Genomic DNA, 113299 nt, shown 5'->3' with positions numbered 1-113299 from the left:
CGGCCACAAGGGCTGGATCCGCGCCTGGCGCGATCCGGAGCCGAAGAAATCCTATGACGTCATCATCATCGGCGGCGGCGGCCATGGCCTTGCGACCGCCTATTACCTGGCGCGCAACCACGGCATCACCAATGTTGCGGTGGTGGAAAAAGGCTGGATCGGCGGCGGCAATGTCGGCCGCAACACAACCATCGTGCGCTCCAACTACATGCTCGACGGCAATGCCCATTTCTACGAGCACTCCCTCAAGCTCTGGGAGGGCCTGTCGCGGGACCTGAACTACAACGTCATGTTCAGCCAGCGCGGCGTCCTCAACCTCGGCCACAGCGACGGGCAGATGGACGCCTTCGCCCGACGCGGCAACCTGATGCGGCTGAACGGCATCGACGCCGAGCTGCTGGACCGCGAGGGCGTGCGGAAACTCTATCCGCATCTGGACTACTCCAAGGACGCCCGCTGGCCGATCTATGGCGGGCTGCTGCAGGCGCGCGGCGGCACCGCCCGGCACGATGCGGTCGCCTGGGGCTTCGCCCGCGGGGCCGACCGACGCGGCGTCGACATCCTGCAGAACTGCGAGGTCACCGGCTTCGAGCGCGACGGCGACCGGATCACCGGCGTGAAGACCAGCCGCGGCACCATCGGCTGCGGCCGGGTCGGCATGGCCGTGGCCGGCAACACCTCGCGGGTCGCCGCCATGCTCGGCCTGAAGCTGCCGATCGAGAGCCACGTGCTCCAGGCCTTCGTGTCGGAGCCGCTGAAGCCGCTGATCGACGGGGTCGTCACCTACGGCGCCGGGCATTTCTACATCAGCCAGTCGGACAAGGGCGGGCTGGTGCTGGGCGGCGATATCGATTTCCACAATTCCTACGCCCAGCGCGGCAACCTACCGGTGGTCGAGAACGTCATGGCCAACGGGCTGGCGATGATGCCGTACCTGTCGCGGGTGCGGATCCTGCGGAGCTGGGGCGGGATCATGGACATGTCGATGGACGGCAGCCCGATCATCTCCAAGACGCCGGTCGACAACCTCTATCTCAATGCCGGCTGGTGCTATGGCGGGTTCAAGGCGACCCCGGGCTCGGGCTACGCCTTCGCCCATACCATCGCCCATGACGCGCCGCACGAGACCAACCAGGAAATGGGACTGGAGCGGTTCGAGACCGGACACCTGCTGGACGAGGGCGGCAAGGGGCCGACCCCGAAGCTGCATTGAGGGACATGCGACCATGATCCGGATCACCTGCCCCCATTGCGGCCCGCGCGACCAGGACGAGTTCTCCTATGCCGGGGATGCGACCAGGACCCGGCCGGCCGATCCCGCCACCGCGTCGGTGGCCGACTGGCACGCGTATGTCTATCTGCGCGACAACCCGGCCGGGCCGCATCTGGAGTTCTGGCACCACATCCACGGCTGCCGGCGCTACGTGAAGGTGCTGCGCGACGTGACCAGCCATCGGGTACTCGCCTGCGGCTGGCCGGATGCGGATCTGGAGGCGGCACAATGATCTTCGGCCGCATCAAGGACGTGAACGCCTGCCGCCTGCCCACCGGCGGGGAGATCGACCGCCGCCGCGCCCTGTCCTTCAGCTTCGACGGCAGGAGCTACACGGGCTATGCCGGCGACACGCTCGCCTCCGCCCTGCTGGCCAACGGGGTGACCCTGGTCGGGCGCAGCTTCAAATACCACCGGCCGCGCGGCATCTTCAGCGCCGGGCCGGAAGAGCCGAACGCCCTGGTCGAGCTGCGCCGGGACGGACGGCAGGAGCCGAACACGCGGGCCACCATGGCCGAGCTGTTCCACGGACTGGAGGCGACCAGCCAGAACCGCTGGCCGTCGCTTGCCCTCGACGCCATGGAGCTGAACGACCTGGCCGGCCGCTTCCTGGTCGCCGGCTTCTACTACAAGACCTTCATGGGCTTCCCCGGCTGGCATTTCTACGAGAAGCGCATCCGCGCCGCCGCCGGGATGGGCAAGGCGACCACCGAACTCGATCCCGATACCTACGAGCGCCAGTCGGCCCATTGCGACGTGCTGGTGGTCGGCGGCGGGCCGAGCGGGCTGGCCGCAGCACTCACCGCCGGGCGCAGCGGGGCGCGGGTGATCCTTGTGGAAGAGACTGACGGGCTCGGCGGCCGCCTGCGCTCGGAGCGCGAGACCCTCGGCGGCGTGCCCGCCATGCGCTGGGTGGCCCAGGCGCGGGCCGAGCTGGAGAACCTGCCCGAGGCCCGCATCCTCACCCGCACCACCGCCTTCGGGTACTACGACGACAACATGATCGGCGCGGTGGAACGGGTGGCCGACCACCTGCCCGTCCCCCCGCCCCACGTCCCGCGCCAGCGCCTGTGGCACATCCGGGCGGGGCGCGTGGTGCTGGCCACCGGGGCCATCGAGCGGCACATCGCCTTCCCGCATAACGACCGGCCGGGCGTGATGCTGGCCGGGGCGGTGCGCACCTACCTGCACCGCTTCGCCGTGCGGCCGGGCCGCCGGGCGGTGGTGGTGGCGAACAACGACGACGGCTACCGCACCGCGCTGGACCTGCGCGCCGCCGGGGTCGAGGTCATAAAGGTGGCCGATACCCGGCCCGCCGGCCCCAGCGCCTGGCGCGAGCGCTGCGCCGCCGCCGGGATCGAGGTGATGGACCATGCCGCCGTCACCCGGGTGCATGGAAGGCTCGCGGTGATCGGCTGCGACATCGCCCCGCTGGACGGCAGCGCCCGACCGGTGTTCGAGCCCTGCGACCTGCTCGCGGTTTCCGGCGGGTGGAGCCCTGCGGTGCATCTGCACACCCACGCGCTCGGCAAGATCGACTGGGACGACGGCCTCGCCGCCTTCGTGCCGGGAGCCGCCCGGCAGGCCCATGTCTCGGTGGGTGCGGCGCGCGGGGCGTACAGCCTGTCGGCCTGCCTGGCGGAAGGGTTCAAGGCCGGCGCCGAGATGGCGCAGGCCATGGGCTTCGCCACGGGCGCCGTGCCCGACACACCGGCGACCGACGAGCCCGACCAACGCCCGATCCAGGCGTTCTGGGCCGTCGGCAGCGGCAAGAAGCGGTTCGTCGACCTGCAGGACGACGTCACCGCCGACGACATCGCCCTGGCTCACCGCGAAGGCTTCGTGTCGGTGGAGCACCTGAAGCGCTACACCACCCTGGGCATGGGGACGGATCAGGGCAAGACGTCCAACATCATCGGCCACGCCCTGATGGCCGAGGCGCGGGGCGAGCCGATCCCGCAGGTCGGCACCACCCGCTTCCGCCCGCCCTACACACCCGTCGCCCTGGGCGCCTTCGCCGGCGGCGACCGGGGGCGCCATCACACGCCGGAGCGGCGTTCGGCCCTGCACGACTGGCACGCCGCCAACGGGGCGACCTTCGTGGAGGCGGGGCACTGGCTGCGGCCGCAATACTACCTCGCCCCGGAGGAGCCGGCCGGCAAGCAGAGCATGGACGCCGCCATCACCCGCGAGGTGCAGGCGGTGCGCACCGCCGTCGGGCTTGTGGACGTCTCCACCCTGGGCAAGATCGACATCCAGGGCCCGGATGCCGGCGAGCTGCTGAACCGGCTCTATGCCAACGGCTTCAAGACGCTGGCGGTCGGCAAGGCGCGCTACGGGCTGATGCTGCGCGAGGACGGGATCGTCTACGACGACGGCACCACCTCGCGGCTGGGCGAGCAACACTATCTGATGACCACCACCACCGCCCATGCCGGCGATGTGATGGCGCTGATCGAATGGTACCTGCAGGTGGTCTGGCCGGAGCTGGACGTGCACGCCTGCTCGGTCACCGAGCAGTGGGCGGCGATGGCGCTGGCCGGGCCGAAGGCGCGCGACGTGCTCGCGGCAGTGGTGGAGGACGGCACCGACGTGTCCGACGCCGCCCTGCCCTTCATGGGCGTCATCGAGGCGTGGATCGCCGGTGTGCCGGTGCGGATCTTCCGGATCAGCTTCTCCGGCGAGCTGAGCTACGAGATCAACGCGCCGGCCGATTGGGGCACGCGGGTCTGGGAGGCGCTGGCCGCCGCCGGCCAGCCGCACGGCCTGCGTCCCTACGGCACCGAGGCGATGGCGATTCTGCGGATCGAGAAGGGCCACGTCACCCATGCCGAGCTGGACGGCCGGGTCACCCTGGACGATGCCGGCATGGGTCGGATGGCCAGCAGCAAGAAGTGGTTCGTCGGCAGCGGCATGCTCGACAAGCCGGCCTTCACCGCCCCGGCGCGGCCCAAGCTGGTCGGGCTGGTGCCGGTGGACGGCAAGACGCGCATACCGGCCGGCGCGATCCTGGTGGCCGACCCCGAGGTGCCGGTGCCTCCGGGACAGCTCGGCCCGGAGAAGCTGGGGCATGTCTCGTCCAGCGCCTATCTGTCGCCCACGGTGGGCCACCCGATCGCCTTGGGTTTCGTGTCCGGCGGGTCGGCGCGCAGGGGCGAGACGGTCTGGGCGGTGTTCCCCCTGAGAAAGCAGGAAATCGAGGTCCGGATCGCCGATCCGGTCTTCGTCGATCCCGAGGGAGGACGGCTGCGTGGCTGATGTTTCGACCCTGCCGCCGCGGCTGTCGCCGGTCGCCGGCCTGTTCGCGCAGACCGTCAGCGATGCGTCGGCCGGCGTGACGATCGCCGCCCGGGTGATGGACCAGGTGCAGATCGACTGCCGACCGGAGCGGACCGCCGACGTCGCCTTGCCCCTGCCGGCGCCCGGACGGGCGGTGTCGGTGGACGGGCTGCGGCTGCTCAACCTGGCGCCGGGGCGTTGGATGGCGCTGTCCGCCGGACCGGACGACCTGATGGCGCTGCTGCGGGAGCGGTGCGGCGGCGCGGCCCTGGTCGACCAGAGCCACGGGCGGACCACCCTGCGCCTGTCCGGACCGCGGGCGCGCGACGTGCTGGCAGGCGGGACCGGGATCGACCTGCATCCGCGCGCCTTCGCCGAGGACCGGGTGGCGTCGACGGCGCTGTTCCATGTGCCGGTGACGCTCGACCGGCGGCTGGGCACGGCGACATTCGACCTGCATATGGCGCGGGGCTATGCGCACAGCCTGGCCGAACGGCTGATCGCCGCCGGGCGGCAATACGGCGTGGCGGTGGGGGCTTAGTTCAAAAACAAGCCGTCATCCCGGACGGCCGCGGACTTGATCCGGGGGCGGGCCGGGATGACGGAAAATGAGGGGGAGGATCAGGCCGCGCGGGCGGCGGCCTTGGCGGTCGGCACGTAGATGCCGCGCAGACCCGGGGCGGCGGCGAACTTGTCGGACACGCCCAGCACCGTCTCGGCACCGCCGAGGAACAGGTGGCCGTCCGCCGGCATGACGCCGGCGATGCGGGCCAGGATCTCCGCCTTGGTCGGATGATCGAAGTAGATCAGCACGTTGCGGCAGAACACCACGTCGAACTGACCGAGCGCGCGCGGGTTTTCCAGCAGGTTGAACTCGCGGAACGACACCTTGTTCTTGATGTCGGCCTTCAGGTGCCAGGCCTCGCCCTTCTGCTCGAAATACTTCACCAGCATGGTGATCGGCAGGCCGCGCTGGACCTCGAACTGGGAGTACTCGGCCTTGCGGGCACGCTCCAGGATGGTCTTGGAGATGTCGGTACCGACGATCTCCAGGCGCCACCCGGCGACCTTGGGACCCAATTCGTTGAACATCATGGCCAGCGAATACGGCTCCTGGCCGCTGGAACAGGCCGCGCACCAGATGCGGATCCGCTTGGAAGCGGCATTGCGCTCCATCAGCGCCGGCAGGACATTGTCGCGGAACTGGTCGAACGGCCGCTGGTCGCGGAAGAACAGGGTCTCGTTCGTCGTCATCGCGTCGAGCACGTCGCTGACCAGCGCGGCGGACGGCATCTGGCGGATCTTGGTCAGGACCTCGTTGGCATCCGCCATGCCGTGCTTGCGGGCGATCGGCGCCAGCCGGTTCTCCACCAGATAGGCCTTCTCCGTCGTGATGACGATTCCAGCCTTGGTTTTGAGAAATCCGATAAAATGCTCGAAATCAGCTTTGTTCATGGCGACCCCCTGGACGCTGGCGTTGCGGATCAGGCGGCGGAGCGGAGGCCCACGGTCGCGAACTTCGTGGCGAGGATGTCCTCGTCGAAGGGCTTCATGATGTATTCGTCGGCACCGGCCCACAAAGCGCGGCTGATCTTGGCCAGGTCGTTCTCGGTGGTGCAGAACACCACCTTGGGATCCTTGCCGTTCGGCATCTTGCGGAGGCTTTCCAGAAAGTCGATGCCCTGCATCTGCGGCATGTTCCAGTCGAGCAGGATCGCTTCCGGCATCGGGTGGGAGTTCACATAGTCGAGGGCGTCAGTGCCGTCGGCCGCCTCAGCGACCTCGTAACCGAACTTCTCCACGATGCGACGGGCGACTTTGCGGACGACCGAGGAATCATCGACGATCAGGCAGATAGGCATGACAAAACCTCCGGCAAACGGGATCGGGCGTCCCGGGCAGACAGTCAGAAAGTGAGAATCTCGGAGACGTCCAGCAGGACCAGCAGTTCGCCGTCGAGCTTGTGGATCCCGTTGGAGACCTCACGGAGCTTGGCGGACATCGTGGCCGGATGCGGGTCGATCGAGGCGTCGTGGATGTTCAGGACATCGCCGACCTCGTCGACCACCAGACTGTACAGGTCGCCCTTGTACTCCACGACCACGTTCATGTGGTGATCGCTCTCGGATTTCGGCATCGACAGCCGCGTGCGCAGATCGACGGCGGTCACGATGCGGCCGCGCAGGTTCAGCGACCCGCGGATCACCGGCAGCGACAACGGCACGCGGGTCACCGGCTGCGGGCCGATGATGTCCTCGACGTCGAGGACCGGTATGCCGAAGCTCTGCTTGCCGACCTTCACGGTGACGAACTGGACGACATCAGCCAGGGTCATGGCGTTCCCGGTGTCGCTGGCCTGCGGGGTGAGCGCATTCATGGTCGATCTCCTGTCCGGCGGAACTGTCCGCTTCGTTCTGATGGGACTCTACCGGCGAGACCCCAATGAAAGGTTAACAGCGAAGATTTTATCTTTGCAGGGTCAATGACCGGTCTCGCGCTTCTTGATGCGCGCAAGGCCCGGCAGCATCTCGCCTTTGATGAACTCGATGCGCTTCATCGGCGCGCCGCCGCGCGACGGGAACCGCTCGGCCCAGAGCTTCATCTTCACGGTCAGGCCGCACAGCACGGCGGCCAGCGACACGTGGTGGTCGCGCACGAAATCGCGGAAATTCTCGAAGGCATGCGGGTCGATGTCGTCCCACAGCTTCTGGGAACGCTGGTCGAACATGTCGAAGCGGCCGACCAGGCTGGTGGAGATGTCGGTCAGATCGGACGCGATCTCGGAGATCACCCGCTGGTTGGCCGGATCGGAGCGGACCTGGAAATTGTCCTTCAGGTCGTTCATCCAGTCGATCATGTCGGGGATCGCGCCGGTCACCTCGTCCAGCGCGTCGCGGAAATAGCTCAGGCTGAGGAACACGTCGCCGCACTCCTCCAGGAACTTCGGCACGTCTTCCAGCTCGATCTTCAGGGTGTCGGCCAGCTCCTTCAGCGCCCGCATCGCGTCCTCGCGATTCGGCTTGCGGACCAGGTCGATCAGCTCGCTGGCCTCCGACGCGTCCTGCTGCTGGCCGTAGATCTTCATGATCAGCGGCCGGGTGAAGGAGGCCATGTATTCCGACAGCTCGGCGCGCTTCTCGGGCGACAGGTTCAGCGCCTCGGTGCCGGTGAAGTCGACATTGATGCGGCGCAGCTCGATGCGCAGGGAGAACACGTCGAAGCTCTCCAGCTCGGCCAGACGCCGCAGGATCTCCACGTCCTCCTCCAGGGCCTTGGGGTCCTGGGTGAAGAACTGCGGGATCTCGTCGATGCGGATCTGGCCGCTGCCGATGCCGTCGCCGCGGAACAGCTCGAGCACGCTCTCCAGATGGGCGTTCTTGATCATCGTCGCCTTCTTCAGCCCGAGGGTCTGAAGCGGGACGTCGTGAAGCGGCAGGGCGTACAGCCGATCGACCGCGGCCTCAGAGGCGCCGAAGTCGTAGGTCTTGGGTGCGTTTGCGTCCATGTGCACAGGGTCGGCCATAAATTCCTCCAGGATCGGGAGGAACTCTAGGCCGACACTGTAAAGAACCGGTTAATACTATCGGGCCGCGGGGATCAGGCTTCGCCCCAGATATCCTTGGCGACCTCGACGATGAACCCGAGCTTCCGCCACTGCTCCTCCTCGGACAGGATGTTGCCCTCCTCGGTGGAGGCGAAGCCGCATTGCGGGCTGAGGCAGAACTGGTCGATCGGGGCGAATTTCGACGCCTCCTCGACCCGGGCATGGACGCCGTCGCGGTTCTCCAGTTCGCCGAACTTGGAGGTCACCAGACCGAGCACGACCTTCTTCTTGCCCTTGGGCAGGAAGCGCAGCGGCTCGAAGCCGCCGGCCCGCTCGGTGTCGTATTCCAGGAAGTAGCCGTCGTAGTCCAGTTCGCCCAGCAGCATCTCCGCCACCGGCTCGTATCCGCCTTCGGAGATCCAGCTCGAGCGGAAATTGCCGCGGCAGACATGGGTGGTGATCGCCATGTCGGCGGGCTTGGCCTTCAGGGCGTGGGCGATCATCCCGGCATAGGCCGATTTCAGGGCGTCGGGATCCTCGCCCCGGTCGCGCACCGCCTGACGCTCCTTCTCCGAGCACAGATAGGCCCAGACCGTGTCGTCGAACTGCAGGTAGCGGCAACCGGCGTCGTAGAAACTGCGCACCGCCTGGGCATAGGCCTCCGCGGTATCGGCGTAGAACGACTCGATATCCGGATAGACCTCCTTGGAGATCGCGTCCCGGCCGCCGCGGAAATGCAGCACCGACGGCGACGGGATCGTCATCTTCGGGGTGACCTTGGTCACGCTCTTCAGGAACTTGAAATGCTCCAGCATCGGATGGTCGGAGAAGCCGACCTTGCCGGTGACGCCGATGCTCTCCGACTTGGTCTGCACGCCGGAGAACTGGATCGCCTTCGCGCCCTGCACCAGCTCGACCCCGTCGAGTCCTGCCAGGAAATCGAAATGCCACCATGAGCGGCGGAACTCACCATCGGTGACCGCCTGCAGCCCGACCTGCTCCTGGCGGGCGACGACGTGGCGGATGCAGTCGTCCTCCACCGTCTTCAGTCCGGCCGCATCGAGCTTTCCGGCGGCGAAATCGGCCCGCGCGGTCTTCAGCTCGGCCGGGCGCAGGAGGCTGCCGACCTCGTCGGCACGGAAGGGCGGAGTCGGCGTCGTCATTGTGTTTCCTCCATGTCGTTCTTGTCGGTTTCGACAGAGCTGATTGCTTTGCCTTTCCCTTAAGTTGTATACAGCAAGTATACGATTGCAAGAGACGATCGGAAGGAAACAGGATGGCACGCCACCTCGAACCGGACCGGAAACCGGCCTTCGAACCGGGTCTCGCGGCCGATCTTGGCGCGGACCGGTCCGGCGACGTTCCCTCTTGTTCCCCGTTCTGCGCGCCGATCCGCCTGAAACGTCCGACCCGCACCACCCATTTTGTATACAAGACACGACCGGCGGGAGCGGCCTGAGCCATGGCGAGTCCGGCCCGGCGCGAGCGCGGCACCTCCCCCCGCCGGGAGCGCGGCACCTCCCAGAGCCTCAAGGCGCTGCTTGGCATCCGCGAGCTGGTGTTTTCCGGCGAGGTGGGCCCCGGTATCCGGCTGTCCGAGGTGACCCTGTCCGGGCGCCTCGGCATTTCCCGCACGCCGATCCGCGCCGCCCTGGCCCAGCTCGACCAGGAAGGTGTGGTCGAGGCCATCCCATCGGGTGGCTATACCGTGCGCAGCTTCACCCAGGTCGATGTCGCCGACGCGATCGAACTGCGCGGCGCGCTGGAAGGGGTGGCGGCCCGGATCGCCGCGGAACGCGGTGTCCCCGCCGCGCGGCTGCAGACCATGCACAGCCTGCTCGCCGAGCTCGACCAAGTGGTCGTCGACCCGGAACGGACCGACTTCGCGGTCTATATCGCGCGCAACGGGGAGTTCCACGACCTGCTGCACACGCTGTCGGGCAGCGAGACCATCCGTCGGGAGCTGGAGCGGGTGATGCGCCTGCCCTTCGCCGCCCCCAACGCCTTCATCACCGCCCAGGCGGAGATGCCGGAAATCCGCGTATCGCTTCTGGTCGCCCAGGCCCAGCATCGCGCCATCGTCAACGCGATCGAGATGCGCGAGGGCGCGCGCGCCGAGGCCATTGCCCGGGAACACGCCAGGCTCGCCCGGACCAATCTGGACGTGATGATCGAGGATACCAAACTGATCAACAAGGTTCCGGGACTGTCGCTGATCAGCGGGTGAGCGGGCGCATGCCCAGCATCATCGACAGTCCGGGGCGAATATGGTGACGTGACTGAAATCGGACGCGTTCCAGACAATACTCAAAAAAACGCAACCAGTGGGGAGGACCACGCAATGCTGAAGAAACTGCTGTCCGCCGGGCTTGTCGCCGCCGGCATGCTCGCGGTCGCCGCGCCGGCCGGCGCCCAGGACGTCACCCTGAAGCTGCACCAGCTTCTGCCGCTGAAGGCCGCCATTCCCGACAAGTTCATCAACCCGTGGATCGAGCGGGTGCAGACCCAGTCCGGCGGCCGCATCAAGGTCGAGCACTATCCCTCCATGCAGCTCGGCGGCAAGCCGCCGGAGCTCGCGCAGCAGGTGACCGACGGCGCGGTCGATATCATCTGGACGGTGATGGGCTACACCCCGGGCCGCTTCCCGCGCGCCGAGGCGTTCGAGCTGCCGTTCATGGTGGCGACCGCCGAGGAGACCTCGGTCGCGTTCCAGAAATACGCCGATAAGCACATGCAAAACGACTTCCCCGGCATGCAGGTGATCGCCGTGCACACCCACGGCCCGGGCCTGATCCACTCCAAGGCGCCGGTCAGCTCGCTTGAGGACCTCAAGGGCATGAAGCTGCGCGGCCCGACCCGGGTGATCACGGGCATGCTGGAGCAGCTCGGCGCGGTGGCGATCGGCATGCCGGTCCCGGCCGTGCCCGAGGCGGTGTCCAAGGGCGTGATCGACGGCGCGGTGATCCCGTGGGAGGTCACCCTGCCGCTGAAGATGGCCGAGCTGGTGGGCAACCACACCGGCTTCGAGGGCGACCGCGGTCTGTATACCGCCACGTTCCTGTTCGCCATGAACAAGGCGCGCTACGACGCCCTGCCCGACGATCTGAAGAAGGTGATCGACGACAATTCCGGCGTCGAGGCCGCCCGCCTGGCCGGCCGGGCCATGGACGAGGTCGACAAGATCGGCATGGCCAAGGCGCAGCAGGCCGGCAACACCATCATCACCCTGGACGCGGCCGAGACCGCGCGCTGGAAGGAAGCGGCCACGCCGGTGGTCGACGGCTGGATCGCCGAGATGGACGGCAAGGGCATGGACGGCGCCGGCATGGTGAAGGACGCCCGCGACCTGGTGGCCGCCGAGACCAAGTAACGGCCACACCGGCCGACCCGGACGAGGCAGGCGGTCCGGTCGCCTGCCTCTTTCCTTGGGTACCCGATGCCTGCCGAGGGGACGTGCGTGTATTCGACGATTTCCGGAGTTCTGACCGGCCTGTCGCGGCTGCTGGCGATGCTCGGCGGCATCCTGCTGCTGGCGATCACCGCGCTGGTGGTGCTCAGCGTCAGCGGCCGGGCGCTGATCTGGGCCGGGCTGGGCCCGATCCCCGGCGATTTCGAGCTGGTCGAGGCGGGCACCGCGCTGGCGGTGTTCTGCTTCCTCCCCTGGTGCCAGATGGAACGCGGCCACGTCTCGGTCGACGTCTTCGCCGACTGGCTGGGGCCGCGCGTCAACGCCGTCCTGGCGGTACTGTTCGACCTGGCGATGACCGTGGTGGCGGCCTTCATCCTGTGGCGCCTGTGGGCCGGGATGCAGGACAAGCTGCAGTACAACGAGACCACCTACATCCTGCAGTTTCCGGTGTGGTGGGGCTACGCGGTCTGCGTGCCGGTCGGCGCCGTCTTCGTGCTGGTCTGCGCCTGGACGGTGGTGCGCAGCCTGGTTGAGGCCCGGGATCCGGGCCGTGCGGCGGGGCGGGCGTGATGGACAAGCTCGAGATCGCCCTGTGGTCGTTTCCGCTCCTGCTGCTGCTGATCGGCCTGCGCATGCCGATCGGGCTGGCCATGCTGCTGCTCGGCATCGGCGGCTCGGTGCTGGTCAACGGCACCTGGCTGCCGGTGATGTCGCAGATGAAGGCGATGGCCTACGACACCTTCTCCAACTACTCCCTGGGCATCATCCCGCTGTTCCTGCTGATGGGCCAGTTCGCCACCCATGGCGGCCTGTCCAAGGCGCTGTTTGACGCGGCGGAGTCCTGGCTCGGCCACCGCAAGGGCGGGGTGGCGATGGCCGCCGTCGGCGCCTGCGGCGGGTTCGGGGCGATCTGCGGCTCCTCGCTCGCCACCGCCGCCACCATGGCCCAGGTCGCCCTGCCGGAGTTGAAGCGCTTCGGCTATTCCGGCTCGCTGTCGACCGGCGCGCTGGCCGCCGGCGGCACGCTGGGCATTCTCATCCCGCCCTCGGTCGTGCTGGTGATCTACGCCCTGCTGACCGAGCAGAACATCGCCAAACTGTTCGTCGCTGCGGTGGTGCCGGGCATCCTGGCCGCGCTGGGCTACATGCTGGCGATCGCGGTCTATGTCCGCCTGAAGCCGGACAGCGCCGGCCACCGCGACCCGGCGCCGATGGCCGAGCGGTTCCGCGCCCTGTGGCGGATCTGGCCGGTGCTGGCGGTCTTCGTGCTGGTGGTCGGCGGCATCTATCTCGGCCTGTTCACCCCGACGGAGGGGGCCGCCTTCGGCGCCGCCGGCACCGGGCTGATCGCGCTGGCCAATCGCGGGCTGACCCTGGAGAAGCTGAAGACCTCGCTGCTGCAGACCGCGACCTCGACGGCGATGATCTTCTTCATCGTGCTCGGCGCGGCGGTGTTCAACACCTTCCTGGCCTTCGCCCAGCTGCCGCAGGAGGCGGCGCAGTGGGTGACCGGCCAGGGCTTCGGCCCCTACACGGTTCTGGCGGCGATCCTGCTGCTGTATCTGGTGCTCGGCTGCTTCATGGATTCGCTGTCGATGATCCTGCTGACGGTGCCGATCTTCTTCCCGGTGGTCAGCGCGCTCGACTTCGCCATGGACCCGGAGGCCTTCGCCCTGTGGTTCGGCATCCTGGTGCTGATCGTGGTCGAGGTCGGGCTGATCACGCCGCCGGTGGGGATGAACCTGTTCGTCATCAACTCCATGGCCCGCGACGTGCCGATGGTCCAGACCTACCGCGGCACCCTGCCGTTCCTGATCAGCGACATGCTGCGGGTGGTGCTGCTGGTGCTGTTCCCGGGGATCACGCTGTTCCTGGTGGGGGTGTAGAGAGTGCGGCTGCAACGCCCGTTCCCTTCTTCAATCCCCGGATTTTTTCCGGGGCCCACGGAAGGACGCGCATCACCATCTGAACGCTTCTCTCGTCCACTCGGGCAAGCCTCAGCGTGGACCCCGGAATAAATCCGGGGAGTGTTGAAAAGCAGAAAAGTGAAAAAGCCGAACTGTCCTAATTCTTCTTCGTAGTGGTGGTTTCGTCGCGTTCGTCCCATGCTCTCTCCAGGGCGTCGAGAGATTCCTCGAACCGGTCCTGCGCCACCTCGTAGCCCTCGGCGCTCGCCTCCTTGAGCTGCGCCCAGTCGCGCTTCACCGCCACCCAGGCCTGGTCCAGCGCCTCTTCCGTCCGCTCGCCGGCCTTGGCGGTGGCGTCGCTGGCGGCATCGACCTGACGGGCGGTCCAGTCGCCCACCTTGTCGGCCCAGGCCTTCATCGTGGCGGTCATGCTGTCGACATAGGCTTCCGCCCGGGTGTCCTCGCCCGCGCTTTGGCCCGTGCTTTGGGCCATCGTCGCGGAACCGCTGCCGGCGAGCAGCAGGCCCGCCAGGGCGAGGGGAACAAGTGTGGATCGCATCGGAACTCTCCTGACTGAACTGTGAGATCTGACCCGGACTCGGATCTGGGCACCCGCGCACCCGGTTCAAGAGATCGCTCCAGGCTGCCGCCTGGACTGCCACCCGGCATAAAGGCCCGATCCCCCGCCACCATCCTGACCGCGGAGGGCGGCAAAAATTCCGCGCGATCCCGCGCGACGGCCGCCCGGCGCTCTGCTACCGTGGTCGCAGTTCTGGATCACTTCCGGTGCCGCGATGGATCCGACCCCGCCCCCCGACCAGCCGACGCCCGCCAAGGCCGAACCCATGCGCTGGGCCGGTCACGGGCATGTGGGAGCGGCGCTGATGCAGATCGGCATCCTGATCGCGGTGAATCTGGGCCTGTGGGGCGTGGTGCTGCTGATGGCGATGAAGTTCGCCGGCGTGTTCGGGGACCCGGTCGCCGGGCAATAGGCCAGCTCGCTCCCTCAGCTTTTTTCTCTCACCCACTTTCCGTTCCCTCTCCATCTTCCCTTCCTCTCTCCATCTTCCCTTCCCGTCTTCCCGGCCTTGCGCCGGGATCGAGACATCCGCGCGCTGGAGCGCGGGAGATCGGCCTCACGCGTTCCAGCGACCCCATCCTGGGTCCCGGCGCAAGGCCGGGAAGACGTTGGGTTTGGGGGAATGGGAAGCCACCGCCGGCTTCGGGCGCCGGGCGCGGAGGTAAGGACCGGCCCCTACCCGCCGGAGACTTTCAGCAGGGCCGGAATGACGATCTCCTCCTCGTCCACCAGGTGGCGGTCGAGCAGGCGCCGGAACCCGGCCACCGTGTCCGCGAACGGCTCCACCTGACCCGCCGCCAGGGTCCCGGCCTGGGCCGCCTGCAGCAGGGTGTTCACCTCGCCGGCGAACCCGTGCAGCCGGGCGTCCAGATCCTTGTGATCGGCCTCCAGTAGGTCGAAGCCGCGGGCCACCGACGGCTCCAGCCGGCGGAGCTGCGGAAAGTAATGCGCATCTTCGATCGAATGGTGGCCGTGCAGCTCGCCCAGCAGGGTGCTGGCGAGCCGGTAGAGCCGGGGCGCGTAGGCGTCGGGGGCGATCGTCCCCGCAGCGGTCGCGCCGGCATCGGCGGCGATGCGGTCGAGCAGCTCGCGGAAGGCGGCGTGACGCTCCAGCCAGAACCGGGTCATGCCGCCGAAATTCGGATGCGCCGCCCAGGCCTCCTGCGGCAGGGCGTGGACCAGCACGCGCAGGGTCTCCGGCAGGGCGGTGCGGCTGCCGAGACGGAGGTCGGAGTCGTCGAACTGGTCGGCGGCTTGGTCGGCGGCTTGGTCGGTGGAGGTCATGCGGGTGCGGGGTCCGGGGTCGGTGGCAACTGTCCCCTACATAGCACTCGCGGCGCGTTATTCACCCGCCGCCGCCGCGGTTTCCGAGCGCAGCGGCAGGCGCAGGCGGAACCGCGCCCCGCCCCGCCCCGATCCGCGCCCCGGCTCCGGCAGCAGCTCCAGATCGCCGCCGAGCATGCGGGCGATGCTGCGGCTGATCGACAGGCCGAGCCCGGCGCCGGTGCGGTGACCGGGGGTCAGCTCGCGTCCCCGGGCGAACTTGGCGAAGATCCGCTCGCGGTCCTCCGCCGGGATGCCCGGCCCGTTGTCGTCCACATAGGCGAAATAGGAGCCGCCATCGATCCGGCTGCTGACGGTGACCCGGGGCTGCTCGCTGGTGTTGTACTTGATGGCGTTGGACAGGATGTTCATGAACACCTGGGCCAGCCGGTCGCCGTCGGCGCGGATCGGCGCCTGCTCGACGCAGGGGCCGTAGTCGATGGCCACCCCGGCGCTGGCCGCCATGCCGCGGCTGGTCTCCACCGCGTGCTCCAGGATGCGGGCGCCGTCGACATCGGCCAGCCGCAGGGCGAACTGGCCGCTGTCCAGATGCGAGACGTCGAGAATCTCGTCCAGCAGGCGGGACAGGCGCAGGGTCTCGTCCTGGATGATCTTCAGGTATTTGCGCGACCGCTCGGATTCCAGATCCGGGTTGTCCAGCAGGATCTCCGAGAACGACCGGATCGAGGCCATGGGCGTGCGCACCTCGTGGCTCACCTGGCTCAGGAAGTCGTCCTTCTGGGCGTCGAGCAGGCGCAGCCGCTCGTTGGCGTCCTGCAGCGCCTTGGCGGTCTGCTGCAGCTCCTGGGACTTGGCCTCCAGGCGCTGGGAATACTCGATCACCTGCTGGGTCTCGTCGACCAGCCGGATCAGCTCGTCCAGGCTGATGGTCTCGCCGGTGACCACCTGGCTGATCATCACCCGGGCCGAGGCGGCGCCGATGCCGCCGGCGAGCAGCCGTTCCAGATGGGAGATGAAGGCGGCATCCGGGCGCGGCATGTCGCCGGTCGCCCCCTGGCGCTGGGCGAATTCGGCGAAGACCCGCTGCGCCTCCTCGGCGCCGAGGATCCGCTGGGTCATGACGTAGAGGTCGTCGACCGTGGCGGAGCGGGTGATGAAACGGCCCTCGCTCTCCGCCGGATTGCGGAACACGTCGACGAACAGGGTGCCCTGCAGCCGTTCCAGCGGGTTCTGCTCGCGGATCAGCGAGACCGCCACGAACAGGACGATGTTGACGGTCATGCTCCAGAACACCGAATGCACCAGCGGGTCGTCGCCCTGGATGCCGAACAGGGCATGCGGCCGCAGCCAGCCGAGGCCCCACGGCCCGTCCACCATGAGCCCGTGGGTGACGAACCACACGCCCTCGAAATTCGGCAGGACCAGCGTGTACATCCAGACCAGGAAGCCGGCGAACATGCCGGCCGCCGCCCCGGCCTTCGAGGCCGAGCGCCAGTACAGGCCGCCGACCATGGCCGGCAGGATCTGCGCCGCCCCGGCGAAGGCGATCAGACCCATGGCGGCGAGCGCGTCGGACTGCGCGCTGGCGACGAAATAGCCGAAGCCGAGCAGCAGCAGCAGGCCGATGCTGATCCGTCGGCTGACCAGCAGCAGCCGCTTCATGTCGCCGCTCACCGCCTGGCTCAGCACCGGCAGACGCAGCACGACGGGGATGACGATGTGGTTGGAGACCATGATCGACAGGGCGATGCAGGCGACGATCACCATGGAGGTGGCCGAGGAGAAGCCGCCGATGAAGGCGAGCAGCGCCAGCGCGTCCTGGCCCTGGGCCATCGGCAGGGTGAGCACGAACATGTCCGGATTGGCGCCCGGCGGCAGCAGGGTCAGCCCGGCGATGGCGATCGGCAGGATCGAGCAGCACATCAGGAACAGGTAGAGCGGGAACAGCCAGGAGGCGGTGCGCAGCTGCCCCTCATCGGCGTTCTCCACCACCGTCACCTGGAACTGGCGCGGCAGGCACAGGATGGCGGTGCCGGCGAGGAAGGTCATCGCCATCCAGCGCGGGCCGTAGACTGTGTCCGGGTCGATCACGATGCTCGCCCCCGGCATGGCGAAGACCTCGCCCAGCCCGCCGGCGACGCCGAAGACCACGAAGATGCCGACCGCCAGCAGGGCCACCAGCTTGACCAGCGCCTCCAGGGCGATGGCGGCCACCACCCCGTGGTGGCGCTCGTTGGCGTCGATGTTGCGGGTGCCGAACAGGATGGTGAAGGCGGCCATGCCGGCGGCGACCCAGAAGGCGGTGGAGACGTCGATCACCGCCTCGTTGCCGGCACTGCCGACCACCGAGAAGCTGATGGTCACCGCCTTGAGCTGCAGCGCGATGTAGGGCGTGCTGGCGATCACGGCGATGATGGTGACCAGCACCGCCAGGGTCGTGCTCTTGCCGTAGCGCGAGGACACCAGATCGGCGACCGAGGAGATCCGGTGCACCCGGCCGATCCGCACCAGCTTGCGCAGCACGAACCACCAGCCGACGAACACCAGGGTGGGGCCCAGATAGATGGTCACGAACTCCAGCCCGTCGCGGGCCGCCGAGCCGACGGCGCCGTAGAAGGTCCAGGAGGTGCAGTAGACCGAGATCGACAGGGTGTAGATCAGCGGCGAATGGGCGAGGCCCACCCGCCCGGCGCGGGCCCGGCGGTCGCTGACGAAGGCGACGATGAACAGCAGGGCCACATAGGCCAGTGCCGTGACCAGAACGACGTTGGCGGAGAGCATCAGCCGCCCTCCCCCTCCGACTCGGGCTCCGGCGGCATCTCCTCGCGGGCGAAGGCCCGGCCGGCGCGACGCGCCACCATGCGGGTGAAGATGATCAGCCCGGCCCAGACCGCGAAGACGTAGACCACGATGGTCGGGATGCCGAACACCGAGGTCGGCTGGTTCACCACGTCCAGCATCGGCGGCATAACCAGCCAGGTGCCGAGCAGCGCCATCAGCGCCACCGCGTCACGGACCTTGGTTCTGGTGGGACGGGTTGGCATGCGCACGCCCGGGCGGGCCTCAGGCCGAAGCCAGGGTCATGACCCGCTCCACCACCTCCCGGTTGGAGAACGGCTTGGTCACGAAGGCGTCGGCGCCGAGCTCCTCGGCGGTCTTGCGGTCCTTGTCCTGGCCCTTGGCGGTCAGGATCATCACCGGCACGCCCTTCAGGTCGGGATTGCTCTTGATCCATTTCAGGACCTCGAACCCGTTCATCTTCGGCAGCATGACGTCGAGAATCACCAGGTCGGGGCGCATGGTCCCGATCTTGTCGATCACCGCCCGGCCGTCGAAGACCGCGGTCACCTCGCACCCCTCCCGACTCAAAATAAAACTCAGGGATTCGACGATATTCGGTTCGTCCTCGGCGATCAGCACATGTGCCGGCACGGTGTGTTCCTCCCCCGGGTTCACCGGTTCGTCCGGCGACGTTTTCGGTAGTGTAGCGCCGTTCCTTCCCGCACGGAACGGTTCTGAGGATGCGGTCTGACGAACGTCTTACCTGCACTCATCGGATCGAAACATAAAGGGTCGACCGTCACAGGGCCGGGCTGCGCACGATCGATTCCTCCTCGCGTTGCAGGCATTCGATGCGCGGACACAGCCGGCAGCTCGCCCCCACCCGCGCCGCCATCTCCCGCGCCGACAGGTCGAGCCCGTCGGCATAGACCGTGGCGTCGGCATGCACCGCCTCGCAGGCCAGCATGACCGAGTGCAGCACCGGCGGCTCGTGGAAAGTGGCCGGCTGCTTGGTCACGGTGCGGGCGATGAACAGGAACCGCCCCCGGTCGGGAAACTCCGCCAGCTGGCGCACCACCCGGTCCGGGGTCTGGAACGACTGGTAGATCGCCCAGAGCGGGCAGGCATGGCCGTAGCGCGGCAGCGGCAGGCCGGGCAGCGGGAAGCGCTTGGTCGCGTGACCGGCCGGATTGGAGCGCAGGAAGGCGAAGGGGATCCCCTCCTCGCCGCGCCGGCGCAGGGTAATCAGCCGGTGCGCCACCTGCTCGAAGCTGGCGGCGTAGCGCTGGCGCAGCACCTCGATGTCGTAGCGGCAGGAGACGGCGTCCTCCAGGAAGCTCTCATAGGGCAGCAGCACCGCGCTGGCGGCGTAGGAGGCGAGCGCGCGGAACGCCTGGTTGCGGGCCGCCTCGCTCGACAGGCGGGGATCGTCGATCTCCCGGGCGATGGCGTCGCCCAGGGTCAGCTCCGCCGCCACCCGGGCGAGTTGGAACCGGCGGGTGGAGATCGACGCGTTGTCGAGGAACATCAGGGTCTTGGTTTCGGGATCGAACCGGCAGTGGTTGCGGAACCGCTCGCCGGTCGGCGCCTCGGCGGCGGTGCGCCCCCGGTTGACGACACTGATGCCGTGCCGCCGGTCGAGATAGTCGATCAGCGCGCTCATCATGGTCTCGCCCTGGCGCTCGACCTCCCGGCGCAGGCCCGCCGCGGCGGCTTCCAGTTCGGGGAAGTGGTTGCGCCGCTCGATGAGAAAGTCGTCCACCTCCTCCGCCGGCGTGACCGAGCGGGTGTGGGCCTCCGGCACCTGGAACACGTCGGTCAGCGCCTGGGCCACGTCGCTGAGCTTGGCGCTCTCCTCGGTCATCATGCCCTGGAAGCGCTGGCGCTGCTGCGCCGGCATGTCGTCCACGTTCTCCAGGATCTCGGAGACCGAGCGCAGGGCGGTGATGTGGGTCAGCACCTGGTGGATCAGGTCGCCCAGGAACGGGTCGCGACTCAGGCGGTCCGACAGGGCCGACACCGTCTCCGCCTGATCCACGTAGGCGCGGTACAGGGCCAGCATCGACTGCGCCCAGTCCAGATGCCGGGCCACCAGATCCTGCGCCCCCTGCTCCGGCAGGCGGGCCGCCTTCAGGCGCGGATCGGCCGCCATCTCGCGCAGGTCGTCGATCACCCGGCGCTCGGTGGTGCCGGCCAGGGTCTCGGCGTCCAGATCCAGCGCGGCGGCGAGCCGGTTCAGCAGGCCGCCGGCGATGTTCCGCTTCCCGGCCTCGATCAGGTTCAGATAGGACGGCGAGATGCCGACAGCCTTGGCCAGGCCCGACTGGGTGAGCTCCATCTGCTTGCGCCGCTCGCGAATGCGGAACCCGGCGAGTTCCAAAGCCATTTCCGCCCCTCCTTTTTCCCCAGCCTGCGCGCGGTTAAGCCCGCTTTTGTCATAGATTTACTATTTTGCAGGTGCGTTGTGTCTCAAATTGACAAAATAGTCAATTCAAAACAACAACTTAGTTTGCAAATTTTCAGATACCCTCTACAGTCGTATTGCCGCAGTCCAGGCTTGCGACGGCCATCGCGCCATCGGAAGCCACCCTCAAGATCGAACTGTGATCGAACGCGACGCGGCAGGGACGAAGACCGAACGGGAGGAACCAATGACCGTCTTCGATAAGGGCGTCTCACGCCGCTCGCTGATGAAGGGGGGCGTGGCACTGACAGCCGGCCTCGCCGCTCCGCACTTCTTCACCAAAAGCGCCTATGCGTATCTGAACGAGCCGACGGGCGGCACCGTCACCCTCGGCTTCAACGTGCCGCAGACCGGCGCCTATGCCGACGAGGGTGCGGACGAACTCCGCGCCTACCAGCTCGCCGTCAAGCACATCAACGGCGAAGGTGACGGCGGCATGCTGAACACCTTCTCGTCCAAGGCCCTGAAGGGCAACGGCATCCTCGGCAAGAAGGTCGAGTATGTGACGGGCGACACCCAGACCAAGTCCGACGCCGCCCGCGCGTCCGCCAAGCGGATGATCGAGAAGGACGGCGTGGTGATGGTGACCGGCGGCTCGTCCTCCGGCGTGGCCATCGCGGTGCAGTCGCTGTGCCAGGAAGCCGGCATCATCTTCATGGCCGGTCTGACGCACTCCAACGACACCACCGGCAAGGACCGCCGTGCCAACGGCTTCCGCCACTTCTTCAACGCCTATCAGTCCGGCGCCGCGCTGGCCCCGGTGCTCGAGGCCAATTACGGCAAGGACCGCAAGGCCTACCACCTGACGGCCGACTACACCTGGGGCTGGACCCAGGAGGAGTCGATCGCCGACGCCACCGAGGCCCTCGGCTGGCAGACCGTGGAGAAGGTCCGCACGCCGCTCGGCGCCGGTGACTTCTCGCAGTACATCACGCCGGTTCTGAACTCCGGCGCCGACGTGCTGATCCTGAACCACTACGGCAAGGACATGGTCAACTCGCTGACCCAGGCCGTGCAGTTCGGCCTGCGCGACAAGCAGGTCAACGGCAAGGACTTCGCCATCGTCGTCCCGCTCTACAGCCGCCTGATGGCGCAGGGTGCCGGCGAGAACGTGAAGGGGATCTTCGGGTCGACCAACTGGCACTGGTCGCTGAGCGACGCGGGCTCCCAGGCCTTCGTGAAGTCGTTCGGCGCCGAGTACGGCTTCCCGCCGTCCCAGGCCGCGCATACCTGCTACGTTCAGGCGCTGCTCTACGCCGATGCGGCCGAGCGGGCCGGCACCTTCGCTCCCTGCGAACTCGGCAAGGCCCTGGAGGGCTTCGAGTTCGACGGCATGGGCAACGGTCCGACCCTGTATCGCGCGGAAGACCACCAGTGCTTCAAGAAGGTGCTGGTCGTGAAGGGTAAGGACAACCCGTCCTCGCAGTTCGACCTTCTGGAAGTCGTCCAGGAAGTCCCGCGGGAGCAGGTCACCTACGATGCGAACATTCCGCAGTTCGCCGGCAGCCTCGGCAGCTGCAACAACGGCGCCTGATCGGGACCGGCATCTGGGTTCAAGACTGCACCGAGATGCGCTGACACAACGGGGGCTCCCGCCAGGGAGCCCCCGACTTGCCGGTTCGGACCCCTCTCGACCCATGGTCGAACAGCTCCGCGCACGGCATACTTTTTAGGCAATTCGAAATCCCGGAGGGGGGACCGCGTCATGGACGCTTTCGTTCTTCAGATGTTGAACGGGCTCGACAAGGGCGGCGCCTACGCGCTGATCGCCCTCGGGCTGACCCTGATCTTCGGCACGCTGGGGGTGGTGAACTTCGCCCACGGCGCCCTGTTCATGCTGGGCGCCTTCTGTGCCGTGACGATCCAGAAGCTGCTGACGCTGTCGAAGAAGGTGAAGGACGAGAGCATCACCTTCTTCGACGCCTATAAGGAAATCCCCTACCTGGAGACCTGGTTCGGCGATACCGGCCTCGTGATCATCGATTACGCGGTGCCGATCTCGCTGCTCGCCGCCATACCGATCATGCTGATCATCGGCCTGATCATGGAGCGCGGCCTGATCCGCTTCTTCTACAATCGCTCCCATGCCGAGCAGATCCTGGTCACCTTCGGCCTGGCGATCGTGCTGCAGGAGCTGGTGAAGGCGATCTACGGCGCCAATCCGATCCCGACCCCCGCCCCCGAAGTGGTGGCGGGCAGTGCCGATCTCGGCATCTGGTTCGGTGTGCCGGGTACGATCGTCTATCCGTACTGGCGCCTGATCTACCTGTTCTTCTCGCTGGCGGTGATCGGCGGGGTGTTCGCCTTCCTGCAGTTCACCACCTTCGGCATGGTCGTGCGCGCCGGCATGCAGGACCGCGAGACGGTCGGCCTGCTGGGCATCCATGTGGAGCGCCGGTTCACCATCGTCTTCGGCATCGCCGCGGTGGTCGCCGGGCTGGCCGGCGTGATGTACACGCCGATCCTGCCGCCCGACTACCATATCGGCATGGAGTTCCTGGTGCTGTCCTTCGTGGTGGTCGTGGTCGGCGGCATGGGCTCGCTGCCCGGTGCGGTGCTGGCCGGCTTCCTGCTCGGCATCCTGCAGTCCTTCGCCTCGATGAACGAGGTGAAGTCCATCATTCCCGGCATCGACCAGATCATCATCTACCTGATCGCCGTGATCGTGTTGCAAGTCCGTCCTCGTGGCCTCCTGGGTCGCAAGGGCGTGATGGAGGGTTAGACCGATGGCCGCCGCTCCCACCTCCGCCTTCGGCACCAGCCGCCGCAGCGACCTGATCTTCCTGGTCCTGTTCGCCGCCGCCGTGCTGACCGCTCCGCTCTGGGCCAGCCTGATCGGCGCCGGCTATCCCGACCTGCTGCAGAAATGGGCGATCTACGGCCTGTTCGCGATCGGCTTCAACATCCTGTTCGGACTGACCGGCTACCTGTCCTTCGGCCACGCCGCCTTCCTCGGCGTCGGTTCCTACACGGCGGTGTGGTCGTTCAAGCTGCTGGGCATGAACGTGCTGCCGGCGGTGTTCTTCGCCATGATCACCGCCGCGGTCTTCGCGCTGGCCATCGGCTATATCAGCCTGCGGCGCTCGGGCATCTACTTCTCGATCCTGACCCTGGCCTTCGCCCAGATGTCCTACAACCTCGCCTATTCGGTGCTCACTCCGATCACCAACGGCGAGACCGGGCTGACGGTGCTGCCGAGCGACCCGCGGATCCTGGAGCAGCTCGCCGGCGTGCGCGACACGGTCTCCACGCCCACGACCTCGCTGTTCGGGCTGGAGATGACCGGCTATCCCGGCTTCTACTTCTGCGCGGTGGTGCTGATCATCGGCTTCTTCGTCGCCATGAAGATCGCCCGCTCGCCCTTCGGCACCATGCTGAAGGCCATCAAGTCGAACCAGACCCGGATGAACTACACCGGGTTCAACACCCGGCCCTATACGCTGGCCGCCTTCATCATCTCCGGCATGTATGCCGGACTTGCGGGCGCGCTGCTGGCCTCGACCGACCCGCTGGCCGGGGCCGAGCGCATGCAGTGGACCGCGTCGGGCGAGGTCGTGCTGATGACCATCCTGGGCGGTGCCGGCACCCTGCTCGGCCCGGTGCTGGGTGCGGCGGTCATCAAGTACTTCGAGAACATCTTCTCCGCCTTCAACGACCAGGTCCTGATGGAGATGTTCAACTGGCTGCCGGAGACGCTGCAGGAAGCGGCCGTGGCCGTCGCCGGACTGTTCGTCGGCGAGGGCTGGCACCTGACCCTCGGCGTGGTCTTCATGCTGATCGTCATCTTCCTGCCCGGCGGCATCATGGAAGGCATCCGCCGCGTTCAAAAGTTGTTCAGACGGTCGGACGGGGCCTCGCGCACCGACACCGCCAGTGAATCGGCCTGAGGGAGAGCGGGACCATGTCGATCCTTACCGTCCAGGGCGTCAACAAGTCCTTCGCCGGCCTCAAGGCGCTCAATCAGGTCAACCTGAAGGTCGCGCAGGGCCAGGTGCACGCCATCATCGGCCCGAACGGCGCCGGCAAGTCGACGCTGCTGAACTGCTTCGTCGGCCGGCTGGAGCCCGATACCGGCACCGTGATGTTCGACGGCCAGTCGCTGCTGAACCGGCGGCCGCACGAGATCAACCAGCTGGGCGTCGCCCGGGTGTTCCAGACGCCGGAGATCTTTCCCGATCTCTCGCTGCTGGAGAACGTGATGATCCCCGCCTTCGCCCATCGCGACGGCGCCTTCAAGATGAACTGGCTGCCGCGCATCGACGGCGAGGCGGAGATCCGCGACAAGGCCGAGCACATGCTGGAGGAGGTCGGCCTCGCCGATAACCGCTCCGACCATGCGGGCGCCCTGTCGCGCGGCGACAAGCGCCGGCTGGAGCTGGCCATGTGCCTGGTGCAGGAGCCGCGGCTGCTGCTGCTGGACGAGCCGACCGCCGGCATGTCGCGGGCCGACACCAACAACACCATCGACCTGCTGAAGCGGATCGGCGAGCGCGGCATCACCAAGATCGTCATCGAGCACGACATGCATGTGGTGTTCTCGCTGGCCCACAAGGTCTCCGTCATGGCCCAGGGCACCGTCATCGCCGAGGGCACGCCGGAGGAGATCCGCGGCAATCCCAAGGTGCAGGAAGCCTATCTGGGCGGCGCCCACCTGTAGGCTGGAGAGAGGGCCAAGACATGAACGCCACCGCGACCCCCAATACGGCGACCAACGCCGCCGGTTCCACCGCTGGTACCGGCACCGGAACCGCCGATTACAAGGCGCCCGCCGCCGGCACCGCCCCGTTCTTCCGGGTGCAGGACATCCACGCCTATTACGGCGAGTCCTACATCGTGCAGGGCGTGTCCTTCGACGTGCACGAGCAGGACATCGTGGCCCTGCTCGGCCGCAACGGCGCCGGCAAGACCTCGACCCTGCGGACCATCGCCCGCACCGACACTCCCGGCCTGCAGCGCGGCGAGATCTGGCTGCACGGCGAGCCGCTGCACAGCATGAAGGCGTTCCAGGCGGCCCGCCTCGGCGTCCAGCTCGTGCCCGAGGACCGGCGGATCATCGGCGGCCTGACGGTGGAGGAGAACCTGCAGCTCGCCCAGGTGGAGGAGCCGATCGGCTGGCCGCTGGAGCGGATCTACGACCACTTCCCCCGCCTCGCCGAGCGCCGCCGTCAGGACGCCGTCACCATGTCCGGCGGCGAGCAGCAGATGCTGGCCGTGGCCCGGGCGCTGGCCCGCGACCTGAAGCTGCTGCTGCTGGACGAGCCGTACGAGGGCCTGGCGCCGACCATCGTCAAGGAGATCGAGGGCATTCTGCAGAGCGTGAAGGAACTCGGCATCACCACGATCATCGTCGAGCAGAACGCCATCGCCGCCCTGCATCTGGCGAACCGGGCGCTGATCCTCGACATGGGCCAGATCGTGTTCGACGGCTCGGCCCAGGAGGTGCTCGACAACGACGACCTGCGCCACGAATACCTGGCGATCTGACGGCGGCGCGTCCCCGCCCATCCGCCACTGAGCGGCCGCGCCATGGACTTCGACGGCGCGGGGACCTGCACCGCCGGCTGCTGAGCGCCCGCCGACCGACCTGTCATCGCCGGGCAGAACGGGTCATCGCCGGGCGGCGGAGGGAAACCGCGCCGCCCGTTTCCATTTCCCGCCCCGAATCAGCCATTGTGGCGCCGGTTCTCATCGCCCGGTATGCCGCCCATGGACTGGTTCCTCGATGCCCTCGCCGCCCCCGTCGCCGGGCTGATCGCCTATATCGACGGCGACAGCGCCCGCCAGCCGCACAACCATGCGCTCCTGATCATGGCGATGTTCGCCGGCTCGGTGGCGTTCTGGCACCTGGTGCTGTGGCGGGCGATGCACGGCAATCGGCGGTTCTGGCGGGCGATCGACTACGTCTGGTATGTCGGCGCCTTCCTGTCGCTGATCCTCGGCGCCTATCAGGGCGAGCGCGACACCCTGGTCACCCGGCTGCAGAACATGGAACGGCTGGCCGAGGTCGAACTCAGCCGCCAGGACTCGATCATGCTGGCGCTGGTGACCGAATGCGACCGGCTGATCTCCGCCGACAATCTCGGCCACAGCGCCGTGTCCCGGCTGTTCGACCTGCCGCTGTGCCGCGCGGCGCAGCCTGTCCTGCCCCAGGCGAAGCGCTATGTCTTCGAGCATATCAGCGGCGTCGGCTCGCTGTTCTTCGCAGAGACCAAGATGGCCCGGCTGACCGAGATCTGCGGCGTCGCGCGCAGCGCCTACCATACCGCGGAGGCGGCGGCGGAATCCGATGCCCGGGTGCCCGAGGCCGAGCTGTACACCCTGCTCTACTGCGACGACGAGCCGGCCATGGTGGCGCGGTTCGACGAGGTCCGTAGGATTTCGGCGGAGCAGGAGATCTCGGCCCGCTCGCCGTTCGGCGCGGTGGCGCATCTGTGGCCGCTGCTGCTGTCGCTGGTCGTCGGGCTGCGCATCACCAAGACGACGGCCGAGATCCGCCAGACCGGACGCCGGATCTGAGACACGCGACGCCTGCGCATGAGGCCCGGCGGGCCTCAGATCTGTTGCGGATCGTGGGCGGTTTCGGTGAAGACGATGAAATGGGTGACCCCTTGCTCCGGCGTGCCCATCGGCGCCACGGCGCGGACCCACTCGCGGTGCGGGATGTCGATGCCCTCGTAGCGCAGCCGGCCGACGAACAGGCGCGGCGCGGCGACCAGGCTGCGGTAATGGGCCAGGAACAGGCTCCGGGTCGGCTCGATCAGGTCGGAGACCCACTGCCCGTCGCCGCCCATATTCGCCTTCTTGGCGATCGAGCGACCGAAGATCAGATAGCGGAAATCGTCGCGCTCGCGGTCGACGGCCAGCTTGTGCACCAGCCCGATCAGCGGTCCCAGCAGGTCGATCGGCGTCGACGGCGGCACCATGGCCTCGAACGCATGGGTCTCGTACCAGGTGGCGAGCAGTCCCTGCCCCGGCGACCATGTCGACCGATCCGGCATCTCTATGATGGCGCCGTCATCGGCATCCGCGGAATGCGGCTTCCGACTCCGATCATAGGGATCGAGATAGGTATTGGACATCGACGCGCCCCCTCGCACTACCGACCTCCGCCTGGTGCCCGCAGTCTACCGGGAAACGACCGGGCGGTCGAAGGTTTCAACGGTTCACCGTCGTCTAGCAAGCTTCGTGCCGCCGCCGTCGAACGGCAACCCCCGACCTGCCAGGGCCGGGGGACGCCGCTCAATTAATTGATAATGCTTATATTTTTCGTCAACGCCCAGCGCTCAACCTTCAGGCGAACCGCAGCCCCACATTGCGACCGTTCACCCCCGTGACAAGGACGGAGCGCGTACCGGTGCTGGCGGAGGACAGCTCGCCGCGACTCATGTCGCCGGACAGCGCCATACCCTCGGCGAGCTCGACCCCGACGCCGCCCTCCGAGGTGTTGAGCACCATCACGTCGTGGCGCTGCGAGCCGAGTTGCAGGGTGGCGGCCTCCCGGGTGACCGCGCGGGCCTGCTCGCGCCGGTCCACTTCGGGGGTGGAGGTGCGCACGACCCGGACGACGGCCTGTTTCAGACTCTCGATCGCGTCCTTGACGTGCACCGAGGCGGTCTGCACCGCGGACGCGACGTCGAGGTTGGAGCGCGCCTCGGCCGAGACCAGTTCGATATTGGTCGCCACCTCACGGGCCGCCGAGGCGGTCTCCGACACGTTGCGGGCGATCTCCTGGGTGGCGGCCTGCTGCTCCTCCACCGCGGTCGCCACGGAGGTGGAGATCTCGTCGATCGCGCCGATCCGCTCGACCATCGAGCGCATCGCATCGACCGACCGCTGGGTGATCGCCTGGATCTCGTGGATCTGCTCGGTGATCTCGCCGGTGGCCTTGGCGGTCTGCGAGGCGAGGTTCTTCACCTCGCTGGCGACCACGGCGAAGCCCTTGCCGGCATCGCCGGCGCGGGCGGCCTCGATGGTGGCGTTCAGCGCCAGCAGACCGGTCTGCTGCGCGATGTCGTCGATCAGCACGACGACGGTGCCGATCTGCTTCGCCGCATCGGCCAGGGTCTGGATCGTGGCCTGGCTGTCGCGGCCGACCGCCATCGCCTCGCGGGCGGTGGTGGCGCCGTCGACCACGCGCGACGCGATCTCCTCGATCGACGCGGCGAGTTCCTCGGTGGCGGCGGAGACGGATTCCGCATTGGCCAGCGCCTCCTGGGCGGCGGCCGCGACGGTCTGGCTGTTCTCCTCCACCTTCCGGGCGGAACGGGCCATGTCCTCGGCCTGGTTGGTCATGGCGTTGGTCTCGGCGGAGACGTTCTCCACCGCGCGCGTGGACTCGGCCTCGACCGTGCGTGCCATGGCCCGCAGGGCCTCGATACGCTCGGCCTCGTTGCGTTCGCGCATCTCCTCCTGCTCGACCCGCAGACGCTCGGCCTCCTGGCCGTTCAGACGGAACTGTTCCAGTGCGCGGGCGATGTCGCCGATCTCGTCGCCACGCCCCTTCTCGGGAACCTCGACGCCATAGGACCCGCCGGAGACCGTCGACATGACGCCGATGATGCGGGCGAGCGGGCTGGTGATCGTGCGGGAGAACAGGATGCCGGCAACGAGGACGACAAGAAGGACCAGTCCGCCGATCAGCGCTTCGTAAAACAGCAGTTCTTCTTCCGAGGCGAAGGCCTCGTCGGCCGACAGGGCCGCCATCACGCCCCAGGTGGTGCCGACGAACTCGACCGGCGCATAGCCGACCAGGACACCCGTGTCACCGATCTGGCCCTCCATGGTCCCGACTTCGCCCGCCAGCACCGCATCGGCGCCTGGCCAGGAAATCGTCTCCTTGAGAAGCGCGCTGTCCGTGGCGAAGCGGGAATCGCTTCGGCGCAGCTTGTCGCGGCCGAGGATCACGGTGTCGCCGGTCTCGCCGAGACCGACCGGGTGCTGCATGACCTCGTTGAGCCGATCGATCGGCATCTGGAAGGCGAGCACGCCGAGGATGTTTCCAAAGTTGTCGGTCACCGTCTTGGCGATGAAGCTCGCCGGCGCGCCGAAGCTCGGCGCGTATGGCTCGAAATCGTCGAAGATCACGGTGCCCGGATTGGCCATCGCCTTCTGATACACCCGGCCGAGCCCGGTGTCGGCATATTCGCCGTTCACGAAGTTGGTGGCGTAGTCGAGCTCCTTGAACACGGTGTAGACGAGGTTGCCGTTCGTATCGAACAGGAAGATGTCGTAGAAACCCTTGGCCCGCAGGAACGAGCGGTACCACGGGTGAAAATGCGCATGGGTCTCGTGATAGCCCTCGGGTCCGTCCGCGCGGTCCAGCTCTTCCTTCGACCCGGTCGGATTGGGGTTGTCGGTGATATAGGCGGCCTGCAGGGCCTTGGTCGGACCCTTGGCGAAGAACTCGGTCCAACCGCGCTTGAACTCGACGATCGCCTCGAAGGCGACCGGGCTGGTCGACAGGGTCTCCAGATCGACCTGGATCGTCTCCAGATAGTGCTGCAGCGACCGGGCGCGCTCGCTCGCCACGGTCACGAGCCGGTAGTCGATCGCCTCTTCCTGAGCGCTCGACGACAGCACCATTCCGACGATGCTGCTGCCCACACCGGCCACCAGGGCAGCGACCAGAACGAGTGCAGGAATCTTGAAGGCCAGTTTCGACATGACAGACCCAACAACAGTTAACGTGACACGAACACCGCCCGCACGAGAACATGCCGGGTCGATCACGCTACGATTGTCCGCAGAGCGTAAAGAGAAGGTTAAAACAAACGCAATCGCGCACGAAAAAAATCGAAATTTAGGAAAAATCGACTCTTTCCGCAGGTCATGGACCACGCGGCGCGCCGGCTGAGCCCGCGGACGGAGGCGACGGGTTCAGCCCGCTCGGCCGGGGCCGGTCGGGTAAGACCGCTACTGGGCGGTCAGACCGCCATCGACCACCAGGCTCGACCCGGTCATGAAGCCGGCATCGTCGGAGGCCAGGAAGACGATCCCGCCGGCGATGTCGTCCGCCGTGCCGTGGCGGCCGATCGGGTGCATGTTCAGCGAGGCCTGCTTGGCGGCGTCCACGTCGTTGGTGCCGAGCGCCCGGGCCCGGGCGGTATAGGTCTGGTCGCCCATATCGGTCTCGATCACGCCGGGGTGGATCTGGTTCACCCGGATGCGGTCGCCTCGCCGGCCGAAATACAGCGCCGTCGACTTGGTGAAGGTCGTCACCCCGCCCTTGGTCATGGAATACAGCGGATCGACCATCGAGCCGACCAGACCGGCGATGGAGGAGACGTTGATGACGGCGCTGCCATGGGGCGTGTCCTTGGCCGCCTCGCGCAGCGCCGGCGCGGCGATGCGGGTCCCCAGGAAGGTGCCGGTCAGGTTGACGTCGACCAGCGTCTTCCACTCCTCGAAGGAGATCTCCTCGAGGCTGCGGCCGATGAACACGCCGGCGTTGTTCACCAGGACGTCGAGCCGGCCATAGGCCTCCACCGCATGGTCGACCGCCGCCTGCCAGCTCTCCGGGTCGGTCACGTCCAGGGTGACGAAACGGCAGGCATCGGTACCGCCGCCGATCTCCTCGGCCGCCGCCCGGCCCAGCTCGTCGCGCACGTCGCCGATCACGACCTTCGCGCCCTCCGCCACCATGCGCCGTGCGGTCTGCGCGCCGATGCCCCGCGCGGCACCGGAAATCAGGGCAACGCGCCCTTCCAGCTTACCCATGCTTGCGTCTCCTCCGCCGGCCTTCTGGTTGATTGGATTGACTGTTGGTCGTTGTCGGCCGGCGGATGTCAGTACAGCAAACCCTGGACGGGTAGACCATCCCACAACCCGCTCCTAGACTTCGCTCAAGGCCCCCGCCTCTCAACCGGGCCGCAGGGAAACACCCCGGGAGATTTCCATGGCCAGCATCCATGCCGCCGAGACGGCGACCGCGACCGCCCCCACCCGCGCGCTGGCCGACTGGATCGCGTCCGTCCCGGGCGATGCCGTCGCCCCCCGGGCCCTGCGCTGGGCGCGGCACTGCCTGATGGACTGGATCGGCGTGACCGTGGCCGGCGCCGGCGACCCGCTGGTCGCCATCCTGCTGGACGAGGCGCTGGCCGATGGCGGCGCCGGCGACATCCCGCTGGTCGGTCTCTCCCAGACGCTGCGCCCGTCCGACGCCATCCTGGTCAACGGGGCGGCCGGCCACGCGCTCGATTTCGACGACGTCAACCGCGCCATGCACGGCCATCCGACCGTCGCCGTCCTGCCCGCGGTGCTGACCGCCGCCATCGTCGAGGGCCGCAGCCTGGAGGACGCCCTGCGCTCCTTCGTGATCGGCTACGAGGTCGCCTGCCGGGTCGGCGACATGACCGGCGACGGCCATTACGACACCGGCTGGCACGCGACGGCGACCGTCGGCAGCTTCGGCGCCGCCGCCGGGGTCTGCCACCTGCTCGGCCTGGACGCGGAGCGCACCGCCCATGCGCTCGGCCTCGCCACCACGCTGACCTCGGGCCTGAAATCCCAGTTCGGCACCATGGGCAAGCCGCTGCATGCCGGCCGGGCTGCGCAGAACGGCACCAAGGCGGCGCGCTGGGCGGCGCGGGGCTTCGTGTCGCGGCCGGACGGGCTGGAATGCGTGCAGGGCTTCTGGGAGACCCAGGGACCGGACGCCGCCCCCTACGACATGAACTGGGTCCCGGGCGACCGCTTCCTGATCGAGCGCAACCTCTTCAAGTTCCACGCCGCCTGCTACATGACCCATTCGTCCATCGAGGCGAACCGCACCCTGCGCGCCCGCCACGACATCGACCCGGTGCAGGTGAAGAAGGTGACCCTGAAGGTCAGCGAGGGCAGCCTGCGGATGTGCAACATCCCGGAACCCGAGACCGGCCTGCAGGTGAAGTTCAGCCTGCGTCACACCGCGGCCCTGGCGCTGGCCGGGCGCAATACCGGCGCGGTCGACACCTTCAGCGACGCCATCGCCAACGAACCGGACCTGATCGCGCTGCGCCGCCGGGTGGAGGTGCAGCCGGTGAAGATCGACCGATCGGAGGCGAGCAAGGCCGAGGTGATCGTCGAGCTGGAGGACGGACGGGTGCTGCACGAGATCCACGACGTGGGCGTGCCGGCCACCGATCTGGAGGACCAGGAGGCCAAGCTGTCGGACAAGTTCGCCACTCTGGTGGTGCCCCTGCTCGGCGCGACGCGGGCGGAGGAGTTGCGCCGCACCGCCCTGGCGGCCACCGGTGCCGATCCGCGCAGCCTGCTGGCGGCGACCCAGCCCGGCTGAACACCCCCGGCCGACCGGAATCTTCGGAGATTTCGCGATTCATCCGGATTTTCGCCCCGATCGCGGGTAAGGATGGAGGTCTGTTCGCCCGCCCCCTGACCGACCGGAGACGATGACCCGATGCTGTCCATGATCGACCTGCCCGATCTGGGGCGGGCCCTCATCACCATCCTCGTGGTCGTCGACCCGATCGGGACCCTGCCGGTCTTCTACTACGCCACCAGTTCGGTCCCCCGGCGGCTGCACCGGGCCTTCGCCATCCGCGCGGTTCTGATCGCCACGGTGGTGCTGATGCTGTTCCTGGTCGGCGGCCAGTATCTGCTGGAGGCGCTCGGGCTGCGTCTGGGCTCGTTCCAGATCGCCGGCGGCATCGTGCTGTTCCTGTTCGCCATGACCATGGTCTTCGGCGAGTCGAAATCGCAGTTGGAGATCAAGGAGGCGGCGCGCGATCACCTGGCCAACGCGGTGTTCCCGCTGGCGATCCCCTCGATCGCCTCGCCCGGTGCGATGCTGGCGATCGTGGTGCTGACCGACAACAACGAGAACACCCTGCTGGATCAGGGGGTGACGGCGATCCTGCTGCTCATCGTGATGGCGATCACCCTGGTGCTGCTGCTGATGGCGGCCCGGCTGAAGCCGTTCCTCGGGGCGACGGGGGCGAACATCATCAGCCGGATCATGGGGATCATCCTCGCCACCATCGCCGTGGACGCGGTACTCGGCGGGCTGGAGACGGTCGGCGTGGTCGACCTGGTCCCAGCGCAGGAAGGCGTGCTGGACACCAGCCCGGCGACATGACGCCCACTATTTCCCGTCATCCCGGACGCGACCGGACTTGATCCGGGAGCGGGCCGGGACCCAGCCGCGGCGTCCGTATAACGGTCCCGGCCCGTCCCCGGGTCGAGCCCGGGGCCGTCCGGGATGACGGCTAGGATTAGATCCGCCCGCCGGTCTCCCGGTCGAACAGGTGCACCGCGTCCGTCGCCGCCACCTGCACCGAGTCCTGGCCCGGGGCGAAGTGGCCGGACAGGCGCACCGTCACCAACCGGCGCTCGTCGCCGTCCAGATGGCCGTGCAGCAGCGTATCGGCGCCCAGCGCCTCCACCAGGTCCAGGCGCAGGGTCATGCCCGTGCCGTCCGCCGCCGGGGTCAGATGCTCCGGGCGCACGCCCAGGGTCACCGGCCGGCCGGCCAGGTCGGGACGCGGGTCCGGCAGGTTGATCGACGCGCCGGAATCCAGCGCCACCGAGGTGCCGCCTTCCGCCACCGTCCCCTCCAGCAGGTTCATCGACGGCGAGCCGATGAAGGTGGCGACGAAGGTGGTCTCCGGCCGGTCGTAAAGCTCGATCGGGGTGCCGATCTGCTCGGCCCGTCCGCCGTTCATCACCACCAGCCGGTCGGCCATGGTCATGGCCTCCACCTGGTCGTGGGTGACGTAGAGGCTGGTGATGCCGAGACGGCGCTGCAGCCGCTTGATCTCCACCCGCATCTGCACCCGCAGCTTGGCGTCGAGATTGGACAGCGGCTCGTCGAACAGGAAGACCGAGGGTTCGCGCACGATGGCCCGGCCCATGGCGACGCGCTGGCGCTGGCCGCCGGAGAGCTGGTTCGGCCGACGGTCGAGCATCGGCTCGATCTCCAGGATCCCCGCCGCCTCGCGCACCCGGCGGTCGATCTCGTCCTTGGCCATGCCGCGGTTGCGCAACCCGTAGGCCATGTTGTCGTAGACCTTCATGTGCGGATACAGCGCGTAGTTCTGGAACACCATGGCGATGTCCCGGTCGGCCGGTTCCAGATTGTTCACCACCCGGCCGCCGATATCGATGGTGCCGTCGGACACGGTCTCCAGCCCGGCGACCATGCGCAGCAGGGTCGACTTGCCGCAACCGGACGGCCCGACCAGCACGATGAACTCGCCGTCGGCCACGCTCAGGTCGATCCCGTGGATCGCGTGGTAGCCGTTCGGGTAGATCTTCTGAACACCGCTGAGGTGCAATTCGGCCATCTCAGGCGCTCCTTATTTCTCGGTCTCGACCAGGCCTTTGACGAACAGCTTCTGCATGACCACCACGACGATCACCGGCGGCAGCATCGCCAGCATCGTGGTCGCCATGACCAGATGCCAAAGCGGCAGGGATTCCGCCGCCTGGGTCATGCGCTGGATGCCCATCACGATCGTGTAGAAGGACTCGTCGGTGGTCACCAGAAGCGGCCAGAGATACTGGTTCCAGCCGTAGATGAAGAGGATCACGAACAGCGCGGCGATGTTGGTGCGCGACAGCGGCAGCAGGATGTCCTTGAAGAACTTCCACGGCCCCGCCCCGTCGATCCGCGCCGCCTCGGCCAGCTCCTCCGGCACCGTCAGGAAGAACTGCCGGAACAGGAAGGTCGCCGTCGCCGAGGCGATCAGCGGCAGGCTGAGCCCGACATAGGAGTTCAGCAGCCCGAGATTGGCCACCACCGCGAAGGTCGGCAGGATGCGCACCTCCACCGGCAGCATCAGGGTGATGAAGATCAGCCAGAAGCAGGCCATGCGGAACGGGAAGTCGAAATACACGATCGCATAGGCGGCGATCAGCGAGATGGCGATCTTCCCGATGGTGATCGACAGCGCCATGACCAGGCTGTTGAACAGCATGGTGCCGACCGGAATACCGCCGGCATCGGCCACGCCGGCGCCGAGCACCGTGGCATAGTTCTCGAAGAACTTGTCCCCCGGCCACATCGGGATCGTGCCGTCCATGATGTGCTCGATCGGGTGGGTCGAGGCGACGAAGGTGATCCAGATCGGCATCACCGTGATGATGATCCCGAGGATCACCACCAGGTGGGACAGGACCGTCAGATAGGGGCGGTTCTCGACCATCAGTACTCGACCCTCCGCTCGATATAGCGGAACTGCACCACGGTCAGGCTGATCACGATGACCATGAGCACCACCGACTGCGCGGCCGACCCGCCGAGATCGAGGCCGATGAAGCCGTCGCTGAACACCTTGTAGACCAGGATCTGGGTGGCGCCCGCCGGCCCGCCCTCGGTGGTGGCGTGGATGATGCCGAAGGTGTCGAAGAAGGCGTAGACCACGTTGACCACCAGCAGGAAGAAGGTGGTCGGCGACAGCAGCGGGAAGATGATGGTCCAGAACCGCTTGAACGGGCCGGCGCCGTCGATCGCCGCCGCCTCGATCAGGGAGCGCGGGATCGCCTGCAGGCCGGCCAGGAAGAACAGGAAATTGTAGCTGATCTGCTTCCACGAGGCGGCGATGACCACCAGGATCATCGCGTCGCCGCCGTCGAGATAGTGGTTCCAGTCATAGCCCAGACCGCGCAGCAGATAGGCGTTGATGCCCACCACCGGGTTGAACATGAAGAACCACAGCACGCCGGCCACGGCCGGGGCGACGGCATAGGGCCAGATCAGCAGCGTCTTGTAGGCGGTCGCGCCCTTGATCGTGCGGTCGGCCATGACCGCCAGCAGCAGCGCCAGCGACATCGACGCGAAGGCGACGGAGAAGCTGAAGACGACGGTGTTCCAGAAGGTGTCGAGATAGAGCGGATCGGCGAACAGCTCCTCGAAATTCTCGAACCAGACGAACTCGGTCGACAGGCCGAACGCGTCCTCCACCAGCAGCGACTGGTACAGCGCCTGCACGGCCGGCCAGATGAAGAAAATCAATGTCACCGCCAGCTGCGGCAGCAGCAGCGCATAGGGCAGCCACGGATTCCGGAAGGTCACACGCTTGATCAAAGTCTCACCCCCGCAACAACGTGCGGGGGGCCGGCACCCATGGCGCCGGCCCCCACGCCTGATTCACGCACACTCACAAGGAGTGCGGAGACGGCCTCAGTCGTTGGCCTTCTCGAACTTGCGCAGCAGGGCGTTGCCACGCTCCACGGCGGTGTCCATGGCTTCCTTGGCGGTCTTGTCGCCGGCCCACAGCGCTTCCATCTCCTCGTTGATGACGTCGCGCACCTGGACGAAGTTGCCGAAGCGGATGCCCTTGGAGTTCGGCGTCGGCGTGTTCAGGCTGAGCTGCTTGATCGCCGTGTCGGTGCCCGGGTTCTTCTCGTAGAAGCCCTGCTTCTGGGACAGCTCGTAGGCGGCCGTGGTGATCGGCACGTAGCCGGTCTCCTGGTGCCAGCGGGCCTGGACCTCGGCGGAGGCGATGTAGTTGAAGAACTCCGCCACGCCCTTGTACTCGGCCGCCGGCTTGCCCTGCAGCACCCACAGGGTGGCGCCGCCGATGATCGAGTTCTGCGGCTTGTCGGCCACCTCGGTGTTCAGCGGCAGCATGGTCTGGGCGAAGTTGAACTTGGCCTGCTGGACGATCGAGCCGTAATAGGCCGACGAGTTCATCCACATGCCGCATTCGCCGTTGGTGAACAGCGGCAGGCTCTCGCCGCGACGGCCGCCGTACTGGAACAGATTCTTTTCCTGGCTGTCGGCGATGCTCTGCAGGGTGCCGATCACGTCGTCGTTGTTGAAGACGAACTCGGTGTCGAAGCCGGCGAAGCCGTTCTCCTTGGTGCCCATCGGGATGTTGTGCCAGGCCGAGAAGTTCTCGACCATCACCCAGGACTGCCAACCGAAGGAGATGCCGCACTTCATGCCGCTGTCGACCAGCTTCTGCGAGGCGTCGAACACCTCCGCCCAGGTCGACGGCGCCTCGGTCACGCCGGCCTTGTCCAGCGCGTCCTTGTTGTACCACATCACCGGCGTCGAGCTGTTGAACGGCAGCGACAGCAGCTTGTTGTCCGGCGTGGTGTAGTAGCTGACCACGGCCGGCAGGTAGTCGTCCTGATTGAACGGCGTGTTGGTGTCTTCCATCAGCTTGTAGACCGGATAGACGGCACCCTCGGCCGCCATCATGGTCGCGGTGCCGACCTCGAAGACCTGGACGATATGCGGCTGCTGCTTGGCGCGGAACGCCGCGATCGCCGCCGTCATGGTCTCGGTGTAGTTGCCCTTGTAGACCGGCACGACCTTGAATTCGGACTGGGACGCGTTGTAGCCCTCGGCCATCTCGTTCACGAGTTCGCCGTTGCGGCCGCCCATCGCGTGCCACCACTGGATCTCGGTGGCGGCGATCGCTTCGCTCGCCATGGACAGCGCGAAGGCGCCCGCCATGCCGGCGATGATCATCTTGGAGTTGAACATGCTCTTCCCCCGGGTCAGGTTGCTTTTGCTTGGCGACGTTGCCAGTGCCGAGCTGGCGGAAAGGGGGATCGCAACAGCGGAGGGGCCCCGAATGCGCAGCAAGTTATCGGCACGCCGCAGGCATATCTTAGAGACAATTACAGCAACATGACACTTTCATGACCATCCGGTTACGTGCTTGCCAGATAACGCATAATCGCCCCTCAATCACGACGGCCGATCCCATAGAAGGAACAATCCAATGCGGCGTTCCCTGACACTCCTGACCGTTCTCGCCGGCCTGTCCGCGGGCCCCGCGCTGGCCACCGACATCCACGGTCACCGCGGCGCGCGCGGCCTGCTGCCGGAGAACACCCTGCCGGCATTTCGCGAGGCCATCGCGCTCGGCGTCGACATTCTGGAGCTGGATACCGGGATGACCGCGGACGGGGTGGTGGTCGTGCTGCACGACCCGGCCCTGTCGCCCGACCTGGCCCGAATCGGGGGGACCTGGATCGACGCCCCGAAGTTGATCCGCGGCATGACCCATGCGGAGCTGCACGCGGTCGATGTCGGCCGCGCCCGTCCCGGCGGCAAGATCGCCGAGCGGTTCCCGGACCAGACCCCGGTGGACGGCACGCCGGTGCCGACCCTGGCCGAGGTGCTGGCGCTGGCGGCCGTGGAAGGGCCGGACGACCTGCGCTTCAACATCGAGACCAAGCTGTCGCCGCTGGCCCCCGGCGAGACCGCCGATCCGGACACCTTCGCCCGGGCCGTGGTCGCCGTGATCCGCGCGGCCGGGGTGGAGACACGGGCGATCGTCCAGAGCTTCGACTGGCGCACCCTGGCGGTGGTGCGGCACATCGCGCCGGAAATCCGCACCTCCTATCTGACGGCGGAGCGCAACTGGCTGAACAACGTGCAGGCGGGCCGGCCGGACGCCTCGCCCTGGCTTGGCGGGCTGGACATCGACGATTTCGGCGGCTCGGTGCCGCGCGCCATCGCCTCGCTGCACGGCGATATCTGGTCGCCCTATTTCCGCGACCTCACGCCCGAGGCGCTGAAGCAGGCCCACGATCTGGGGCTGGAGGTACATGTCTGGACGGTGAACGACGCCACCCAGATGAAGGAGTTGGCCGAGATGGGCGTGGACGGCATCATCACCGACTATCCGAACGTCGCCGTGGAAGCGGTGCGCCACAAGAACTGACCCCGCCCGGCCCACTTCGAAGGGAGCAGACCATGACCCTCGACGAATTCCGCGCCTCGCTGGACGCCCCCGCCCCGCCCGCCGGGTTGAGCCCGGCCCTGCTCGGCCTGTGGCACCAGGGCAAGGGCGACTGGGAAGCCGCCCATGTGACCGTGCAGGACGACGACGGCGCCGACGCCGCCTGGGTCCACGCCCACCTGCACCGGGTGGAAGGCGACGAAAGCAACGCCGGCTACTGGTTCCGCCGCGCCGGCAAGCCGCACACGAAGGGGGATCTGGGCGCGGAATGGGCGGAGATGGCGGGGGCGTTGTTGGCGCAGGGGCGATAGCCTAACGCCCGTAGTCCACCGCCGGCAGCACCGTCCCCGCGCATTCCCCGAACCCGACTCGGTATTCCCCCTCGCACCACCCGCGTAGAGTCAGGGTGTCGCCGTCCTCGATGAAGGTGCGCGACACGCCGCCCAGGTCGATCGGGTCGCGGCCGTTCCAGGTGATCTCCAGCAGCGAGCCGAGACTGTCCGGCGTGCTCCCCGACACCGTGCCCGACCCGAGCAGATCCCCGGTGCACATGGCACAGCCCGACGCGCTGTGATGGGCGAGCTGCTGGGCCGAGGAGAAATACATGTGCCGGTAATTGGTCCGGCTGATCGTCTTCGCCGCCCCTCCCGCCGGCGCCATGTCGACCGCCAGGGCGATGTCGAAATTGTTCGGGCTCCCCTCCTCCAGATACGGCAGCAGCGGCTTGATCCGCTCCGGGGTCGGCACCCGGAACGGCTCCAGCGCCTCCCGCGTCACCACCCAGGGGCTGATCGTGGTGGCGAAGGCCTTGGCCTGGAACGGACCCAGCGGCTGATACTCCCAGACCTGGATGTCGCGGGCCGACCAGTCGTTCAGCAGCACATAGCCGAAGATCATGTCATAGGCCTGCGCCGTGGTGACCGGCTGTCCCATCGCACTCGGCGTGCCGACGATGGCGCCCATCTCCAGCTCGATATCCAGCCGCCGGCACGGCCCGAAGCCGGGGGCGTCGGCATCCGGCGCCTTGAGCTGGCCGTTCGGGCGGCGGATCGCCGTGCCCGAGACCACCACCGTGGAGGCGCGGCCGTTATACCCGACCGGCAGGTGCAGCCAGTTCGGCATCAGCGCGTTGTCCGGCCCGCGGAACATGCTGCCCACGTTGCTGGCATGCTCGCGCGAGGCGTAGAAGTCGGTGAAGCTGCGCACGAAGATCGGCAGGTGCATGGTGGCGTCCGCCTGCGCCACCAGCACCAGCCCGTCCGGCCTGCCGGTCTGCGCATCCAGCAGCTCGGCGATCCGCGCCCGGGTCTGTGACCAGACCTCCTGCGGCAGCGCCATGAACGGGTTCAGCACGCCCTCGGCGAACACCGGGCGGCCCGGCGTCGGCTCCAGCACCCCGGCCGCTTCCAGCGCCGTCAGGTCGAGGATCCGGTCGCCGATCGCCACACCGACACGCTTCGGCCCGTCGCCTTGCGAGAACACGCCGAAGGGTAGGTTCTGAATGGGAAAATCGGCGCCCGGAACGTTGGCGCTCTCGACCCAGCTCTTGCGGGCGGGATCGTGGGTGGCGTTCAGGCGGGTCATTCGGGCTTGTCCTCTTGCAGGCGGGCGGCGGCCAGGGCCTGGGACAGGATCTCCCGGTCGCCCACATGGTTGGCCAGGATCAGGATCAGCCGGGCGTTCAGCGCGTCGCTCGCCTCCTTGCTCAGCCCGTCATGGGCGGCGATGAGGGCGGCGTAGAAATCGTCCGGCCGGTCGATATTGGGATCAAGGATCAGGTCGGCCATGGTCAGTCTCTCCCGATTGCCCGGCGCAGCGCCAGCCGCACCGCGTCTGCGTCGTAGGCCGGCCAGCGCGCCGCCACATGCTGGTCCGGGCGGATCAGGTAGACGGCCGCACCCGCGTCGCCCAGATAGCGCGCGGCCAGCGCGCCGCTCGGATCGTCGGCCGCCGACAGGGCAAGCCGGGTAACCGCGACTCCGCCCTCTTCCAGCCGCTCCGGAGTGTCGGCATCGACCGTAAGCAGGTGGAAACGGCCGTCCAGCCGGTCGAGCAGAAACCCGTCGCCCAGTGGCACATCGGGGCACGGCGCGCCGGGGCGGCTGCGCGCGGGACCTCCCGGCAGGCCGTCCGCGCCGTTCAGCGTCGAGCCGTCATAGATGCAGGGCACCGACAGCCGCCCGGAATTCACCAGCGGCCGGGCGAACGGGTAGTGTTCGCTCAGCTCCAGCACGGCGTCGCGGAACAGCTTGGACGTCTCCGATTTCGGCGTGATGAAGTCGGTGGCGCGGGTGGAGTTGAGGATGTTCTCGTCGGCCGCGACCTCCCGCTCCGCTGCGTAGCTGTCCAGCAGGCTGTCGGGCGCCATGCCGTCCAGCACCAGGGCCAGCTTCCAGGCCAGGTTGTCCACGTCCTGCACCCCGGAATTCGCGCCGCGCGCGCCGAAGGGCGAGACCTGATGGGCGCTGTCGCCGGCGAACAGGACTCGGCCGTGGCGGAAGGTTTTCATGCGTCGGCACTGGAAGGTGTAGATCGATTTCCACACAACCTCGTAGGCGATGTCGGGCCCGAGCATCTGGTCGATCCGCGCCTTCACGTTCTCGTCGCGCAGTTCCTTCTCCCGGTCCACATGCCAGCCGATCTGGAAGTCGAGCCGCCAGACATTGTCCGGCTGCTTGTGCAGCAGGGCCGAGGAGCCGGACTTGAACGGCGGGTCGAACCAGAACCGGCGCTCTGTCGGGAACGGGGCGTCCATCTTCACGTCGGCGATGAGGAAGCTGTCCTCGAACACCCGGCCCTCGAAGCCGAGGTCGAGCGCGTTGCGCACGGGAGAGGCCGCGCCGTCGCAAGCGATGACCCAGTCGGCGGCCAGCGTGTAGGGGCCGTCGGGGGTCAGCACCTCCAGGATGACGCCGTCGTCGGTCTGGGCTACGCCCTCCACCCGGTTGCGGCCGCGGATCTCCACCGGCGCGCCCTGCGCCCGGGCGGCGCGGAGGCGGTCGACCAGGGCCTTCTCGAAATACGGCTGCTGCAGGTTGATGAAGGCCGGATAGCGGTGCCCCGCTTCCGGCAGCAGGTTGAACTCGAACACCTTGCGGTCGCGGTGGAACACCTTGCCCAGGTTCCACACCACGCCCTGCTCCACCAGTTCGGCGCCGCAGCCGAGCCGGTCGGCGATCTCCAGGCTGCGCTTGGCGACACAGATCGCCCGGCTGCCCATGCCGATGCCCTCGTGGTCGTCCAGCACCAGCACCGGCACGCCCTTCAGCCCGAGGTCGAGTGCGGCGGTCATCCCCACCGGCCCGCCGCCGACGATCACCACCGGATGGCGGACGGGGGAGGCGGCGTCCTGATCCGCCGACCGCCGGTACGGGTACTCCCGGAAGGCGAGCGTGTAGCGATCCTGAAGCATCGCCGGTCTCCCCGCGTTCGGGTGGTGCGTTACCCCTGCAGCGCCTCCCACATCTCCAGATCGCGCTGGGCGGTCCAGATGCGCGGGGTGTCGATGCCGCGGGCCTCGTCATAGGCGCGGGCGACATTGAACGGCAGGCAGTGCTCGTAGATCGCGTAGTCCTTGAACTTGGCGTCGCAGGCGTCGCGCACCGCGTCCCAGGCGTCCTTCAGGCTGCCGCCGCGCGCCGCCACCTTCTGGGCCGGCCGGTAGGTGCTCTCCACGAAGTCGCGGGTCGATTCCAGCCCGGCATCGACCCGGTCCAGGCCGACCAGCGCGTCGCCGCGACCGGGGGCGATGGAGTGCGGGTTGTAGGCCTTCACCGCGTCCAGCGTGCCGCCCCAATCCTCGAAATGCCCGTCGCCGCAATAGCAGGCGGAGTGGTACTCGACGATGTCGCCGGTGAACATGACCTGCTCGTCGGGCACCCAGATCACCGCGTCGCCGGCGGTATGGGCGCGGCCGATCTGCTTGATCTCGACCTTGCGGTTGCCGAGATAGACGGTCATCGAATCCGAGAAGGTGGTGGTCGGCCAGGTCAGGCCGGGGATGCTCTCGTGGCCCTCGAACAGGCGGGGGAAGCGCTGGAACTCGCTGTCCCAGTCCTCCTGGCCGCGCTCGACCACCATGGAGCGGGCCTTGTCCGACATGATGATCTGCGCGTCGCCGAAGGCGCTGGCGCCGAGCACGCGGACCGCGTGGTAGTGGGTCAGGACCACGTGGCTGATCGGCTTGTCGGTGACCTCGCGGACCTTGGCGATCACCATCTCGGCCAGGCGCGGGGTGGCCTGGGCCTCGACGATCATCACGCTGTCGTCGCCGATGATCACGCCGGAATTCGGATCGCCCTCGGCGGTGAAGGCCCAGAGGTCCTTGCCGACCTCGGTGAAGCTGATCTTCTTCTCGCCAAGATCGCCCTGGCTTGCGAATGCCTTCGCCATGCACTCCTCCCGTTCATGCGTCTCCGGTGAGCGCGGGTGGCGCGTCCGGAGGTTTGGTCTGTTGGCAGGAACCTTAACCCCGAACCGGTCGCCGCCGTACAGGGTGAATTGGGGGAGGTTGTCCGCGACACCCTCCCCCGTCTTCCCGGCCTCCCCCGTCTTCCCGGCCTTGCGCCGGGACCCAGGGTGAAGCAGCCGGAGCGTTTCCGGTTGCGCTCCAGCGCGCGGATGGCTGGATCCCGGCGCAAGGCCGGGAAGACGAAAAGGAGAGAGGGGGAGAGTACGCCCCTCCCCCAGTGACCGTACGCCCAGTGACCTTATGCCCAGGGACCTTATGCTCCGTGACCTTACGCCGCCTTCGGCAGCAGCTTCTCCACCAGCAGCGCCCAGTAGGACGCCCCATACGGCAGGGCCGCGTCGTTGAAGTCGTAGGCCGGGTTGTGGACGTTCACGCCGCCATCCTCGCCCACCCCGTTGCCGAGGTTGATGTAGCAGCCCGGGCGGTGCTGCAGCATGTAGGCGAAGTCCTCCGCCCCCATCACCGGCTCGGCGTCGGTGTCCACGTTCTCCTCGCCGACCAGCTCGCGGGCGATGGCCGCCGCCTTCTCGATATGCACCGGGTCGTTCACCAGGGCCGGATAGCGGCGGTCGTACTTCACCTCCACCGTGCAGTCGAAGCCCTCGGCGATCGCCGTGCAGAGCTTCTTCATCTTGGCTTCCACCATGTCCTGGACCTCCGGTCGGAAGGTCCGCACCGTGCCCTGCAGGTAGACCAGATCCGGCACCACGTTGCCGGTATGGCCGCCCGATACCTGGGTCACCGAGAGCACGGCGCTGTCCAGCGGGTCGGTGGAGCGGCTGACGATGGACTGCAGGGCCAGCACGATCTGCGCCTGGACGATGATCGGATCGATGGTCTTATGCGGCCGCGCGGCATGACCGCCATAGCCGTGGATGAAGATCTCGAACATGTCCGCGCCCGCCATGGACGGCCCCGGGCGCATACAGATCTTGCCCACGGGCAGGCCCGGGCGGTTGTGCATGCCGTAGACCGCATCGACCGGATACTTCTCGAACAGCCCGTCATCCTCGACCATGACCCGGCCGCCGGCGACGTTCTCCTCGGCCGGCTGGAAGATCAACACGACCTCGCCGGCGAAGTTGCGGGTCTCCGCGAGATACCGAGCGGCGCCGAGCAGGATGGCGGTGTGGCCGTCATGGCCGCAGCCGTGCATCTTGCCCGGAATCGTCGAGGCCCAGGGCTTGCCGGTCGCCTCGATGATGTCGAGCGCGTCGAAATCCGCGCGGATGCCGATGCGACCGCCGTCGCCGCCATTCCCCTTGATCGTGGCGACGATGCCGGTCTTGGCCAGCCCGCGCTCGATATGGTCGACGCCGATCTCCTCCAGCCGCTTGGCGATGAAGTCGGAGGTCCAGACCTCCTCGAAGGCGGTCTCGGGATGGGCGTGCATTTCGCGCCGCCACTCGGTCATGTCCTCGTGGAAGTCGGCGATGCGATTGATGATCGGCATGGAAGGCTCCTGGCTTGAATGCGGCCAGCCTAGGCGCAGCCGGTCCCCCTGCCAAGTTCGTGTCTTGACGCCGCGCGGACCGCCCTCTGTCATGGACGCTCCCGCCCCGCGCTACCCGAAGGAATCCCCTTGGCCGCCATCCGCATCGCCGTCGATATCGGCGGCACCTTCACCGATTTGCAGATCCTGAACGAGGAGACCGGAGCGGCCGACGCCCACAAGGTGCCGACCACCCCCGCCGATCCCTCCGAAGGGCTGATCGCCGGAATCCTTGAGGCCTCCGAACGGCTCGGATTCGCGCTCGGCGATATCCGCGCGATCATGCACGGCACCACCATCGCCACCAACGCGGTGCTGGAGCGCAAGCTGCCGGCCGGCGCGCTGCTGATGACCGAGGGCTTCACCGACGTGCTGGAGATCGGCCGGCATTTCCGCAGCCTGGTCTATGCCAACAAGGCCGAGGAGCGCGCCCTGCTGATCCCGCGCGCCCGGCGCTACCCGGTGGCCGAGCGGCTGCGGGCCGACGGCTCGATGGAACGCGCGCTCGATCCCGCTACCGTGCGCGCCGCCGCCCGCAAGGCGGCCGAGGCCGGGGCCAAGGCGATCGCGATCTGCCTGCTGCACGCCTATGCCAATCCCGAACACGAGCTGGAGGCCGCCCGCATCGTCCAGGAGGAGCTGCCGGACGCCTATGTCTCCTGCTCCCATGCGGTCAGCCCGGAGATCCGCGAGTTCGAGCGCGCCTCGACCACCGTGCTGAACGCCCTGCTGATGCCGGTGGTGAAGACGTATCTCTCGAAGCTGCGCGGCCGGCTGTCCGACACCGGGATCACCGCCCCGGTCTATCTGGTGCAGTCGAACGGCGGCGTGACCACGCCGGAGACCGCCGGCGAGCAGCCGGCCCGTCTGCTGCTGTCCGGCCCGGCCGGCGGGGCGCGGGCGGCGGAGGTACTCTCGGCTGAGCTCGGCATCGGCAACCTGATCGCCGTCGATATGGGCGGCACCTCCTACGACGTGTCCATCGTCGACAACGGCGCCATCCGGCTGGTGACCGAGGGCAAGGTCGACGGGCTGCCGGTGCGGCTGCCGATGATCGAGATCCGCACCATCGGCGCCGGCGGCGGCTCCATCGCCCGGGTCGACGAGACCGGCCGGCTCTATGTCGGCCCGGAGAGTGCCGGGGCGACGCCCGGCCCGGTCAGCTACGGACGCGGCGGTACCCAGCCGGCCGTGACCGATGCCAATGTGGCGCTGGGGCGGATCGATCCGGACTTCTTCCTCGGCGGGGCGATGACCCTCGACGTGGACGGCGCCCGCAAGGCGCTGTCGGCCAAGGTGGCCCAGCCGCTCGGCCTGGAGGACGGGCCGGCGGCCGACGGCATCGTCGCCATCGCCACCACCCATATGGCCTCCGCCATCCGGCTGTCGCTGTTCGAGAAAGGCCTCGACCCGACCGATTTCGCCCTGATCTCCTTCGGCGGCGCCGGCGGCCTGCATGCCTGCGACACGGCGGCGGAGATCGGCGCCACCCGCGTGGTCTTCCCGCGCGACCCCGGCACGCTCAGCGCCTGGGGCATGCTGTTCAGCGACGTGGTGCACGACATCGCCCGCTCCCGCCTTATGAAGGCCGAGGCCGACAATCTCGGCGAAGTGGAGAGCCTGATCGCCGAGATGAAGGCGGACGGCCAGGAGGCGCTGGCCCGCGACGGCATTCCCGACGGCGCGCGCAGCTATCCCGTCACCCTGGACCTGCGCTATCCGGGCCAGGCCTACGAGATCGGCGTGCCCTTCGACGGCGACCTGGCGGCGACGGTGACCGCCTTCCACGACGCCCACGCGCGGCAATACGCCCATGCCGAACGGCATGTGACGCCGGAGATCGTCACCCTGCGCATGGCCGCCACCGGCCGGCTCAGCAAGCCGGCGGCCCGGCCGTTCGAGGGCGGCAGCGAGATCACCGTGAAGGCGAAGCGACCGGTGCGGCTCGCCGGCGCGATCCGCGAGACCGCCATCGTCGACCGCGAGACCCTCGGCCCCGGTGCGTCGCTGGCCGGTCCGGCGATCATCGAGGAGGCCCATTCCACCCTGCTGATCCCGCCGGGCTGGGACCTCACCGTGCACCCCAGCGGCGTCCTGATCGCCGCCCTAGCTGCCCAAGGAGATGCCGCATGACCGCGCCCGCGATGGAGCTGGACCCGGTCCAGGTGGAGATCATCCGCAACGCCCTGGTGGCGGCGGCGGAGGAGATGGGGGTGACGATCTGGCGGACCAGCCGGTCCTCCGTCGTGCGCGACCTGCTGGACTATTCAACCTGCGTGTTCGACGCCGATGGCGGCGCCGTCGGCCAGTCCACGGCGATCCCGATCCACCTGAACTCCATGCCCTCCTGCCTGGCCGAGATCCTGGCCAACCACATCCCGATCGAGGAGTGGGAGGACGGCGACATCATCATCACCAACGACCCCTATGCCGGCGGCCAGCACCTGTCGGACATCCAGACCTTCAAGCCGGTGTTCCACGAAGGCAGGCGGATCGCCATCGCCGGCATCCTGGTGCATCACCTGGACGTGGGCGGCGGGGCGGCCGGCTCCTACGATCCCAGCGCCACCGAGATCCAGCAGGAGGGCTTCCGCATCCCGCCGCTGAAGATCGCCGAGCGCGGCAAGCGGAACGAGGCGGTGGTGAAACTGCTGCTGCGCCAGACCCGCGAGCCGGCGAATGTCGGCGGCGACTTCGCCTCACAGCTCGCCGCCCTGGAGACCGGCACCGCCAACCTGAAGCGCATCGTCGCCCGCTACGGCCCCGACCTGCTCGCCGCCGCCATGGCCCGCATCCAGGACCAGTCGGAGGCGGCCATGCGCGCCATGATCCGCGACGTGCCGGACGGCACCTACAGCTTCGAGGATTTCGTCGACGACGACGGCATCGACCGGGACACCAGGCTGCGGGTCGCTGTGACGCTGACCGTCGACGGCGACGGCATGTCGATCGACCTCGCCGGCTCCAGCCCCCAGGCCAAGGGTCCGGTGAACTGCACCTATGCCATGGCCTATTCGGCGGCCATGTGCGGCGTGCTGATGTCGCTCGGCACCGAGATCCCGGCCAATGCCGGCTGCTACCGTCCGGCGAAGGTGACCGCGCCGGAAGGCACGGTGGTCAACTGCCGCTATCCCGCCCCCGTGGCCAACCGCATGGCGACCGGGCACCGGGTGGTCAACGCGGTGATGGGCGCCTTCCACCAGGCGATCCCGGGCAAGGTGCCGGCCGCCTATTACGGGGTCAGCTACGCCACCGCGATGAACTGCATCCACGCCGACGGCAGCAGGCAGGTGTATTTCGACCTGGAATGCGGCGGCTGGGGCGGCCATCCCGACGAGGACGGCGCCAGCGGCTTCTCCTGCGGGCTGCACAACATCTCCAACGCGCCGATGGAGATGCTGGAGAACAGCCTGCCCATTCAGTTCCAGGAATACGCCCTGGTGCCCGACAGCGGCGGCAAGGGCCGTACCCGCGGCGGATTGGGTCTCGCCCGCGCCTACCGGCTGGAGACGCCGACGGGGGTGTTCGCCGCCAATCTGGACCGCTTCAAGGTGCGCCCCTACGGACTGGCGGGCGGCGAGCCGGGTCAGCCCGGGCGCCTGACGGTGACGCGCGCGGCGACCGGCGAGACCGAGGATCTGCCGTCGAAGGTCTCCAGTGTGCCGGCGTCCAAGGGCGACGTGTTCCGCCTGCAGACGGCGGGCGGCGGCGGCTACGGCGACCCGGCGGACCGCAGCGAAGCGGCGAAGGCGGCGGACCGGGAGAACGGATACACCAGCGCCTGAGGCGGGCGATCGGGGCGGGGGGCTCGATTTCCCCCTCCCCTTCAGCGTCTTCCCCGCCTTGCGCCGGGACCGAGGATTGGGACCGCCGGACCGCCGGGGAACCTCGAGAAGGCCCGGGACGACCGCTTGAGACGCCGGAACCGGCGAACGGTCGTCCCCGTCACACGAAGTAGATCGCGCCCGTCACCGAGCCGGCGTCGCTCACCCCGATGAGGGTCAGCGTCGATCCGGCCGCCGCCTGGAGCTGCACGTACCCGTCCCCGCTGCTGCCGACGGTATAGGACTGCCCGGTAGAGATGCCGATCCGATCGCCCTGCGCGACGGAGAAGTCGGAGATCACATCCGTTCCGCCCGTGTTCGGCACCCAGATGAAATCGTCGCTGCCGAGGCCGCCGGTGAGGCTGTCGTCGTCGCGGTTGCCGTGAAGCGTGTCGTCCCCCGCCCCGCCGACCAGAGTGTCGTTATCCTGACCGCCATAGAGTTCGTCGTCGCCGACGCCGCCGGAAAGACGGTCGGCGCCGAAATTGCCGTAGATGATGTCGTCGCCGGCACCGCCGTCGGCGACCTCGATTCCCTGGCGCTGACGGACCGTGCCGAGATCCGGATGGGCCGTCGCCGGGCCGTCGTTCTGGCCCAGAAAGATGATGTCGTTGCCGGCACCGCCGGACACCGTGTCGTTCTCGGTATTGCCGTAGATCAGGTCGACGCCCACCGACCCGGTGATCTGATCGCCACCGACCCCGCCGCTCACGATACCGGACGACGACATCGTGCGGACGTCGGCGGAGCCCGACAGCACCGTCGGCGTGCCGAACTCTTCAACGCGATAGGTGACGGAACCGCTGCTGTCGTTCTCCACGTCGCGGACCACCACGTAGTGGTCGCCGCTGGTTGTCGGCGCATAGTAGAGCACGGCGTCGCTGCCGGCGGTCGGCGCCAGACGCAGGCTGCTGAGCAGGGTGCCGCTGGAATCGTAGACCCCGACCAGCGGGGTCACGGCGCTGCCGCCCGCATAGAGACTGATCGCATAGGTCATTCCGGCGTTCAGGCTGACCAGCCCGGCATCGTGGTCGCCGGCGAAGGCGATCTCGGCGGCGGTCGATCCGCCGACCGTCAGCGCCGCAGCTGTGGTGCCCCACGCGTCGTTCCACCAGGACCAGGTCTGCGGCGGCGTCTCCGGCACCGGATCGTAGATCAGCCGCGCCTCGAAGGTGATCGCGCCGTTGTCGTTGTGCCCGAAATCATGCACCGCGAGATAGTACGTATCGGTGGTCGGCGCGGTGTAATGGATCAGGGAGTTCTGGCCGTAGGCCCTGGGACCGTTGTCGGTGCCGCTGTCGTCGTCGTAGTCGAGGACGTACCCGGCCCAATCACTGAGATACAGGACCGTATCGATTCCGGTGCTCCATTCCGCTTCCACCGTGAGTTCGTAGCGGTGCCCCGCCTCGAGCTGAACCACGGCGAGATCCCAATCCCCATCGAACAGGATTCCCCCGGCGGCCGTGCCGCCAACCGGCAGTTCCGCCGCCGTCGTCCCAACACTGGTCGGCCACCAACTCGGTGCTGTCGCCATCCGCCCCACCCACTCCTAAGTCCACATTCGCATTGAAAAATCGACACAAGCTTACTCAGACGGATAGAGCGAAACACCCCCTTTTCACATACTCTTTCACGCGCCGGATGTGGGATCCGAGAGGAAAGATCGCGCTGCTGACGGCCCGGTTAACCCTGAATTTCCAGGGTATCCGTCGCGATTTCATCTTTCGGAAAGCGAAGAACGGCCGCATTTTCTGTTCGCTGAAAGCTTGTGATTATTCGCACAGTTCGGCCGCCCCCGGCCCTCGCCCGCCACGCAACCAGTTTTCAGGGACACCCGCCCATGCAGATCCCCGATACCGACACCATCGTCTATGTGAACGGCCGCCTGGTACGGAAGTCGGAGGCGGTGATCTCGATCTACGACAGCGGGTTCTGCCACGGCGACGGCGCCTATGAGGGCATCCGGCTCTACGACGGCAAGGTGTTCCGCCTGGAGGCGCATATCCGCCGGCTGTTCGAGGCGCTGACCATGCTCGACATCGATCCGGGCGTCGACCAGGCGGGGATGATCAAGATCGTGCGCGACACCTTCGCGGCGAACGAGCTGACCACCGATCTGCACATGCGCCTGCAGGTCACCCGCGGGCGCAAGCGGATGACCGGCATGAACCCGATGCTGAACCTGGGCCCCGCCTCCATCGTCGCCTTCGTCGATCACAAGCCGCCGATCTTCGACAAGGCCGGGATCACCCTGATCACCTCCACCCTGCGCCGGGCCTCGCCGAACGTGATCGACGCCAAGATCCACCACACCAACCAGCTCAACCAGATCCTCGCCAATATCGAGGCCAACCGGCAGGGGGCCGACGAGGCGATCATGCTGGACGACCGCGGCTTCGTGGCGGAGACCAACTCGACGACGATGTTCTGCGTGAAGGACGGCGTCCTGATGACGCCGCACCCGACCTACATCGTGGTCGGCATCACCCGGGGTATCCTGCTGCAGATGGCGGTGGAAGAAGGCTGTGGCGCGAAGGAGGCCGACCTGTCGGTCTACGATTTCGTGACGGCGGACGAGGTGTTCATCTGCGGCACGGTGGGCGAGTTGGTGCCGGTCAAGTCGATCGACGGCAAGCCGCTGAAGGGTCCGATCCCGGGACCGGTGACGGTGCGGCTGATGGAGAAGTACCGGGCCCTGACCCGGACGGAGGGGACGGCGGTTTAGGGAGTTCTCTCCCATTTTGCTCGTTCCCCACTCCCCGGCCTCGTGCGGGGGCAAGGCGTCGGCGTGACGGATTGCCGGGGCAGATCCTCCGAGGTTCCCGCGGGCTCATCCCTGGATCCCGGCTCAAGGCCGGGAAGACGGTAAGGGGATTTCTTGGGTCTTTCTCAATCCTGCTTCTTCCCGGCCTTGAGCCGGGACCCAGCGATCCGCGTGTTGGAGCGTCGAGAATGTATTTCCAGCAATCCGTCACGCCGACGCCTTGCCCCGGCACAAGGCCGGGGAGTGCGTTGGGGGGTGGCGGGAAGAGAAACCCTACCCGACCCGCTCCCGCACGAACCCCGCCATGCCCTCCAGGAACCCGTCGAGATCCGCCTTCAGGGCGTCGTACCCGGCCGATTTCTCGAAGCTCTCGATGTCCATGTACAGTGCCCGGTTCAGCTCGATCTGCAGCGAGTGCCGGCCCGCCGCCGGGTCGGAATGCCGGGCCACCAGCTCCGCCCCCTTGTAGGGGTGGTTGATCGACACCCGGTAGCCCTTGTCGCGCAGCAGACCGGCCGCCGTCTCGATGAAATCGGCGTCGCAGGTCGTCCCTTCCCGGTCGCTCAGCACCATGTCCGGCCGCGCGGCGCCGGTATCCACGTTCATGGCATTGCCGATCGGCTTCATGGAGTGGCAGTCGATATGAAACGCCCGCCCGAACCGGGCATGGGCGGCGTCGATCGCGGCCGCCACCGCGGCGTGATACGGCCGGTGATAGGTCTCCAGCCGGTGCATCACCTCGGCCACGGTCAGCTTGCGGTCGTAGATCGGCCGACCCTTCAGGATGTAGCGGCGCACCACGCCCATGCCGTACTCGGTCTTCTCGCCCGGATTGACCGGCAGCGGCCAGTCGCCGTCGATCAGCGCCAGATCGAGATCGTCCTCGGCCCGGTTCGGGTCGATATAGGCGCGCGGGAACTGGGCGGCGATCAGGGTGGCGCCGACCGAAGGCGCGTGGCCGAACAGCGCGTCGACGAACCGGTCCACCGACGTCATCAGTTCGGCCTCGGAGACGATCGGGTCGAAATCGGCCGGCCAGTCGGTGCTGTTATGCGGGCTGTCGACCACCAGCGGGATCGCCGCGGCCACCGGGTCCCGGCGCCACAGGACGCCGGGGATCAGATGGTCTGGGTCGGAAGGGGGGCCGCTCATGCCCCGTCGTTCAGATGGCAGGCCGAGAACCGCCCCGGCGCGATCTCCTTGAGCAGCGGCTGCTCCATCCGGCAGCGCTCATGGGCATGGGGGCAGCGCGGGTGGAAGTGGCAGCCCGGCGGCGGGTTCAGCGGCGACGGGATCTCGCCCTTCACCGGCACGAACTTGCGCTTGCGGGTGTCGAGCCGCGGCACCTCGGCCAGCAGGGCCTGGGTGTAGGGGTGGTTGGCGGACTCGAAGATGTCTTCCGTCTTCGCCGTCTCCACCACCCGGCCGAGATACATGATCACCACCCGGTCCGACAGGTGCTCGACCACGCCGAGATCGTGGCTGATGAACAGGTAGGTGAGGTGGAACTCCTCGCGCAGGCGCATGAACAGGTTCAGCACCTGGGCCTGGATCGACACGTCCAGGGCGGCCACCGACTCGTCGCAGACCAGGAAGTCCGGGTTCACCGCGAGCGCCCGGGCGATGCCGATGCGCTGGCGCTGGCCGCCGGAGAACTGGTGCGGGTAGCGCCTTGCATAGGTCGGGTCCAGGCCGACCCGGATCAGCATCTCGGCGACGTATTCCTCGCTGCCCTTGGCATCGACCAGGCCGTGGACCTTCGGCGCCTCGCCGACGATGTCCTGCACGCGCAGCCGCGGGTTCAGCGAGCTCATCGGGTCCTGGAAGATCATCTGGACCTTGAGCGCGGTGTCCCGCGCCTCGGCCGAGCTCTGGGTCGACAGCTCGCGGCCGCGGAACAGGACCTCGCCCTTGGTCGCCGGATGCACGCCCGCGACCACGCGGCCGAGGGTGGACTTGCCACAGCCGGACTCGCCGACCAGGCCGACCACCTCGCCATCGGCGATGGTCAGGGAGACGTCGTCGACCGCATGGACGATCTCGTCCCTCAGCCCGGCGCCGAAGAGGTTGGCGATCTTGGCGGCGGCGTCCAGCGGCTTCACGAAGCGCTTGGAGACGTGGCGCAGCTCCAGGATCGGCTTCTCGGCGGCAGCAGTCGGGGCCGTGGTCGGGGCCTGGTGTTCGGTTGCGGCGCTCATGCGGTCACCTCAGGCGTCGGAACGGCGGCGGCCTCGCCCGCCGCAACGGGGTAGTGGCAGCGCACGTCGCGCGCCGGAACCGGGTGGGTGATCTCCGGCTCGATGTCGCAGTCCGGTCCGACCCGGGGGCAGCGTGTCTTGAACGGGCAGCCCTTGGGCAGGTTCAGCAGCGACGGGGTCATGCCCGGGATCTGCGACAGTGGCTGGCCGCGCTTGTTGCGGCTCGGCACCGAGCTGATCAGCCCGTGGGTATAGGGATGGGTCGGGTTGTCCAGCACGTCGTCGACGGTGCCGTGCTCGACCACTTTGCCGGCATACATCACGCAGATCTCGTCGGCGAGACCGGCCACCACGGAAAGATCGTGGGTGATCCAGATCATCGCCGTGCCGGTCTCCTCGCAGAGCTTCTGCACCTCGTAGAGGATCTGGCCCTGGATGGTGACGTCGAGGGCGGTGGTCGGCTCGTCGGCGACGATCAGGTCCGGCTTGTTCAGCAGCGCGATGGCGATGGCGACGCGCTGGCGCATGCCGCCGGAGAACTGGTGCGGGTACGACTTCAGCCGCTCCTCGGCCGCCGGGATGCCGACCTGCTCCAGGGCGGCGCGCGACCGCTCCCAGGCCTCGTCGCGGCTGACGTTCTCATGCGCCTGGATCGCCTCGATCATCTGCGTGTCGACGCGCAGGACCGGGTTCAGGGTCATCATCGGATCCTGGAAGATCATCGCGATGTTGTTGCCCCGCAGCCGGCGCATGCGCTCGTCCGGCGCGTTGGCGATGTTCTCGCCCTTGTACAGGATCTCGCCGCCCACGATGCGGCCCGGCTCGTCCACCAGGCCCATGATGGAGAAGCCGGTCACGGTCTTGCCGGACCCGGACTCGCCCACCAGGCCCAGGACCTCGCCCGGCCGCACGGTGAAGGAGACGTCGTTGACCGCCTTCACCTCGCCCGCGCGGGTGAAGAAATGGGTCTGCAGGTTCCGGACCTCGAGTGTCGGAACGTCGGATTTCGCCACCGGTGTCCCCTCTTACTTCTGCAGTCGCGGATTGAGCACGTCGCGCAACCGGTCGCCGACCAGGTTGATGCTGACGATCATGAACAGCAGGGCCAGCCCCGGAAACACGGTGATCCAGTACTTCCCGCTCATCACGTAGTCGAACCCGTTGGAGATCAGCTTGCCGAGCGACGGTTCGGTCTGCGGCAGGCCGAGACCGAGGAACGACAGGGTCGCCTCCAGGGAGATCGCGTGCGCGGTCTGCATGGTGCCGACCACGATGATCGGCGCGATGCAGTTCGGCAGCAGGTGGCGGAACACGACGCGGCTGTTGCCGAGCGCCAGACAGTTCGCCGCCTCGACATATTCCTTGCGCCGCTCGACCAGGGCCGAGCCGCGGATGGTGCGGGCGTAGTAGGCCCACTGCACCACCACCAGCGCGGCGATGATCTTGAACACCGCGAAATAGCCCGGCTCGTTCGGCCCGCCCTTGACCACGGCGAGCAGGATCAGCGCCACCAGGATCGCCGGGAACGAGAGCTGCATGTCGACGACGCGCATGATGATCATGTCGGTGCGGCCGCCGAAATAGGCGGCGATCATGCCGAGCGTGCAGCCGATGATCAGGGCGATGATGCCGGAGCCGACACCGACGCCCAGGCTGATGCGCAGGCCGTAGATCATGGCGCTGACCAGATCGCGGCCGGCCCCGTCGGTGCCGAGCCAGGCGACCGTGCCGTTGGCCATGGTCTCGCCCGGGGCCAGCAGGTTGTCCATGAAGCTGACCGACGACAGGTCGTACGGGTCGGTCGGGGCGATGAACGGCCCGATCACGGCGATGAAGATCACCAGGATCACGCCGATCGCGCCGATCACGGCGACCGGGCTCTCCATGTAGTCGGACAGGATCCGCTTGAACGGGCTCTCGACGGCCGCGTCCTTCGGATCGGCGACCGTCTTTTCGACGGCGGTTTCTTCTTGGATCGCAGTCATGCCTTGATGTCCTGCAGACGGACCCGCGGATCGAGCAGAGAGTAGCAGATGTCGACCGCCAGGTTCAGGAAGACGAACAGCAGCACGATGATCATCAGGTAGGCGACGATCACCGGCCGGTCGAGAAGGCCGATCGAGTCGATCAGCAGCTTGCCGATACCGGGCCACGCGAAGATCGTCTCGGTCACAACGGAGAAGGCCACGAGACCGCCGAACTCGAGACCGAGCACGGTGACGACCGGGATGAGAATGTTCTTGAGCACGTGCACGAAGATCACCCGGCGATCGGTCAGCCCCTTCGCCCGGGCGAACTTGACGTAGTCCTGGTGCACCACCTCGCGGGTGCCGGCGCGGGCCAGACGGGTGACCGCCGACAGCTTGAACAGCGCCAGGTTGACCGCCGGCAGCAGCACGTGGCTCCAGCCGTCCAGGGTCAGCAGCGAGGTCGGGAATCCGAGCACGTAGTGGATCTCGTCGCCGCGCCCGGTCGACGGCAGCCAGCCGAGCTGCACCGAGAACAGTATGATCATCATGATGCCGACCCAGAAGGTCGGCAGGCTGAAGCCGAGAATCGACCCGGTCATGATGATCTTGGAATAGGCCGCCTCCGGCCGCAGTCCGGCGATCACGCCCAGCGGAATGCCCAGGACCACGGAGATCAGCAGGGCCGCGACCGCCAGTTCCATCGTCGCCGGCAGCCGATCCATGATCAGCTGCAGCGCCGGCTCGTTGAACACGAAGCTCTCGCCGAGATTGCCCTGGGCCGCCTTCTGCAGGAAACGCAGATACTGGATATGGAACGGCTTATCGAGGCCGAGGCTCTCGATGATCGCCTGCCGCTCCGCCTGGTCGGCGTCGTCGGCCACCAGGATTTCGGTCGGGTCCCCCACCAGGAACACGCCCGAGAACACCAGAAATGACATAACCAGGACGACCAGGGCCGCCTGCATCAATCGTCTGATGATGAAGACCGTCATCACCGACCTCTCATAAAACCTGTACCGCGACGGGTCTCACATGGACCCCCGCGGGAGGCAAGTCGAAACGGGATTCTTTTTTTATCGGGGCGCGGCCGACCGAGGCCGGCCGCGCCCTTAGCTTAGGATCGGACGATCAGTTCGCCTTCACCAGATCGTAGGCCAGCGTCCGCTCGTCGGTGCGGGCGCGGTAGGTCAGTCCCTTGCGGGTGCCCCAGGTGTTGACCTGGTAGTGCAGCGGGATGATGCCCTGGTTCTGGCCGATGGCGATGTCGGTCGCCTCCGCCAGCAGCTTGCCGCGCTTCTCGTCGTCCACCGTGGCCAGCGCCTGACCGATCAGGGCGTCGACCTTCGGGTCGGAGTGGCGGCCGCGGTTGGACGCACCCCAGCCCTTGGACGGGTCGTGGGTGGCCAGCAGCGACTTCAGCGGCGAGGAGGCCTCGCCGGTGCCCGAGCCCCAGCCGACGAGGACGAAGCTGAACTCCGGCTCGCCGTCGGCACCCTTGGAGGCGCGCGAGAAGAAGACGTTCTTCGGCATGGTCACGACCTTGGTCGGGATACCGGCCGCCGACAGCAACTGGCCGATCGCTTCGCAGATTTTGGCGTCGTTGATGTAGCGGTCGTTCGGACCATGGATCGTCAGGCCGAAGCCGTCCGGATAGCCGGCTTCCGCCAGCAGCTTCTTGGCGCCGGCGACGTCGTACTTCTCCGGCTTCAGGTTCGGCGAGCGGCCGAAGAAACCGTCCGGCAGCAGCTGGCCGGCCGGCAGGGCGACGCCCTCCATCACCCGCTCGACGATCGCCGGGCGGTTGATCATCATGGAAATCGCCTTGCGCACCCGCGGGTCGAGCAGCGGGTTCTTGTCCAGCGGGTTGCCTTCCTTGTCGGTGACGAAGGGCGACTTCTCGCGGAATTGGTCCAGGTGCAGGTAGATCACCCGGTTCGACACGCCGTCGCTCAGCGACACGTCCTTGTTCTTCTCAAGGGTCGCGATGTCCGAGGTCGGGACGTTGTCGATCATGTCCACGTCGCCGGCCAGCAGCGCGGCGACGCGCGCCGGCTCGGACGGGATGAACCGGAAGGTGACCTTGTCCCAGGTCTGGTCGAACGGACCGACGTAACCGTCATACTTCTCCATGACGATGCGGTCGCCCTTCTTCCACTCCACGAACTTGTACGGGCCGGAGCCGATAGTCGCGGTGCCATCGTTGAAGTCGCTCGCCTCGATGCCCTTGTTCGTGTCGGCGCTGCCGGTGCCCTTGGCCTCCGACGACATGATCATGACCGTCGTCAGGTCGTTCGGCATCAGCGGATAGGGCTCTTCCGTCGAGATGTGCAGCGTCAGATCGTCCACCTTCTTCAGGGTCTTGCCCTTGGTGTAGATCCGGAACGACGAGTTGCCGCCGGTGTACCCGTCGGCACGCTCGAAGGAATAGATCACGTCGTCGACGGTCAGATCGGAACCGTCATGGAACTTCAGGCCCGGGCGCAGCTTGAACTCCCAGGTCGTGTCGTCCAGCGCCTTGTAGGACTCGGCGATGCTGGGCACCAGCTGCTGGTTCGGATCGAAGTCCACCAGGCGCGCGAAAACGTGCCCGATGATCGCGTTGTTCGGGCCGAGGTTATGGTAGTACGGGTCCATGGACGACGGCTCCGAACGGACGCCGATCGTAATGTCCTCGGCCATCGCCGGGCCGGCCAAGGCCGCCATCGCGACCGCCGTAACCCCCAGCCGACGAATAAAACTCATCCCTGCCTCCATCATTGCATTGGGATTGTTTGGCATGCGCAGTCGTGTCGTTGCACGCGCGAAGGCCAGAGCATGGCGGAAACGACCGCCGCATACAATCCCGGTGGCGGCCAAAAACACCGATCGCGCCGGGAACGCGCCCGTTGCGCTATGGCGTTCGCTCCGGCCTTGGCATAGCCTGAAACCGGTGCCGCCCAGGCGCCGCGCGCCCTCGCCCCCCAATCGACCACAACCGCCGCACAATGATGTCCCCTGCCTCACCCAAGCGGTCCCCCGGCACAGCGCACGGGATGACCGCGTGATCGTCCGCGCCCCGTCCGGGGCCTCCCCCACCGGATCCTGGCCGGTCGAGCTGCCCGCCCCCGATATCGAGCGCTGGCGGGCCGGCAATACCGGCATCCCGTTCTTCACCACCCTCGACTCGGAGCGGCCGGGTCCGCACGTGATGGTGACGGCGGTCACCCACGGCAACGAGCTGTGCGGCGCCATCGTGCTCGACCGCTTTCTGGCGAGCGGCCGGCGGCCCCGCGCCGGCCGGCTGACCCTCGGCTTCGGCAACGTCGCCGCCTACCGCGCCTTCGATCCGGCCTATCCGACCCTGTCGCGCTTCGTCGACGAGGACATGAACCGGGTCTGGGACCGGGCCACGCTGGAGGGGCCGCGGTCCTCGGTCGAGCTGGCCCGGGCCCGCGCCATCCGCCCGCTGCTCGACACCGCCGATCTGCTGCTCGACATCCATTCCATGTCCAACCCGGTGGAGCCGCTGATGCTGGCCGGCGCCTGCGACAAGGGCGTGGCCCTGGCCCGCCGGGTCGGCACCCCGGCCTCCATCGTCGTCGATGCCGGCCACGCCGCGGGCGCGCGGATGCGCGACTACGGCTTCTTCGCCGAGCCCGACGACCCGCGCGCCGCCCTGCTGCTGGAGGCGGGCCAGCACTGGGCCGCGGACACCCTGCCGGTGACCGAGGAGGCGTTCGACCGCTTCCTGGTCGCCGCCGGCAGCCTGGCGCCCGACGACATCCCGGCCGCCCACCGCGCCGCGCCGCCGCCGCAGCGCATCATCCAGGTCACCGAGACCGTCACCGTGCGCGGCGCCAGCTTCTCCTTCGTGGCGGAGTATCTCGGCATGGAGGAGATCGAGAAGGCCGGCACCGTGCTCGGCTACGACGACGGCACGCCGGTGGTCACCCCCTACGACAACTGCATCCTGATCATGCCGTCGCGCCGCCTGTCGGCCGGCCAGACGGCGGTGCGCCTCGGGCGGGTGGTCGATGGCTGAGAACGGAAACGGCAGGAAGCCCGAGAACGACGCCCCCAAGAACGACGCCCCCGAGGCCGACGACGACCTGATCCCGGAGGAGACCCCCGGCAAGCCCGGCGGCGACCGCATGACCACCGGCAAGCCGCGCGGCTCCATGGTCCTGGCGCTGGCGATCGGCGCCGGCGGCGGGCTGCTGTTCGCCTGGGCCCAGCTGCCGCTGCCCTGGATGATGGGGGCGATGGTCGCCAGCACCATCGCCTCGGTGGCCGGTGCCGGCATCCGCGTCGACTACCGCCTGCGCACGGCGATGATCGCCATTCTCGGCGTCATGCTGGGCAGCGCCTTCCGCCCCGAGCTGATCGACCGCGCCGGCGACTGGGCGGTGTCCATCGCCGGCCTGCTGGTCTACGCGGTGACCGCCGGCGCCCTGGTGACCTGGTATTTCCGCAAGGTCGGCGGCTACGACGCCGTCACCTCCTATTTCGCCTCCTCCCCCGGGGGGCTGAACGAGATGGTGCTGGTCGGCCGGGCGATGGGCGGCGACGACCGGGTGATCGCCCTGACCCACTCCGCCCGCATCTTGCTGGTGGTGATGACGATCCCCTTCGTGTTCCGGATCTTCGCCGACTACACGCCGTCGGGCACCCTGCTGCCGCCGGGGGCCGGACTGGACATGGCGGTGCAGGACTGGGCGATCCTGGCCGGCTGCGCGGTGGTCGGCGCCCTCATCGGCAAGCTGCTGCGCATCCCGGCCGCCTTTCTGGTCGGGCCGATGGCGATGTCCGGCATCATCCATCTGGCCGGGGTGACCGAGGCCAGCCCGCCGAGCCTGCTGGTCGCCTGCGCCCAGGTGGTGATGGGCACCGGCATCGGCTGCCGTTTCGCCGGCACGCCGGTGCGCGAGATCGCCCGCATCGTGAAGATCTCCATCGGCTCGACGATCATCCTGCTGGTGTTCGGCGTGATCTTCGGCCTGGTGCTCGAGCAGGTGACCGACGTGCCGTGGTTCGTGCTGGTCCTGGCCTATGCGCCCGGCGGGCTGGCGGAGATGAGCCTGATCGCCCTGGCGCTGGGCCGCGACGTGGCGTTCGTGGCGACCCACCACATCTTCCGGATCGGCTTCATCGTCATCCTGGCGCCGGCGGCGTTCCGGCTGATGCGGCGGGGCGGCGGCAAGTAGGGGCGGCGGCAAGCATTTACACGGCCGGAGCCTGACCGTTGTAGAATCTCGCGGTTGTAGGGCCTCATGGTTTTGGGGCCCCACGGTTCTAAGACGGCCCGCGTTCGGCTATCGTGGCGGTCGACCGCCGGCAACTCCTGGGCATTTTCGGTGACCTTGTTTCAGTTGGACACATTTCAGGCGTTTCTATTTTTCAGTGTCGCGGTCGCGCTCGTCCGGATTGCGCGTCCGCATCCGCTCAGCTTCCGCGCCGCGCTGCGCTGGATGGCGGCCGGATTCGCCGCCCTCGCCGCGTCGCGGGTCAGCGTCTACCTGCTTCCGGCCCATCCCGGTGTGGCCGAGACGCTGCTGACCGCCGCCGGCATCGGTCTGTTCGCGACCGGCCTGCTGCACTTCGCCCGGAACATGCGCCGAAGCGTCACCACGGCCGAGCTGCTGCGATCCGCGCTCGACACCGCCTCGGACGGCGTCTGGCTCTACGACAGCAACGAGCGGGTGGTGTTCACCAACACCCGCTACCACGAGCTCAATCCCGAGGTCCCGTCGAAGGACGCGATCCTCGGCTACACGATGGAAGAGCTGCTCCGCCTCAACCAGAAGGACAAGGACCCGAAGGCGGAGGTGGATCCCGAATCCCGGATCCAGGAACTGCTGGCCGAGCGCCGCAGCGGCCGGGAGATCGTCAAGGAGGTGGCGCGCCCGACCGGCATCACCTTCCTGATCCGGGCGAAGCCGACGCGGGACGGCGGGCTGCTGGTGCTGCAGACCGACATCACCGCCCTGAAGACCGCCGAACGCGATCTGCGCCAGGCGAAGGAGGCGGTCGACGCCGCCAACCTGGACCTGGAACGCAAGGTCGGCGACCGGACCCGGGAGCTGCGCCAGGCGCTGATCCAGGCCGAGATGGCCAACCGCTCGAAGACCGATTTCCTGGCCAATGTGAGCCACGAGCTGCGCACGCCCCTGAATTCCATCCTCGGGTTCTCGGAGATGATCACCGGTCGCGCCTACGGCCCCATCGGCAGCGACCGGTACCTGGAATGCGCCCGCTACGTGCACGATTCCGGCGTGCATCTGCTGGAACTCATCAACGAGATCCTGGACGTCGCGCGGATCGAGGCGGGCCAGCTCACCATCGTGCCGCAGTATGTCGGTATCGGCGATGTGCTGAAGGAGTGCGCCGCGATGCTGACCCCGCGCGCCGAGGCCAAGACCGTCGCGCTGACCTTCAGCGCGGCCCCCGACCTGCCGCCCGCCTTCGCCGACGGTCTCCGCGTCAAGCAGATCGTCCTCAACCTGACCGAGAACGCGATCAAGTTCACCGACACCGGCGGCGCGGTGCGCGTGACGGCCGACGCGAGCGACGACGGCGGGGTGCGGATCCGGATCAGCGACACCGGCATCGGCATGACCGGCCCGCAGATCGAGAAGGCGCTGGAACGCTTCGGTCAGGTCCGCAGCAACCCGATGACCACGCGCGAGGGAGTGGGCCTGGGCCTGGCGATCTGCAAGTCCCTGATGGAACTCCACGGCGGCACCCTCGACATCGACAGCGTGCCCGAGCAGGGCACCACCGTGTCGATCGTCTTCCCGCCCCGGGGGGCGTCGCAGGGGTAGGAGCGCGGGCGGACCGGTCGGGTTATCGAACGACAGCGCAACCGACTCAGACCCCGGACAACTCCGACGACGCTGCGGTCTGTCCGATATCGTCGAGCCGCTTCTTCAGCGTAAGCTTGTCGAGCGACCGGATCGGCAGGCTGACGAAGATCGAGAGCCGCGTGTGGATCATGCGGAAAGCCTCGGCAAACGCGAACCGCTTCTCCGCCTCGTTCCCCTCGACGGCCGCCGGATCGATCACCGGCCAGTGAGCCGACATCGGCTGACCGGGCCAGACCGGACAGACTTCCTTCGCCGCGTCGTCGCAGACCGTGAAGACGAAGTCCATCACCGGAGCGTCGGCACCGGCGAATTCGTCCCAGTCCTTGGAGCGAAGCTGGTCGGTCGGATAGTTCTGATGCTTCAGCAGGTCGATGGCATACGGGTGGACCGCTCCCTTCGGCCGACTGCCCGCACTGAAGGCGTCGAACCGCTCGGCATCGAGCCGCTTCAGGATGCACTCGGCCATGATGCTCCTGGCGGAGTTCCCGGTGCAGAGAAACAACACGTTGTAACGCGACTGGCCCGTCATCATTCCACTCCCTCTCCGCAAGCGGGTATCGGCATACCGGTGACAAGGGAACCGCAGACTTCCGGGTGACCGTCGCAACAGTCCTCCGTCAGATAAGCGATCAGTTTCCGCATCCCTTCCAGGTCCACCGCGTAGAAGACGTTCCGGTGAACCCGCCGGGACCTCAGAAGACCGGCACGCTCCATCTGGGTCAGATGGAACGACGCACTCGACCTGCTGATCCCGACGCGGTCTCCGATCTCTCCGGCAGGCAACCCAGACGGGCCACGTTTCATAAGCAGCTTGAAGACCCGCATCCGATGCTGATGGGCCATTCCAAGCAGGGCTTCTATCGCTTGTGCTTCTCTCATTACAAAGATATTTGTATCGTCGGATTGAGGATGTGTCTACTCCCAGATCGCCCGATCTGATCCGCTCCATCTGATCGCAGGAGGTTCGATAAATGCCCGCACGCGTTGCCATCAATGGCATGGGCCGCATGGGACTGCTGGGGGTCCGAGCCGGAATCGGAAACCCGGCCTTCGAGATCGTGGCGATGAACGAAACCTCGGGCGGTGCGGAGGTCGTTGCCCACCTCCTGGAGTTCGACAGCGTTCACGGCCGCTGGTCCGTTCCGGTGGCCCATGACGGGGGAAGCGTGGTGATCGACGGCAGAACGATCCCCGTCACCGACGCGGTCTCGCCTGCCGAGCTGCCCTGGACCGGCGACGACACCGACATCGTCCTGGAGTGCACCGGCAGGTTCAAAACGGTCGACAGCCTGAAGCCCTATTTCGACCGGGGAATCAAAAAGGTCATCGTCTCGGCCCCCGTGAAGGACGCCTCGGCTCTGAACATCGTGATGGGCGTGAACGATCACCTCTACGATCCGGCCAGGCACGCCGTCATCACCGCCGCCTCCTGCACCACGAACTGCCTCGCCCCGGTCGTGAAGGTGATCCACGAAGGTCTGGGGATCGACCACGGGACGATGACGACGATCCACGACGTGACGAATACGCAGGTCCTGGTCGACCGCCCGAAGACGGACCTCCGCCGGGCCCGGTCCGCCCTGAACTCGCTGATCCCGACGTCGACCGGCTCGGCGACCGCCATCACGCTGATCTATCCGGAGCTCAACGGGAAGCTGAACGGCCACGCCGTCCGCGTTCCCCTGCTCAACGCATCGCTCACCGATTGCGTCTTCGAGGTCTCGCGGGACACGAGTGTGGAGGAGGTGAACGGCCTGTTCCGGGACGCGGCGGCGGGACCGCTGAAGGGCATCCTCGGCTACGAGGAGCGCCCGCTGGTCTCCAGCGACTACGTCAACGATCCCCGCTCAAGCATCGTCGACGCCCCCTCCACCATGGTGGTCGACCGACGGATGGTGAAAATCTACGCCTGGTACGACAACGAGTGGGGATACATGAACCGCATGATGGAGCTGACGGCCAAGATAGCCGGCTCGCTGTGACGGCCTGGAGCCCGCCATGACCAACCTGCCCGCCATGACCAGCCTGAAGGACTATGCCACGGTCACCGCCGCCTATTGGGGGTTCACCCTGACGGACGGGGCGTTGCGGATGCTGGTGCTTCTGCACTTCCACCGGCTTGGCTACTCCCCACTCGACATCGCGATCCTGTTCCTCCTCTACGAGGCGATGGGCGTGGTCACCAACTTCGTCGGCGGCTGGGTGGGGTCACGCTTCGGACTTCGGATCACCCTGTTCGTCGGGCTGGCCGTTCAGATCGTCGCGTTGGTCATGCTCTCGCTCCTCGATCCCGGCTGGGTCGCCGCGATGTCGGTAGCCTATGTCATGACGGCCCAGGCCCTGTCCGGCATCGCCAAGGACCTCACGAAGATGAGCTCCAAGTCGGCCGTGAAGCTGGTCGTCGCGTCCGGGGATCAGGGCGGGCTGTTCAAATGGGTCGCGGTGCTGACCGGGTCGAAGAACGCCTTGAAGGGCGTCGGCTTCCTGCTGGGCGGCGTGATGCTCCAGACCCTGGGTTTCGTGTCGTCCCTGTGGGTCATGGCGGCCGGGCTCGGGCTCGTGCTGACCGCCGCCCTGATATTGGTGCGAGCCGATCTCGGTCGTGCCAAGGAGAAGGTGAAGGCCCGCGAGCTGTTCTCCAAGACCCGGGAGATCAACATCCTGTCTGCGGCCCGCGTGTTTCTCTTCGCCTCGCGGGACGTCTGGTTCGTCGTCGGTGTTCCGATCTTTCTGTACGACCAGCTTGGATGGACCTTCGATCAGGTCGGGGCCTTCATGGCCGTCTGGGTGATCGGCTACGGCATGGTGCAGGCGGTCGCACCACGGATGCTGGGCCGCGATGCCGCCGCCAGAGCCCCCAGGCTTGCGAAGGTTTGGGGGGCGGGTCTGGCAGTCATCCCGGCCGTGCTCGCCGCGGCGATGATGCCGGCGAGCCTTGCGACCCTCTCGGACGCCACCGGTTGGGCGCTGCCTGCGGGACTCCAGTCGTTGCTGCTGATCGGCGGTCTGATGCTGTTCGGCGTCGTCTTCGCCCTGAACTCGTCGATCCATTCCTACCTGATCGTCGCCTATTCGGACGCCGACAAAGTCGCCCTGAATGTCGGCTTCTACTACATGGCGAATGCCATCGGCAGATTCGGCGGAACACTGCTGTCGGGGCTCCTCTATCAGTTTGCCGGATTGCCGGGTGCCCTATGGATGTCGGCCGGGCTTCTGGCGATGACCGTGGCGATTACGTTGGCCCTGCCGCGTCCGGCCGCTTCCGACACGTCCGAGTTGGCGACCGCCGCCGCCCTCACGTCGATTGCCCCCGGCACCGACTGAGCCATCGACCGTTTCCGATGCCCCGTCACGGTCGTCATTCTCCGGCACCGGACGCCGGACTTGCTCACCGGATCTGCTACCCTCCCACGAAAACCCTGGGGAGGCCGTCCATGAAGATCACCGCCATCCGCGCCCATGTGCTGGAGGCGCCCATCGCCGAGCGGTTCGCGTTCAGCCAGGCCTGGGTCGACCGGCGGGTCGGGCTGGTCGTCGAGATCGAGACCGATGCCGGGATCACCGGCTGGGGCGACGGGTACGGGCCGCCCTGGGCGCTGGCCACCGTCATCGAGAAATACTACGCCCCGCGGCTGATCGGCCGCGCGCCCCTGGCCGGCGACGCGCTGTGGGAGGAGCTGTACAATTCCCTGCGCGACCACGGGCAGCGCGGCGTGCCGGTGCAGGCGCTGTCGGCCCTCGACATCGCCCTGTGGGACCTGCGCGGCAAGTATTTCGGCGCGCCGGTCCATGTGCTGATGGGCGGGCCGGTGCGTTCGTCCGTGCGGGCCTACGCCACCGGCCTGTACCGGCGCCGCGACGACCGGGGCGACAACCACCGGCTGCTGGCCGAGGAGGCGCGCGGCTATCTCGATGCCGGGTTCACCGCCATGAAGACCAAGGTCGGGTTCGGCTTCGACGACGACATCGCCCTGGTGGAGATGCTGCGCCAGACCATCGACGGCGGGGTGGCGCTGTTCGTCGACGCCAATCACGGCTGCGACCGGGTGCAGGCCGCCCGCCTGGCCCGCGCCATGGAGCCGCTGGGGATCGGCTGGTTCGAGGAGCCGCTGGAACCCGAGGATGTGGCGGGCTATGCCGAGCTGCGCACCCGCACCGGCATCCCGATCGCCGGCGGCGAGTGCTCGTTCACCCGGCACGATTTCCGCCGGATCCTGGAGGCCGGCGCGATGGACGTGATCCAGCCGGACACCGCCTCCTGCGGCGGGCTGAGCGAGGCCAAGCGGATCGCCGACATGGCCTGGACCCACGGCATCCGCTACAATCCGCATGTCTGGGGCACCGGGATCGGGCTGGCGGCGGCGATGCAGCTGCTCGCCGTGCTGCCGACCACCGCCCCGGCCTTCGGCGCCCACCAGCCGCTGCTGGAATACGACAGCACCCCCCACCCGTTCCGCCAGGATCTGCTGGTCGAGCCGATCCGCGTGGCCGACGGCATCGCCCATGTGCCCGACGGACCGGGTCTCGGCGTGGAAGTCCGGCGCGACGTGCTGGAGCGCTGGCGGGTGAACTGAGCGCCCCGAGACCCCGCGCCTGACCGGGCAGCGCCGCGGCAGGCGTCGCGGGGTCGCCGCCAGCTCACCGATTCCACGGTTTTTATATTATCAATTTCTACCATAAGATTATTTATGCTACCTTTGAAATAACGTGGGGACTTTAATGCAACCTTGACTCATCCTTTCGGAGGGTTTCATGACCGGAATACCAAAGTTCACCCCACTCATAGGGGCCGCTTGCCTCGTCGCCGGACTGGCCGGGCCGGCCGGGGCGCAGACCCCACTGCCATCCAACGTGATGGATACCTGCGTCGTCTCGTCGAGCGAGTTCGACAGTTGGAAGGCCCCCGCCTCCGGCGTCTTCAAGGCGGCCGACAGCGTCACCTTCGACGACGCCAACGACTGCAACTTCTTCAAGTGGGGCGCCCAGATGTTCCTGTGGCTGACCTCCCAGCCGGACGGCACGCTGGTCTTCGACGGCCCCGACTTCTTCGGCGTGTCGGACGATGCCTACGTGGCGCAGGACGGCAACGCCGCGATGACCCTGCAGCCGCGGGTCGTCAAGCCGCAGGAAGACACCGGCGCCGGTCAGGCCGGGGGCGGCGGCGTCCTCATTTCGCCGCAGGGCGAGATCATCCACTACGGGATCAACACCAACAACGTCTACGCCTACTACCAGACCGGGGTGAAGAGCACGTCCAACCCGGCCAATTTCCAGGGCGAGCTCGCCACCGATTTCCCGACCACGGCGGCCGACCTCACCGCTATCACCAACTACGCCGACAGCACATTCGGGACCTCGGGCCTGTCGTCGGGCGATGCCCTGGCTATGGAATTGAAGACCTCGTGGATCGACGCGGCCAGCCTCGACAATCCGCAGGATTACGTGACGGCGATGGCCACGGTCGCCACCTTCGAGCATACCTCGGAGACGACCTGGACGCAGACCGGCACCGCCCTCAAGCGCGTCGCTCTGGTCGGCATGCATATCGTCGGGTCGGTCAACAACCACCCGGAGATGGTCTGGGCGACCTTCGAGCACATCAACAACGCGCCGCAGAACGGGTACCTGTATTTCACCACGTTCGGCACCATCGCCAGCGCATCCTATGACGGCAACGGCAACCTGACCTGGCTGTTCAACGACTCACCGCAGGAAAGCCATACGCCGGTGCTGCGGATCGTCGAGCGGGCCACCTATTCCGGCAGCTCAACCCCGCCGACGATCACCGCCGACAGCGGCGAGACGATCGGACCGAACACGGTGGTGCGGATCAACCCCTGGGGCGACGCGCCGATCCCCAACCTGCCGGGCGGTGCGGCCCAGTACAGCGGCAATTCCTCGGCGCTCACCCGCGCCACGGATCTGATCTCCCTGAACCGCTCCGTCCTCAACTGGATCGGCGACGGCGACGTCCGCTCGAACTACATCCAGACCGGGTCGATCTGGAGCAGCGGCGGCCCCGACGCCATTCCCACCAGCGGCACCGACAGCGTCCTGCGCGGAACCCGACGCCTGGCCAACGCGACCATGGAGACCTTCCACCAGTTCCCGGACAGCTCGGGCACCGGGTCGTTCAAACCGGAGAACTGCTTCGGCTGCCATTCGGTCGACAAGAACGACAGCCCGAGCCAGGGGGTCAGCCATATCTTCGACAGCCTGACGCCGCTGACCCCGCAATAAGCATTCTCACCCGATCCAAAGAGCCACCCGGCATCGCGCTGGGTGGCTCGACACCTCCTTCCCCCTGCCTGTAGTCTCCCGCCGCCGCACCGGTGGTGCGGCGCGTTATCGGGGCAGGGTGGAAGTCCCCACCGGCGGTGATGGTCCCAGGCGGCGCCCGGGGCCGAGCCCGCGAGCGCCTTCGGGGATTGCCTCCTTGGAGGGTCAGCAGATCCGGTGCGATCCCGGAGCCGACGGTCACAGTCCGGATGAAAGATAACGAAGGAGAGAGCGGATCCGCGCGCCTCGGGCGCGGGGATGCGCCCGCGAGTTCGTACGCCCTGGTTCACCGCTCATGTCCAAGGAGGACAGCCATGAATCAGAGCACCGAAACCACCACCAACTCCCCCGCCACCTCCACCGCCACCTCCCCTGCCAGCACAAACAAGCCGGCCGGCCGCATCGCCTTCATCCAGGCGCGCTGGCATGCCGAGATCGTCGATGCCTGCCGGGTCTCGTTCCTGGAGACGCTGCGGCGCGACCAGCCGGGCGCCTTCGCGGTCGATGTCTACGACGTGCCCGGCGCCTTCGAGATCCCGCTGCTGGCAAGGCGGCTGGCCCGCGCGGGGACATACCGGGCGGTGGTCGCCGCCGCCTTCGTTGTCGATGGCGGCATCTACCGCCACGACTTCGTCGCCCAGAGCGTCATCTCCGGGCTGATGCAGGCGCAGATGGAGGCCGATCTGCCGGTGCTGTCGGCCGTGCTGACCCCGCACCGCTTCCATGAGAGCGCCGAGCACCAGGCGTTCTTCCTCGACCATTTCCGCCTGAAGGGCCGCGAGGTCGCCGCCGCCTGCCTCGCGGTCACCGCCGAGCCGGTCCCGGTCGCCGTGGCGGCCTGATCGCGGATCACGTCCGGGCCGGGTCCCGCTGTTACCAACAGTCGCAGCCGCTTTGCTCGCAGTCCCGACGCATTCCCCGCGGCCGGCGGCTGCGGCATACTCGGCGTCAACAGACTTGGGAGGATACCAATGTTCGATCTCGACCGGTTCATCGAGGACTGCTACGCGGCGCTGGACGAGAAGACGCCGGATCGCGCGGCCCAGGAGGTCGTCGCCCGCGCCGTGGCGGACCCGGGCGCCCTGATGTCGGCGCTCGGCGAGCCGCAGAAGGCCGGCGTCAGCACCCTGCACCGCTCCGACCGGCTCACCGTGCTGAATCTGGTCTGGGGGCCGGAGATGCACCTGATGCCGCATAACCACAACATGTGGGCGTCGATCGGCATCTATACCGGGGCCGAGCTGAACACCTTCTGGCGGCGCAGCCCCGACGGGCTGCAGCAGCTCGGCGGCAAGGAGATGGGCGAGAAGGAGGCGGTCTGGCTCGGCGAGACGGCGATCCACTCGGTCACCAACCCGCTGTCCCGGCTGACCGGCGCGCTGCATGTCTATGGCGGCGACTTCTTCGCGCCGGGCCGCAGCGAATGGGACGACGAGACCCTGCGCGAGGCGCCCTATGACAGCGAGAAGCTGGTGCGCCTGTTCGAGGAGAGCAACACGCGGCTGGACGAACTGAAGGCGGCCGGCGCGCTCTGACGCCGGGGCGTTCCGGGCCGGGCTCTACTGGCCCAGATCGACCTTGCCGACGCCGTCGTCCAGGCGCCGCTGGCCGTCGCCGGCCGGCTGATCGCCGCCTGCGCCGGCGGTGCTCGGCGCCATGCCGCCGTCGCGCGGGGTGCACTCGTTGGAGAACACCTGGGTGAACAGGCTCTCCTTGCACTCGGCCCACGGCCGGTCGAGCTGGCCGGTCTCGGCCATGTAAATCTGACTGATGGCCAGCACGGCGAGGATCGCCGCCAATATCCACATGCCTCGGCCCATCGGGTCCTCATCCTGGTGTGCGGGTCTCTGGTGTTCCGCATATGGGGATCGCGGCGGCGCGGTGCCAGGGTGGGGTTTCTGGAGCGGAGGTCGGGGAGCTTGCCCCCTCACCCTCCGGTCATCCTGAAACGAGTTGGGGATGACGGTGAAGGGATGGGTGGGCGGGCCCTCTCACGCCGGCCAGTCGACGATGTGCTCGACCAGCTCGGCATCGTCGACCACGGTCTCCGAGATCGCCCGGCCGCGCACCGACACCCCCGCTTCGTGCACCGTGTCGGGGTCGCCGCTGACCAGCGGGTGCCACCAGTACAGCGGCTTGCCCTCCTTCAGCAGGCGGTAGGCGCAGGTCGACGGCATCCACTGCAGCTGGCTCACCAACTTGACGCTGAGCACCACGCAGTCCGGCACGATCTTCTTGCGGTTGGCATAGTCCGAACACCGGCAGCTGCCGCAGTCCAGCAGCTTGCAGGCGACGTCGGTATAGGAGATCTCGTCGGTCTCGGCGTCCTGCAGCTTGACCAGGCAGCACTTGCCGCAGCCGTCGCACAGGCTCTCCCACTCGGCCCGGGTCATCTGGGAGAGCGATTTCGTCTCCCAGAACCGGTCTTCGCCTTCATCCGCCTGCATGGTCCCCGTCTACACTTCGGCTTCGCGATGGCGACCACCGAGCGGCCGCACTCAGTCGCGGAAGCTGGGGTCGATCTTGTCCATCTTGCGCATCAGGGCGGCGAATTCCAGCGCGCCGTATTCGGCGGCGGATTCCGCGAAGCCGTTCACGTCCTCGCCCGACTTCTTGGCGACGTTGTCGCCCAGCAGGTTCAGCGTCCCGGCCGCACCGGCATCGATCTGCACCTGGGCCGCGCGCTCCAGCCGGTAGAGCCACAGGAAGGCCTCGGCCACCGTGCGGCCGGTGGTCAGCAGCCCGTGGTTCTTCAGCACCATGGCGTGGTTGTCGCCCAGGCTCTCCACGATGCGGTCGCGCTCGTCCAGATACAGGCTGACGCCCTCGTAATCGTGGTAGCTGATCCGGTCGACGAAGGCGGTGGAGCCCATGGAGATCGGCAGCACCCCCTCCTTGACCGCGGCGATCGCCATGCCGGAGCGCGAATGGGTGTGCATCACCACCTGGTGCAGGTCGCTGTGGGCCATGTGGACGGCGGAATGGATGACGAAGCCGGCCTGGTTCACCCCGTACGGGTTGTCGGTGTCGATCTTGTTCCCCTCGACGTCGATCTTCACCAGGTTGGAGGCGGTGACCTCGTCGTAGTTCAGGCCGTAGGGGTTGATGAGGAAATGCAGGTCGGGGCCCGGCACCTTGGCGGTGAGGTGGCCGTAGATCAGCTCGCACCAGCCGAAATAATCGACCATGCGGTAGGCGGCGGCGAGCTCGACCCGGAGCTGCCACTCGGCGTCGCTGATACCGGCGGGGCGGGCGACCTTCACGGGGGTCATGTCGTTCATGGCGGTTTCCTCCGGTGGATTCTGGTGCCGATCCTTGGCGGTCGTGTCAGGGGTGACAGTCCAGCGGGAATCTTGCTGCGGCCGCTTATGGCGCGGCCTGCCCCCTATTGAGCGCGCCGGGGGGCGGGAATGCAAGGGATTGAGCGGGCCAGCATACCTCTTAGCTTAATGTCAGGATGCCTTTGCGAAACGTCGATATTGATCGTCCGTTGCCTTAATGGGAACGATGTTCGCTACATCACTAATCATCTGCGCCTTTTCACCTAGTTCATCGATAGAATTCACCACAGAGTTTAGAGATATTGAATGATCAGCACTCTTGATATCGCTAAACATCATATATCTGTTTGAAACAGAGTTGGCATGACCCGTCATATATTCAAATATCGCCCGCGACTTGTTCGGAAAAACAATCACGTTATGGGCGCTCCAACTGATGTGGCGACCTTCTATTTCAGTTTTTTTTATGACCATATTTTTTCCAAATACGCTAGAAACCCTCTCAAATATTTGTTCGTTTTGGTTTCTGACCTGCATTTCAGATGCTTTTTGGATGGCCTCTGCTGCCGCTCGGCATGATGCGTTGGCTACGCATGCAATGGCCGCTTCCAACCGTCCGATTGGAACCCACAGCGCAAATATCGCATAACCATCGAAATTAACGCTAAACTCATCCGCAGTCCGCCTAGCCGCTGGTCCGAAAAACTCTTCGGCAGCCGCCATCTCGGCCTCGATCAAACCGTGACCCAAATCAGATACCAGAACCCTATCTCTATTCTGCTCGACTTGGACCACTGCCGTTGCGCCACTTGGATACATGACTGGAAGGTCAACGAGCAGCCGATCATTCATTTCACGCGCTGCCGCAAGCCTGCCCAGCGCGGCGTGCACACTTTCGATAAGCTCTGGATTCAAAATACTGAAGCTCATAATAGCAGCCCCTGATCTCCAGGATTCGGTACTTCGATCCCGTTGACCACATTGATTCTACGGCACACTAAGTCAAGAGCGGTAGGAAAATCCCTCGGCGGATCATCAACCAAACGCGCCTGCTCATCAGGCCTCGGTCGAAGCTGATTGTCCTCGGTCAGACTATCATAGAAAACATGCTCGTGCGTTTGGCCTGCCTCGATAGGTAGTCCATTGATTTCTTCTGGGCCGTACAGTTTGTTGACGTGCCTATTTTGGGGATCAAGCTCAAGACGATACAACACAGCATGTGACCGGCCCGATGGCAGATCACAATCAAGTTGAAATTTCGCCCGTGCCAAAGACCCTGGATACACGGTAACGCGAAACCAGACCCCTCGAGGGACGCCGCCAGAGACCTCGACCGAACAGACCAAGACCCGTCGTTGCTCATTCTGCTTTTTGGATTCCACCGACCGCCACCGCAATGGGGGCACGAGGTGTTTCTCCGCTCTGAAAATTTGATCAGCAAGATCGAAGGGAATTGGCATGGCCAGATACAACCACAACGTCAGACTCTAGTTGAACCCCTCGATCGCTTTGCGGCCTCATTTTGTTTCAATTCAAATGATCGACTTGGCGATGGGTGTTCCAACTGCGCCATCCATCGTCACCCCCCGATCACCCCTCGACAAACCCCTTCAATCGCTCGATCGCCTCATCCCATTGCCGCGAGGCGGTTTCCAGGGTGCGACAGGACTCGGCCAGGCTGTCCTGACGCACGGAAAACGGCTTTCGCGGCCGACGCGGGTGCATGAGACCACGCCCGCCTGTTCCAGCACGCCCAGATGCTTGCCCACCCCCTGGCGGGTCAGGCAGCGCAACAGATCACCGCGTCCGGAGGACCACCCACGCAGCGAAAGCGCGCCGATCCTTCGCCGGCTCGCGGTGGAACCGTTGGATCACGTTCTCCGCGTTGATGATGTCCCGCAGGACCGCCGACTTGTAGTAAGTCTCGTCTGGGGCGTAGTCGGCGGCGTGGCGCTTGAGCTGCATCACCACGAACTCCTCGCCGAATTCCCGGATCGCCGTGGGGAACGTGCCCATGACCGATGCATTGGAGCATTGCCCTTTGGCAAAGCCATGGTCCAAGGCGCGGTAGGCCTGGGTCCAGGCGGCGTCGCTTCGTGACGCGCGGGTTGCGCCGACCAGCAGATCCGCCGCCGTGCGCGCCAGACAATGAAACAGCGCGTAATAGGTCGTACCGACGGCGCGCCGAAGATTGGCCTGGGTGGGCTTGCCCTTCTTGCTGCGAACCAGGTCCCTCGCAGTCTCGATCAGACTGAGATCAAGCGGCCTCAGGGCTTCGGTTCCCCAGATCGGACTTTGCGATATAGGTGAAGACCGGGAATGCGGTCTCCCCGGCCTCCTCAAGCAGCGGCCGGATGTGACGGACCATCGATGTCGTTTGCCCGACGTCGAGCTGCTCCTGCTTGCCGTCGTAGACGACGTTGATGAACAGGGCTCTGCTGCCGTCGTGATCGGTCTGCGGGGTCAGGTTGACCGCGACGATCTTGACGGTATCCAGCCGCCTGGCCAGCTCCGCCTTGATGATGTTCCGGACTTCGGTCTGATCCGCCATGGGTCCGCTCCTCAGCGAGGGGACAGTGTACAACATAACGCGTTCGGCGGATATCCGGCTCAACCAAAGACCAGGCGCCGCCCTCCCCCAGGCGGGAAAGCAGCGCCCCATCCCTCACCAGCCCCTCACCCACCAGCGCGGATCTTCTCCAGCACCGGCAGCAGGTAGTCGCGGAACACGACCGGGTTTTCGCTCATGGGGAAGTGGCCGCATTCCTTCATGATCACCGCCTCGGCCCCGTCGATGGCGGCCGCCGTGCGCTCGGTATCCTCCGGGGTGCAGGAATAGTCGTACTCGCCGGTCAGCAGGTAGAGCGGGCAGCGGCTGGTGTCGATCAGGTGGGTGCGGTCGCGGTAGTCACTGTCCTCGCGGTAGAAGTACAGGTCGCCTTTGAAGATCCCCGGCCCGCTCTGCATGTAGCCCCACAGGGTCTCCCAGCGGTACTCGTCCGGCGATTGCGGTGCGACCAGGCCGGAGACCATGGCGGCGCAGACCTCGCCGCCATGGACGTCGCCGCGGTGCAGCCAGCTCGTGTCGTACCAGGAGGTCTGGTGGTCGGCGCATTCCACCCCGATCAGGGCGCGGAACCGGTCGGCGTGGTGGGCGCCCAGGTTCAGCACGACGCGTCCGCCCATGGAGCAGCCGATCACGGCGGGGCGGTCGAGCTCCATGGCGTCGGCCACGGCCAGGATCGCGTCGGTATAGAGGTCGGAGGTCAGCCGGTACTCCTCCTCGTGGAAACCGACCGGCGGGTTCGACTTGCCGTGCCAGGGCAGGTCGAAGGCGATGACGCGGAAATGCTCGGTGATCGCCGGGTCGGTCATCATGTGCCGGTACTGGCGGCCGTCGGAGCCGGCGGTGTGCAGGCAGAGCAGCGGGATACCCTGACCCGCCTCCTCGATATAGACGCGGCAGGCGCGGCCGCCGATGTCCAACGTAGCGTAGCGGCCGGTGATCGGTTCGTACTGAATCGCCATGGTCAGGCCCTCCCCGCGCCGGTTTCGGTCGGCTTGGCGAAACGTCTGGGTAACGCCAGAACCTCCTTCACGTAACGTAAATGTGCCATCAGCGGCTGCAGGTCGCCCTCCAGCCGGGCGACGCCGAGGCGGGTCATGGCGATCACGTCGTGGTAGCCCGGCGCCGGCATCGCCTCCCAGTGGCGGGTCCAGGCGTCCGCCTCGGCCTTGATGGCGAAGCGCCAGGCGCGCATGCGGAACGGGCCGGTCTCCACCGCCTCGATGCGGCCTTCATGCACCCGGATATGCACCGGCGTGTCGTCGGCCTGGACCAGGAACTCGCCGCTCAGCGTCCGCCCGCGGCGCACCAAGCCTTCGTTTTCATTCACCAATTCTGGCAGGCGCCCCAGGATGCGCGCGATCTCTTCGCCGGTCATCTCCGTCCCTTCATGGCTTTTTCCTTCGGTCGGCAGGCGCCAGCATAGACACCCGATCCCGCGCCCGGAAGATGCGGAGAGCGGGGGCGAAACCGATCAGGGTGAGGAAAAATTAACCCTTCCCGGTGTCTAATCCGGCCCACGAACTACTTTCCAGAGCGGTCGATTTACGCCCGTCATCCCGGCATTCTGGTAGACCAATCGATGCAGAGCGCCAACGCAATGACCGACCAGGCCGATCGCCGCGCGACCAAGGACACCCGCCTCCCGCGGTATGTGATCCGCCGCGGCGCGATCGCCGCCCTGATCGGCCTGGTCTGCGCCCTGCTGCTGGAGCTGGCGCTGGCCGACGTGGCGCGCAGGAACGCGGAAAACCGGGCGCGCGACGATCTCAACCTGCTGCGCGCCTCGCTGCAGCAGGTGCTGAGCCGCGACGTTCAGCTGATCCGCGGCATGGTCGGCTATGTCCGCGCCCGCCCCGACCTGACGCCGGAGGAGTTCGCCCTGATCGCCCAGGACATCCTGGAAGGGGCGCCGGAGCACGTGCGCAACCTCGCGCTGGCCAAGGATCTCGTGGTCTCCCACATGTACCCGATCGCCGGAAACGAGCAGGCGATCGGTCTCGACTACCGCAAGACCGAGAACCAGTGGCCGGCGGTGAAGCAGGTGATCGAGGAGGAACGGATCATCGTCGCCGGGCCGGTCGAGCTGGTCCAGGGCGGGCTCGGCCTGATCGCCCGCTTCCCGATCCGGCTGCGGGCCGACAAGACCGGAGAACGCCGGCTCTGGGGCATCGCGTCCACCGTCATCGACTTCACCGTTCTGCTGCGCCATTCCGGGTACGAGCGGTTCGCCGAGACCTATCACCTGGCCCTGTCAGGGCGGAACGGCGATCCGGAGAACCGGGAGATCATCTGGGGCGACCCGGGGATCGACAGGCTGGATCCGATCAGCCTGGACGTGGCGATCCCGACCGGGTCGTGGCGGATCATGGCGGCCCCGCGGGAAGGCTGGCCGAACTTCACCAGCTACCTTTCCGTCACCCTGCCGGGCCTGATGCTGCTGCTTGCCGGCTTCGCCGTCTGGACGGTCTCGCGCTACCGACGCGCGGAGGAGCGCTCGCTCGCCAACGAGGAGGTCCTCGCCGCCCTGCAGCGCGCCGAAGAGGCGAGTGCCGCCAAATCGACCTTCCTGGCGGTCATGAGCCATGAGCTGCGCACCCCGCTCAACGCGATCATCGGCTTCAGCGAACTGCTGGAGAACAGCCCGCGCAACAGCCGGGTCTGGGAGCGGGCGGGCGAGTATGTGGGCGACATCCGCCAGAGCGGCCGGTTCCTGCTGTCGATCATCGACGACATTCTCGACCTGTCCCGGATCGAGAGCGGCCGCCGGGCGGCGTCGATCGAACACGTGGATATCGTGCCGCTGCTCCTGGAGAGCGCGACCCGGCTGCGGGTCGAGTTCGAGAACAACGGCGTCGCGCTGTCGGTCTCGGCCGAAGCCGAGGAGATCGTCGCCCTCGCCGACCGGCGCGCAGTGATGCAGATCATCGCCAACCTGCTGAACAACGCGCTGAAATACGCCGGCACCGCGGCCAATGTGAACGTCAGCGCCGCCCTGATCGACAAGGATCGGATCGAGATCGCCGTGCAGGACGACGGACCGGGCATCCCCGAAGAGAAGCTCGGCGAGATCATGAAGCCCTTCGTCCAGCTGTCCTCGTCCTACGCCCGGGCGGCCGGCGGCGTTGGCCTGGGGCTGACCATCTGCCAGTCCCTCGCCCGTACCATGGACGGCACGCTCTCCGTCGAAAGCCGCCTCGGCCAGGGCACGACCGTCCGGCTGAGCCTGCCGCGAAGTCCGGCCGCCTGACCTCAGGCGCTGCGCAGGGCCGCGTCGCCGAGCGACAGGGTCTCACCGGTCTCCAGAGCCAGCAGCTCGTCCATGGTCTGACGACGCCGGGCGAGGCGCACCTCCCCACCATCGATCACCACTTCCGGGATCAGCGGCCGGGAATTGTAGTTCGACGACATCGCGGCACCATAGGCACCGGCATCGGCGAAGACGCAGAAATCGCCGACGGCCGGCAGCGGCAGGTCGCGGAACTCCACCACACCGCCGTCGCCCTGGGTGAACACGTCGCCGGACTCGCACAGCGGACCGGCGACCGCGACCGGATGCGCGGCACCGGTGACCGGTACCCCGGCCGCGTCGACGAAGCCGATGCGGTGATAGCTGCCATACATGGCCGGGCGGGCCAGATCGTTGAAGCCCGCGTCGACCACCACGAAATACCGCTCCGCCACCTGCTTGACGGCGCGCACCTCGGCGACGAGGCAGCCCGCCGCCGCGACCAGGAACCGGCCCGGCTCGATCTCCATCTCCACCGGTGCCGACTGGTGCTGCTGGATCGCCAGCCGGGCGGAATCCCACTGCTTCACGTAGTGCTCGGTATCGATCTCGCTGCCGCCGTCGTGATACGGAACGGACAGGCCGCCGCCGGCGGAGACCGCCCGCACCGGCAGGCCGAGCGCCCGATAGGCCTCGATCATGGCGTCGCCGACCCGCTCCAGATGGCCGTAATCGACGCCGGAGCCGATATGCATGTGCAGTCCGACCAGCTCGAGCCCGGCGGCCTTGATGCGCGGGCCGAGCTCGGGCAGCTGCTCGTACCAGATACCGTGCTTGGAGAACGGGCCGCCGGTATTGGTCTTGTTGCTGTGGCCGTGGCCGAAACCGGGATTGACCCGCAGCCAGATCCGATGCCCCGGGCTGACGGCGGCGATCTGGTCGATCATGTCGGGCGAACCGCAATTGACCGGAATGCCGAGCTCCGCCACCCGCTCGAGGGTGGGCCGGTCGAAGATATCGGCGGTGAAGACCAGGTCGTCTCCGCCGGCCTGATACCCCGCGGCCAGCGCCCGCGTGATCTCGCCGTTCGACACCGCGTCGATCTTCACGCCGTTGCGCCGCATCACCCGCAGCAGGTCCAGGTTGCTGCTGGCCTTCTGAGCATAGCGGATGGTGTCGAAACCGCGCAGACGGGCGATCTGGCTCTCGATCCGGGCGGCGTCATAGAGCCAGAACGGGGTCCCGACCGTCGCGGCAAGCGCGGTGATGAGGGCACCGTCGCGCTCGCCGGTTCCCAGGCGGGTCGAAATGTCGGAAGCAGCGGCCATGGATCCCCCAGAGAAAACGCCGCCGTCCAGGGTCCGGACGGCGGCGTATCACATGACGGGAAATCCCTGAAACATCAAGCCCGCCTGGGCTCCTCCGTCTCCTGGGGCGCGTCGGGAAGCGGCGCCTTCCGTCCCATGTCCGATCCGGCGACCTGACGCAGGGTGGTCGCCCCCCGCCCGCGCCAGCGCCGCTCGAAATCGGCGATGTAATCGCGGGTCTGCGGCACGGCGTAGAGGTTCTTGGCGAGCTGGATCTGGAAGACCATCAGCGAGCCGTGGCGGAACGCGGTCTCGCAGGCGGTCAGGTAGAACTCCCACATCCGGTAGAACCGTTCGTCGTACATCGCGACGATCCGATCCTTCTCCTCCGCGCAGCGCAGCCGCCACCGGTTCAGTGTCTCCGCATAATGCTGGCGCAGGATCTCCACATCGGTCGTGAAGAGCCTGGTGTTTTCGATGGCGGTGAACTGCTGGCGCAGGGACGGTGTGTAGGCGCCGGGGAAGATGTACTTCTCCATCCACTGATTCTGCGGCTCCGGCCGGTTGAACACGCCGACCGCGTGGACCACCGCCACACCCTCGGGGCGCAGCAGGCGGTTCAACTGACCGTAGAACTCGTCATAGTGCCTGGGGCCGACATGTTCGAGCATGCCGACCGACACGATGCGGTCGTACTGATCCTCCACCTCCCGATAGTCCTTCAGGTGGAACCGCACCCGGTCCGCCACGCCGGCCTCCTCGGCCCGGCGGTTGGACACCGCATGCTGCTCGCGCGACAGGGTCACGCCGTCGACCTGAAGGTCGTCGACCAGACTGGCCAGGAACAGGCTAAGCCCGCCCCAGCCCGACCCGATATCGAGCACCCGCTGGCCCGGCTTCAGGTTCAGCTTTGCGGCAAGATGCAGCTTCTTGTTCCACTGTGCCGTTTCCAGGTCGTCGTCGGGATTGAGGAAATAGGCGCAGCTATACTGCCGGTCGCTGTCGAGGAAGATATCGAACAGCTCGTCGCTCAGATCATAGTGATGGGCAACCTTACCCTGGGCCAGATGGACCGGGTTCCAATTGCGGATCGCAGCCCGTATGCCGCGAACCCCGGCCAGCAGCTTGCGCATGGTGCCTTCGCGCACACTGCCGATATTGACCATGCAGAGATCGAGAAAGTCGTAGAGCGTACTCTCCTCTTCCAGGACGAGGCCGCCGTTCATGTATCCCTCGCCGATCGCCAGCTCGGGATTGAGCATCAGCCGGCGGTCGAGGCTCCGATCCAGGATCCTGACCGTGGCCCGTGGGCCGTCGCAGGATCCAAGACACTCGTGACGGTTACCATCGGGGTCGATCAAAGTAAGATGCCCGATGGATATCAACTGGCGGAACGCGCGCGCAGAGAGCATCGTCGCCACCCCCTGTTCGTTTCGTCATCGATCGCATGGATGCAATCGACCTTAACCATACTAAGGATAATACAATAAGGATTTCCAGGGAGGGAAGCATATGAACACGCGTCAGTTGGGCAAGACCCGCCTGCAGGTCTCGGAACTGGTGTTCGGCGGCGGCTGGGTCGGCGGCATTCTGATCCACCAGGACGACGAGGTTAAACGGGCGGCACTCCGCCGGGCGATCGATGCCGGCATCAACTGGATCGACACCGCCGGCGACTACGGCCAGGGGCAGTCGGAGATCGCCCTGGGCTGGCTGCTGTCGGAAATCGACACATCCGAGCGCCCCCATGTCTCCACCAAGATCCGCCTGGATCTCGAGAGCGACGAGACCGCCGCAAGCCAGATCCGTCGCGGCATCGAGCGGAGCCTCGATCGCCTGCGCCTGGACAAGGTGAGCCTGTTCCAGCTGCACAATCCGGTGGAGCCCCGGGCGACCGGCCAGCATGTCGGTGTCGACGACGTGATCGGCGACGGCGGGATCGCCGACCTCCTCGACGGTCTGCGCAAGGAAGGACTGACCGACCATATCGGCTTCACCGCCCTGGGCGACCCGGCCTCCTGCATCCGGGTCGTGGAGAGCGGCAAGGTCGACACCGCCCAAGTCTACTACAACATGCTCAATCCGACCGCCGGGCTGAGCGAGCCGCTGGACGGTCTCGTGGCCCAGGACTTCACCGGGCTGATGGCCGCCTGTCGGCGCCACGAGGTCGGCATCATGAACATCCGCGTCTTCGCAGCCGGCGTGCTGGCGACCGACATCCGGCACGGCCGCGAAGTGGCGATCACCCCGGAAAACCGGGACCTCGAGGCCGAGTCCAAACGGGCCCGCTCAGCCATCGCCGCCGCCGGCGACAGCGGCGAGAGCCGGGCCGAGACGGCGATCCGCTTCTCGCTCGCGAACGAGGACATCTCCTGCGTGGTCGTCGGGCTGGCGGAACTGGAGCACCTGGAGCTGGCGATCAAGGCGGCGGAAGCGGGACCGCTGTCCGCCACCAAGCTCTCCAGCCTGCGCGACCTCTGGCGCCGGAATTTCGGCCTTTAGGCCCGGCCTCGATGGGCAGCGGGAGCGCGCCAGCCGGGCGGGTCAGCCGCCCGGTTGCTTCAGGGTGAATTCGGCTTCAGGGTGAATTCGCCCTCGCGGATGCGGTCGGGCCATTCGGCGACCATCTCGGCCACCGTTTCCTCGCCGTAGATGTCGATCATGTCGGTCAGGGCGGCGAAGATCGCCGAGGAGGCGACGATTTCCGAGGAGGCGCCCTGGGCCACCGCGTCATCCCAGGCCTCGAGCATCACCCGCAGGGCGAGACGCTTCTGCTCGTCTTCGGGCAGGATCGGCGGTTGTTGTTCGTCGCTCATGGTCGCCTCCGCTGGAACGCGTGTCCGGTGCGCCGAGGCTTAGCGCGGCGCGTACCCGCTGTCACCCGGAACGTGGCGGCAGCCGGTCCGGCGTGGCAGTGTCGCCGCCATGACCGACACCGCTTCCGATCCGCCGGCCGCCTCCCGGCTCGATGCCGCCGATCCCGGCCTGTCCCTGCGCGACGGCGTGCCGGTGTCCACGCGTTTCGACGATGTCTATTTCTCCCGCGAGGACGGCCTGGCCGAGACCGCCCATGTCTTCCTGCGGGGCTGCGGCCTGCCGGACGCGTGGCGCGGTGGTCTCGGGACTGTCACCCCCCGGCTTTTCACCGTGGCCGAGACCGGTTTCGGCACCGGCCTGAACTTCCTGGCCACCTGGCAGCTCTGGCGCGAGGCCCGTCCGGCGGGCGGCATCCTGCACTATGTCGCGGTGGAGGGCTTCCCGCTCTCCCGGACGCAGCTCTGCGAGACGCTGTCAGCGTTCCCGGGGCTCGGCGCCTTCGCCGCCCGGCTGCGCCCCCGCTACCCCGAGCCGGCCACCGCCGGCCATCACCGGATCTGGTTCGAGGAGGAAAGGCTCTGCCTGACCCTGCTGATCGGCGAGGCGGCGGCCGCATTGAACGGGCTGGAGGCGCGGGTGGATGCCTGGTTCCTCGACGGCTTCGCCCCCGCCAGAAACCCGTCCATGTGGCGCCCGGCGGTGCTGGAGCAGGTGGCGCGGCTGTCCGGCCCGGGCACCAGGCTGGCCAGCTTCACCGCGGCGGGCGCGGTCCGCAGAGGCCTCGCCGAACTCGGCTTTACGGTGGAGAAGCGGCCGGGCCACGGGCGCAAGCGCGACTGCATCGCCGCCCGCTTCACCGGCCCGCGTCGTCCGGCCACGGGCGAGCCCTGGTACGCCCCCCCGTCGCCGCTGCGTCCGGGTCGCGTGGCGGTGATCGGTGCCGGGATCGCCGGTGCCGCCGTGGTCGGCGCCCTGGCGCGGCGCGGCGTGGAGGCCGTCTGGCTCGATCGTCATGGCCGGATCGCGGCCGAGGCCTCGGGCAATCCGGCCGGGCTGGTGATGGCCCGGCCGACCGCCGACGGCGACGTCCAGGGCGCCTTGAGCGCTGCCGCCTTCCGCTTCGCCCTGGATCAGGCGTCCCGGTCGGGTGTGCCGATCGGCGGCGACGGCGTGCTGGAACTGGCCCCCGACGACGCCGTGCTCGGCCGGTTCCAGGACATGGCCGATGCGGGCCATCTGGCGCCGATCTCCGCCGCGCTGGTCGATGCGGGGCCGGCCGGCGAGATCGCCGGTGTCGCGCTCGACCGGCCGGCCCTGTGGCACCGCACCGGCGGCTGGATCGCGCCGCGCGCCTGGAGCGCCGCTCTTTCCGGCCCGCACCGTCCGGCCCGCTCGACCGTCGCCGGGCTGACGCATGACCCCGCCGGCTGGGCCCTGCGCGATGCCGACGGCCGCACGCTGGACCGGGCCGACGCGGTCATCCTCGCTTCCGCCATGCTCTCGCCGGCGCTGGCCCCTGCCGCCCGCCTCCCCCTGGAAGCGATCCGAGGCCAGATCACCCGTCTCGGCGCAACCTCCGCAAGCAGCCGCCTGCGAAGCTGCATCTCCTTCGGCGGCTATCTGTCCCTGGCGATCGGCGGCACGCATGTGACCGGCGCCACCTATACCCGGGGCGGGTTCGACCCGGCGGGTTGGCCGGTCGCGGTGCAGACGGAGGACCACCGACGCACCCTCGGCCTCTTGCCCCCCGCCCTGTCCCGCCTGTTCGGCGCGGCCCCTTCGGTGCTGGGCGGCCGGGCGGCGGTCCGGGCGGTCACGCCCGACCGGCAGCCGATCGCCGGCCCGCTCTGCGATGCCGCCGGACTGGTCGACGCCTACGGTCACCTGCGGGTCGACGCCCGACGGCTGGACGGCGGACCGCCGCCGTTCCTGGAGGGGCTGTTCGCGGTGACCGGCCTCGGCTCGCGCGGGCTCGTCACCGCGCCGCTGATGGCGGAACTCGCGGTCTCCCAGATGCTGGGGGAGCCCTGGCCGGTCGACCGCGCAATGGCCGCCTGCGTCCACCCGAACCGGTTCACGATCCGCGACCTGCGGCGACGCCGGATATAGTCAGGCCCGAAACAACGCCCCCGAGGAGAAAACCATGTCCCCGTTCACGATCCAGCAGCAGGTCACCTTCCTGTACACCCGCGATCTCGCCGCCGGATCGGCCTTCCTGCGCGACAAGGTCGGCCTGACCCTGGCGCTCAACCAGTTCGACCTCTGCCACATCTACCAGGCCGCTCCGAACGCCTTTCTGGGGGTGTGCACGAACCGGCCGCCGGCGGAGAACCCGGCGGTGACCTATTCCTTCGTGGTGAACGACGCGGACGCCGCGTACGAGACGCTGAAGAGCCGCGGCGTGGAGTTCGAGGGGCCGCCGCAGCTGAGCGAGCGTTTCAACGTCTACTCCACCTTCTTCCGGGGACTGGAAAGCTACCGGTTCGAGATCCAGGAGTTCCGCGACCCGAGCTGGCCCGCGCCCTTGGCGTGATCCGGGCCGTCAGGCGGCGACGCTGTCTTCCTCGCGGTCGCTGTGGGTGACCCGCTTGCGGATCGAGATGCGCGGATAGATCGCGACCATGCCGCCGGCCACCCGGTCGGTGCTCTCGTCGCGGAGCGGCAGCATCAGGCGCTCGAAGATCACCATCCAGCTGTCGCCGGCGACCTCGAATTCGGCGTATTGCGGCGCCCGTTCGGCCACCATGGCCCGGTAGGTCCCCTCGACATGATCACGCAGGGCAGCCGGCATCTCGTCCAGGTAGCGGCCGACCATGTCGTCGCCGAAGAGCGGCGTCAGCTCGCGCCCCATCTGCAGGAAGCGGATACGATCGGTCGTCTCCTCGACCTCGACGATTACGATGTGGGCGAGGTAGGGGGCGACATCGACCGGCGACAACCCGCCAATGGCAGGGATGCCGCCGCCCCGCCGCGCCTTGTCCCACAAGGCGGTCAGTTCTTGAAGCTCGGGACGGTGAAGCTGAGAGGGGTCGAGGCGCATCGTGATCACACCCAAAAGGACTGTTCCTGCTCGACAGGCTAGCGCCGAGGTTCATAAGGTTTCGTTGACGCCGCGATGACGCCTTCGTTCCAAGGATATTTTTTCGATGACCAGCACCGATCTCGCCCTCCTGTCGGCCACCGACCTGCTGCACGCCTATGCCCGCAAGACGATCTCGCCGGTGGAGGCGACCAAGGCCGCCCTCGACCGCATCGACGCGCTGAACGGTAAGCTGAACGCCTTCCGGATGGTCGATCACGAGTCGGCCCTGGCGAGCGCGAAACAATCGGAGGCGCGCTGGACCAAGGGCGAGCCTGTCGGACTGGTCGACGGCGTGCCCACCTCGATCAAGGACCTGTCCCTGACCGAGGGCTGGTCGACCCTGCGTGGTTCCAAGACCGTCAAGGCGGACGGCCCCTGGGATGTGGACGCCCCCTACGTCGCCCGGCTGCGCGAGCACGGAGCGGTGCTGCTCGGCAAGACGACCACGCCGGAGTTCGGCTGGAAGGGCGTGACCGACAGCCCGCTGACCGGCATCACGCGCAACCCCTGGGACCCGACGAAGACGCCGGGCGGCAGCTCCGGCGGAGCGGCGGTGGCGGCGGCAGCCGGCATGGGCGCCCTGCACCAGGGATCGGACGGTGGCGGCTCGATCCGCATGCCGGCGGGCTATACCGGCATCTACGGCATCAAGCCGACCTTCGGCCGGGTGCCGGCCTATCCGGCCTCGCCCTTCGGCTCGGTCGCCCATATCGGCCCGATGACCCGCACGGTCGCCGATTCCGCCCTGATGCTGACGGTGATGGGCGAGCCCGATGCGCGCGACTGGTACGCCGTGCCGTACGAGGGTGCGGACTACCGGAACGCCCTGCGCCCGTCGGTGGCCGGCTGGCGAATCGCCTACAGCCCCGATCTCGGCGGTGCCACGGTGCAGCCCGAGGTCGCCGCCCTGGTGGCCAAGGCGGTCGAGGTGTTCCGCGAACTCGGTGCGACGGTCGAGGAAGTGGAAAGCCCGCTGCCCAACAGCCACGAGGTCTTCGCCGCCCACTGGTTCACCGGGGCGGCCAACCTGTTCTCCGCGTTCAGCGAGGAGCAGAAGGCGCTGATCGATCCGGGCCTCGTCGAGGTCGCCGAAGCCGGGGCGAAATACGCGCTGCTGGACTACTTCGCCGCGGTGAAGCAGCGCGAGGCGATGGGGACGGCGATGAACGAGTTCCACGAGACCTACGACCTGCTGCTCACCCCGACCCTGCCGCAGCCGGCCTTCGAGGCCGGTCACGAGGTACCGCCGGGCTCCAACATGAAGCGCTGGACCGAGTGGACGCCGTTCTCCTACCCGTTCAACCTGACCCAGCAGCCGGCGGCGACGATCCCCTGCGGCCGCGTCGGCGGTCTGCCGGTCGGTCTGCAGATCGTCGGTCCGAAATGGGGGGAGGATATGGTGCTGACCGCCTCTGCCGCGTTCGAGGGCGTGATGCCGATCGAACTGCCGACGATTTAGGCAATCTTCAGCGGGCCGCCACGGCAGCCCGCACCCGCGCCGTCACCGTGCTGGCGCGGCTGAGGTCGGTATCGATCTCCAGGCCCGCGGCGGCGAAGGCGCGTGCGACCCAGGTATTGCAGGTATTGGACAGGGTGAAAGTGCCGACGGCGTCATAGAACCCGCTCCGACGGTAGAGGCCAGGCCCCAGCGCCGACAGCCGCTCTCCCTGGGCGCGGTCGAAACTCGCCGCGATAAAGCCGATGAGCCGGTCGAAACCGGCCGTATCCAGTGGCACGTCGACGACCTCGGCATCCGGGAAGTACCGCGCCGGCGGGACGGGCATGCCGACCAGGTGCATGACCGCCGGTGTCTCGATGAAGGCCGCGCTGACATAGCTGCCGATCGCCGGGTCCGGATCGCGGTAGAACGCAGCATCGCCCCAGCCGAACTCGACCCAGCCGGCCTCGGGCAGGTCGCCGATCTCGGGGATAAGGGCGGGGTCGATATCGGCGCTGCGCACCGCGATGCCGGTGTGCCAGCCGATATTGACGAGATGAACCAGACGCTCGCCGCCGGCGGCCGGACCGGCAAGCGAGAGCAGGACACCCAGACCGAACAGAATTGCGACCGCCCGTGCCATCCGCCTTACTCCTCCCTCGACGATCCGGCCCTCGACGTGCCGGCCCTCAACGTACTGGCGACGACGGTGCCGACCCAAAATGGCCATCCGGAGGCAGGGCATGACCCCGACCGTCATCCTTCTCGACGGCGTCGGCAGCGCCGGCAAGACCTCCATCGCCCGCGCCTTTCAGGAGATCGCCCGCGATCCGTTCCTGCATGTGCAGATGGACGGCTTCTTCGACATGCTGCCGGCCCGCCTGATAGGCCCCCCGGACGGCGTCGACTTCGTCCCGGTCCCCGGCGACGGTCCGCCCGAAGTGGCGGTGCGCAGCGGCCCGGCCGGCGCCCGCCTGTTCGGAGCCATTCCGGCGGCTGTCGCCGCGCTGGCGAGCGCCGGCAACAACCTGATCGTCGACGACGTCATTCTGGGCGACCGGATGGCGGAGTACGACCGGCACCTCGCCCGGTTCCGTTTCCTGAAGATCGCTGTCCACGCACCGCTGGAGGTCCTGGAAGCCCGCGAAGCGGCACGCGGCGACCGCAGGATCGGCCTCGCCCGATGGCAGTTCCCGCAGGTGAATGCGGGCAAGACCTACGATCTGGAGATCGACACCGCCGAGCACGGCCCCGAAGACTGTGCCCGGCTGATCTGTGACGCCTTCGGCCTTTAGGCCTGGCCCTGCCGCAGCGCCCGGCCGGAGCGTTCGCCGGTGCACCGGCCCTCGGCCCAGACGATGCGGCCGTTGACGATCACCGTGTCGATGCCGGCGGCCGGGGTCATCGGGTCCTCGAAGGTGGCGCTGTCGATGATGTCCCGGGCGTCGAACACGCACAGGTCGGCGAACTTGCCCTCCGCCACCTCGCCCCGGTCCTTCAGGCCGAACTCCTCGGCGGAGAGCGAGGTCATGCGGCGCACCGCCTCCTCCAGCGGAAACAGGCCGAGATCGCGGGAATAATGGCCGAGAATGCGCGGGAAGGTGCCCCACAGCCGCGGATGCGGGAACTCGTCATGGGGCAGGCCGTCGGAGCCGAACATCGCCTGCGGATAGGACAGGATGCGCTGCACGTCGTCCTCGTCCATGGAGAAGTAGATCGCGCCGGCCGGCTGCAGCCGTTCCGCCGCCGCGTAGACGTCCACGCCCCACTCCTCGGCGATGTCCTTCAGGTCGCGCCCCTTGTGCTCGGGATGCGGCACCGACCAGGTCACCATGACCCGGTTGGAGAAGGCGATGCTGTCCGCCTTCAGCACCGTGGAGGAGGCGTGATACGGATACACGTCGAGACCGATCTTCTGGCTCTTCCGGTAGCGGTCGAACAGCGCCAGCGTCTCCTTGGAGCGGCCGAAATTGTCCTTCCCGTGCACCTTGTGGTGGGAGACGATCACCGGCACCCCGGCCTCGCGGCCGATCAGGAAAGTCTCCTCCAGGCTCTTCACCACATCGGCACCCTCGTTGCGCATATGGGTGACGTAGCGCCCGCCATGGGTCTTCAGCGCCCTGGCGATCTCGATCACCTCCTCGGTCGGCGCCTGCTCAGACGGCGCGTAGAACAGGCCGGTGGACAGACCGCAGGCGCCGGCGTCCAGCGACTCCTCCAGCCGGCCGCGCATGGTCTTGATCTCGTCCGACCTTGCTGCCCGGTAGACGTCGTCCATGGCACCGACCCGCAAGGTCGAGTGACCGACCAGGAAGGCGGCGTTGACGCTGGCCGGAGCCTCGTCGATCGCGGTCAGGAAGGCGTCGAAGGTACCGTATTTCCACCATTCCTCGGTGCCGAGCAGGTCGAGCGGCGGCGGCGGGCGGCGGTCCATGACCAGCGGCGCCAGGGAGATACCGCAATTGCCGACGACGACGCTGGTCACGCCCTGGCTCACCTTCATGTCCATGGTCGGCTTCGACAGCAGCGCCCGGTCGTCATGGGTGTGCACATCGACGAACCCCGGCGCGACGATGCGGCCGGTGACGTCGATCTCGCGGCCCGCCCGGACTGAAGAGAGGTCGCCGATGGCGGCGATCCGGTCGTCGACGATCGCCACGTCGGCCCGCATCCGCGCCGCCCCGGTCCCGTCGATCACCTCGCCCCCGCTCAGTTTCAGGTCGCAGCGCTCCAATCCGGCCATCGTCGTCTCCTTGATCTCACAAGCCCCGATGGCAGCCCGCCGCCACCCCGAAGTCAAGGTGGCGTGATCGCCCAGTTGATCCGGTGGAGACCGGCCCCACCTCTCAGCGAGACCCGCTTTCCGGCCGAGAGGACCCCATATGCTCCCGACCCGACCGTTGCTGCTCGCCCTGCCCTTTCTCGCAGCACTGCCCTTTCTCGCAGCACTGCCCTCACTGGCCGTCGCGCAGGAGACCGAGCAGGCCGAGGCCTGCGCCCTGACCGCCGAAACCAGAGTCGCCGATCTCGATCATCCCTGGGGCGTCACCTTCCTGCCCGACGGCATGGCGGTCATCACCGAGCGCGATGGCGCCCTGTGGCTGGCCGACCCGCAATCGGGGGAGAAATCGGCGATCGACGGCGCCCCGAACGTGCGGGCGTCCGGCCAGGGCGGCCTGCTCGACGTGGTCGCCCATCCGGACTTCACCGACAACCGGCGGCTCTACTTCTCCTACTCGGAGCGGCGCAGAGACGGGCTCACCGGCACCGCCATCGCCCATGGCACGCTGTCGGCCGACGGATCGCGGCTCACCGACCTGACACAGATATTCTCGATGTCGCTGGCGACCGGCACGACGCGACATTTCGGCTCGCGCATCGTCTTCAAGGGCGACGGGACGCTCTGGTTCACCATCGGCGACCGCGGCGACCGGCCGCGCGCGCAGAATCCCAGCGACCATGCCGGCTCGGTGCTGAGGATCGCGGAGGACGGCAGCATCCCGGGCGACAATCCCTTCGCCGACGGCAGAAACGGCGCCCGCGAGATCTGGTCCTTCGGCCACCGCAACCCGCAGGGTGCCGCCCGGCACCCGGAGACCGGTGCGCTGTGGATCGTGGAGCACGGCGCGCGCGGGGGCGACGAGATCAACCGGCCGGAGGCGGGAAAGAACTATGGCTGGCCGACGATCTCCTACGGCCGCCATTACCACGGCGGCCAGATCGGAATCGGGACGTCGGCCGCCGGCATGGAGCAGCCGGTCTACTACTGGGATCCGTCGATCGCGCCGTCGGGCCTCGCCTTCGTGGGCGGCGATCTCTTCCCGGCCTGGACCGGCGACATCCTGGTCGGCGCCCTGAAGGACCGCATGCTGGTGCGGCTCGACATGGAGGACGGCGCGGTCGCCGGCGAGGAGCGGCTGTTCAAGGGCCGGTTCGGCCGGGTGCGCGACGTCCGGATGGGTCCGGACGGCGCGATCTGGTTGCTGACCGACGAGAGCGACGGCGCGCTGATCCGTGTCGCGCCATCGGAGGGTGTCTGCGGCTAGCGGAGGGTGCCTGCGGCTAGAGCGCGAGCAGTTCAGATCGAAACGATCTGAACGGTGAATCGCCCTCTAACCCATTAAAGTTAGAGCAAATTCACACGAGCAGATGTTTCCATCTGATCGTGATTTTCTCTAGCGCTGGCCAGCGATGGCAGCCACCTGGTTGAGGAAGGTGGCGTCCGCCGTCTGCGCGATCTGCAGCGTTTCACCGATATGGCTGACGGCGATCATGTTGCCGGAGGCATGCGGGAAGAAGGTCAGCACCTCATAGGCGGCGCTGCCGTTGCCGACATCGGTGCAGGACAGCTCCACATGCGGCAGGATCGTTTCCGTGCCCGGCATGATGCGCAGATCCGCCTCGGAGGTGAGCTGGCCCTTGCAGCTCGGCGCCTTCAGCTTGGTCAGCTCGGCCCGCAGCTCCTCCTCGCTATGGCTGCCTCCCACCGACTGGACCAGACCGAGCCCGCGCTCGATCCGCCAGACCAGCGCCGCGTTCCAGCGCTTCATGGCCTGATCGACATCCTTGGGGATGCCGAACTGGTCCTGGGGCAGATCGTTCAGCACGCGCCAGGCAAAGGCCTGGGGCTGCAGCGTGAACAGGTCCTGGCCGTGGATCTTGGCCAGCTTCTCGCGGGCCTGGGCCGCCTTCTTGCCGTCCTGGACGCCCGCCTTCACCTGACGGACGCAATCCTCCATCACGCCGAAGGCCTTCGCGGTGCCGGTCAGCGGAAACTTCAGGGTGCCGAAGAAACCGGTGATCGTCGCGACATTGCCGGCCTTGAACGCCTGGACCAGCTCCGGATGGTCCTGCATCAGGGTGCCGAGCGTATCCTTGCTCACCACCTGGAAGGCACCGCTCACTTCAGGGCGGTCGTCGACCTTGATGGTGACCTTGGCGGCCTGACCGGGTTCCAGCGTCCAGCTCTTGTTGATCAGGTAGACTTCGTACGTGCCGTTGGCCGCCAGTCCGAAGCCGAGATCCGTCTCGCTCTCATAGTCGCCGACGATGGCGCAGCGCTGGAACTGCCCCTCCTTGGAGATATAGGCGTCGCCCTGCCAGATCCCGCTCTTGAACGCGGCCGAGGCCGGTGAGGCGATCGAGAGGGTCAACGCGGCAACGACGGCGGCGACCGTCGCAATCGAACGAAGTGCGGTCATTCATCGGCTCCCGGCCGGTGGCAATGTCCCCTGCCCTAATGCGTATCGGGGTGCGGGCTCAAGCGTCGCCCAACAGAACCGCAAGATCGTGACGGATCTAGGGCAACGCAAGGGGCGGGGCAAACATCGCGCCGACGAGGCCCGCACGGGGCGGTGAAGCGGCCGGCACTCGGCCGCGGCCTTACTGCTGTTGCGCGTCGGCCGCCGCGACCGTCTGGGTCAGAACGTCCCGCAGGGCCGCGGTCACCTCGCCGCCCGCGCGCTGGCGCAACGCCACCTCCGCGCGCCGCCAGTGCGGCCGCGCCAGCGCCAGCATGTCGCGGCCCGTGTCGGTCAGCTCCACCGAGCGGCTGCGTCTGTCCGACCCGGGCGCCAGCCGGACCCAGCCGGCGTCCCGCAGCGGCGCCAGGTTCCGGGTCAGGGTCGTGCGGTCCAGGTCCAGCCGGTCGGCGAGGTCGGTCACCGACGGACGGTCCATCCGCTCGATGTTCGACAGCAGCCCGTACTGGGTGACCTTAAGACCGGTTTCCTTCAGCGCCTCGTCGTAATACTGGGTGAGCCGACGCGCGGCGCCGCGCACCAGCGAGCAGGTACAGGCCAAACCGGCTTCGTCGCTTGGGACCATCATCACGCGCCAATTGACAATTATGTGCAGGTACACGAGTGTATCTACACGTACTGTAACACACCCCGCATTTCCGGCCAACCGCCCTTCCGGAGTCTGCCATGTCGACCCTCGCCCATCCCTCGTCACCCGACTGGAGGACTCCGGTCGTGGTGATCGTCGCCGGATGTCTGATCGCCATGATCGGCTTCGGAATCCGCTCGGCGTTCGGTCTGTTCCTGGAGCCGATGACCCTGGCCAAGGGGTGGGACCGGGAGACTTTCGGTCTCGCCATGGCGATCCAGAACCTGCTCTGGGGCATCGGCGTGCCGGTCGCCGGCATGATCGCCGACAAGTTCGGCCCCTCGCGGGTTCTTGCGGTCGGCGCGGTGATCTACACGGTCGGGGTCTGGGGCATGGCGACGGCCGACAGCTCCCTGGAGCTGCACCTGTTCGGCGGCGTGCTGACCGGAATCGGGGTGGCCTTCACAGCCTTCTCGCTGGCCATGGCCGCCATGGCCAAGGTCGTCGGGCCGGAGCGCCGGTCCCTGGCGCTCGGCCTCGGCACGGCGGCGGGTTCGTTCGGCCAGGTGGTGTTCTCCCCGCTCGGTCAGGGCTTCATCGGCGCCTATGGCTGGGAGAGCGCCCTGCTGATGCTGGCGGCCTCGGCGCTGTTCATCATCCCGCTGGCCTTCATCCTGCCCTCGAACACCAATGCCAAGGGCGAGGTGCCGAGCAACCAGACCTTCCGTCAGGCGATGGCCGAGGCCGGCGCCCATCGCGGCTACATCCTGCTGACCATCGGCTTCTTCGTCTGCGGTTTCCACGTGGCCTTCATCACTGTGCACTTCCCGTCCTATGTCCGTGACCTGGGGCTGGATCCGACGGTTGGTGCCTATTCGCTCGCGCTGGTCGGACTGTTCAACATCATCGGGTCCTTCGCCTCCGGAATGGCGGGCCAGCGCTGGAGCAAGAAGGTCGGGCTCAGCACGATCTACTTCGCCCGTGCCATCGTCATCATCGCGCTGCTCATGGCGCCGAAGACGGAGCTGACGATCTACCTGTTCGCCGGCGCCATGGGCATTCTGTGGCTCTCGACCGTCCCGCTCACCACCGGCATCGTCGCCCAAATCTTCGGCGTGAAGTACATGGCCACCCTGTTCGGCTTCGTGTTCCTCAGCCACCAGCTCGGCTCGTTCGCCGGCATCTGGCTCGGCGGCTACCTGTACGACACGACCGGCTCCTATGACGGCGTGTGGTGGGCCGGCGTGGTGCTGGGTCTGGCGGCGGCGATCATCCATCTGCCGATCAACGAGAAGCCGCTCGCCCGGCTCACCCCGGTCACCGTCTAAAGCTCACACGGGGCTGGACAAATCCGACATGGACGGCGAATACCACCGTCCATGTCGAACCCGCGCGAGATCCCCCTGAGCAAACGCCTGCTTTGGCCGCTGGAGGCCGCTGGCGCGCTCGCCGTCTACGGGCTGATGCGGCTGCTCCCGATCGATGCGGCCTCGGCGCTTGGCGCCGCCGTGCTGGCGCGGGTTGGCCCGATGCTCCGCCTTCACAAGGTCGCGCGCGGCAACCTGGAACGGGCCTTTCCGGAGAAGGACGCGGGCGAGATCGACCGGATCCTGGCCGGCATGTGGCGCAACCTCGGCCGGACCGCCGGCGAGTTCGCGCATATCCGCACCCTGCTGCGCGAGATGGACCGCCGGGTCGAGATCGTCGGCGCCGAACACGCACTGGCGGCGATGGCCGATGGTGGGCCGGCGATCTACGTCTCCGGCCACATCGCCAACTGGGAGCTGATGCCGCTGGCCGCCGCCCATGTCGGGCTGGTGATCGACGCGGTGTACCGCGCCCCGGACAATCCGCTGATCTCCTCGCTCTACGACAAGCGCAAGCCGCATCCGGACGCCACGATGTTTCCCAAGGGCAGCCAGGGCGCGCGCGGCGTGATGGATGCGCTGAAGCGCGGCCGCCCGCTCGGCCTGTTGATTGATCAGAAGATGAATGACGGGATCGAGGCCCGGTTCTTCGGCCGCAGGGCGATGACCACCCCGGCCTTTGCCCAGCTCGCCCGGCGGTTCGACTGCCCCATCGTCGCGGTGCGGATCGAGCGGCTTGAAGGTGCGCGGTTCCGGGTGACCGCCCATGAGGGGGTGACGGTGCCGCGCGACGGCAAGGCGTCGGAAGACGTCGCCGCCACCGTGCAGCGGTTCAACGACCTGCTGGAGAGCTGGATCCGCGAGCGGCCGGAACAGTGGCTCTGGGTCCACCGGCGCTGGCCGAAGGGGGAGTAGTCCGCCGCCCTTCCCTAAGCCGCACTCTGCGGCTCGCGGAACTGCAGGGCGTGCAGACGGGCATAGGTGCCCCCGCGCTCCACCAGCGCATGGTGGTCACCGCTCTCCACAACCCGTCCTGCCTCGAACGCATGGATCACGTCGGCGCCCTGCACCGTGGACAGCCGGTGGGCGATGACCAGGGTCGTTCGCCCCTTCATCAGCCGGGCCAGCGCCGCCTGGATCTGCCGCTCGGATTCGGTGTCGAGCGCACTCGTCGCCTCGTCCAGCAGCAGGATCGGCGCGTCCTTTAGGATCGCCCGGGCGATGGCAATGCGCTGACGCTGACCGCCGGACAGCTTGGTGCCGTGCTCGCCCACCCGGGTGTCGTAGCCGTCCGGCAGGGCGGAGATGAACTCATGGGCCGCCGCCGCATCGGCCGCCGCGCGCAGTTGGTCGTCGGTCGCGTCGGGCCGGCCGAATCGGATGTTCTCCGCCACCGTATCGTCGAACAGCACGATCTCCTGGCTGACCAGGGCGACGGCGTCGCGCAGGCTGGCCAGGGTCAAGGCGCGCACGTCGGTGCCGCCGATCGTCACCGAGCCGGCCTCCACGTCGAAGAACCGGGGGATGAGGTTCAGCACCGTGCTCTTGCCGGCGCCGCTGGGACCGACCAGCGCGGTCACCTTGCCGGCCGGCGCCACCAGACTAATGCCGGCAAGCGCTTCGGTGCCGTCGGCATAGCGGAAGCGCACGTCCTTGAGAGCCACTTCCGCCGGCGCGCGTGCGAGAGCCTTGGCGTCCGGCGCCTCGGCGATGGCCGACTTGCGGTCGAGCAGGACGAACAGCCGCTCCGCCGCCGCCAGCCCCTCCTGTAGGGTGGTGCTGACCTTGCCGAGGCCGCGCAGTGGCTGATAGGCCATCAGCACGGCGGCGATGAACGAGAAAAAGGCGCCCGGCGTCGTCGCCCCCTCGATCACCCGATAGCCGCCATAGACGATGACGGCGGCCACCGCGATGCCGCCGAAGGCGTCGACGATCGGCTGCACCGCCGCGCGCACCCGGCCCTGGCGGTAGGTCAGCCGGTAGATCTCCTCGACGATCTCGCCGATCCGCTTCGTCTCGGCCCGCTCCATGGCATAGGCCTTGATCACACGAATGCCTTGGAACGCCTGGCTCAGCAGGGTGGTGAGCTCGCCCATCCGCGCCTGGGCGTCGCCGGAGACCCGGCGCATGCGCTTGCCGAGCTTCTGGATCGGCAACACCGTCAGCGGCGCGACCAGCAGCGCGATCAGCGACAGCAGCCAGTCCTGGTACAGCATCACGCCGACCAGGAAGATCACCGACAGCCCGTCGCGCACCAGGCCGACGATGGCATTGGAGACCGCCTGGCGCAGCGCCTGGACGTCGAAGGTGAAATGCGAGATCAGCCCGCCCGTCGCCCGGCTCTGGAACAGTGCGACGTCCTGGTCCAGCAGATGGCCGAACAGGCGGAGCTGGACGTCGGCGACGATCCGCTGGCCGACCCGGGCGAGCAGCGAGTCCTGGAAATACGAAGCGGCGGATTTCAGCGCGAAGGTGACGATCACCGCGCCGCCGACCAGCCACAGCATGGAGCGGTCCTGCTCGACGAACACCTTGTCGACCACCGGATCCATCAGCCAGGCGGTGGCTGCCGTGGTCGCCGCGACGATCGCCATGGCGATCGAAGCCACCGCCAGCCAGCCCGCATGGGGGCGCACGAAGGCGTCCCACAGCCGGCGCAGCAGGGGGCCGGTGCGGGCGTCGTTCAGCGGAATGCGGGTCTTTTCGGGTTTCGCCTCGGCCATCGGCCCCTGATACACGATCCGGCGCCGGCGCGCATCCACCCTGCGGCCGAGGTTTCCGGAGGTGGGTCGCCGTTCATCGGCGCATCCGGACTGAGCAGCGCGAGACGGAGATGCAAGAGAATTGAGACGGACAGACAATCGGCGCGAGGCGATGGAGACTACTATGGTGTTGGGACCGTGCCGAAACGGATGCTCGGTCGTGCCGTCTTCGCAGACCGGTCGGCCGGGCATCCGTGGGCGGCGCCTCGGATGCGCCTGCCTGCGACCGCCCGAAGCGTCGCCGCCCGCTCGGTCCCGGGGCAGCGGACGCTTCCCGCCATCCGCCGCCTGTGCTAGCCAGCGCCCATGGTCGACCTGCCGAAGATTGCCGACATGCCGGATGCCCTCGACGCCGCCGCCCGCCGCGCGGCGTGGTGGAACCTCATGCTGGTCGATCACGGCTTCCTGCGCGCGGTGTTCCTCAACAAACGCAAGGTCGACGACGACCTCTGGCGCGCCGCCCAGCCGAGCCCGACCCATCTGCGCAAGGCCAAGATGGACGGCTTCAAGACCATCCTCAACCTGCGCGGACCGCGCGACGACGGCCCCTACACCCTGGAGCGTCAGGCCTGCGCCGAACTCGGCCTCACCCTGGTGGACTTCCCGATCCGCTCGCGCTCGGCCCTGGACCGGCCGACCCTGCTCGCCGCCATCGACATCTGGAAGACGCTGGAATACCCGGTCCTGATGCACTGCAAGTCCGGGGCCGACCGCACCGGCTTCATGGCGACGCTGTACCTGTGGCAGCACAAGGGCGTCCCGCTGCGTCGGGCGATGGATCACCTGTCCCTGCGCTACGGCCACATCCGCCAGGCCAAGACCGGGGTAATCGACTTCTTCTACGAGCAGTACCTGAAGGCCGAGGAACACACCGGCATCGGCTTCCGCGCGTGGGTGGAGACGGTGTACGACCGCGACGCCCTTAACGCTGCCTTCAAGGAGAACTGGGCGGCGAAGATCCTGGTCGACAGGATCCTGCGGCGGGAGTGACACTGGCGCCATGACCCTCACCAAGGCGCCCGATTTCCTGGCTTACGACCGCGACGGGGAACTCGGCGTCGACGTGTTGCAGGCCGCCTTCTCCGGTCCCGCCTTCGAGCGCCACGCCCACGCGACCTTCGCCATCGGCGTGACCATGCGCGGGCTGCAGCGCTTCAATCATCGCGGCCGGCGCCACACCAGCACGCCGGGCCGGATCATCGCCTTCAACCCGGAAGATCCCCATGACGGCGAGGCCGCGGACGACAGCGGCTTCGCCTACTGGATGCTGTATCCGGACACCGGGGTGTGGGAGCGCGTTCTGGAGGACGCCACCGGCCGGGCCGACCCGCCGTTCTTCACCGATACCCTGCTGGACGATCCGGCGGTGGCCCGGATCTTCGCCGCCACCATGCCGGCACTCCAGGCCCGGGCGACCGATACCGCCGCGCCGCGGGAGAGCCTGGCCGCGGAGAGCCGTCTCGACCTGCTGCTGCTAGCTCTGGCGCTGCGCCACGGCCGGGCCAGCCTGCCGGGCCGGCCCGATCGGGACGGCGACGCCGGCGCTGTGGCGCGGATCCGCGAGATCCTGCACGCCGGCTTCGACAGCGACATCCGCCTCGACGATCTGGCCCGCGAGACCGGCCGCAGCCGGTTCCAGGTCAACCGGGCGTTCCAGGCCGCTACCGGCATGCCGCCGCACCGGTACCTGACCAACATCCGCCTGGAACAGGCCCGCGCCCTGCTGGCGGCCGGCGACAGCCCGGCCGAGGTCGCCGCCGCCGTCGGCTTCGCCGACCAGAGCCACCTCAGCCGACGGTTCAAGGCGGCCTACGGCGTCACCCCCGGCCGGTTCCAGAGCGCCTACCGCGTCTGAGCGGGACCGCACGAACGTCCAATCATGCCGCGCCGATCTGCGGCAGTGTCGCGGGTCTCTCCACCGCAACAGCAGATCCGATATGCACGATACCAAGATCTCCATCGCCGTCCGCGACGACCTAGCCACCTGGCAGAAGCTGAACGTCGTCGCCTTCCTGGCCAGCGCCATCGCCGCCCGGTATCCGGACGCCATCGGCGAGACCTACCGCGACCGCGACGGGCAGTCCTACCTGCCGATCCTGGGGCAGCCCGTGCTCATCCTGGCCGGCAGCGGCGACGCCCTGGCCAAGGCGCACCGGCGGGCGCTGGACCGCGGCCTCGAGCTGGCCGTGTACGCCGAAGGCATGTTCAGGACCGGCAACGACGCCGACAACCGGGCCGTCGTCGCGGCCCTGCCCGGCGACGCCCTCGACCTGGTCGGGGTCGCCACGCGCGGCGACCGCAAGGATGTCGACAAGTCTCTTAAAGGTCTGAAACTGCATGAATAACCATAAAGCCGACGCGATTCAGACCCAATAAGAGGAAAGGTTTTTCGTCGATCCACGGAACCACAACGAAGGCATGACGTTTACCTGTCGAGCGGACGGCCTACCCCCCGAGTTATCCAACGGGCCGACCGCGAGACACTCACACGACGCCTCTCACGAGGTTAACTGGAGGTACGTTATGAAGCGCAACGCCCTGACCCTGAGCCTGATCGCCGGTGCGTCCATGCTGGCCCTCGCCGGCAACCCGGCGATCGCCGGGTCGACGTCTGCCGAGACCAATGCCAATGGCACCGTGAAGACGGACCACATCAAGGCCGACGGTCAGACCGGGACCGAGATCAAGAAGGACATGGACAAGGCCGGCGAGGTCGCCAAGGAGACCGCGAACACCGTGGGTGCCGCTGCGGCAACCGCCGCCACGGCCACCGAGACGAAGATCCGCGAGCTTCTGTCCGGCGACCAGATCACCGAGATCGAAGGCACCGCGGTGCGTGACGCCAAAGGCGACTCGATCGGCGAGATCGACGAGGTCGTCCGCGGCAAGTCCGACAACGTCCTGTACTTCGTGACCGATGTGGGCGGCTTCCTGGGCCTGGGTGAGCGCGAAGTCGCGATCCCGGCCAGCGAGTTCACCCGCGCCGACGATCACTTCATCCTGAACAGCGCCACGAAGGCCGAGCTGGAGACCCGCGAGCAGTTCAGCGAGGACCGCTACGTCGAGGTTGAGGTCAATGCCGACGGTACGATCGTCGCCGACTGATCCGGCCTGAACGGCTCAAAAAAAGAGGCGGCCGCCCATTGGGGCGGCCGTTTTCTTTTGCGCGTGCCATGCGGATCAGGCGTCCGCCGGGATCTCCATGCCGCGCTGCACTGCCGGACGCGCCATCAGCGCATCGAACCAGCGCTTGACGTTCGGGTAGTCGGCCAGATCGACCTTCTGCCAATCGTAGCGCGCGACCCAGGGCAGGATGGCGATGTCGGCGATGGAGTATTCGTTGTTGGCGACATAGTCGACGCCCTCCAGCCGCGCGTTCAGCACGCCGTAGAGCCGGCGGCACTCCTTGCCGTAGCGTTCCTTGCCGTAGGGCACATCGACCTTGGCGGCCCGCTCGAAGTGATGGACCTGGCCGAAGATCGGTCCGATGCCGCCCATCTGCCACATCAGCCACTGGATGACCTCGTAGCGCTTGGCGGTGTCCTGCGGCATCAGCTTGCCCGACTTCTCCGCCAGGTACATGAGGATCGCGCCGGACTCGATGACCGTGAAGGGCTTGCCGTCCGGCCCCTCGGTATCGACGATCGCCGGGATCTTCGAGTTCGGATTGATGGCGATGTATTCCGGCGTGAACTGGACGTCCTGGCCGATCGGGATCGGATGCACGTTGTACGGCACCCCGATCTCCTCGAGCATGATCGACGCCTTGCGCCCGTTCGAGGTCTTCCAGGTATAGAGTTCGATCATCGGTGTTTCCCCCTGTGCGCGGATTTCCGTTGCGGCGACCTTAGCGAGTGGCGGGCGGACGCGTAAGGCGCGAAGTATGAACGCTCCGTCAGCACCGGTCTCCGGATCGCGCCCCACCGCAGTCGCTCAGTACGCGTCCTCGAAATCGAACCCCTGCAGGATCATGGCGACCGAGCCGTCGGGGCCGGCCAGCGGCATATCGATGGACTCCGCCGCGACATGGGGCTTCCGCGAATGGGCCATGTTGCCGAACATCCGCAACGGTCGCCGCTCGTCGATCACCCGCCGGAAATGCTGCCTGAGACGGTTCCAGTAGACGGGCTCGTAGACCTCGTCGAGATAGCTGCCGGTCGCATCCCGCCCGACCGCCAGGGTCACCCGGGTGCCCAGCAGGCGGAAGCGCAGCCGGAACGGGTCCGGCTCGACATCGAGCAGCACCACCCGGCCGCCGAAACTCATGAACTCCTCCGCGGTGAACGCCTCCCGAGCCGGCACCCCGGTTCCGACCCGACGCTGCTCCCACATCTCCAGAAGCCGGCACAGTTCCCCCGAGCGCAGCGCGTTCGACTCGTCGATCTGCCACCAGCCGTCGAGCGGTATCTGCATCCCCTCCCCCAACCTGTGCGATCGTCCCGGGGATATCCCGATAGGGATCGGAAGTCAGCCGGCTGAAAGCTTCAAGTAATCAGAAAATATGGCTGCGGGGCAAAACGACCAGCCCTGTGGACGGCGCGGTCAGCGGCGACCCAAGGTGATCGTATCGGCCGCGGCGTCCCAGCCGACCCTCATGCGATCGCAGAGCCCGTCGTCGATGGCCAGGGTCGCCGGGTCCTCGAAAGCGAGGGAGGCGGCCGGCTGGCAGAGTGCGTACTGGGTGTCGTTCGCCACCGGGATGTCCCAGGCCCGCAGCGTTCCCTCTTGCAACCGCACCAGATGATAGTTGGTCAGCTCGGTGTCCCAGTTGCGGCTGTAACCGCCGATCCAATGGTCCTCGACCCCGCCGCCATCGAGATCCCCCCGGGCGATCGCATGGCCCATCCAGTCGACGCGCGGCCAGCGCAGCATCACCGCGCTCAGGAGCTCGCCGGCCATCCGGTCCGTATGCACGGGGGCGTGGTCGTCGAGCACCTGCCGCGGCACCAGCGGCCAGGTGTCCGGCTCGATCCACGCGCCGTCGCATTCGAACTTCGCCCGGTATTCCTCGATCCGCACCACAGGGCCGGTGAGGTCGTAGGCGACATGCTCGCCGCAATCGCCGATGCCGCGTCCCTTGTAGACCAGGGAGATCCGCCGCTCGCTCACCTCGCTGGCAAGGCCGATGAGCCAGGGCTGATAGGTGATATAGGGCCAGGGCGTCTGCTCGCCCTCGCGCCACACGGGGAAGGCCAGCAGGGTCGAGGTCAGCGCCCCATCCCGCTCCTCGATCCGCAGCGCCACCTCGGTGGACTGATAGGCATGGTGCTCGCACAGGGCGATGGCGAGCCAGACCCCGTCGGCCAAGTCCGAGACCCAGACATTCTCGTCGGGCGCGGCCTGGAACAGCTCCTCGCGAGAGACGGTACAGGGTTCGGGCAGGGTCAGCAGGCCGGCGGCGGCAAGCGATTGCGGCGTCGGATCCGCCGCCTGGGCGCCCGCGGCCGCGAGCAGACCCGCAAGCCCGAAAGCAAGACGGCGGCCCCACCGGGGGGCCGCCGCCAGGATGTCGCAACCACGCAAGGGCTTACGCCGCCTTCTGCTTCGCCTGCTGGATCAGATCCCAGATAACCAGCGGTGTCGCCGGCATGTCGATATGGGTGATGCCTGTAGTCGCGTGCAGGGCATCGACCAGGGCGCTGATCACCGCCGGCGGGGCGCCGATCGCCCCCGCCTCGCCCGATCCCTTGATGCCGAGCGGGTTGGTGGTGCAGCGCACGTTGTGCAAGTTGAAGTCGAACATCGGGACCAGATCGGCGCGCGGCATGCCGTAATCCATGAACGAGCCGGTCACGAGCTGGCCGGAGCCTTCCTCGTAGACGGTGTGCTCGGTCAGCGCCTGGCCGACGCCCTGGACGATGCCGCCATGCACCTGGCCTGCCAGCATCAGCGGATTGATGGTCTCGCCGAAGTCGTCGACGATCGTGTAGCGCTCGACCTCGACGGTGCCGGTGTCGGGATCGACCTCCAGCTCGACGATGTGGCAGCCGTTCGGATAGGTCGCCGCCTCCGGCGTCCGCTTGTGGCTGTCGTCCAGGCCGGGGGTCATGCCCTCGTCCAGGTTGGCGGCGTCCTTGGCCGCCTTGGCGACGTCCATGATGGTCATGGACTTGTCGGTGCCGGCCACGGTGAAGACGCCGTCGGAGAACTCGATATCGGTGGCCGCCGCCTCCATGGCATTGGCGGCGATCTTCTTGCCCTTCTCGAGGATCTGGCGACCCGCCAGCAGAACCGCGGCCCCGCCGACCGGTACCGAGCGCGACCCGCCGGTCATGCCCGGCGGCACGGTGTCGGTATCGCCCTGGATGACCTTGATGTCGCCGCCTTCGACGCCGATCGTGTCGGACAGGATCTGGGCATAGGCGGTCTCGTGGCCCTGGCCGTTCGACTGGGTGCCGATACGGATCTCGACCTTGCCCTCGTCGGTGAAGCGCACGTCCGCCGTCTCCGGGTTACCGCCGCCGCATTTCTCGATGTAGTAGCCCATGCCGATGCCGCGCAGCTTGCCGCGACCGGCGGCCTCCTTGCGGCGCTCCTCGAACGACGCCCAGCCGGACTTCTCCATGCACTCTTCCATCAGCGTCTGGAATTCGCCGCTGTCGTACACGTTGCCGAGCGGCGTGGTGTAGGGCATGGCTTCCGGCGGGATGAAGTTGCGGCGGCGCACCTCGTCGGGGGTCAGCCCCATCTCCTGGCCGACCACGTCGACGACCCGCTCGATCAGATAGGCCGCCTCCGGCCGCCCGGCGCCCCGGTAGGCATCCGTCGGGGTGGTGTTGTTCAGCACGCCCAGCACGTTCACGTACACCTGCGGAACCTTGTAGACGCCCGACAGCATGTGGGTGCCGGCATTGGTCGGGATGAAGGCGCCCATGTGGTGCAGGTAGCCGCCGAGTGCGGCATAGGTCTTCACCCGCAGCGCCTGGATCACGCCGTCGGCGTCGACCGCCGCCTCGGCATAGGAGATGTTGTCGCGGCCCTGGGCGTCGGTCATGAAGGCTTCCGAGCGGTCCGGCAGGTTGCGCACGGCCCGCTTCAGCTTGCGCGAGGCCCAGGTGCACAGCGCCTGTTCCGGATACAGGAAGATCTTCATGCCGAAGCCGCCGCCGACATCGGTGGTGCGGCAGCGCAGCTTGGCCGGGTCGATGTTCAGGACCTTCTCGGCCAGCAGGGTCTGGAACACATGCGGACCCTGGGTGGACGACCACAGGGTCGAGCGGTCGGTCTCCGGATCGTATTCGGCGACGACCGGGCGGACCTCCATGGAGTTGACGACGATGCGGTTGTTGACGATCCGCACCTCGACCTTCTTGTGGGCGCTGTCGAAGGCGGAATCGACCGCCGCCTTGTCGCCGCTCTCCCAGTCGAAGGCGACGTTGTTGGGAATGTGGTCGAAGAGCTGCGGCGCGCCGTCCTTGGTCGCGCCTTCGGTGTCGACCGTGGCGTCCAGCTCCTCGAAGTCGAACTCGATCAGCTCGGCTGCGTCGCGCGCCTGGATCGCGGTCTCGGCGACGACGAAGGCGACCGGCTCGCCCACATGACGGACCTTGCCGACCGCCAGGATCGGGCGCGGCGTGTCGGCGCGCGGGCTGCCGTCGCGGTTGGTCACCGGCGGCACGCAGGGCAGGTCGCCCAGGCCGTCGGCCTTCACATCCTCGCCGGTATAGACGGCGACGACGCCCGGCGCGTCCTTGGCCGCCGAGGTATCGATGGATGTGATCACCGCATGGGCAACGGGCGAGCGCAGGACATAGGACGCCAACGCGCCCTCGACCTCGATGTCGTCGGTATACAGGCCGGTGCCCTTGAGCAGCCGGTTGTCCTCCACGCGCTTCACGCCTTGTCCGATTGCGAACTTCACCATGTCGCCAGTCTCCGCTGCAGTCTGGTTGGAAGGGCCGGCCCGGCGGGGCAACCCGAGTTGCTGGTTGGGCCGAACGGACCCGGATACGAAACTACCCTGGGGCCTCCTCGACGCGTGCGCGCATCCTAGAAACCCTGCCCGCTCGCACTCAAGGACGAATTCAGTTAGCAATGAGTTAGACGCACTTCACCGGATGACCATCCCCGTGTCCAGTTCCTCCCCGCAGGCGGCACCGATCGACCCGGCGCCGCCCAGCCTCTCCGCGCCGAAGCGCCCCACACCCGGCTCCGCCACGCCGCTGGCCGTCGCCCTGTTGGCGATGCTGGCCGTGCTCTGGGGCTTCAACTGGCCGATCATGAAGGTGGGGCTGGCCGAGGTGCCGCCCTGGGTGTTCCGGGGCTCGGCCAGCGTGGTGTCCGGTTTCGGCCTGTTCGCCGTGGCGATGATCGGCCGGCATTCGCTGAAGATTCCTCGCGACAAATGGCGTCCGCTGTTTCTGTCGGGGATCCTGAACATGGCGCTGTGGAACATCCTGGTTCTGTATGGAATCGACCTGATGGACGCTGGCCGTGCCGGGATCCTGGCCTATACCATGCCGCTCTGGGCGACCCTGGTCGGCGCCTTCGTGCTGAAGGACCGTCTGGGAATCCGGGCCATCGTCGGGCTGTCCCTGGGCCTTGCCGGCATGGCGCTGCTGTTTTCGGTCGACGCCAAGTCGCTGGCCGGCCCGCCGCTGGGGCCGATCCTGGTGGTCGCCGCCGCCTTCTGCTGGGGGGCGGGCACGGTGGTTGTGAAGCATGCCGGTTTCACCCAGCCGGTCACCGTGGTCTGCGGCTGGCAGCACCTGATCGGCGCGGTCCCGGTCCTGATCATCGCCGTTTTCTGGGACCTCGACAACATGGGCGAGGTGACGCTCTGGCCGGCCATGGCGGTGCTCTACAACATGACGATCACCGGCATCCTCTGCTATTGGGCCTATTTCAAGGTGGTGTCGCTGCTGCCCGTGGTGGCCTCCACGGTCGGCACGCTCATGGTCCCCGTGGTCGGCGTCTTCGCCAACGCGCTGATCTTCGGGGTGCGGCCGCAATGGGTGGATTACGCCGCCCTGCTCTGCGTCGCGGCGGCCGTGTTCCTGGTGATGACCCGACGCAACCGTTAGCCGGTCATCACCGCGTTCAGCGCCGTCAGCACCGACATGGTGAACACGAAGAACACCGCGACATAGATCAGGTTCGGGCTGATCGCCAGGCCGAGCGGCCGCACGCCGAACAGGCGGCCCGCCGTCACCACGGTCAGCGAGCTGATCGAGCTCATCGCTCCCATGCCCCAGCCGAACAGCATCGCCGTCATCAGCGGCAGATGGGCAACCGCCAGGTCGCTGCTGGTCACCGCCACCATCATCACCGTGCCAGTGATCATCGGATGCACGCCCATCAGGGCGAACAGCACCATGGCTCCCGCCACCGCCGACAGGGCGGCCCAGGCCGGCAGATGGTCGGCGATCCAGGGCGCCATCACCTCAAGGATCGGCGGCGCGGTCTCCGCCAGCGTTCCCAGCACGAGGGAGATCGAGACGATCAGCAGGTCGTCCCCCATGGTCGCCATCGCCCCCTTGGTGTCGCCATAGACCTCGGCGACGCGGTGCGGCTGCTGGATCAGGTGGATGGCGCAGAGCACCGGCATGACCATCAGCACCGCCCCCAGGGTGCTGATCGGGAAGATCTGCGAGGCGGCGACCACCAGTCCGCCGACCACGACCATCAGCAGGCCGATCGGGGCGAGGCAGGCCAGCCCCCGGCGCACGGCGTCCAGGCTGAGCGGCCGGGCGAAGATCAGCAGCGAGATGATCAGCCCGCAGACCGCCATCGACCCGCCCAGCAGAAACGCCTGCCAGACCGGCACCTCCGGCACATAGGTATAGGCGACCGCGAAGCCCACCAGGAACGGCGAATAGAGCGCCACGGTGTTCATGCCGCGCAGCGACGCCAGGGCGGACGACCGGCGCTGCTTCTCGCCGGCATCGTCGGGAATCACCGAGGCCATGAAGGCGAAGGAGCCGGTGTTCAGCACCGCCCCAAAGGCATGGGCGCCGAACAGCAGACCGATCCCCGACAGCCGCTCCGGCAGCGCCGCGATCCGGTGCTGGGCGGTGCGCACCGCCGGCAGGCCGCGGGCGATCGTCCGGGTCATCGCCAGGGTCGGCAGCATGCCGGCGAAGATCAGCGTGCGGTCGAGTCCGCGCAGCATCTCGCCCGGATCGGCCCCGGCCCAGAGCAGGAGCGCGCCGAGTCCGGCGATCAGCGCGGACACGGCCAGCGTCTCCCGGCGCGCGTCGAGCAGCGACAGCACGACCACCACGCCGAGCGCGCTCGCCGCGACGGTATGAAGCCAGCCGATATCGACCCAGAGCAGGACCAGTGCGGCCAGCCAGATCGCCAGAAGGACGGGCGGGCGCCAGCGCCGGTTCAAAGCGGAGATTGTCATCGGGTAGACGGTCGCCCAAAGTTTTGTGCAACGCAACGGACCAACACGCCGCAGAGAAGCGGCGGTGCCGCATCAGAGGGAGGAATTCAATGGCCGGCAGGCTGACGGGTAAACGCGCGCTGGTGATGGGGGCCGGGTCGTCCGGTCCGGGCTGGGGCAACGGCAAGGCGACGGCGGTGCTGTTCGCCCGCGAGGGGGCCAAGGTCGTCTGCGCCGACGTGAACGGCGCGGCGGCGCAAGAGACGGCGGCCATCATCGAAGGCGAAGGCGGCGCGGCGGTGGCCGAGACCTGCGACGTCACCGACTCCGATCAGGTCGCCGGCGTCGTGAGCCGGATGGTCGAGCACTGGGGCGGGATCGACATCCTCCACAACAATGTCGGCATCGCCAAGATGGGCGGGCCGGTGGAACTGTCGGAGGACGACTGGCATCGGGTGATGGACGTGAACCTCACCGGCGTGTTCCTCGCCTGCAAACACGTGCTGCCGCATATGCTGGAGGCCGGCCGGGGCGCGATCGTCAACGTCTCCTCGATCGCCGGCTTCCGATATGTGGGCTATCCCTATGCCAGCTACTACGCGTCCAAGGGCGGGCTGAATCAGCTCACGGTCGGCCTCGCCCTGCAATACGCGGCCCAGGGCATCCGGGCGAACGTGGTGATGCCGGGGCTGATGGACACCCCGCTGATCCGCACCCAGATCGCCGGGCAATATGCCGATATCGACGCGATGATCCGCGAGCGGGACGCGAAGTCTCCCACCGGCAAGATGGGCGACGCCTGGGATGTGGCGCACGCCGCCCTGTTCCTCGCCAGCGACGAGGCGAAGTACATCAACGGGGTGTGCCTGCCGGTCGATGGCGGACATCACATGAAGGTGGGGTAACCCACTGGCCCCTCTCCCACCTCTCCCCCCTTACTCCCCGAACTTGTTCCGGGGAGTAAGGGGAGGAACAGCGTGACCCCGCCCCATCCCTCCGACGGCGTCTTATTTGTATATACATAATAGCCGAACGACCGTATTCTCCTCTTACGACGCACCCGTGAGCGCTGGAGGCAGGTCATGAGCATCACGCTGGTTCCCGGAGAGGCCACCCTCGACACGCTGGAGCGGATCTGGCGCAGCGACGCGGCCCTCACCCTCGACCCCGCCGCCCGACCCGGCGTTGAGGCCGCCGCCGCGCTGGTCCGCAAGGCGGCGTCGGAGGATGCCGCCGTCTATGGCGTGAACACCGGCTTCGGCAAGCTGGCGACGGTCAAGATCAAGCCCTCGGACACCGCCACCCTGCAGCGCAACCTGATCCTCAGCCATTGCTGCGGCGTCGGCGACACGCTGGATGCGGCCACCACCCGTCTGATGATGGCGCTGAAGCTGCTGTCGCTCGGCCGCGGCGCCTCCGGCGTGCCATGGAGTACCGTGCAGCTCATCCAGGACATGCTGAACGCCGGCGTCCTGCCCGTCGTGCCCGACCAGGGCTCCGTCGGCGCGTCCGGCGACCTCGCCCCGCTGGCCCACATGGCCGCCGCGATGATCGGCGAAGGAACCGCCATCTATAAAGGCGAGACCCTCCCCGCCGCCGAGGCCCTGAAGCGGGCCGGGCTCGCCCCCATCGTGCTGGGACCGAAGGAAGGCCTGGCGCTGATCAACGGCACCCAGTTCTCCACCGCCCTGGCCCTCACCGGCCTGTTCCGGGCCTGGCGCAACGCCCGCGCCGCAATCGTCTCGTCGTCCCTGTCCACCGATGCGATCATGGGCTCCACCGCCCCGCTGGTGGACGCGATCCATACGCTGCGCGGCCATCGCGGCCAGATCGACGTCGCCCGCGCCCAGGCCTTCCTGATGGCCGGCAGCGAGATCCGCGAGAGCCATCGCGAAGGCGACACCCGCGTCCAGGACCCCTACTGCATCCGCTGTCAGGCCCAGGTGACCGGGGCAGCGGTCGATCTGCTGCGCTTCGCCGGCGGTACGCTGCAGATCGAGGCCAACGCGGTCACCGACAACCCGCTTGTACTGGTGGAGGAAGGGCTGATCGTGTCCGGCGGCAACTTCCACGCCGAGCCGGTGGGTTTCGCCGCCGACCAGATCGCGCTGGCCGTCGCCGAGATCGGCGCCATCGCCCAGCGCAGGGTGGCGCTGATGGTGGACCCGACCCTGAGCTTCGACCTGCCGCCGTTCCTCACCCCGGACCCGGGGTTGAACTCCGGCCTGATGATCGCCGAGGTCACGACGGCTGCGCTGATGAGCGAGAACAAGCACATGGCCAATCCGTGCACCACGGATTCCACGCCGACCTCCGCCAATCAGGAGGACCATGTCAGCATGGCCGCCCATGGCGCCCGGCGGCTGGCCAAGATGAACGCCAACCTGAACGTCATCCTCGGCGTCGAACTGATGTGCGCCGCCCAGGGCATCGAGTTCCGCGCGCCGCTGACGACCAGCCCGGCGCTGGCGGCGGTGATGAAGCGGGTACGCGCGACCATCCCCGCCATCGTCGAGGACCGCATGCTGGCCCCCGATATCGAGGCCGCCGCCGCCCTGGTTGCGGACGGCATCCTGACCGACGCCGTCGATCTTCCCGTCACCTGAACCGCCCTCACCCGACCTTGGAGGTGCTGCCATGACCAACGCCCGCCACAACATCCGCGACGTCTATCCCGCCACCGGCACCGAGATCACCGCCAAGTCCTGGCTGACCGAAGCGCCGATGCGGATGCTGATGAACAACCTGCATCCCGACGTGGCCGAGAACCCGCACGAGTTGGTGGTCTATGGCGGCATCGGCCGGGCGGCGCGCACCTGGGAGGATTTCGACCGCATCGTCGCCAGCCTGAAGAGCCTGGAGGACGACGAGACCCTGCTGGTGCAGTCGGGCAAGCCGGTCGGCATCTTCCGCACCCATGTCGACGCGCCGCGCGTGCTGATCGCCAACTCGAACATCGTTCCGCACTGGGCGACCTGGGATCACTTCAACGAGCTCGATCGCAAGGGGCTGATGATGTACGGCCAGATGACGGCCGGCTCCTGGATCTATATCGGCAGCCAGGGGATCGTGCAGGGCACCTACGAGACCTTCGTGGAGGCCGGACGCCAGCATTACGGCGGCTCGCTGAAGGGCCGCTGGATCCTGACCGCCGGGCTCGGCGGCATGGGCGGCGCGCAGCCCCTGGCCGCGGTCTTCGCCGGCGCCTGCTGCCTTGCCGTCGAATGCGACGAGACCCGCGCCGATTTCCGCCTGCGCACCGGATATGTGGACGAGAAGACCCACTCGCTGGACGACGCCCTGGCGATGATCGAGCACTGGACCAAAGCCGGAGAGGCCAAGTCCGTCGCCCTGATCGGCAACGCCGCCGACGTGTTCCCGGAGCTGGTGCGGCGCGGCGTGCGGCCCGACATCGTCACCGACCAGACCAGCGCCCATGATCCGATCAACGGCTACCTGCCCAAGGGCTGGTCCGTCGCCGAGTGGCGCGACAAGCGCGAGACCGCGCCGAAGGAAGTCGAGAAGGCCGCCCGCGCCTCCATGAAGGAGCATGTGGCGGCGATGGTCGACTTCTGGAACGCCGGGGTGCCGACCCTCGACTACGGCAACAACATCCGGCAGGTGGCGCTGGAGGAAGGGCTGGAGAACGCCTTCGCCTTCCCCGGCTTCGTGCCTGCCTATATCCGCCCGCTGTTCTGCCGCGGCATCGGCCCGTTCCGCTGGTGCGCGCTGTCCGGCGATCCGGAGGACATCTACAAGACCGACGCCAAGGTGAAGGAGCTGACCGACGATCCGCACCTGCACCAGTGGCTGGACATGGCCCGCGAGCGGATCAGCTTCCAGGGCCTGCCCGCCCGCATCTGCTGGGTCGGGCTGGGGGTCCGCCACAAGCTCGGCCTCGCCTTCAACGCGATGGTGCGCAGCGGCGAGCTGAAAGCGCCGGTGGTGATCGGCCGCGACCACCTGGACAGCGGCTCCGTCGCCAGCCCGAACCGGGAAACCGAGTCGATGAAGGACGGCAGCGACGCGGTCTCCGACTGGCCGCTGCTGAACGCGTTGCTCAATACCGCCTCGGGAGCGACCTGGGTCAGCCTGCACCATGGCGGCGGGGTCGGCATCGGCTTCAGCCAGCATGCCGGCATGGTGATCTGCTGCGACGGCACCGAGGCGGCCGACAGGCGGCTGGAGCGCGTTCTGTGGAACGACCCGGCCAGCGGCGTGATGCGCCACGCCGACGCGGGCTACGAGATCGCGGTCGAGTGCGCGCGCGAGCATCAGCTTCGGCTCCCAGGGATTCTGGGGGATTAGCCCGGGACGTCGGGAGGAAGATCCGGCCACTCGCCCGTCAGGATGACGGGAGGGGTATGTCCCGAGCCCCTACCGTCGCTCCGACTTCAGCGAGAACAGCGCGCCCGGGTGCAGCATCGAGGCATGGGTGATCGGCCGGTCGCCGAGCCGCGACACACGCTCGATCCGCAGCAGCGCCGTCCCCGCCGAGACCTCCAACGCCTCGGCCGCCCGACCATCGGCGGCGAGGGCGGAGATCTCGTGGTCGACGCCGGTATAGGGCACGTTCTCCAGCAGCCAATGATTGGCGCTGACTTCCGAGAAATCCACGTCCAGCGCCGCCGGCACCTGCGCCAGATTGATCCAGCGGGTGTCGTGCTGGAACACCCGGCCGTCGGCCCAGTGGCGCCCCACGACGTTCAGGTGCCGCTCGCCCTTCGCCGCGCCGAGCGCCTCGGCGATGACCGCGGCCGGAGCGGCTTGGCGCCGGGTCAGCAGCTCGTAGCGATAGGCGAAGCCGCGCCCCTCGATCTCCTCGCGTACCGAGGGGATGCGGATCAGCACGCCACCACCGTCCCGGGGCGCGACCTGGGTGCCGGCCCGGCGTCGGCGCACCACCAGCCCCTCGTCCGCCAGCTCCCGCAGGGCGCGATGGGCGGTCAGACGCGAGCAGTTGAAGTCGGCGGCAATCTGCTCCTCGCCGGGCACCATATCGCCGGCCAGCAGCGCGCCGGACTCGATCTTCGCCCGCAGCGCGTCCTTCACAAGCTGATAGATCGGCGTATCCGCCACGACATTTGTCTTTACAAATTGAACCCGACATCCGGTATAGGCGCTGCCGTCCTAGGGCGCCAGCACCAGCTTGATGATCAGCCCGACCACGCCGACGGTCACCACGCCGGCCAGCCACAGGCCGACGAACCAGGCCAGCCGCCGCAGCCGGCTGCCGTCACGGGGACCGTACTTGCCGCCGCTCAATGGTAGCCCTCTCCCGCCCGGACCTTTCCGCGGAACACACTGTAGGCGTAGATCGTGTAGGCCAGGATGATGGGCAGCAACACGGCGGTGCCGACCAGCAGGAAGCCGAGGCTCTCGTCCGGTGCGGCGGCGTCCCAGATCGACACCGAGGGCGGCACGATGTTCGGGTAGAAGCTGATACCGAGCCCGACGAAACACAGCACGAACAGGATCTGCGCCGAGATGAACGGCTGGTAGTCGCGCCGCCGCAGCAGCCCCCAGCCCAGGCTCAGCACCGTCAGGCCGGTCAGCACCGGCACCGGCGCCGCCCAGAGCAGCCAGGGCAGCGAGAACCAGCGCTCCATGTAAACGGGGTCCAGGAACGGCGTCCACAGGCTGACCGCGCCGACCATGACGACCGTCCCGATCGCCGCCGGCCAGGCGATGCGGAAGCCGTGATCCCGCACCCCGTCCTCGGTCTTCATCACCAGCCAGGTCGCGCCGAGCAGCGCGTATCCGATCGCCACCGCAACGCCGCAGAGCAGGCTGAACGGCGTGAGCCAGTCCCACCAGCCGCCGGCATAGGCGCGGTTCTCGACCTCGATCCCCTGCACCAGGGCGCCCAGGATGATGCCCTGGGACAGGGCGGCGACCAGCGAGCCGAGGGTGAAGGACCAGTCCCACACCCGCTTCCAGCGCACCGTCTTCCAGCGGAACTCGAAGGCCACGCCGCGGAACACCAGGCCGAGCAGCATGGCCGTCACCGGCGCGTAGACCGCCGGCATCAGCACCGCATAGGCCAGCGGGAAGACGGCGAACAGCCCGCCGCCGCCGAGCACCAGCCAGGTCTCGTTACCGTCCCAGACCGGGGCGACGGTGTTCATGGCCACGTCCCGCTCGCCCTCGTCCGACAGGAACGGGAAGACCAGGCCGATGCCGAGGTCGAACCCGTCCAGGACCACATAGAGCAGGACGGCGGTGGCGATCAGCAGGGCCCAGATCAGGGCGAGATCCATCTCCATGACGCTCACTCCTCCCCCGGGGCGCCGGG

General features: G+C 67.6%; 106 protein-coding genes and 1 riboswitch (2 of these 107 cut by a window edge). Of the genes, 48 read left to right on the top strand and 58 right to left on the bottom strand.

Annotation, left to right across the window (positions count from 1 at the left end; translation table 11 throughout):
* The 4 genes in view from G578_RS0111585 to G578_RS28410 are tightly spaced (at most 13 nt apart) and all read left to right on the top strand, a layout consistent with a single transcriptional unit that may run on beyond the window.
* A protein-coding gene (locus tag G578_RS0111585; RefSeq protein WP_028794377.1) for a sarcosine oxidase subunit beta family protein crosses the window boundary here: on the top strand, positions 1-1213 show its 3' portion. It extends 44 nt beyond the left edge of the window; the window shows 1213 of its 1257 coding nt (coding positions 45-1257); its start codon lies beyond the left edge, outside the window; its stop codon occupies positions 1211-1213.
* A 13-nt stretch (positions 1214-1226) separates the two neighbouring features.
* Complete coding sequence (locus tag G578_RS0111580) at positions 1227-1505, top strand: sarcosine oxidase subunit delta (protein WP_028794376.1); 279 nt, start codon at positions 1227-1229, stop codon at positions 1503-1505.
* Positions 1502-4531, top strand: a complete 3030-nt coding sequence (locus tag G578_RS0111575) for a sarcosine oxidase subunit alpha family protein (protein ID WP_051244646.1) — start codon at positions 1502-1504, stop codon at positions 4529-4531. Before G578_RS0111580 ends, G578_RS0111575 begins: the two co-directional genes overlap by 4 nt.
* A complete protein-coding gene (locus G578_RS28410) occupies positions 4524-5093 on the top strand; it encodes a sarcosine oxidase subunit gamma (RefSeq protein WP_051244644.1) in 570 nt (189 codons plus the stop codon). The genes G578_RS0111575 and G578_RS28410 overlap by 8 nt, the downstream gene beginning before the upstream one ends.
* 80 nt (positions 5094-5173) lie before the next feature.
* Here the strand turns inward: G578_RS28410 and G578_RS0111565 are convergent, their stop codons facing one another.
* The 5 genes from G578_RS0111565 to G578_RS0111545 form a co-directional block, all read right to left on the bottom strand.
* Complete coding sequence (locus tag G578_RS0111565; RefSeq protein WP_028794374.1) at positions 5174-6007, bottom strand: CheR family methyltransferase; 834 nt, start codon at positions 6005-6007, stop codon at positions 5174-5176.
* Positions 6008-6036: 29 nt separating this feature from the next.
* A complete protein-coding gene (locus tag G578_RS0111560; protein WP_028794373.1) occupies positions 6037-6414 on the bottom strand; it encodes a response regulator in 378 nt (125 codons plus the stop codon).
* A 44-nt stretch (positions 6415-6458) separates the two neighbouring features.
* A complete protein-coding gene (locus tag G578_RS0111555) occupies positions 6459-6929 on the bottom strand; it encodes a chemotaxis protein CheW (RefSeq protein ID WP_028794372.1) in 471 nt (156 codons plus the stop codon).
* 102 nt (positions 6930-7031) lie between these two features.
* Entirely contained in the window at positions 7032-8075 is a 1044-nt protein-coding gene (locus G578_RS0111550) for a hypothetical protein (protein WP_028794371.1), read from the bottom strand.
* A gap of 74 nt (positions 8076-8149) precedes the next feature.
* Positions 8150-9259, bottom strand: coding sequence for a 5-methyltetrahydropteroyltriglutamate--homocysteine S-methyltransferase (locus G578_RS0111545; RefSeq protein WP_028794370.1), 1110 nt, complete (start codon positions 9257-9259; stop codon positions 8150-8152).
* Positions 9260-9558: 299 nt separating this feature from the next.
* On the opposite strand from G578_RS0111545, the gene G578_RS0111540 reads away from it, so the two are divergent.
* From G578_RS0111540 to G578_RS0111525, 4 genes are all read left to right on the top strand, one after another.
* Positions 9559-10323 carry a GntR family transcriptional regulator gene (locus G578_RS0111540; RefSeq protein ID WP_028794369.1) on the top strand — a complete coding sequence of 255 codons (765 nt, stop codon included), beginning with the start codon at positions 9559-9561 and terminating at the stop codon, positions 10321-10323.
* A gap of 114 nt (positions 10324-10437) precedes the next feature.
* The gene (locus G578_RS0111535) at positions 10438-11466 is read left to right on the top strand and encodes a TRAP transporter substrate-binding protein (RefSeq protein WP_028794368.1); all 1029 of its coding nucleotides are present in this window, start codon (positions 10438-10440) and stop codon (positions 11464-11466) included.
* Between the two features lie 87 nt (positions 11467-11553).
* The gene (locus tag G578_RS0111530) at positions 11554-12075 is read left to right on the top strand and encodes a TRAP transporter small permease (RefSeq protein ID WP_028794367.1); all 522 of its coding nucleotides are present in this window, start codon (positions 11554-11556) and stop codon (positions 12073-12075) included.
* Positions 12075-13391 carry a TRAP transporter large permease gene (locus G578_RS0111525; protein ID WP_028794366.1) on the top strand — a complete coding sequence of 439 codons (1317 nt, stop codon included), beginning with the start codon at positions 12075-12077 and terminating at the stop codon, positions 13389-13391. The genes G578_RS0111530 and G578_RS0111525 overlap by 1 nt, the downstream gene beginning before the upstream one ends.
* A 178-nt stretch (positions 13392-13569) precedes the next feature.
* Here G578_RS0111525 and G578_RS0111520 read toward each other — a convergent pair whose 3' ends face one another.
* Positions 13570-13971 (bottom strand): zinc ribbon-containing protein, encoded by a 402-nt coding sequence (locus tag G578_RS0111520; protein WP_028794365.1) that lies wholly within the window; start codon positions 13969-13971, stop codon positions 13570-13572.
* A 235-nt stretch (positions 13972-14206) separates the two neighbouring features.
* On the opposite strand from G578_RS0111520, the gene G578_RS0111515 reads away from it, so the two are divergent.
* A complete protein-coding gene (locus G578_RS0111515; RefSeq protein WP_028794364.1) occupies positions 14207-14404 on the top strand; it encodes a hypothetical protein in 198 nt (65 codons plus the stop codon).
* A 263-nt stretch (positions 14405-14667) separates the two neighbouring features.
* On the opposite strand, the gene G578_RS25930 is transcribed toward G578_RS0111515, so the two are convergent.
* The 5 genes from G578_RS25930 to G578_RS0111490 form a co-directional block, all read right to left on the bottom strand.
* Positions 14668-15276 (bottom strand): hemerythrin domain-containing protein, encoded by a 609-nt coding sequence (locus G578_RS25930; RefSeq protein ID WP_051244641.1) that lies wholly within the window; start codon positions 15274-15276, stop codon positions 14668-14670.
* A gap of 57 nt (positions 15277-15333) precedes the next feature.
* Complete coding sequence (locus G578_RS0111505) at positions 15334-18057, bottom strand: ATP-binding protein (protein ID WP_028794363.1); 2724 nt, start codon at positions 18055-18057, stop codon at positions 15334-15336.
* Positions 18057-18320, bottom strand: a complete 264-nt coding sequence (locus tag G578_RS25925; RefSeq protein ID WP_038014030.1) for a hypothetical protein — start codon at positions 18318-18320, stop codon at positions 18057-18059. Before G578_RS25925 ends, G578_RS0111505 begins: the two co-directional genes overlap by 1 nt.
* A gap of 19 nt (positions 18321-18339) precedes the next feature.
* A complete protein-coding gene (locus tag G578_RS0111495) occupies positions 18340-18708 on the bottom strand; it encodes a response regulator transcription factor (RefSeq protein WP_028794362.1) in 369 nt (122 codons plus the stop codon).
* Between the two features lie 148 nt (positions 18709-18856).
* A complete protein-coding gene (locus G578_RS0111490) occupies positions 18857-20443 on the bottom strand; it encodes a helix-turn-helix domain-containing protein (RefSeq protein ID WP_028794361.1) in 1587 nt (528 codons plus the stop codon).
* Between the two features lie 265 nt (positions 20444-20708).
* Between G578_RS0111490 and G578_RS0111485 the strand changes: the two genes are divergently transcribed.
* The 6 genes from G578_RS0111485 (at position 20709) to G578_RS0111460 (ending at position 27037) form a co-directional block, all read left to right on the top strand.
* Positions 20709-22055, top strand: a complete 1347-nt coding sequence (locus G578_RS0111485; protein WP_028794360.1) for a substrate-binding protein — start codon at positions 20709-20711, stop codon at positions 22053-22055.
* A 171-nt stretch (positions 22056-22226) separates the two neighbouring features.
* Positions 22227-23243 carry a branched-chain amino acid ABC transporter permease gene (locus tag G578_RS0111480; protein ID WP_028794359.1) on the top strand — a complete coding sequence of 339 codons (1017 nt, stop codon included), beginning with the start codon at positions 22227-22229 and terminating at the stop codon, positions 23241-23243.
* 4 nt (positions 23244-23247) lie between these two features.
* Positions 23248-24408 (top strand): branched-chain amino acid ABC transporter permease, encoded by a 1161-nt coding sequence (locus G578_RS0111475; RefSeq protein ID WP_038014026.1) that lies wholly within the window; start codon positions 23248-23250, stop codon positions 24406-24408.
* A 14-nt stretch (positions 24409-24422) separates the two neighbouring features.
* A complete protein-coding gene (locus tag G578_RS0111470; protein WP_028794357.1) occupies positions 24423-25178 on the top strand; it encodes an ABC transporter ATP-binding protein in 756 nt (251 codons plus the stop codon).
* Between the two features lie 20 nt (positions 25179-25198).
* On the top strand, positions 25199-26005 hold the full coding sequence (locus G578_RS25920) for an ABC transporter ATP-binding protein (RefSeq protein WP_084618832.1): 807 nt from the start codon (positions 25199-25201) through the stop codon (positions 26003-26005).
* Between the two features lie 222 nt (positions 26006-26227).
* On the top strand, positions 26228-27037 hold the full coding sequence (locus G578_RS0111460; RefSeq protein ID WP_028794356.1) for a hypothetical protein: 810 nt from the start codon (positions 26228-26230) through the stop codon (positions 27035-27037).
* Between the two features lie 35 nt (positions 27038-27072).
* On the opposite strand, the gene G578_RS0111455 is transcribed toward G578_RS0111460, so the two are convergent.
* The 3 genes from G578_RS0111455 to G578_RS0111445 all read right to left on the bottom strand — a co-directional run bounded on the left by G578_RS0111455 (position 27073) and on the right by G578_RS0111445 (position 31237).
* Positions 27073-27600 (bottom strand): hypothetical protein, encoded by a 528-nt coding sequence (locus G578_RS0111455; protein ID WP_028794355.1) that lies wholly within the window; start codon positions 27598-27600, stop codon positions 27073-27075.
* Positions 27601-27811: 211 nt separating this feature from the next.
* The gene (locus G578_RS28405) at positions 27812-30184 is read right to left on the bottom strand and encodes a methyl-accepting chemotaxis protein (protein ID WP_051244636.1); all 2373 of its coding nucleotides are present in this window, start codon (positions 30182-30184) and stop codon (positions 27812-27814) included.
* 249 nt (positions 30185-30433) lie between these two features.
* Positions 30434-31237 (bottom strand): SDR family NAD(P)-dependent oxidoreductase, encoded by an 804-nt coding sequence (locus G578_RS0111445; RefSeq protein ID WP_028794354.1) that lies wholly within the window; start codon positions 31235-31237, stop codon positions 30434-30436.
* Between the two features lie 178 nt (positions 31238-31415).
* Here G578_RS0111445 and G578_RS25910 point away from each other — a divergent pair, with 178 nt between their 5' ends.
* Both G578_RS25910 and G578_RS0111435 read left to right on the top strand, forming a co-directional pair.
* On the top strand, positions 31416-32795 hold the full coding sequence (locus tag G578_RS25910) for an MmgE/PrpD family protein (RefSeq protein WP_051244634.1): 1380 nt from the start codon (positions 31416-31418) through the stop codon (positions 32793-32795).
* A 120-nt stretch (positions 32796-32915) separates the two neighbouring features.
* The gene (locus G578_RS0111435; protein WP_211228890.1) at positions 32916-33593 is read left to right on the top strand and encodes a MarC family protein; all 678 of its coding nucleotides are present in this window, start codon (positions 32916-32918) and stop codon (positions 33591-33593) included.
* Positions 33594-33729: 136 nt separating this feature from the next.
* On the opposite strand, the gene G578_RS0111430 is transcribed toward G578_RS0111435, so the two are convergent.
* The 4 genes from G578_RS0111430 to ugpB all read right to left on the bottom strand — a co-directional run bounded on the left by G578_RS0111430 (position 33730) and on the right by ugpB (position 37952).
* Positions 33730-34800, bottom strand: a complete 1071-nt coding sequence (locus G578_RS0111430) for a sn-glycerol-3-phosphate import ATP-binding protein UgpC (protein ID WP_028794352.1) — start codon at positions 34798-34800, stop codon at positions 33730-33732.
* A gap of 12 nt (positions 34801-34812) precedes the next feature.
* Complete coding sequence (gene ugpE, locus G578_RS0111425) at positions 34813-35661, bottom strand: sn-glycerol-3-phosphate ABC transporter permease UgpE (protein ID WP_028794351.1); 849 nt, start codon at positions 35659-35661, stop codon at positions 34813-34815.
* A complete protein-coding gene (ugpA, locus tag G578_RS0111420) occupies positions 35661-36542 on the bottom strand; it encodes a sn-glycerol-3-phosphate ABC transporter permease UgpA (RefSeq protein WP_028794350.1) in 882 nt (293 codons plus the stop codon). The genes ugpE and ugpA overlap by 1 nt, the downstream gene beginning before the upstream one ends.
* Before the next feature lie 96 nt (positions 36543-36638).
* Complete coding sequence (gene ugpB / locus G578_RS0111415) at positions 36639-37952, bottom strand: sn-glycerol-3-phosphate ABC transporter substrate-binding protein UgpB (protein WP_038014023.1); 1314 nt, start codon at positions 37950-37952, stop codon at positions 36639-36641.
* Positions 37953-38193: 241 nt separating this feature from the next.
* Here ugpB and G578_RS25905 point away from each other — a divergent pair, with 241 nt between their 5' ends.
* Together G578_RS25905 and G578_RS0111405 are read left to right on the top strand one after the other, a co-directional pair.
* Positions 38194-39141 (top strand): glycerophosphodiester phosphodiesterase, encoded by a 948-nt coding sequence (locus G578_RS25905; protein WP_038014020.1) that lies wholly within the window; start codon positions 38194-38196, stop codon positions 39139-39141.
* Positions 39142-39173: 32 nt separating this feature from the next.
* Positions 39174-39470, top strand: a complete 297-nt coding sequence (locus tag G578_RS0111405; RefSeq protein WP_028794348.1) for a hypothetical protein — start codon at positions 39174-39176, stop codon at positions 39468-39470.
* Position 39471: 1 nt separating this feature from the next.
* Here the strand turns inward: G578_RS0111405 and fahA are convergent, their stop codons facing one another.
* The 5 genes from fahA to G578_RS0111380 form a co-directional block, all read right to left on the bottom strand.
* Positions 39472-40743 (bottom strand): fumarylacetoacetase, encoded by a 1272-nt coding sequence (fahA, locus tag G578_RS0111400; RefSeq protein ID WP_038014018.1) that lies wholly within the window; start codon positions 40741-40743, stop codon positions 39472-39474.
* Positions 40740-40946, bottom strand: a complete 207-nt coding sequence (locus G578_RS0111395; RefSeq protein WP_028794346.1) for a DUF2783 domain-containing protein — start codon at positions 40944-40946, stop codon at positions 40740-40742. The genes fahA and G578_RS0111395 overlap by 4 nt, the downstream gene beginning before the upstream one ends.
* A gap of 2 nt (positions 40947-40948) precedes the next feature.
* Entirely contained in the window at positions 40949-42571 is a 1623-nt protein-coding gene (locus G578_RS0111390) for an FAD-dependent oxidoreductase (RefSeq protein ID WP_028794345.1), read from the bottom strand.
* Between the two features lie 29 nt (positions 42572-42600).
* Complete coding sequence (locus G578_RS0111385) at positions 42601-43551, bottom strand: MBL fold metallo-hydrolase (protein WP_028794344.1); 951 nt, start codon at positions 43549-43551, stop codon at positions 42601-42603.
* A 347-nt stretch (positions 43552-43898) separates the two neighbouring features.
* Positions 43899-45083, bottom strand: coding sequence for a M20 aminoacylase family protein (locus tag G578_RS0111380; protein ID WP_028794343.1), 1185 nt, complete (start codon positions 45081-45083; stop codon positions 43899-43901).
* 129 nt (positions 45084-45212) lie between these two features.
* Between G578_RS0111380 and G578_RS0111375 the strand changes: the two genes are divergently transcribed.
* Both G578_RS0111375 and G578_RS25900 read left to right on the top strand, forming a co-directional pair.
* Positions 45213-47255 (top strand): hydantoinase/oxoprolinase family protein, encoded by a 2043-nt coding sequence (locus tag G578_RS0111375; protein ID WP_028794342.1) that lies wholly within the window; start codon positions 45213-45215, stop codon positions 47253-47255.
* Positions 47252-48907 carry a hydantoinase B/oxoprolinase family protein gene (locus tag G578_RS25900; RefSeq protein WP_051244632.1) on the top strand — a complete coding sequence of 552 codons (1656 nt, stop codon included), beginning with the start codon at positions 47252-47254 and terminating at the stop codon, positions 48905-48907. Before G578_RS0111375 ends, G578_RS25900 begins: the two co-directional genes overlap by 4 nt.
* A gap of 160 nt (positions 48908-49067) precedes the next feature.
* Here G578_RS25900 and G578_RS28400 read toward each other — a convergent pair whose 3' ends face one another.
* A complete protein-coding gene (locus G578_RS28400) occupies positions 49068-50480 on the bottom strand; it encodes a calcium-binding protein (RefSeq protein WP_084618831.1) in 1413 nt (470 codons plus the stop codon).
* Positions 50481-50786: 306 nt separating this feature from the next.
* Between G578_RS28400 and G578_RS0111360 the strand changes: the two genes are divergently transcribed.
* Positions 50787-51671, top strand: coding sequence for an aminotransferase class IV (locus tag G578_RS0111360; protein WP_028794341.1), 885 nt, complete (start codon positions 50787-50789; stop codon positions 51669-51671).
* Positions 51672-51983: 312 nt separating this feature from the next.
* Here G578_RS0111360 and G578_RS0111355 read toward each other — a convergent pair whose 3' ends face one another.
* From G578_RS0111355 to G578_RS0111330, 6 genes are all read right to left on the bottom strand, one after another.
* On the bottom strand, positions 51984-52862 hold the full coding sequence (locus G578_RS0111355; protein ID WP_051244628.1) for an N-formylglutamate amidohydrolase: 879 nt from the start codon (positions 52860-52862) through the stop codon (positions 51984-51986).
* Positions 52859-53908, bottom strand: a complete 1050-nt coding sequence (locus tag G578_RS0111350) for an ABC transporter ATP-binding protein (protein WP_028794339.1) — start codon at positions 53906-53908, stop codon at positions 52859-52861. The genes G578_RS0111355 and G578_RS0111350 overlap by 4 nt, the downstream gene beginning before the upstream one ends.
* The gene (locus tag G578_RS25890; RefSeq protein ID WP_051244626.1) at positions 53905-54921 is read right to left on the bottom strand and encodes an ABC transporter ATP-binding protein; all 1017 of its coding nucleotides are present in this window, start codon (positions 54919-54921) and stop codon (positions 53905-53907) included. Before G578_RS25890 ends, G578_RS0111350 begins: the two co-directional genes overlap by 4 nt.
* 12 nt (positions 54922-54933) lie before the next feature.
* A complete protein-coding gene (locus tag G578_RS0111340) occupies positions 54934-55893 on the bottom strand; it encodes an ABC transporter permease (RefSeq protein WP_028794338.1) in 960 nt (319 codons plus the stop codon).
* The gene (locus G578_RS0111335) at positions 55890-56870 is read right to left on the bottom strand and encodes an ABC transporter permease (RefSeq protein WP_028794337.1); all 981 of its coding nucleotides are present in this window, start codon (positions 56868-56870) and stop codon (positions 55890-55892) included. Before G578_RS0111335 ends, G578_RS0111340 begins: the two co-directional genes overlap by 4 nt.
* Before the next feature lie 136 nt (positions 56871-57006).
* Positions 57007-58620, bottom strand: coding sequence for an ABC transporter substrate-binding protein (locus G578_RS0111330; protein WP_028794336.1), 1614 nt, complete (start codon positions 58618-58620; stop codon positions 57007-57009).
* Between the two features lie 298 nt (positions 58621-58918).
* Between G578_RS0111330 and G578_RS0111325 the strand changes: the two genes are divergently transcribed.
* From G578_RS0111325 to G578_RS25885, 3 genes are all read left to right on the top strand, one after another.
* A complete protein-coding gene (locus G578_RS0111325; protein WP_028794335.1) occupies positions 58919-59899 on the top strand; it encodes a M14 family metallopeptidase in 981 nt (326 codons plus the stop codon).
* Positions 59892-61061 carry an AbrB family transcriptional regulator gene (locus G578_RS0111320; RefSeq protein ID WP_156907285.1) on the top strand — a complete coding sequence of 390 codons (1170 nt, stop codon included), beginning with the start codon at positions 59892-59894 and terminating at the stop codon, positions 61059-61061. Before G578_RS0111325 ends, G578_RS0111320 begins: the two co-directional genes overlap by 8 nt.
* A 150-nt stretch (positions 61062-61211) precedes the next feature.
* Positions 61212-62678 carry a sensor histidine kinase gene (locus G578_RS25885; RefSeq protein WP_169400852.1) on the top strand — a complete coding sequence of 489 codons (1467 nt, stop codon included), beginning with the start codon at positions 61212-61214 and terminating at the stop codon, positions 62676-62678.
* 46 nt (positions 62679-62724) lie between these two features.
* Here the strand turns inward: G578_RS25885 and G578_RS0111310 are convergent, their stop codons facing one another.
* Entirely contained in the window at positions 62725-63249 is a 525-nt protein-coding gene (locus tag G578_RS0111310; RefSeq protein ID WP_028794333.1) for an arsenate reductase ArsC, read from the bottom strand.
* A complete protein-coding gene (locus tag G578_RS0111305; RefSeq protein WP_425425901.1) occupies positions 63249-63563 on the bottom strand; it encodes an ArsR/SmtB family transcription factor in 315 nt (104 codons plus the stop codon). Before G578_RS0111305 ends, G578_RS0111310 begins: the two co-directional genes overlap by 1 nt.
* 128 nt (positions 63564-63691) lie before the next feature.
* On the opposite strand from G578_RS0111305, the gene G578_RS0111300 reads away from it, so the two are divergent.
* From G578_RS0111300 to G578_RS0111275, 6 genes are all read left to right on the top strand, one after another.
* Positions 63692-64702, top strand: coding sequence for an ArsJ-associated glyceraldehyde-3-phosphate dehydrogenase (locus tag G578_RS0111300; RefSeq protein WP_028794331.1), 1011 nt, complete (start codon positions 63692-63694; stop codon positions 64700-64702).
* Positions 64703-64718: 16 nt separating this feature from the next.
* Positions 64719-66044, top strand: a complete 1326-nt coding sequence (gene arsJ, locus G578_RS25880; RefSeq protein ID WP_051244622.1) for an organoarsenical effux MFS transporter ArsJ — start codon at positions 64719-64721, stop codon at positions 66042-66044.
* Between the two features lie 110 nt (positions 66045-66154).
* Positions 66155-67294, top strand: a complete 1140-nt coding sequence (locus G578_RS0111290; protein ID WP_028794330.1) for a mandelate racemase/muconate lactonizing enzyme family protein — start codon at positions 66155-66157, stop codon at positions 67292-67294.
* Positions 67295-67472: 178 nt separating this feature from the next.
* A complete protein-coding gene (locus G578_RS0111285; RefSeq protein WP_156907284.1) occupies positions 67473-68960 on the top strand; it encodes a hypothetical protein in 1488 nt (495 codons plus the stop codon).
* A 100-nt stretch (positions 68961-69060) separates the two neighbouring features.
* Positions 69061-69224, top strand: a riboswitch (FMN riboswitch).
* 89 nt (positions 69225-69313) lie between these two features.
* Complete coding sequence (locus tag G578_RS25875) at positions 69314-69841, top strand: 6,7-dimethyl-8-ribityllumazine synthase (protein WP_051244619.1); 528 nt, start codon at positions 69314-69316, stop codon at positions 69839-69841.
* 129 nt (positions 69842-69970) lie between these two features.
* Positions 69971-70534, top strand: coding sequence for a hypothetical protein (locus G578_RS0111275; RefSeq protein ID WP_028794328.1), 564 nt, complete (start codon positions 69971-69973; stop codon positions 70532-70534).
* Positions 70535-70558: 24 nt separating this feature from the next.
* Here the strand turns inward: G578_RS0111275 and G578_RS25870 are convergent, their stop codons facing one another.
* From G578_RS25870 to G578_RS25865, 8 genes are all read right to left on the bottom strand, one after another.
* Entirely contained in the window at positions 70559-70819 is a 261-nt protein-coding gene (locus G578_RS25870; protein WP_038014013.1) for a hypothetical protein, read from the bottom strand.
* A 171-nt stretch (positions 70820-70990) separates the two neighbouring features.
* A complete protein-coding gene (locus G578_RS0111265) occupies positions 70991-71446 on the bottom strand; it encodes a YcgN family cysteine cluster protein (RefSeq protein WP_028794327.1) in 456 nt (151 codons plus the stop codon).
* Between the two features lie 51 nt (positions 71447-71497).
* Positions 71498-72280: a class II aldolase/adducin family protein gene (locus G578_RS0111260; RefSeq protein WP_051244616.1), complete on the bottom strand. Its 783-nt coding sequence runs from the start codon at positions 72278-72280 to the stop codon at positions 71498-71500.
* Between the two features lie 171 nt (positions 72281-72451).
* Complete coding sequence (locus G578_RS29515; RefSeq protein WP_156907282.1) at positions 72452-73210, bottom strand: hypothetical protein; 759 nt, start codon at positions 73208-73210, stop codon at positions 72452-72454.
* Positions 73211-74077: 867 nt separating this feature from the next.
* Positions 74078-74296: a hypothetical protein gene (locus G578_RS28395; protein WP_051244614.1), complete on the bottom strand. Its 219-nt coding sequence runs from the start codon at positions 74294-74296 to the stop codon at positions 74078-74080.
* A 241-nt stretch (positions 74297-74537) separates the two neighbouring features.
* Complete coding sequence (locus G578_RS0111250) at positions 74538-74831, bottom strand: hypothetical protein (RefSeq protein WP_028794324.1); 294 nt, start codon at positions 74829-74831, stop codon at positions 74538-74540.
* A gap of 125 nt (positions 74832-74956) precedes the next feature.
* Positions 74957-75808: an alpha/beta fold hydrolase gene (locus tag G578_RS0111245; protein WP_028794323.1), complete on the bottom strand. Its 852-nt coding sequence runs from the start codon at positions 75806-75808 to the stop codon at positions 74957-74959.
* A 2-nt stretch (positions 75809-75810) separates the two neighbouring features.
* Complete coding sequence (locus tag G578_RS25865; protein WP_051244612.1) at positions 75811-76224, bottom strand: hypothetical protein; 414 nt, start codon at positions 76222-76224, stop codon at positions 75811-75813.
* Positions 76225-76428: 204 nt separating this feature from the next.
* Here G578_RS25865 and G578_RS0111235 point away from each other — a divergent pair, with 204 nt between their 5' ends.
* The gene (locus tag G578_RS0111235; protein ID WP_084618828.1) at positions 76429-78096 is read left to right on the top strand and encodes a sensor histidine kinase; all 1668 of its coding nucleotides are present in this window, start codon (positions 76429-76431) and stop codon (positions 78094-78096) included.
* Positions 78097-78098: 2 nt separating this feature from the next.
* Here the strand turns inward: G578_RS0111235 and lysA are convergent, their stop codons facing one another.
* Entirely contained in the window at positions 78099-79403 is a 1305-nt protein-coding gene (gene lysA / locus G578_RS0111230) for a diaminopimelate decarboxylase (protein WP_051244610.1), read from the bottom strand.
* Between the two features lie 74 nt (positions 79404-79477).
* Positions 79478-80644 carry an SAM-dependent methyltransferase gene (locus G578_RS25860; RefSeq protein WP_281169170.1) on the bottom strand — a complete coding sequence of 389 codons (1167 nt, stop codon included), beginning with the start codon at positions 80642-80644 and terminating at the stop codon, positions 79478-79480.
* A gap of 250 nt (positions 80645-80894) precedes the next feature.
* Here G578_RS25860 and G578_RS25855 point away from each other — a divergent pair, with 250 nt between their 5' ends.
* Entirely contained in the window at positions 80895-81884 is a 990-nt protein-coding gene (locus tag G578_RS25855) for an aldo/keto reductase (protein WP_051244608.1), read from the top strand.
* Between the two features lie 59 nt (positions 81885-81943).
* Here G578_RS25855 and G578_RS0111215 read toward each other — a convergent pair whose 3' ends face one another.
* Positions 81944-82198, bottom strand: a complete 255-nt coding sequence (locus tag G578_RS0111215) for a hypothetical protein (RefSeq protein ID WP_028794320.1) — start codon at positions 82196-82198, stop codon at positions 81944-81946.
* Positions 82199-82307: 109 nt separating this feature from the next.
* On the opposite strand from G578_RS0111215, the gene mnmC reads away from it, so the two are divergent.
* The gene (mnmC, locus tag G578_RS0111210) at positions 82308-84308 is read left to right on the top strand and encodes a bifunctional tRNA (5-methylaminomethyl-2-thiouridine)(34)-methyltransferase MnmC2/FAD-dependent 5-carboxymethylaminomethyl-2-thiouridine(34) oxidoreductase MnmC1 (protein ID WP_028794319.1); all 2001 of its coding nucleotides are present in this window, start codon (positions 82308-82310) and stop codon (positions 84306-84308) included.
* 34 nt (positions 84309-84342) lie between these two features.
* Positions 84343-84732, top strand: a complete 390-nt coding sequence (locus G578_RS0111205; RefSeq protein ID WP_028794318.1) for a VOC family protein — start codon at positions 84343-84345, stop codon at positions 84730-84732.
* Between the two features lie 9 nt (positions 84733-84741).
* Here G578_RS0111205 and G578_RS0111200 read toward each other — a convergent pair whose 3' ends face one another.
* Positions 84742-85239: a PAS domain-containing protein gene (locus G578_RS0111200; protein ID WP_139189349.1), complete on the bottom strand. Its 498-nt coding sequence runs from the start codon at positions 85237-85239 to the stop codon at positions 84742-84744.
* Between the two features lie 106 nt (positions 85240-85345).
* Between G578_RS0111200 and G578_RS0111195 the strand changes: the two genes are divergently transcribed.
* Complete coding sequence (locus tag G578_RS0111195; protein ID WP_028794316.1) at positions 85346-86740, top strand: amidase; 1395 nt, start codon at positions 85346-85348, stop codon at positions 86738-86740.
* 7 nt (positions 86741-86747) lie between these two features.
* On the opposite strand, the gene G578_RS25850 is transcribed toward G578_RS0111195, so the two are convergent.
* A complete protein-coding gene (locus G578_RS25850; protein ID WP_051244606.1) occupies positions 86748-87362 on the bottom strand; it encodes a DUF2459 domain-containing protein in 615 nt (204 codons plus the stop codon).
* Between the two features lie 100 nt (positions 87363-87462).
* On the opposite strand from G578_RS25850, the gene G578_RS0111185 reads away from it, so the two are divergent.
* Positions 87463-88014 carry a chloramphenicol phosphotransferase CPT family protein gene (locus G578_RS0111185; RefSeq protein ID WP_028794315.1) on the top strand — a complete coding sequence of 184 codons (552 nt, stop codon included), beginning with the start codon at positions 87463-87465 and terminating at the stop codon, positions 88012-88014.
* Here the strand turns inward: G578_RS0111185 and G578_RS0111180 are convergent.
* A complete protein-coding gene (locus tag G578_RS0111180; RefSeq protein ID WP_028794314.1) occupies positions 88011-89462 on the bottom strand; it encodes an N-acyl-D-amino-acid deacylase family protein in 1452 nt (483 codons plus the stop codon). The two genes, G578_RS0111185 and G578_RS0111180, sit on opposite strands and share 4 nt — an antisense overlap.
* Positions 89463-89601: 139 nt before the next feature.
* On the opposite strand from G578_RS0111180, the gene G578_RS0111175 reads away from it, so the two are divergent.
* The gene (locus G578_RS0111175; RefSeq protein WP_051244604.1) at positions 89602-90765 is read left to right on the top strand and encodes a PQQ-dependent sugar dehydrogenase; all 1164 of its coding nucleotides are present in this window, start codon (positions 89602-89604) and stop codon (positions 90763-90765) included.
* A gap of 129 nt (positions 90766-90894) precedes the next feature.
* Here G578_RS0111175 and G578_RS0111170 read toward each other — a convergent pair whose 3' ends face one another.
* Together G578_RS0111170 and G578_RS0111165 are read right to left on the bottom strand one after the other, a co-directional pair.
* Positions 90895-91920, bottom strand: coding sequence for a hypothetical protein (locus G578_RS0111170; protein WP_028794312.1), 1026 nt, complete (start codon positions 91918-91920; stop codon positions 90895-90897).
* Positions 91921-92101: 181 nt separating this feature from the next.
* Complete coding sequence (locus G578_RS0111165) at positions 92102-92545, bottom strand: MarR family winged helix-turn-helix transcriptional regulator (protein ID WP_028794311.1); 444 nt, start codon at positions 92543-92545, stop codon at positions 92102-92104.
* 101 nt (positions 92546-92646) lie between these two features.
* Between G578_RS0111165 and G578_RS0111160 the strand changes: the two genes are divergently transcribed.
* Both G578_RS0111160 and G578_RS0111155 read left to right on the top strand, forming a co-directional pair.
* Entirely contained in the window at positions 92647-93876 is a 1230-nt protein-coding gene (locus G578_RS0111160; protein WP_028794310.1) for an MFS transporter, read from the top strand.
* Positions 93877-93927: 51 nt separating this feature from the next.
* On the top strand, positions 93928-94830 hold the full coding sequence (locus G578_RS0111155) for an LpxL/LpxP family acyltransferase (RefSeq protein ID WP_038014009.1): 903 nt from the start codon (positions 93928-93930) through the stop codon (positions 94828-94830).
* Positions 94831-94844: 14 nt separating this feature from the next.
* Here G578_RS0111155 and G578_RS0111150 read toward each other — a convergent pair whose 3' ends face one another.
* Positions 94845-96638 carry an ABC transporter ATP-binding protein gene (locus tag G578_RS0111150; RefSeq protein WP_028794308.1) on the bottom strand — a complete coding sequence of 598 codons (1794 nt, stop codon included), beginning with the start codon at positions 96636-96638 and terminating at the stop codon, positions 94845-94847.
* A gap of 345 nt (positions 96639-96983) precedes the next feature.
* Here G578_RS0111150 and G578_RS0111145 point away from each other — a divergent pair, with 345 nt between their 5' ends.
* The 4 genes from G578_RS0111145 (at position 96984) to G578_RS0111130 (ending at position 99782) form a co-directional block, all read left to right on the top strand.
* Positions 96984-97667: a fused DSP-PTPase phosphatase/NAD kinase-like protein gene (locus G578_RS0111145; protein ID WP_028794307.1), complete on the top strand. Its 684-nt coding sequence runs from the start codon at positions 96984-96986 to the stop codon at positions 97665-97667.
* 10 nt (positions 97668-97677) lie between these two features.
* Positions 97678-98532, top strand: coding sequence for a helix-turn-helix transcriptional regulator (locus tag G578_RS0111140; RefSeq protein WP_028794306.1), 855 nt, complete (start codon positions 97678-97680; stop codon positions 98530-98532).
* An 82-nt stretch (positions 98533-98614) separates the two neighbouring features.
* The gene (locus tag G578_RS0111135) at positions 98615-99022 is read left to right on the top strand and encodes a DUF2000 family protein (protein ID WP_028794305.1); all 408 of its coding nucleotides are present in this window, start codon (positions 98615-98617) and stop codon (positions 99020-99022) included.
* A gap of 178 nt (positions 99023-99200) precedes the next feature.
* Complete coding sequence (locus G578_RS0111130; RefSeq protein ID WP_028794304.1) at positions 99201-99782, top strand: PRC-barrel domain-containing protein; 582 nt, start codon at positions 99201-99203, stop codon at positions 99780-99782.
* Positions 99783-99857: 75 nt separating this feature from the next.
* On the opposite strand, the gene G578_RS0111125 is transcribed toward G578_RS0111130, so the two are convergent.
* The 4 genes from G578_RS0111125 to G578_RS0111110 form a co-directional block, all read right to left on the bottom strand.
* The gene (locus G578_RS0111125; protein WP_028794303.1) at positions 99858-100484 is read right to left on the bottom strand and encodes a glutathione S-transferase family protein; all 627 of its coding nucleotides are present in this window, start codon (positions 100482-100484) and stop codon (positions 99858-99860) included.
* A gap of 126 nt (positions 100485-100610) precedes the next feature.
* Positions 100611-101090, bottom strand: a complete 480-nt coding sequence (locus G578_RS0111120; RefSeq protein WP_028794302.1) for a PAS domain-containing protein — start codon at positions 101088-101090, stop codon at positions 100611-100613.
* Positions 101091-101219: 129 nt separating this feature from the next.
* A complete protein-coding gene (locus G578_RS0111115) occupies positions 101220-102200 on the bottom strand; it encodes a DUF1176 domain-containing protein (protein ID WP_028794301.1) in 981 nt (326 codons plus the stop codon).
* A gap of 4 nt (positions 102201-102204) precedes the next feature.
* The gene (locus G578_RS0111110; RefSeq protein ID WP_028794300.1) at positions 102205-104541 is read right to left on the bottom strand and encodes a xanthine dehydrogenase family protein molybdopterin-binding subunit; all 2337 of its coding nucleotides are present in this window, start codon (positions 104539-104541) and stop codon (positions 102205-102207) included.
* A 205-nt stretch (positions 104542-104746) separates the two neighbouring features.
* On the opposite strand from G578_RS0111110, the gene G578_RS29505 reads away from it, so the two are divergent.
* Positions 104747-105700 carry a DMT family transporter gene (locus tag G578_RS29505; RefSeq protein ID WP_169400850.1) on the top strand — a complete coding sequence of 318 codons (954 nt, stop codon included), beginning with the start codon at positions 104747-104749 and terminating at the stop codon, positions 105698-105700.
* Here G578_RS29505 and G578_RS0111095 read toward each other — a convergent pair.
* Positions 105697-107025 (bottom strand): hypothetical protein, encoded by a 1329-nt coding sequence (locus G578_RS0111095; protein WP_139189351.1) that lies wholly within the window; start codon positions 107023-107025, stop codon positions 105697-105699. The genes G578_RS29505 and G578_RS0111095 overlap by 4 nt on opposite strands.
* Positions 107026-107114: 89 nt before the next feature.
* On the opposite strand from G578_RS0111095, the gene G578_RS0111090 reads away from it, so the two are divergent.
* From G578_RS0111090 to hutU, 3 genes are all read left to right on the top strand, one after another.
* Positions 107115-107909 carry an SDR family NAD(P)-dependent oxidoreductase gene (locus G578_RS0111090; RefSeq protein ID WP_028794297.1) on the top strand — a complete coding sequence of 265 codons (795 nt, stop codon included), beginning with the start codon at positions 107115-107117 and terminating at the stop codon, positions 107907-107909.
* Positions 107910-108086: 177 nt separating this feature from the next.
* A complete protein-coding gene (hutH, locus tag G578_RS0111085) occupies positions 108087-109610 on the top strand; it encodes a histidine ammonia-lyase (RefSeq protein ID WP_028794296.1) in 1524 nt (507 codons plus the stop codon).
* A gap of 31 nt (positions 109611-109641) precedes the next feature.
* Positions 109642-111312, top strand: a complete 1671-nt coding sequence (hutU, locus tag G578_RS0111080) for a urocanate hydratase (RefSeq protein ID WP_028794295.1) — start codon at positions 109642-109644, stop codon at positions 111310-111312.
* A 69-nt stretch (positions 111313-111381) separates the two neighbouring features.
* On the opposite strand, the gene G578_RS25845 is transcribed toward hutU, so the two are convergent.
* The 4 genes in view from G578_RS25845 to G578_RS0111060 are tightly spaced (at most 51 nt apart) and all read right to left on the bottom strand, a layout consistent with a single transcriptional unit that may run on beyond the window.
* Positions 111382-112083 (bottom strand): histidine utilization transcriptional repressor HutC, encoded by a 702-nt coding sequence (locus G578_RS25845; protein ID WP_051244600.1) that lies wholly within the window; start codon positions 112081-112083, stop codon positions 111382-111384.
* A gap of 51 nt (positions 112084-112134) precedes the next feature.
* Positions 112135-112269, bottom strand: a complete 135-nt coding sequence (locus G578_RS30015) for a DUF2474 domain-containing protein (RefSeq protein ID WP_211228889.1) — start codon at positions 112267-112269, stop codon at positions 112135-112137.
* Complete coding sequence (gene cydB / locus G578_RS0111065; protein WP_028794294.1) at positions 112266-113270, bottom strand: cytochrome d ubiquinol oxidase subunit II; 1005 nt, start codon at positions 113268-113270, stop codon at positions 112266-112268. The genes G578_RS30015 and cydB overlap by 4 nt, the downstream gene beginning before the upstream one ends.
* 5 nt (positions 113271-113275) lie before the next feature.
* On the bottom strand, positions 113276-113299 hold the 3' portion of the coding sequence (locus G578_RS0111060) for a cytochrome ubiquinol oxidase subunit I (RefSeq protein WP_028794293.1). 1383 nt of this gene lie beyond the right edge of the window; the window shows 24 of its 1407 coding nt (coding positions 1384-1407); its start codon lies beyond the right edge, outside the window — the gene reads right to left on this strand; its stop codon occupies positions 113276-113278.

It is taken from the genome of Thalassobaculum salexigens DSM 19539 (assembly GCF_000423805.1).
GTDB lineage: Bacteria > Pseudomonadota > Alphaproteobacteria > Thalassobaculales > Thalassobaculaceae > Thalassobaculum > Thalassobaculum litoreum.
The sequence above is the reverse complement of the archived record's forward strand: the minus strand, read 5'-3'. Positions and strand labels throughout refer to the sequence as shown.

Bases quoted from the DNA above. Each gene is read 5' to 3' on its own strand.
- G578_RS0111580 (WP_028794376.1), top strand. From the start codon at position 1,227: ATGATCCGGATCACCTGCCCCCATTGCGGCCCGCGCGACCAGGACGAG.
- G578_RS0111575 (WP_051244646.1), top strand. From the start codon at position 1,502: ATGATCTTCGGCCGCATCAAGGACGTGAACGCCTGCCGCCTGCCCACC.
- G578_RS0111565 (WP_028794374.1), bottom strand. From the start codon at position 6,007: ATGAACAAAGCTGATTTCGAGCATTTTATCGGATTTCTCAAAACCAAG.
- G578_RS0111560 (WP_028794373.1), bottom strand. From the start codon at position 6,414: ATGCCTATCTGCCTGATCGTCGATGATTCCTCGGTCGTCCGCAAAGTC.
- G578_RS0111555 (WP_028794372.1), bottom strand. From the start codon at position 6,929: ATGAATGCGCTCACCCCGCAGGCCAGCGACACCGGGAACGCCATGACC.
- G578_RS0111550 (WP_028794371.1), bottom strand. From the start codon at position 8,075: ATGGCCGACCCTGTGCACATGGACGCAAACGCACCCAAGACCTACGAC.
- G578_RS0111545 (WP_028794370.1), bottom strand. From the start codon at position 9,259: ATGACGACGCCGACTCCGCCCTTCCGTGCCGACGAGGTCGGCAGCCTC.
- G578_RS0111540 (WP_028794369.1), top strand. From the start codon at position 9,559: ATGGCGAGTCCGGCCCGGCGCGAGCGCGGCACCTCCCCCCGCCGGGAG.
- G578_RS0111535 (WP_028794368.1), top strand. From the start codon at position 10,438: ATGCTGAAGAAACTGCTGTCCGCCGGGCTTGTCGCCGCCGGCATGCTC.
- G578_RS0111525 (WP_028794366.1), top strand. From the start codon at position 12,075: ATGGACAAGCTCGAGATCGCCCTGTGGTCGTTTCCGCTCCTGCTGCTG.
- G578_RS0111520 (WP_028794365.1), bottom strand. From the start codon at position 13,971: ATGCGATCCACACTTGTTCCCCTCGCCCTGGCGGGCCTGCTGCTCGCC.
- G578_RS0111515 (WP_028794364.1), top strand. From the start codon at position 14,207: ATGGATCCGACCCCGCCCCCCGACCAGCCGACGCCCGCCAAGGCCGAA.
- G578_RS25930 (WP_051244641.1), bottom strand. From the start codon at position 15,276: ATGACCTCCACCGACCAAGCCGCCGACCAAGCCGCCGACCAGTTCGAC.
- G578_RS0111505 (WP_028794363.1), bottom strand. From the start codon at position 18,057: ATGCTCTCCGCCAACGTCGTTCTGGTCACGGCACTGGCCTATGTGGCC.
- G578_RS25925 (WP_038014030.1), bottom strand. From the start codon at position 18,320: ATGCCAACCCGTCCCACCAGAACCAAGGTCCGTGACGCGGTGGCGCTG.
- G578_RS0111490 (WP_028794361.1), bottom strand. From the start codon at position 20,443: ATGGCTTTGGAACTCGCCGGGTTCCGCATTCGCGAGCGGCGCAAGCAG.
- G578_RS0111485 (WP_028794360.1), top strand. From the start codon at position 20,709: ATGACCGTCTTCGATAAGGGCGTCTCACGCCGCTCGCTGATGAAGGGG.
- G578_RS0111480 (WP_028794359.1), top strand. From the start codon at position 22,227: ATGGACGCTTTCGTTCTTCAGATGTTGAACGGGCTCGACAAGGGCGGC.
- G578_RS0111475 (WP_038014026.1), top strand. From the start codon at position 23,248: ATGGCCGCCGCTCCCACCTCCGCCTTCGGCACCAGCCGCCGCAGCGAC.
- G578_RS0111470 (WP_028794357.1), top strand. From the start codon at position 24,423: ATGTCGATCCTTACCGTCCAGGGCGTCAACAAGTCCTTCGCCGGCCTC.
- G578_RS25920 (WP_084618832.1), top strand. From the start codon at position 25,199: ATGAACGCCACCGCGACCCCCAATACGGCGACCAACGCCGCCGGTTCC.
- G578_RS0111460 (WP_028794356.1), top strand. From the start codon at position 26,228: ATGGACTGGTTCCTCGATGCCCTCGCCGCCCCCGTCGCCGGGCTGATC.
- G578_RS0111455 (WP_028794355.1), bottom strand. From the start codon at position 27,600: ATGTCCAATACCTATCTCGATCCCTATGATCGGAGTCGGAAGCCGCAT.
- G578_RS28405 (WP_051244636.1), bottom strand. From the start codon at position 30,184: ATGTCGAAACTGGCCTTCAAGATTCCTGCACTCGTTCTGGTCGCTGCC.
- G578_RS0111445 (WP_028794354.1), bottom strand. From the start codon at position 31,237: ATGGGTAAGCTGGAAGGGCGCGTTGCCCTGATTTCCGGTGCCGCGCGG.
- G578_RS25910 (WP_051244634.1), top strand. From the start codon at position 31,416: ATGGCCAGCATCCATGCCGCCGAGACGGCGACCGCGACCGCCCCCACC.
- G578_RS0111435 (WP_211228890.1), top strand. From the start codon at position 32,916: ATGCTGTCCATGATCGACCTGCCCGATCTGGGGCGGGCCCTCATCACC.
- G578_RS0111430 (WP_028794352.1), bottom strand. From the start codon at position 34,800: ATGGCCGAATTGCACCTCAGCGGTGTTCAGAAGATCTACCCGAACGGC.
- ugpE (WP_028794351.1), bottom strand. From the start codon at position 35,661: ATGGTCGAGAACCGCCCCTATCTGACGGTCCTGTCCCACCTGGTGGTG.
- ugpB (WP_038014023.1), bottom strand. From the start codon at position 37,952: ATGTTCAACTCCAAGATGATCATCGCCGGCATGGCGGGCGCCTTCGCG.
- G578_RS25905 (WP_038014020.1), top strand. From the start codon at position 38,194: ATGCGGCGTTCCCTGACACTCCTGACCGTTCTCGCCGGCCTGTCCGCG.
- G578_RS0111405 (WP_028794348.1), top strand. From the start codon at position 39,174: ATGACCCTCGACGAATTCCGCGCCTCGCTGGACGCCCCCGCCCCGCCC.
- fahA (WP_038014018.1), bottom strand. From the start codon at position 40,743: ATGACCCGCCTGAACGCCACCCACGATCCCGCCCGCAAGAGCTGGGTC.
- G578_RS0111395 (WP_028794346.1), bottom strand. From the start codon at position 40,946: ATGGCCGACCTGATCCTTGATCCCAATATCGACCGGCCGGACGATTTC.
- G578_RS0111390 (WP_028794345.1), bottom strand. From the start codon at position 42,571: ATGCTTCAGGATCGCTACACGCTCGCCTTCCGGGAGTACCCGTACCGG.
- G578_RS0111385 (WP_028794344.1), bottom strand. From the start codon at position 43,551: ATGGCGAAGGCATTCGCAAGCCAGGGCGATCTTGGCGAGAAGAAGATC.
- G578_RS0111380 (WP_028794343.1), bottom strand. From the start codon at position 45,083: ATGCCGATCATCAATCGCATCGCCGACTTCCACGAGGACATGACCGAG.
- G578_RS25900 (WP_051244632.1), top strand. From the start codon at position 47,252: ATGACCGCGCCCGCGATGGAGCTGGACCCGGTCCAGGTGGAGATCATC.
- G578_RS28400 (WP_084618831.1), bottom strand. From the start codon at position 50,480: ATGGCGACAGCACCGAGTTGGTGGCCGACCAGTGTTGGGACGACGGCG.
- G578_RS0111360 (WP_028794341.1), top strand. From the start codon at position 50,787: ATGCAGATCCCCGATACCGACACCATCGTCTATGTGAACGGCCGCCTG.
- G578_RS0111355 (WP_051244628.1), bottom strand. From the start codon at position 52,862: ATGAGCGGCCCCCCTTCCGACCCAGACCATCTGATCCCCGGCGTCCTG.
- G578_RS0111350 (WP_028794339.1), bottom strand. From the start codon at position 53,908: ATGAGCGCCGCAACCGAACACCAGGCCCCGACCACGGCCCCGACTGCT.
- G578_RS0111340 (WP_028794338.1), bottom strand. From the start codon at position 55,893: ATGACTGCGATCCAAGAAGAAACCGCCGTCGAAAAGACGGTCGCCGAT.
- G578_RS0111335 (WP_028794337.1), bottom strand. From the start codon at position 56,870: ATGACGGTCTTCATCATCAGACGATTGATGCAGGCGGCCCTGGTCGTC.
- G578_RS0111330 (WP_028794336.1), bottom strand. From the start codon at position 58,620: ATGAGTTTTATTCGTCGGCTGGGGGTTACGGCGGTCGCGATGGCGGCC.
- G578_RS0111320 (WP_156907285.1), top strand. From the start codon at position 59,892: ATGGCTGAGAACGGAAACGGCAGGAAGCCCGAGAACGACGCCCCCAAG.
- G578_RS0111310 (WP_028794333.1), bottom strand. From the start codon at position 63,249: ATGACGGGCCAGTCGCGTTACAACGTGTTGTTTCTCTGCACCGGGAAC.
- G578_RS0111305 (WP_425425901.1), bottom strand. From the start codon at position 63,563: ATGGCCCATCAGCATCGGATGCGGGTCTTCAAGCTGCTTATGAAACGT.
- G578_RS0111300 (WP_028794331.1), top strand. From the start codon at position 63,692: ATGCCCGCACGCGTTGCCATCAATGGCATGGGCCGCATGGGACTGCTG.
- arsJ (WP_051244622.1), top strand. From the start codon at position 64,719: ATGACCAACCTGCCCGCCATGACCAGCCTGAAGGACTATGCCACGGTC.
- G578_RS0111290 (WP_028794330.1), top strand. From the start codon at position 66,155: ATGAAGATCACCGCCATCCGCGCCCATGTGCTGGAGGCGCCCATCGCC.
- G578_RS0111285 (WP_156907284.1), top strand. From the start codon at position 67,473: ATGACCGGAATACCAAAGTTCACCCCACTCATAGGGGCCGCTTGCCTC.
- G578_RS25875 (WP_051244619.1), top strand. From the start codon at position 69,314: ATGAATCAGAGCACCGAAACCACCACCAACTCCCCCGCCACCTCCACC.
- G578_RS0111275 (WP_028794328.1), top strand. From the start codon at position 69,971: ATGTTCGATCTCGACCGGTTCATCGAGGACTGCTACGCGGCGCTGGAC.
- G578_RS25870 (WP_038014013.1), bottom strand. From the start codon at position 70,819: ATGGGCCGAGGCATGTGGATATTGGCGGCGATCCTCGCCGTGCTGGCC.
- G578_RS0111265 (WP_028794327.1), bottom strand. From the start codon at position 71,446: ATGCAGGCGGATGAAGGCGAAGACCGGTTCTGGGAGACGAAATCGCTC.
- G578_RS0111260 (WP_051244616.1), bottom strand. From the start codon at position 72,280: ATGAACGACATGACCCCCGTGAAGGTCGCCCGCCCCGCCGGTATCAGC.
- G578_RS29515 (WP_156907282.1), bottom strand. From the start codon at position 73,210: ATGAGCTTCAGTATTTTGAATCCAGAGCTTATCGAAAGTGTGCACGCC.
- G578_RS28395 (WP_051244614.1), bottom strand. From the start codon at position 74,296: ATGGGCACGTTCCCCACGGCGATCCGGGAATTCGGCGAGGAGTTCGTG.
- G578_RS0111250 (WP_028794324.1), bottom strand. From the start codon at position 74,831: ATGGCGGATCAGACCGAAGTCCGGAACATCATCAAGGCGGAGCTGGCC.
- G578_RS0111245 (WP_028794323.1), bottom strand. From the start codon at position 75,808: ATGGCGATTCAGTACGAACCGATCACCGGCCGCTACGCTACGTTGGAC.
- G578_RS25865 (WP_051244612.1), bottom strand. From the start codon at position 76,224: ATGACCGGCGAAGAGATCGCGCGCATCCTGGGGCGCCTGCCAGAATTG.
- G578_RS0111235 (WP_084618828.1), top strand. From the start codon at position 76,429: ATGCAGAGCGCCAACGCAATGACCGACCAGGCCGATCGCCGCGCGACC.
- lysA (WP_051244610.1), bottom strand. From the start codon at position 79,403: ATGGCCGCTGCTTCCGACATTTCGACCCGCCTGGGAACCGGCGAGCGC.
- G578_RS25860 (WP_281169170.1), bottom strand. From the start codon at position 80,644: ATGCTCAATCCCGAGCTGGCGATCGGCGAGGGATACATGAACGGCGGC.
- G578_RS25855 (WP_051244608.1), top strand. From the start codon at position 80,895: ATGAACACGCGTCAGTTGGGCAAGACCCGCCTGCAGGTCTCGGAACTG.
- G578_RS0111215 (WP_028794320.1), bottom strand. From the start codon at position 82,198: ATGAGCGACGAACAACAACCGCCGATCCTGCCCGAAGACGAGCAGAAG.
- mnmC (WP_028794319.1), top strand. From the start codon at position 82,308: ATGACCGACACCGCTTCCGATCCGCCGGCCGCCTCCCGGCTCGATGCC.
- G578_RS0111205 (WP_028794318.1), top strand. From the start codon at position 84,343: ATGTCCCCGTTCACGATCCAGCAGCAGGTCACCTTCCTGTACACCCGC.
- G578_RS0111200 (WP_139189349.1), bottom strand. From the start codon at position 85,239: ATGCGCCTCGACCCCTCTCAGCTTCACCGTCCCGAGCTTCAAGAACTG.
- G578_RS0111195 (WP_028794316.1), top strand. From the start codon at position 85,346: ATGACCAGCACCGATCTCGCCCTCCTGTCGGCCACCGACCTGCTGCAC.
- G578_RS25850 (WP_051244606.1), bottom strand. From the start codon at position 87,362: ATGGCACGGGCGGTCGCAATTCTGTTCGGTCTGGGTGTCCTGCTCTCG.
- G578_RS0111185 (WP_028794315.1), top strand. From the start codon at position 87,463: ATGACCCCGACCGTCATCCTTCTCGACGGCGTCGGCAGCGCCGGCAAG.
- G578_RS0111180 (WP_028794314.1), bottom strand. From the start codon at position 89,462: ATGGCCGGATTGGAGCGCTGCGACCTGAAACTGAGCGGGGGCGAGGTG.
- G578_RS0111175 (WP_051244604.1), top strand. From the start codon at position 89,602: ATGCTCCCGACCCGACCGTTGCTGCTCGCCCTGCCCTTTCTCGCAGCA.
- G578_RS0111170 (WP_028794312.1), bottom strand. From the start codon at position 91,920: ATGACCGCACTTCGTTCGATTGCGACGGTCGCCGCCGTCGTTGCCGCG.
- G578_RS0111165 (WP_028794311.1), bottom strand. From the start codon at position 92,545: ATGGTCCCAAGCGACGAAGCCGGTTTGGCCTGTACCTGCTCGCTGGTG.
- G578_RS0111160 (WP_028794310.1), top strand. From the start codon at position 92,647: ATGTCGACCCTCGCCCATCCCTCGTCACCCGACTGGAGGACTCCGGTC.
- G578_RS0111155 (WP_038014009.1), top strand. From the start codon at position 93,928: ATGTCGAACCCGCGCGAGATCCCCCTGAGCAAACGCCTGCTTTGGCCG.
- G578_RS0111150 (WP_028794308.1), bottom strand. From the start codon at position 96,638: ATGGCCGAGGCGAAACCCGAAAAGACCCGCATTCCGCTGAACGACGCC.
- G578_RS0111145 (WP_028794307.1), top strand. From the start codon at position 96,984: ATGGTCGACCTGCCGAAGATTGCCGACATGCCGGATGCCCTCGACGCC.
- G578_RS0111140 (WP_028794306.1), top strand. From the start codon at position 97,678: ATGACCCTCACCAAGGCGCCCGATTTCCTGGCTTACGACCGCGACGGG.
- G578_RS0111135 (WP_028794305.1), top strand. From the start codon at position 98,615: ATGCACGATACCAAGATCTCCATCGCCGTCCGCGACGACCTAGCCACC.
- G578_RS0111130 (WP_028794304.1), top strand. From the start codon at position 99,201: ATGAAGCGCAACGCCCTGACCCTGAGCCTGATCGCCGGTGCGTCCATG.
- G578_RS0111125 (WP_028794303.1), bottom strand. From the start codon at position 100,484: ATGATCGAACTCTATACCTGGAAGACCTCGAACGGGCGCAAGGCGTCG.
- G578_RS0111120 (WP_028794302.1), bottom strand. From the start codon at position 101,090: ATGCAGATACCGCTCGACGGCTGGTGGCAGATCGACGAGTCGAACGCG.
- G578_RS0111110 (WP_028794300.1), bottom strand. From the start codon at position 104,541: ATGGTGAAGTTCGCAATCGGACAAGGCGTGAAGCGCGTGGAGGACAAC.
- G578_RS0111095 (WP_139189351.1), bottom strand. From the start codon at position 107,025: ATGACAATCTCCGCTTTGAACCGGCGCTGGCGCCCGCCCGTCCTTCTG.
- G578_RS0111090 (WP_028794297.1), top strand. From the start codon at position 107,115: ATGGCCGGCAGGCTGACGGGTAAACGCGCGCTGGTGATGGGGGCCGGG.
- hutH (WP_028794296.1), top strand. From the start codon at position 108,087: ATGAGCATCACGCTGGTTCCCGGAGAGGCCACCCTCGACACGCTGGAG.
- hutU (WP_028794295.1), top strand. From the start codon at position 109,642: ATGACCAACGCCCGCCACAACATCCGCGACGTCTATCCCGCCACCGGC.
- cydB (WP_028794294.1), bottom strand. From the start codon at position 113,270: ATGGAGATGGATCTCGCCCTGATCTGGGCCCTGCTGATCGCCACCGCC.